Source organism: Rathayibacter sp. CAU 1779 (assembly GCF_054551755.1).
In genome coordinates, this window is record NZ_JBTOLK010000003.1 from 384879 (window position 1) to 479317 (window position 94439).

Genomic DNA, 94439 nt, shown 5'->3' on the forward strand with positions numbered 1-94439 from the left:
AGTACGAGATCCGGAGACGTCTCTCCGCCTTCTATGAACATCGAGGTCGCGGTCGGAACCGGCAACTCGGCCTCCGTCATGGAGAGATTCACGCCTGCCCCGATGATGACTGCACGATTAGGGAGGACTTCGGCCAGGATCCCGCATACCTTGCGTGCGCCGATCAGGATGTCGTTCGGCCATTTCAACTCTGCTTCGACGCCGGATGCTCGCAACGCGCGGGTCATCGACAAGCCCGCTAGCAGTGGAAGCCAGCCAAGACTCTCTGATGCGACCAACCCCGCGGCCTCGGGGCGCAGCAGCACGGAGGTAGCCAGCATCGTCCCCGGCGGCGCGCTCCAGCTCCGGCCGAGGCGACCACGTCCCGCCGTCTGCACATCCGTCGCAAGAACGCTGAACTCCGGCCATTCGTCGTCTGGTCCGAGGCGAACCGCTTCGGCCAGGTCGTCGTTGGTGGAGGTGGATCGTTCTCGCCATTCGACGCGAGCCGACACGAGGGCGGTGAGTGGCAGGTACATGAGCCCATTCTGGACAAGCGGGCCGATGGCCCGACAATCCACACGTGTCTGGCTACGCTCGAAACGATCTGCTTCGCGACCCGGGGGATGAGCGATGCGCCAGCACGGCAATGTCCACGTTCTGCTTTCCATCGGTCTCTGCTGCATCGTGACCGCGTCATGGTGGTTGGGGGGCACTTCGATGCCGGCTTCCGCCGAGACACCCTTGACTCCCGCAGCGACGGATACTCCGACTGCGACACCGACGACACCGACGACACCGACGACCATACCGGGGTCTACAACGCTGCCGTCGACTGGTGCGGACAGGGATCCGAGCCTGGCCGAGATGAATGCAACCCATAACCACACGATGGGCTCGACGGTGCCATTACATGCGACAGCCGTCACCAAGAGCGCCCAATCCGCGCCCGTCACTCCGCCTGCGGCCACGTCGACGCCGGGAGCGCTGGCACGGAACACGGCAACGATCGGGCCGGCCGTGTCCGTCATGGCGACGGCGCCAACGGGCACGCAGGGACTCGACGTCAGCGGCTGGCAGACACTCACCAGGAGCGACTGGACCACGATCTGGAACAACGGCGCGCGATTCGCCTATGTGAAAGCAACCGAAAGCACCGACTACACGAGTAGCCAGTTTTCGGAGCAATACAACGATTCCGCAGCTGCCGGCCTGATCCGGGGTGCTTATCACTTCGCGACGCCAGACACCTCATCGGGCAATGCACAAGCGAACTACTTTGTTGCACACGGCGGCGGTTGGTCAGCAGATGGCGTCACGCTACCGCCGCTCCTTGACATCGAATACAACCCGTACGGCACCACCTGTTACGGACTCAGCCAAGCGCAAATGGTGTCTTGGATCACCGACTTCTCGAACACCGTGCAAGCTCTGACGGGTCGGCTCCCCGCGATTTACAGCACGACCGATTGGTGGACCCAGTGCACCGGCAACAGCTCGATCTTCGTGAACAACCCTCTGTTCATCGCGCGCTATACATCGAACGTCGCCGGTGGTCCCGGAACGCTCCCTGCGAGTTGGTACCAGTACACCTTCTGGCAGTGGGCCGACTCCGGGACATTCCCGGGTGACCAAGATGTGTTCAACGGTTCGCTGCTCGACCTCCAACGATTCGCCTCGACGAATAACGTGAAGACGGTCCAGCCGGCCGTCGCACCATCGTTGGGCAGAAACGTGGCGTTGGCGGAGACGTCGGGGGGAAAGCTCTACCTGTTCTGGAAGAGCAACAACGGCGACCTGTGGATAAAGACGAGAACGGGTACCACTTGGTCCGTTTCGACCGATACAGGGCTGTGGATCGGACCCGGCAGTGGACTCAGCGCTTCGATCACCGGTGCGGGGCAGATGATCGTCGTCTGGCGAGGCGGTGATGCCGGGATCTGGACCACCACAAGCTCGGATGGCGTCAATTGGAGTGCCGTCACTGAGATCCCATCGGCGGGTGCCAACGCCACGCCGGGAGGCCCGTCTGTTGCACTCGCATCCGACGGAACAGCCTACGTCTTCTGGCGCGGTCAGAACGATCACCTCTTCCAAGCCATCCGCAACGATGGAACGTGGTCCGGGTGGATTGGCCTCGGTGCATACGTCGGACCGGCGGCCGCATTATCCTCTGGAGTGGACGCGGCCGGATGGACCTACGTGTTCTGGCGAGGCGGTGACAGCAACCTCTGGGAAGCCAACTGGACAGGTAGCTATTGGACCGGCGAGCACCGAATTGTCACCACGGGAATCAGTGGTGGCGTCCAATCCGAGGTGGGCGTGGCAGTGTCCGCCGCTGCTGTTCAATACGTCTTCTGGCGCGGTCTGGACGGGAATCTGTATCAGACGATCTGGGACGGATCGCGGTGGCGTCCGTTCTACGGAATAGGCGCCGCAGTCGGCCCAGGCACCGCGATCGCAGCAACGGTCGACACAAAAGGTGCGACGTCCGCATATTGGCAAGGCGGCGACAACGGAATCTGGGGTGCTTACTGGACAGGCTCAGCGTGGACGGGCGCTCAAACGCTGCCAGCAGGGTAGCGTCCGTTGACCCGGACCTTCGGTTGATACCGCGCCGTTTACCATCCATCTTTTGTGCCATTCCCCCAACCGGTCCCGCCAACCCCCACCAAGTACAGTGAACAGGTGACCGACATCTCCACCCCCGACGCCGCCGGTGCCGCCGAGGCGCTGAGCGACGCCGCGCCCGATACGTCCACCGCCGGCAAGATCGCGGACCTCAAGGTCCGGTACCACGAGGCCGTGACCGCCAGCGGGCTGGCCGCCATCGAGAAGCAGCACGCCAAGGGCAAGCTGACGGCGCGCGAGCGCATCGAGCTGCTGCTCGATCCGGGCTCGTTCGTGGAGCTCGACGAGTTCGTTCGCCACCGCACTCACGCGTTCGGCATGGAGAACAAGCGTCCGTATGGCGACGCGGTCGTCACGGGGCTGGGCACCATCCATGGCCGGAACGTGGCTGTGTTCAGCCAGGACTTCACCATCTTCGGCGGCTCGCTCGGCGAGGTCGCCGGCGAGAAGATCATCAAGGTCATGGACCATGCGCTGAAGACGGGCGTGCCGATGATCGGGATCCTCGACTCCGGTGGGGCGCGCATCCAGGAGGGCGTCGTCGCCCTGGGCAAGTACGGCGAGATCTTCCGGCGCAACACCCAGGCATCCGGCGTCATCCCGCAGATCTCCATCGTGATGGGGCCAGCAGCCGGCGGCGCCGTGTACTCCCCCGCGCTCACCGACTTCGTGATCATGGTCGACAAGTCGAGCCACATGTTCGTCACCGGCCCGGATGTCATCAAGACCGTCACCGGCGAAGACGTCGGCTTCGAGGAGCTCGGCGGCGCGCTGACGCACAACAAGGTCTCCGGTGTGAGCCATTACCTCGCATCCGACGAGCAGGATGCCCTCGACTACGCCCGAGGGCTGCTCAGCTTCCTGCCCGACAACAACATGACCGACGCCCCCGTCTACGAGGCGGAGGCTGAGCTCGAGATCACGGATGCCGACCGCCGGCTCAACGAGGTCATCCCCGACTCCCCAAACCAGCCGTACGACGTGACGACGATTATCGAACACATCGTCGACGACGCCGACTTCCTCGAGGTGCAGCCGCTGTTCGCCCCGAACATCGTGATCGGATTCGCTCGCGTGGAGGGCCGCTCCGTCGGCATCATCGCGAACCAGCCGAACGCCATGGCAGGAACGCTGAACATCGATGCCGGCGAGAAAGCCGCACGGTTCGTGCGCTTCTGCGATTCGTTCTCGATCCCGATCCTCACGCTCGTCGACGTTCCCGGCTACCTTCCCGGCACCGACCAGGAGTGGACAGGTGTCATCCGACGCGGCGCGAAGCTGCTGTACGCCTACGCGGAGGCCACCGTCCCGCTGGTCACTGTCATCACGCGCAAGGCCTACGGTGGCGCATACATCGTGATGGGATCCAAGCAGCTCGGAGCCGACATCAACCTCGCCTGGCCGACCGCGGAGATCGCGGTCATGGGCGGTCAGGGCGCGGTGAACATCCTGTACCGCGGCGAGATCAAGCGCGCAGAGGAGGCCGGCGAGGACGTCGCTGCCGTGCGCACGAAGCTGGCGAACGAGTACACGTACAACGTCGCATCCCCGTTCCTGGCCGCCGAACGCGGCGAGCTCGACGGAGTCATCGAGCCGGCGGCGACCCGCGTGTCCGTGACCAAGGCGCTGCGCGCGCTGCGCTCGAAGCGGGCGACGCAGCCGCCGAAGAAGCACGGCAACATCCCGCTGTGACGGTCCGGGACTGAGAGGAACAGCCATGGCGAGGCACAGCACGCACACCGAGGTGGACGCCTCGCAGATCGTGTTCCGCACCGGCGGACTGACCGAGACGGAGATCGCGGCAGTGACGGCCGTGCTGACGGCGACGCTGCGTGAGCAGGCCGCCCACGACGAACCCTCAGCGGATGCCGCGACAACGGCCTGGCAACGCGATCAGCGGAACCTGCGCGCGCCCTTGCTGCGAGGCGACGGCGCCTGGAATGCCTGGCGCTGACGCCCCTTGCGTTTGAGCCCCGATTTGTACCCCGATTTGGGATTCGGAGGACACGTCGCCCGCGAATACGCCAGAAAACTGTCCCCCGATTGTCCCCCTAAATGACGACTTTCCCTCTTGCGTGAACCCCATCATTATTGATGTTGCTAGGTGTCTCTCATCTGAGATTCACCGCCATTCATTCGCCGACTAGGGTAAGCGGGCGAGTGTTTTGGGGGCGAGTCGGGGCGATATTCGGGTTGTCGCCCCGACTCGGGGCTTCCGGAGGGCGTCGGTCATCGGACCGGCACCCTCCGATGCATTTGTCGCACTGCCCGGGCCGGGCTTATCGGCGGCTTATCGGCCAGAACGTGTGGATGGGTTTGGGCGTGTCATGTTCGTCCTGTCCAGAGTTGTCGGTTCCAGAGGCCTCGGCTTATCGGCCAGAACGTGTGGATGGGTCCCGTGCCCGGTGCAGCCCCTGCGTCTCGAAACTGCTGTCCCGAATCGTCGCTACCGACACCTCGAAGCGATCATTCGGGACAGCAGTTCGGTGTGATGGAACTAAAAGTGGTGCTTATCGGCGGCATATCGGCTTATCGACCAGGTCGGTAACTCCCCGTCCTGGCAGAATCCGACTCCCTCACAGAATGTGGCCATCGCCACCCGTCATGAGCAGTTTCCGTCATCGAGACGCGCCCTCCAGACGTGTCTCGATCCGTGAGCAGAAGCCTCACTGGGGGTTGGCTGCCGGGATGGACGGATGCCGCGGGATCTCCAGCCAGAGCTCCACCTCGTCGTCGGCCCCCTCGGACTCGGCCGCGGCCGCGTCGACGGCGTCGCGGGGTCCGACGGAGCCGTCGGCATCCGTCGGAACGTGCGCTCCTGATCGGAGGCCGACGACGGTGACGGCGACAGAGGATCCGCTCTCCACGGTGCGCACGATGTACTTGTCCGCTTCCGAGTGCTCGAGCGCCGCGGCGAGTCGTGCATGGATGCGTCCGAGATCCGCGTCGTCCATTCCGTCGAGGCCACCGTCGTCGAGCAGCACCACGGATGCTCCGCGCCGCCGCGCGGCGAGAATCCGCTCCCGAACGCTGTCGTCGAGCAGGGCGCGTCCACGGATCTCGTCCCTCATGCCCGCCTCGAGGAGGAGGCATTCAGCTCGTTCCTCGTCGGTGAGCATCCCGCCGCTCTCCGCGATACGGATGAGAAGCGGAGCGGCACGTCGATAGGTCTCGTCGAGGCGGCGCTGTCGCTCGATCACGTGCGCCTCCTGCTCGGCGTGCCATTCGACGACCTGGCGTTCCGCGCGGGAGAACCGCGAAGCATCCCGCGCCATCGAGCCCAGCGCGCGCGTCACGACCGCCGCGGCGGCCACCCACACGACGCTCCCGATCACGCCGTATCCGCCGAGCGCGACGATGCCGGCGAACGCGACGGTGTGTGCCACAAGGAACGCGATGCCGAGCCAGGCGAACAGGCTGCGACGACGCACGATCACGATGGTCATCAGCGTGCCGATCGCCGCCACGTACCACGTGGCATATCCGTTCTCGCGCGACTGGTCGAGCTGGCTCGCGACGAGAACCGGCACGGCCAGCGACACGGCGAGATCGAACGCTGCGATCCACACAGCGAGGACGACGCGGCGCGTGTCCGCGAGCGAGAGCGCTGTGGCGGCGACGTAGAGCGAGATCGCCACGATGACCGGGGCGGGATGGTGGTATGCCGCCATCGAGGTGATCGCGAGCACCACGTGATAGACGGAGAACACGGCGGCGAGGACCACAAGGATGCCGCGGGAAACGGTGATCATCCGACATCCTCCTTCGACGGCCACCACCGCAGCCGCACCGTCGTGCCCCTGCCCGGCGCGGAATCGATGGATGCCTCGCCCCCGGCAAGTGCGACGCGCTCGCGGATCGACACCTCGAGACCGAGCCGCTCCGGGGGGATCAGCCCGATGTCGAATCCCGTTCCGTCATCGGTGACCACCACGAGGACACCGCCGACTTCGGTCGGCTCAACCTGGAGACTGCGCCGCACGAGCACCCCGCCCGCGTGCTGGGCACTGTTCACCATCGCCTGGACGGTCGCCGAGTACAGCGCCTCCGCCACGCTGACCGGGATGAGGGCATCGGTGCGGATGCGGGGAACGATCGAGAACGGCACGGTGAACGAGCGGGCTGCGGAGATGATCCGATCCCGCAACCTGCTGATCGGGATGGCGTCGAGCGCCCGGCCGGGACGCGCCAGCGGGGCCGACGTGTCGAGGTGGCCCAGCGCATCCTCCGCCATCGACGAGGAGATGGTCATCGCCTCGGGAGTGTAGGCATGTGCGGCGGAGAGCAGCGTGGTGAGCACGCTGTCGTGCACGATGGCATCCACCTCGACGCGCTCCGCGGCCAGGGCGTGAGCCCGCACCGCCACCTCGTAACGCTCGAGGGCGGCCGTCTGGCTCGCGTCCACCCTGCTTGCGGCTTGTCTCAGCATCGTCATGATCGCCAGCAGCAGTGTCGCGAAGATGACGGCGTACAGCGAGTCGAGCACGGCGGTCTCGATCGCATCCGGGCCGGCGGTGAACGAGAGCACGAAACCGTAGAGAACCGGCGCGAGGATCGTGTAGATCGCCGCCCAGACGAACGACATCGCGACCGCAGCACAGGCTGTGGCCACGGTCAGCAGATTCCACAGCCAAGGGCGGGTTCCGACGAAGTAGTCAGGGTCGGTGATGCCGCACTCCCACAAGGCGAGTGCGACGACGTAGGCGAAACAGAAGACGAGGGCTGCGGCTCGTACCGTTCGGCCGGCGATCGAGGCGACTCCGAGCCACGCGAGCGAGATGAAGAGCACACAGGCCACCACCGTCGTGTAAACGGGATCGAGGTGTGCCGACTGGGTGATGATGGCCGGAATGACCTGCACGCCGAACACCCAGCTGAAGCCGGCGACGGCGCGCGCTCCGAGCCGTTCGACCCGGGCTCTGGTCAGCGGGCTCGCCGTCGCCGCCGAAGGGATGGCCGGGGCCGACGGGTCAGCGCTTGCCATCCGAAGCGCCGGGAATGACCGGCCCGTCGGGTGCGAGGCCCGGCAGGATGCCGTCCTCCACCGCCCGCCGCAGCAGGTCCACCTTCGTCGGCGCCGGACGCCCGACCTCGACGTACTTCGTGCGCACGCGGTCGAGGTATTCACGAGCAGTGGAGTGGGCGACTCCGAGCTGCTCGGCGACGGCCTTCAGCGGCAGTCCGGATGCGTAGAGGTGCAGCACGTCACGCTCGCGCCGGCCGAGCTGGGCCTTGGCGAACTCGCTGTCCGCGTCGATGGCGCTCGCCCACTCGAGGTTGTTCAGCACCTCGCCGGCCGCCACCGACTTGATGGCGGCGATGAGTGTCGTGGTCGGCGCCGACTTCGGGATGACCCCTGCCGCGCCCGCCGCAAGCGCCTCCCGAACGCTGGCGACCTGATCCGCGATGCTGTGCACCAGCACTCCGGCGCCGGTGGCCTGGACGCGCTTCACGTTCTCGGTGATGCTGGATCCGTCGCCGAGCGACAGGTCGAGCACCACCACGTCGCATCCGGTGTCGGGGAGCTCTTCGAGCATCGCGCTCACGGCGGCACCCGTGGCGACCACGTCGTAGCCCGCGTCGTGACATGCGGCTCGCAGTCCGAGGCGCACGGACTCGTGGTCGTCGACGATCCCCACCCGCACCATGGACTCAGCTTATTGGTACGCCCGTCCCCGCCGGGCGTACCGCGGTAGACGGAGCAGGCTTTGCCTGGTCAGTCGGCGCGCGTGAGCGAGGCCACGACCTCCACGTGGTGAGTGTGCGGGAACAGGTCGAAGGCGCGGGACTGACGCAGGACGTACCCGCGCTCGCGAAGCCACTTCAGGTCGCGCGCGAAGGCGACGGGATCGCAGGCGACGTACACGAGTTGCGCCGGGCGGAGTTCGGCCAGGGTCTGGATCACCTCGCGTCCGGCGCCGCTGCGCGGCGGGTCGAGCACGACGGTTCCCGCGGCCAGTCGCGCACGCTCGCCGGCAGTCGAACGCGTGCTGAGTTCACGCAGGAAGGTCTCGACACGAGCGGTCACCGTCTGCGCGCCGAGCCAGTCGGCGAGGTTGGCGGCGGCGTGGTCTGTGGTGTGCTCGTCCGATTCCACGCTCGTGATCCTGGTCGTCGGCCCGAAGCGGTCTCCGATGGCTGCCGCCAGAAGGCCGACGCCCCCGTAGAGGTCGAGGTTGTAGGCACGCGGGTCGAAGAGCGAGTCGTCGACGGCATCGTGCACGGCCGCGGTCAACACCTCGGGCGCCTTGCGGTGCACCTGCCAGAATCCCGTCGCGGCCAGAGCGAAACGGCGGTCGCCGACACGCTCGTGAATGACCCGCGGAGGCTGGTGCGTTGATCCGGTGGCATCCCGTCTGATCACCGAGACGAAACCCTCGCTGGTGACCGTCACATCGATCGAACCCGCCCTGGACTGGGTCTCCCCGAGCGGCGCCGCGCGCTCGACGGCGTCGATGGCCAGCGGCAGATCCGTGACAGGTACGACACGGTGCGACCGAGCGGCATAGGGACCGACGTTGCCTGCGTCGTCGATCTGCAGCTTCACGCGACTCCGCCAGTGCAAGCCGTCCCGCTCGGCGTCGCCGGGCGCCGGCTCCACGATCGGAGCCTCGTCGACGCCGGCCATACGGCTGAACGCGTCCACGATGACGCGGTGCTTGAGCTCGCGCTGGAACGGCAGCTCGATGTGGCCGAACTCGGCTCCCCCTGCTCGGTCTGCCGGATCCCGATCGACCGATGCCGCCGACCAGACATGCTCGCGCCGATGTTCGGATGGCTCGAGCACGCGTACCGTCTCCGCACGCCAGAAGCGATCATGCCGAGTGTCCGATACACGCGCCACCACGCGTTCGCCTGGCAGCGTGTCGCTGACGAAGACGACCCTGCCCTCGTGCCGTGCGACGAAGACGCCGCCGTGAGCGACACCGGTGATCTCAAGCTCGAGATCGACCGGATCCGCGACCACCGCCGGAGCGGCGTTCCGCGGGCGATTCGGGCGTGTGCGCGTCCCCGATCTGTCGGCTGAGGCGCTGGATGCGGGGCGGCGGCGGGCGGGGCGAGGCATCCATCGATGCTCCCACACCCCCGTCGGGAGTTGCCGGGGAGCGGCGGCGCGTCTGTGCCGTGCGGGACATCCGCTCGCTCGCCCCTCCTGCGAGTCCGTTCACCGATTGCCGACCGAGTGCTCACCGGGCGCCCAGGCGCCCTCCGTACCTTCTCTTTCTGCGATGCGCTTCTTCTGCGATGCGCACGACCGGTACGAGAGGACCGCGTGACCTACTACAAGAACGGCAAGCCGCTCGATCCCACGAAGATCGCCCGGATCAATCGGGCCGGGGAGCGGCAGAACGCGGGCGACGATGCGTCAACGCCCACGCCGCATGAGCGACAAGGTGCCGCGAAACCGGAAGCCGCGCGACAGCTCGGGACGCAACGCGATTCCGCACGATCCAGCTCGACCGCCCGACCGTCGTCGCGCACACCATCGACGGCTCAGCGTTCCTCCGATCCGTACGAGCTCCTGGAGCCGTATCGGGAGCCGAAGCGCGGACGCGCATCGGCGACGCCTCCAGCCGCTCCGCCGGATCCCGCAACCGCTCGCAAGCGCAAGTTCCGGCGCCGACGCATCATCGCAGGCATCGCCGTCGCCGTGGTCCTGGTGGTGGTCGCCGCGGGCGTCATGGTCTTCACGCAGTATCAGCAGCTGTCATCCGGCATCCACCGCACGAGCCTGGGCCCCGTGCAGAACACGGCGGAGACCAACATCCTGGTGATGGGGCTCGACAGCAGGCTCGACGAGAACGGCGACCCGCTGCCGGCGGACGTCTACAACGCCCTGCACGCCGGAACGTCGGATGACGGCGGATACAACTCCAATGTGCTCATGCTGCTGCACGTCCCCGCCGGCGGCGGGCATCCGGTCGGCATCTCGATTCCACGCGACGACTGGGTGAGCCTGCCCGGTTCGCCGGACGGCGTCTCGATGGGCAAGATCAAGCAGGCATACGGCTATCAGCTCGACGCGACGCTCACGCACCTCGTCAACACGCAGCCGAACCTCTCTCATCCTGACGCCTACCAGCAGGCGCGTTCGGCGGCTCGCGTCGAGGAGGTGAACACGGTCTCGCAGTTCCTGAACGTGAAGATCGACCACTTCGTCGAGGTGACGATGGGCGCGTTCTACCAGTTGGCAGAGGCGGTGCAGCCGATCCAGGTGTGCCTGAACGCCGCAACGGCCGACAGCTACTCCGGTGCAGACTTCGCCAAGGGGCTCCAGGAGATCAACGCAGCCCAGGCCGTGGCCTTCGTACGCCAACGACGCGACACCACGACCTCCGACGTCAACCTCACGGACCTCGACCGGGAGCGGCGCCAGCAGGCGTTCATCATCTCGCTCGCCAACAAGCTGCAGCACCAGAACCTCTTCGACGACTTCACCGTGATGGAGAAGATGCTCGGAACGGTCAAGAACGACATCGCCGTCGACTCGAATCTCGATCTGCTCAGCCTCGCCTCCGATGCCAAACGATTCGGAGGCGGCGGCGTGAGCTTCGAGACGCTGCCGATCTCGTCCTTCGGCTACGAGGACGGCCAGGACGTCAACCTCGTCGACCTCGACCAGGTGCGCGCCACGACGGCGCAGCTGATCGCGGCATCGGATGCCTCGTCCGCCGCGACCGCACGTCCTTCCGCATCGACGGGGTCGGGCTCCGGCTCCTCCGGCTCTGGTTCGTCGGGGTCGGACGGGTCCTCGGGATCGAGGTCCTCCGGGTCCGGATCGACGCCCTCGAACACGTTCGGGACCGGAGGTGTCATGTCGTCGTCCTCCATCCCCTGCGTGAGCTGAGGCCTACGCCAGGATTCCGCGCGTCGAGCCGGGCACAATGGGACGGGTGCGCCTCTACCTCGCCTCCACCTCACCCGCCCGACTGGCCCTGCTGCGCTCGGCAGGTGTGGAGCCGCTGACGATCTCGCCCGGGGTCGACGAACCGGCGACCGTCGCCCAAGCTGAAGACGTGAGAGGTGCGCCGCTTGGTGCGTCCGACATGGTCCAGCTCCTCGCCAGGGCCAAGGCGGAAGCGGTCGTGGGTGCTGCTGTGGACGGCTCCCCCATCGACGGTCTCATCCTGGGCGGAGACTCCGCGTTCGAGGTAGACGGGGTGATCTACGGCAAGCCGCACGAGGCATCCGTCGCCCGAGCGCGCTGGCACGCGCAGCGCGGACGCACCGGCGTGCTGCACTCCGGCCACTGGCTGATCGACCACACGGGCGGACGGGTCAGGCGAGCGGAAGGCGCCGTGTCGACGGCGTCGGTCACGTTCGCCGACGACATCGACGATGCGGAGATCGATGCCTACATCGCGACCGGCGAGCCGCTGAAGGTGGCGGGAGCGTTCACGATCGACAGTCTCGGCGGACCGTTCATCACCCGGGTCGACGGGGATCCGAGCACGGTCGTCGGCTTGTCACTGTCCACGCTGCGAGCCCTGGTCAAGCGACTCGGCTTCGAATGGACGGACCTCTGGGCCTGAACGCCGAGCACGACGCTGGGGCTGAACGCCGAGCCACCGAGCACGTTGCCAGGCCCACACGCTCAGCGCGGGCGCGCACGGTGTTGTAGGCATCCGAAAGCCCTTGGGGTCAGGTTTGTGCGCACCATTCAAAACCAGGCATACACACGTCAATAGGCTTGAAGACTGTGCCCCACATCTCCAAGGTCCTGATTGCCAACCGCGGCGAGATCGCCGTGCGAGTCATCCGAGCGGCGCGTGACAGCGGTATCGCCTCGGTTGCCGTCTATGCAGACCAGGATCGCGAGGCCGTGCACACCAGGCTGGCCGACGAGGCCTACGCACTCGACGGCGCGACGAGCGCCGACACGTACCTGTCCATCGAGAAGCTCCTGTCGGTGTGCCGCCGATCCGGTGCGGACGCCGTGCATCCCGGCTACGGGTTCCTCGCGGAGAACGCGGACTTCGCCCGCGCCGTCATCGGCGCCGGCCTCATCTGGATCGGGCCCGGCCCGGACGCCATCGAGCGTCTCGGCGACAAGGTGTCGGCCCGTCACGTCGCGGAGAAGGTCGGCGCGCCGCTGGCCCCCGGCACGCTGAACCCCGTGGCCAACGCCGACGAGGTGCTCGAGTTCGTCGACCAGTACGGCCTTCCCATCGCCATCAAGGCGGCATTCGGCGGCGGCGGACGCGGCCTCAAGGTCGCACGCGAACGCGGCGAGGTCGCCGAACTGTTCGAGTCAGCAACGCGTGAGGCCATCGCCGCCTTCGGCCGCGGCGAGTGCTTCGTCGAGAAGTACCTCGACAAGCCGCGTCACGTCGAGACACAGTGCTTGGCGGATGCCCACGGCAACGTCGTCGTCGTCTCCACCCGTGACTGCTCCCTCCAGCGCCGCCACCAGAAGCTCGTCGAGGAGGCGCCGGCGCCGTTCCTCACCGACGACCAGCGCGAGCAGCTCTACGCGTCGTCGAAGGCCATCCTCAAGGAGGTCGGATACCTCGGCGCAGGCACGTGCGAGTTCCTGATCGGTCAGGACGGCACCGTCTCGTTCCTCGAGGTGAACACGCGACTGCAGGTGGAGCATCCGGTCTCCGAGGAGGTCACCGGAATCGACCTGGTGCGCGAGCAGTTCCGCCTCGCAGAAGGCGGCGTGCTCGACTACGACGACCCGCAGCCGCGCGCACATTCGTTCGAGTTCCGCATCAACGGTGAGGACCCGGGCCGAGGCTTCCTGCCCGCCCCCGGGCCGGTGCACGTCTTCAAGCCCGCGTCGGGTCCCGGCGTTCGCGTGGATTCCGGTGTGCAGTCCGGCGACGTCATCTCCGGCGCCTTCGACTCGCTGCTCGCCAAGCTCATCGTCACCGGATCCAGCCGCGAGGAAGCGCTCGAGCGCTCGCGCCGTGCCCTCGACGAGTTCGAGGTCGCAGGGCTGCCGACGGTGCTGCCGTTCCACCGCGCGATCGTGCGCGACTCGGCGTTCGCACCGGAGGAGGGGCATCCGTTCAGCGTCTACACGCGCTGGATCGAGACCGAGTTCGTGAACGAGCTGGAACCGTGGTCGGGCGAAGGAGCCGAACAGCCCGAAGCCGAGGCGCGGCACAGCGTCGTCGTCGAGGTCGGCGGCAAGCGCGTCGAGGTGAGTCTGCCGACCCGCCTGCTGATCGCGGGAGGTTCGACCGCCGCACTGGGCCATGCGCCGAAGCGCAAGTCGGCGTCGCATTCGGTCACCACCGCGACCGGGGACTCGGTCACGGCGCCCATGCAGGCCACCGTCGTGAAGCTCGCCGTCGGCGAGGGCGACCAGGTGGTCAAGGGCGACCTCGTGGTCGTGCTGGAGGCGATGAAGATGGAGCAGCCGCTCACCGCCCACAAGGACGGAACGATCAGCGGCCTCAACGCCGCCGTCGGCACCACCGTCTCCAGCGGTCACCTGCTGCTCAACATCGTGTGAGTCGGCGGGCCGCGCCGCGCGCGGCGCCGTCGGCCCTGGCAACTGCGCCATTTGCGCACTATTGCGCCACCTGAGCCGGCGCAATAGTGCGCAAATGGCGCTATTGCTGTCACGCTGGTCCCTGAGTGGGCATTGCGAGTCAACGCAACGTGCGCGGTCTGCGCACGATCGGCAGCCCCGCATCCAGAAGGATGGCGCGGAGAGGGTCACGTTTCCATGCATCAGCCCACTCCCAGTGGGCCGGTGTCCACTGGACGCGGCGAATCGCGTTGTCGCGCCGCTTCTCGGCTTTCACCCGGTCCTCAAGAGACAGGGTTGATGGGTATCGCGGGTCCACGTACTTGCCCCAGCCATCCGCCTCGCCGACGACGCGCCAGTCCGGCCACCCGAAGTCGGAATAGACGGTGTCACCGCTCTTCAGCCGGATCGGGATCTGCAGCTCGGGCTCGGGAAATCCGAGTTCTTCGACGGTGACGCGACTCACGGACTCGAAGGGGCTCTCGGCCGAAGTGGTTGCCGCGGCCAGCACGCCTCGTGCCGTCGCAGAGCCGCGGTACGGCATCCGCTCGTGGTGCGCTGCCATCAGCTCGTCGAACGAGATCATCGGGGGAACCATGCCGAATCGGTCGACGTGCAGCGCCGCATCGAGCATGACCAGCGCGGTGATGTAAGGAGCAGTCCTGCACACCTCGATCAACGTGTCGGCGAGGGATGTGGTACGGAAGCCATCGAATTCCAGAACCGTCTCATGTCCACTACGCGGAACTTCGACTACGCCGTTTCTCCGCCTACCGCTCGTACTCGACGAGAGCAGGTAGACCGTATGCGGCATCGTGCCGACAAGTGGAAGCCCGAACCAGACAGCCGCGGAGAGCCCCGCGAGCACGGGGTCCAGGCGAAGGGATATCGCTGCGGCGATGTCCATCGCGTATCGGTCTTGCGTCGAGAGCCCGCTCAGGGCGGCCGCAGGGGCATAGGCACCTCGTCGAAGACGCACGAGCGAGCCGTGCTGGTGATCGTGTCGAAGCGCGGCATACGTACCAGTGCTGTCGCGATGTGCCGAGACCACAAGCGGCAGGTCGGGGCCGAAGACGGGATGCTTCACGATCCTGAAGCCTGCCGCGGGCTTGCCCAACGGTCTTCTCATCGACATCAATCCTGGAGAAGTCTGCGCCCGGATTGCTTGGGGACGAGAAGATCGAGCATGCGCAACCGCCCATGTGACAGTCTCAGAACCGCACCACTCCGGTAGTCGCGCCATTTGCGCACTACTGCGCCAGCGAGAGTGGCGCAGTAGTGCGCACATGGCGCAATCCCGGGCGGAGCGGCAGCGGACGGCGCCCTCAGAGCACGATGTGCATCGCGCGCGCCGCGTCCGTGATCGAGCTGGAGAGCGACGGGTACACGGAGAAGGCGCGAGCCACCTCGTCGACCGTGAGCCGATGCTCGACGGCGAGTGCGACCGGAAGGATGAGCTCGCTGGCGCGGGGCGCCACGATGACTCCTCCGATGACCGTGCCGCTTCCGGTGCGGGCGAAGAGCTTCACGAATCCGTCGCGGATGCCCTGCATCTTGGCTCGCGGGTTCGATTTCAGCGCCAGCTTGTAGATGTCGCCCTGGGCGATGCCCTCTTCGATCTCGCGCTGGTTCCAGCCGACCGTCGCGATCTCGGGTGAGGTGAAGATGTTGGATGCCACGTTCCGCAGCTCGATCGGCGTCACCGAGTCGCCCAGAGCGTGGAAGATGGCCGTGCGGCCCTGCATCGACGCGACGGATGCCAGAGGCAACACGTTCGAGCAGTCTCCCGCCGCGTAGATGCTCGGCATCGACGTGCGTGCCACGCGGTTCACCCGCACATGGCCGCTCGGGGTGAGCTGCACGCCGGCGCCCTCCAGCCCGATGCCCACCGTGTTGGGGATGGATCCGACCGCCATCAGGCAGTGGGATCCCTCGACCGTTCGACCATCGCTCAGTGTCGCGATGACTCCGGTCTCCGTGCGCTGCACGGACTCGGCGCGCGACTTCGACAGCACGGTCATGCCGTTGCGCTTGAAGACCTTCTCGAGCACGGCAGCGGCATCCGCATCCTCGCCGGGCAGGACCTGGTCGCGACTGGAGACGAGCGTCACCTTCGCGCCGAGGTAGGTGTACGCGCTGGCGAACTCGGCGCCCGTGACACCGGATCCAACCACGATCAGGTGCTCCGGCACGGAATTCAGGCCGTACAGCTGAGTCCAGGTGAGGATCCGTTCTCCGTCCGGCATGGCCGACGGCAGCAGCCGCGGACTCGCGCCGACGGAGATCACCATCGTGTCCGCCTCGACGCGGTCGAAGTCCGTTCCCTTGTCCTTCGCTGTGGACACGATCAGCGCGTTGGGGCCGTCCAGCCGGCCCTCGCCTGTGACGATGCGCACGCCGGCATGCACCAGCTCGCTGCGCATGTCTTCGGACTGCTGGCGCGCGAGTCCGAGGAGTCGCTTGTTGACCGCCGACAGGTTGACGGCCACCTCGGGGCGGATCGGCTTGCCGCTCTCCGTGCGTCCGAAGAACTGCACGCCGAGATCGGCCGCCTCTCCGATGGATCGTGTGGCGTCCGCGGTCGCGATCAGCGTCTTGGAGGGGACGACATCCGTCATCACCGCTGAACCGCCGACGCCGCCGCGTTCGACGAGCGTGACCTCGGCCCCAAGCTGGGCGCCGGCGAGCGCCGCCTCATAGCCGCCGGGGCCTCCCCCGAGTACGGCGATCCTCTGCTTACGCTCGAACTCGAAGGCCATGCGTCCATTGTCTCAAACGTTGCTGACCGTCGCGGATGCCACGGCCTCCCGGCTGCGCGCCTCGCCCCGTCCAACGGCTGGAGGACGGCCGAAACGGCTGTCCACGCCCCTGGTCGATGTCCGAGCCTGCAACGAATCCGCTCGATCCCGAAGACCAAGGTGGCACCGGAGTGCGCGACTGCGCGAACGAGCACCACTCAACGCACGGATGAGCGGCTGCCAGAGCGCGAATATGCTGTTGCAATGGCATCTGAGGACTCAGTGAATCCCTTCGACGACCGCTCGGCCGATCCGTTCGAGATCGCCCGGATCGCGGCGGAACAGATCGCCGAACGCACCGGTGTCGAGCGCCACGACATCGCCCTCACGCTGGGCAGCGGATGGGGCAAGGCCGCGGATCTGATCGGCGAGACGGTCGCGAGCGTGCCCGCCACAGACATCCTCGGGTTCCACAGGCCGGCGGTGCCCGGTCACGTTGGCACCATTCGCTCCGTGCGGCTGACGAATGGCAAGCACGCGCTCGTGCTGGGTGCGCGCACCCACTTCTACGAGGACAAGGGCGTCCGACCGGTCGTGCACGGCGTTCGGACCGCCGCAGCCGCGGGCGCGAGCGTGATGATCCTCACCAACGGAGCGGGCGGCATCAAGCCCGCCTGGGGTCCGGGGACTCCGGTCCTGATCAGCGACCACATCAACCTGACGGCGGCGTCGCCGTTGGAAGGCGCGACGTTCGTCGATCTCACCGATCTCTACGCGAAGCGGCTGCGCGACATCGCCCGCACCGTGGATGCGACGCTCGACGAGGGCGTGTATGTGCAGTTCCGCGGTCCGCACTACGAGACGCCGGCCGAGGTGCAGATGGCGAAGACCATCGGCGGCCACATCGTCGGCATGTCGACGGCGCTGGAGGCCATCGCGGCGAGGCAGTCCGCCATGGAGGTGCTCGGAATGTCACTGATCACGAACGCGGCGGCGGGCATCTCTGACCAGCCGCTCAGCCACGCGGAGGTCATCGAGGCGGGCCGGCAGGCCGAGCCGGTCATCAGCGACCTCCTCGCCCGCATCGTGGCGAAGCTGTGAGCGACGCGGTGGACGCGATCGTCGACAGGGCACGAGCGTGGATCGATGACGATCCGGATGTCGAGACCCGCGCCGAGTTGCAGGCTCTCGTCGATGAAGCGGTAGCGGGATCGCAGGAGGCTCTTGCCGACCTTCACGGACGCTTCGACACTCGTCTCTCCTTCGGCACCGCCGGGCTGCGTGGCGAGATCGCCGCCGGTCCCAACCGGATGAATCGGATGCTCGTGGCCCAGGCCGCGGCGGGCCTCGCCGCGTACCTCAACGAGCAGGCGTACGGCACGGACACAGCAGCAGACAGCGGCGACGACGACGGCAGGGGCAGCAGCAGTGCACCGTCGGTCGTCATCGGCCACGACGGACGCAAGAACTCACGCGTCTTCGCGCGAGACACCGCCGAGCTGATGGCCGGAGCGGGAGTGCGCGCCATCCTGCTCCCCCGACTCCTGCCGACCCCCGTCCTGGCGTTCGCGGTTCGCCACCTTGACGCATCAGCCGGCGTGATGGTCACCGCCAGCCACAATCCAGCCCGCGACAACGGTTACAAGGTCTATCTCGGCGGCGCGGACGAGGGGTCCCAGATCGTGCCGCCCGCCGACGCGGACATCGCCGCGCACATCGACAGGATCGCCCGGGGTCGCGTCTCCGACCTGCCGCGCTCCGACGCGTTCGAGATCGCGGACGAGTCCCTCGTCGACGCCTACATCGCGGCGACGGCGGCCGTTGCCGGTCGCGGAGACGACGACGCGGCCGCAACTGCATTGGGATCCGAGTCCGGTCTCAGCGTCGTCTACACGGCCATGCACGGCGTCGGATGGGAGACCGCACGCGCGGTGTTCGCCGCTGCGGGGCTGCCCGCGCCGGTCACGGTGCCGGAGCAGGCGGATCCGGATCCCGAGTTCCCCACCGTCGCGTTCCCCAATCCGGAGGAACCGGGCGCGCTGGATCTCGCGTTCGCGCTCGCACGTGCCAGGGGCGCCGACCTCGTGATCGCCAACGATCCCGACGCGGATCGGCTGGCCATCGGCATCCCGGATCCTTCGACCACGGACGGCTACCGCCGGCTCAGCGGCAACGAGGTGGGCACCCTGCTCGGCTGGGCCGCTGCGGAAGAGGCCGTCGCACGCGGTGCGGGGGGCGTGCTCGCGGCATCCATCGTCTCCTCCCCGGCCCTGCGCGCGATAGCGGATGCCTACAGCCTGCGTTTCGCAGAGACCCTCACGGGCTTCAAGTGGGTGAGTCGTGTGCCGGGCCTCGTATACGGGTACGAGGAGGCGCTCGGATACCTCGTGAACCCGCAGACCGTTCGGGACAAGGACGGCATCTCCGCCGCGACGCTCGCCCTGAAGCTGGCCGCGGAGTTGCACGCCGAGGGGCGCACGATCGGCGATCGGCTGGACGAGTTCATCGAGCGGTTCGGGGCGTACTCGTCCGACCAGATCTCGCTGAGGGTCACCGATCTCGACCGTATCGGCCGCATCATGGCCGCTCTGCGGGCCGATCCGCCCGCGGAGGTCGGTGGCATCCGCGTGGTGCGGATCGACGACCTGCGCCCGGGATCGGCGGAGTTGCCGCCGAGCGATGTCCTGCGGATCGTGCTCCACGACGGATCCCGCATCATGGTGCGTCCGAGCGGCACGGAGCCGAAGCTGAAGATCTACATCGACACGTTCGATGACAGCGGAGCGGATGTCGCATCCCGCCGTGCTGCGGCACAGGCCACGGTGCAGGTGCTCGCTGACGCGATGCGCGGCATCACCGACGCGTTGTAGACGCCGGACGGCGCCGATCGCGATCGCCCCGTTTGCGGGTCCGAGGATGTGCACCCTCGGACAGGGAAACGCGCACCCTCAGGCGGCGAAACATGCACCCTCAGGCGGCGAAACATGCACCCTCGCTCGGCGAAACGCGCACTTTCGGCGACAGAAGAGTGCGCGCTCGCAACCACGCGCTCGCGGTGATCAGCCGAGGGCTTCGTCGAGCTTGCGCTCCAGCTCCGTGAGGTCGAAGTAGTTGTCGATGACGACGATGTCGGCGTTCGTCGGGGGGATCCGCGGAACGAGCTCGGGCGAGGTCAGGATGACCTGGGCGTCCGATCCCGTCGTCGCGACGCCGGCGACATCCGTCGCGCTGACGTCGGCCGAGATGCCGAGGCGGTCGAGCACACGCTCCGCGTTCACCTTGAGGATGCCCGAAGTCCCGATGCCGGCACCGCAGATGGCGACGATCTTCATCGCACGGTCACCGAGGCGTCGTCCTGCACGTTCGGCGCTCCGATGACGCGCCAGACGTCGTCCGGGCTCGTCGCATCGGCCAGCGCGGGGATCGACTCGGGGTCGTTGAAGATGTTCGCGAGTTCCGCGACCGAGTTGACGTGCGCATCCGGCGTCGCGACGGCGAGCCCGACGACCACCCGCACCGGGTCGTTGTGCGGATGCCCGAACGACACCGGGTTGGCCAGCGTCACGACCGAGAGGCCGTCGGCGAGCACGTCAGGGCCGGGGCGAGCGTGCGCGAGCGCCAGTCCGGGGGCGATCACGATGTACGCGCCGAACTCGTCGATCACCTGGATCATCCGGTCCGTGTAGCTGTCCCGCGTAGCGCCCGAACGACGCAGCGCCGAACCCGCGAACCGTACCGCGGCGCGCCAGTCCGCCGCGTGCACACCGAGGTCGATGGCAGAGTCGGGCAGCGGCGGAAGCGACATGGTCACAAGCGTATCGCGCCGGTTCATCAAGGCTCGCTGAAAGTGTCCTCCGCGGACATGGCGCGTTGTGCGAGCCTCCTCAGACCGCGTCGAATCCGACCGAGATCGCCTCGGCGAGGTCCTCGCGATCCTCCAGCGGGAGGAAGGTCGACCTGGCAGCGTTCAGCTGGAACGTCTCGAGGTCGTCGAGGTCGTATCCGAACGCCTCCGAGAGAAGCCCGAGCTCACGCGTCAGCGTCGTGCTGCTCATCAACCGGTTGTCGGTGTTGACCGTGACCCGGAACCCCAGCTGGTAGAGGAGGTCGAAGGGGTGGTCGACGAGCTCGTCGCCCCACGCCGCGATCGCCCCGGTCTGCAGGTTGGACGACGGGCTGAGCTCAAGCGCGATCTCGCGATCCTTGACCCACTGCGAGAGCCGTCCGAGGGAGACGTAGATGTTCTCGTCGTCCTGACGCTCGATCGTGATGTCCTCGGCGAGCCGCACACCGTGTCCGAGCCGCAGTGCGCGTCCGTCGAGAAGCGCGCTCTGGATGCTCGCCAGGCCGTCCGCCTCCCCCGCGTGCACCGTTGTGGGGAAGTACTGCTCCGCGAGGTAGTCGAATGCGACGCGGTGGTTGCTCGGCGGGAAGCCCGCCTCCGCACCCGCGATGTCGAATCCGACGACACCGGCATCCCGATGCCGCACGGCGAGCTCGGCGATCTCCAGTGCACGGTCCGCGTGGCGCATGGCCGTGACGAGCTGCCCGACACGGATGCTCGCGCCGTTGGCGCGCACATCCGCCACTCCCTGCTCCAAGCCGCTCTGCACGGCCGCAACGGCCTGGTCGAGTGAGAGTCCCCGCGCAAGGTGCTGCTCGGGCGCCCAGCGGATCTCGCCGTACACGACGCCGTCCGCCGCGAGATCGAGCACGAACTCCCGTGCGACGCGGGCCAGACCGTCACGGGTCTGCATGACGGCGGTGGTCACGTCGAAGGTCTTGAGGTATTCCACGAGCGAGCCGGAGTTCGCCTGCGTGGAGAACCACTCGCCGAGCGTGTCGGCCTTGGTCTCAGGCAGGTCGAGGCCGATGTCGTCGGCGAGCTCGATGATGGTCTGCGGTCGGAGTCCGCCGTCCAGGTGGTCGTGGAGCGACACCTTGGGCAGGACGCGGACGTCGACTCCGTCGACGAGGTGGGCGGTGGTACTGGGAGGCTCCGTGGGGCCAGACGACTCTGCGCTCATTGCTCCAGGTTATCTGCGGGGAGTGCCGCGCGCCGCAGCCCTTCGCACCGATTTGTCCGTGGCCGCCCGGTCGATTTCTGCATCGCTCGGTCACTGTCTGCGGCCAAGCGCGCGATGCTCGCGAGCGGTCAGCCGACGCGTTCGACGACGAGGTCGGAACGGGGCGGAGCTGCATCCGCGATCTCCCAGGCGCCGTCGAGCGATTCGAGAGCTCGTTCGAATCGCACGGAATCGTCCGTCGACAGGGTGAAGAGGGGGTCGCCCTCGGCGACCGACTCGCCCACCTTGGCGTGCAGATCGATTCCGGCGGCGTGCAGCACCGGATCCTGCTGGCGCGCGCGACCCGCACCCAGCCGCCATGCGGCGACACCGAACGCGAGCGCGTCCTGTCGGGACACGACGCCGGCGCGCGGCGCGGTGACCGTGTGGGTCTCGCGGGGGTGCGGGAGCGGGGCGTCCGGATCGCCGTCCTGCGCTCGGATCAACGCACGCCAGCTGTCCATGGCCCGACCGGAGCGCAGGGCATCCTCGACATCGGCGTCGGGCTGTCCGGCCAGGCGCAGCATCTCGCGGGCGAGGGCAACGGTGAGCTCCACGATGTCCGCCGGGCCGCCGCCGGCGAGCACCTCGACCGACTCTCGCACCTCGTTCGCGTTGCCGATGGCACGGCCGAGCGGGGCATTCATGTCGGTGAGCAGTGCGGATGTCGCGACCCCGGCATCCTGCCCGAGCTCCACCATGGTGCGTGCCAACTCGCGCGCCCGCTCGAGGTCGCGCATGAACGCGCCGGAGCCGAACTTCACGTCGAGCACGAGCGCGCCCGTCCCCTCGGCGATCTTCTTGCTCATGATCGACGACGCGATGAGTGGGATGGCCTCGACAGTTCCCGTGATGTCGCGCAGTGCGTACAGCTTCTTGTCCGCTGGCGCGAGACCAGGACCCGCGGCGCAGATGGCGCCGCCGACCTCGCGCAGCTGGGCGAACAGCTCATCGGTGGTGAGGGAAGCGCGCCAGCCCGAGATGCTCTCCAGCTTGTCGAGCGTGCCGCCGGTGTGCCCGAGGCCGCGGCCCGACAGCTGCGGGACGGCGACCCCGAAGGATGCCACGAGCGGCACGAGCGGCAGCGTGATCTTGTCGCCGACTCCCCCGGTCGAATGCTTGTCGACGGTCGGCTTGCCGAGGTCGGCGAAGCTCATCCGCTCACCGCTGGCGATCATCGCGAGCGTGAGATCGCGGATCTCGCGCCGCGACATGCCGTTGAGGAGCACCGCCATCGCCCACGCGGACATCTGCTCGTCGGCGACGTATCCGCGCGTGTAGGCATCGACCAGCCAGTCGATCTCCGGCGCGGAGAGTTCGCCGTGGTCGCGCTTCGTTCGAATGATGTCGACTGCGTCGAACCGCTCAGCCATACGTCCGGCCCCCTTCCTCGTCGGCATAGCCGCCGAGTCGCTGGCGTCGCGACAGAGGACCACCGGGCCTCTGCTCCCAGCTCCAGCGCGCGATGATGTCGACTGCATCGAATGCCTCAGCCACTGAAGGCCTCCAAGTCCCTGGGCCCGAAGGCATCCGGGATCACCTCGTCGATCGTGCGGATGCCCGACACCGTCTCGAGGAGCATTCCCGAGACGGAGTGCTCGTAGAGCAGCTGACGGCAGCGCCCGCACGGCATGATGACGTCACCGTCGCCGTTCACGCAGACGAAGGCGACGAGCTGTCCGCCGCCCGACATGTGCAGTCCCGAGACGAGAGAGCACTCGGCGCAGAGCGTGAGGCCGTAGCTGGCGTTCTCGACGTTGCAGCCGGAGACGATGCGTCCGTCCGTCGCGAGCGCCGCCGCACCCACCGGGTAGTGCGAGTACGGGACGTACGCCTTCCGCATGGCCTCCTCGGCCTCGGTGCGCAATGCACCCCAGTCGACGTCACCGTAAAAAGCCCTCGTATCGTCGCTCATCTTCTCGTCACTTGGTTTCAGTCACTCGTTCGCGTGGATTCATGGTTCATGACGGGGTCGAAATCCGTGGATCACGACGTCCGGATCACGACTTGATGTACGGCTTTCCGGAAGCCGCAGGCCCGCGTACGTATCCCACGAAGCCGGCGACGGCCAGGATGGTGACGAAGTACGGCAGCATGAGCAGGAACTCGCTGGGCACCGGGGATCCGACCGCGGCGAGCGCGTACTGCAGGTTGCTGGCGAATCCGAAGAGCAGGGCGGCGAATGTGGCGCGGATCGGATCCCATCGTCCGAAGATCACGGCGGCGAGCGCGATATACCCCTGGCCACCTGTCATGTCCTGGCTGAAGGATCCGACGGAGCCCAGGGTGAAGTACGCTCCGCCGAGGCCGACGATGGCGCCGGCGAGCGACACGTTCCAGAACCGCGTGCCGCTCACGTTGATGCCCACGGTGTCAGCGGCCTGCGGATGCTCGCCCACCGACCGCAGACGGAGTCCCCATCGCGTGTGGAACAGTCCGATGTAGACGGCCGCGACAGCGATGTACATGAGGTAGACGATGATCGACTGGTCGAACAGCACCGGACCGATCACGGGGATCGCCGACAGCCCGGGGATCGGAAGGTTCGGCAGGCTCGGCGGGTTGTTCAGCAGCGCCGAGTTCTTGGCGAGCACCTCGCTGTACAGGAAGTTCGTCAGGCCGAGCACGAGCACGTTGATCACGACGCCGACGATCACCTGATCGACGTAGTACTTGATGGCGAACGCTGCGAGGATGAACGACACCAGAACGCCTGCGACGAGTGCCGCGAGGAGGCCCAGCCAGATGGATCCGGTCATGCTGCCGACCATCGCCGCGAGGAACGCGCCGGCGAGCAGCTGACCCTCGATCGCGATGTTCACGACGCCGCTGCGCTCGGAGAGCACGCCGCCCATCGCGCCGAAGATGTACGGAACGCTCAGGCTCACCGTGCCCAGCAGAAGGCTCGTGATCGGCAGCGGACGAGAATCCGCTCCCGCCGCCCAGGTGAGGAACGCCACGACGAAGACGAACGCGAAGACACCCGAGTACCACAGCGGCACCTTCGCCAGCCGTGCCAGCAGCCACCAGCTGAGGGCCGCCATGATCGCCAGGACCACGGTGAGCACGATGCACGTGAGCGTGGTGGGCAGCACGAGCTGAGGCAGGCTCGGTGCGACGCGTCCGCCCGCGAAGGTGAAGGTCGTGTCTCCGCCCCTGCGGAAGATCACGAAGAGCACCACCGACAGCACGGCGACGATCGTGAGGATGATGGGCGTCTTGTAGCTGCGGACGACCGTCTTCTCGAGGACGATGGGCGAGGCATCCGGAATGGTGTGATCGGCCGTGGTGGTCACTTCGCCGCCACCTCCTTCTGCGTGATGGATGTCGGTGCCGTTGGCTTCTTCTTCGCCGGCGGTCGTCTGCCCGGCGTCGGGAGCCGGAAGATCGCACGCACCAGCGGCGGCGCCGCGATGAACAGCACGATCAGCGACTGCACGACGAGCACGATGTCGATCGGGATGTCGTTGGCCGCCTGCATGAGGAATCCGCCGGCCTTGAACGCACCGAACAGCACGCCGGCGATGAAGATGCCGAGAGGACGGGACCGGCCGAGGAGTGCCACGGTGATGGCGTCGAAGCCGATGCCCGCATCGATTCCGGATCCGAAGCCGGTCGTCGACGTGCCGAGCACCTGGCTCGTCGCCGCGAGACCGACGAGCGCACCACTGAGCACCATCGCCCAGACGACGGCGCCGTTCACGCTGATGCCCGCGACGCGTGCCGCGCTCGGGTTCTCGCCGACGGCCCGGAACTTGAAGCCGAGGCTCGATCGCTCGAGCAACCACCAGACGAAGATCGTGGCGGCGATCGCGATGACGAATCCCCAGTGCAGCTGGTACTGCGGTCCGAACAGCGGAGGCAGGATCGCATTCGACAGGATCGCCGGCGACTTCGGGTTGTTCGTTCCCGCGGCCTGCAGCGCGCCTGGCGTGCGCAGCAGGAACGAGATGAGGTAGAACGCAATCCAGTTGAGCATGATCGTGACGATCACCTCGTGTGCGCCGGTTCGTGCCTTGAGCACACCGGCGATCCCCGCCCAGATCGCGCCGCCGACGACTCCGGCCGCGAGCGCGACGATGTGGTGGATGACCGGCGGAAGGTGGAACGACCAGCCCACCCAGCCGCAGAATGCCGCTGCCAGCAGCATCTGCCCCTGGGCGCCGATGTTGAACATGCCCGTGCGGAACGCGAGGCCGACGCCGAGGCCGGCCGCGATCAGCGGCGTCGCGAAGGTCAGCGTATCCATGAACGGACGGATGCCCGTCGCGAAGGTCGGCTTGCCGAAGTTGTAGATGGCGCCCTGGAACAACGACGAGTACGCACCGGCCACGACGTTCCAGATCGCCTGGAACGTGTCGGACGGGCGTGCGAAGAAGTAGCCGGCGGCCTTCTGCACACCGGGATCCGTCAGCGCGATCAGGATGGCGCCCACGATGAGCGCCAGCACGACGGCCAGGATCGAGATGACGACGCTGCCGCCCATGATCTGGCGGAGCGCGTCGTTCCAGCGATTCGGCTCCTGGTTTTCCGGTTCGACCTGCTGCTGGGCGGACTCGAGCGCGACATCCGCGGTCTCTGCCGACGTCAACGACTCTTCGGGTTCGGTGGCGCCCGCGGATGTCCGCTCGTCACCCTGCTGGTCGCTCACGCGGCCTCTCCTTTCGGGTCGCCTTGGTCGTTCGAACCGCCCTGCTCAGTCGGTTCTCGTTGGGCTGATGCTTCGCCAGGACCGTCCGGGTCGCCCTGGGCTTCAGCCGCGGGTGTTCTCGACCCGTCGGGGCCGGGATCCGTCGGCGTTGGCGCATCGGGTTGCTCGCCGGCCATCATGATGCCGAGCGTCTCGCGGTCCGTTCCGCCCGGGACGATGCCGACGATGCCGCCGCGGTACATCACCGCGATGCGATCGGCGAGCGCGTCCACCTCGTCCAGCTCGGTAGAGACCACGACAACGGGGATCCCGGAGTCGCGGGCTTCGACGATGCGCTTGTGCACGAACTCGATCGAGCCGACGTCGAGTCCTCGCGTCGGCTGGGCGGCGACGAGCAGCCGGAGGTCGCGGCTCAGCTCCCTGGCCAGCACGACCTTCTGCTGATTCCCTCCGGACAACGTGCCTACCGGTGTGTCGATGCTCTGCGCGCGCACGTCGAACTCGGACACCTTCTCCGCGGCGAAGGTGGAGCGGTAGCCCAGCTGCAAGCCACCGCCCTTGACGAACGGCGCGCCATCGGATCGGTCGAGCATGAGGTTCTCTGCGATGGAGAAGCCGCCGACGAGGCCGTCCTCGTTGCGATCCTCGGGGATGAATCCCACGCCGGCGTCGAGCACCTTGCGTACGCTCAACCCCGCGATCGGCTTGCCGTCGAGACGGATCTCGCCCTCGACATGATCCTGCAGGCCGAGCAGCGCCTCGGTGAGTTCGGTCTGCCCATTGCCCTGTACCCCCGCGATCGCGAGGATCTCGCCCGCGTGCACCTCGAAGCTCACGTCGTTGACGACGAGCTGGCCGATCGGATCGATGACCGTGAGCCCATCGACCGTGAGCGCTGCGTCGCCGGGCGTCGCCGGCTCCTTGTGCACCGTGAGCTCGACGGACCGGCCGACCATCAGGGACGCCAGCTCAACGTTGCTCGCCGTGGGGGACGCCTCCCCCACCACCTTGCCGAGGCGCATCACCGTGATGCGATCCGCCACCTCGCGGACCTCGCGGAGCTTGTGCGTGATGAAGACGATGGCGGTTCCGGAGTCCCGCAGCTGCTTCATGATCGCCATGAGCTCATCCGTCTCCTGCGGAGTGAGCACCGCTGTCGGCTCGTCGAACACGAGCACCTCCGCGTTGCGCGAGAGCGCCTTGATGATCTCCACGCGCTGCTGCACGCCGACCGGCAGGTTCTCGATGAGAGCGTCAGGGTCGACGTCGAAGCCGAAGCGAGCCGAGATGTCCCGAACCCGTTTGCGGGCTTCCTTCAGATTGAGGAATCCCGCGAATCCGGTGCTCTCATGACCCAGCATCACGTTCTCGGCCACGGTGAAGACCGGGATGAGCATGAAGTGCTGGTGCACCATGCCGATGCCGGCCTTCATGGCGTCGCCTGGTCCGGAGAAGCGCTGGACGACGTCGTCCAGCAGGATCTCGCCCTCGTCCGCCTCGAGCAGGCCGTAGAGCACGTTCATCAGCGTGGACTTGCCGGCGCCGTTCTCGCCGAGGATGCAGTGGATCTCCCCCGGCTCGACGGTGAGCGAGATGTGATCGTTGGCGGTGAGGGAGCCGAATCGCTTGGTGATGCCGCGAAGTTCGAGCTTCATAGGGGTCAATCTACCTTTCGCCGTCTGCTGCATCGCGGACGATTCGGGCGGACCTGGAGAGGGTTTCAGCCCCGTCCGAGGGTGGAACGGTGCGGCTTGTTCTGGGCTGCCGCACGCACAGTCGGGAGGCCGCCTCCGCGAGGAGACGACCTCCCGACATGATCAGCGCGAGAAGCGGATCAGGACTTCGGCGACGCCGGCGACGTGACCTTGATCGAGCCGTCGATGATGCCCGACTTGATCGTGTCGAGCTCGGACTTCAGATTCGAGTCGACCTTCGACGAGAAGTCGTGGAACGGGGCGAGCCCGACACCGTCGTTCTTCAGCGTTCCGACGAACGGGGTGTTGGAGAACTTGCCGTTGGCGGCCTGCTCCACCACTGCCGAGGTGGACGGCTTGATGCCCTTCATCACCGAGGTGAGGAGGATCGGGCGCACGTTCTTGTCGGTGTTGTAGACATCCGCGTCCACACCGATCATCGAGATGCTCTTGCCCGAGCTGTTCGCCTCGTCGATGGCTTGAGCCGCCGACTGGTAGATCGGACCGCCGACCGGCATGATCACGTCGGCGTTCTGGTCGATGATGCCCTGAGCGACCTGCTTGGCCGTGTCGTTGGCGTCGAAACCACCGGTGAAGGAGCCCTTCTGGCTGTCGACGTCCCAGCCGACGACCTGGACGTCCTTGCCCTTCTTCTGGTTGTAGTACTTCACGCCGTCGGCGAAGCCGTCCATGAAGATGGTGACCGTCGGGATCTGCATGCCGCCGAAGGTGCCGACGACGCCGGTCTTCGAGAAGCTGGCGGCGGCGTATCCGCCGAGGAACGCGGCCTGCGCGGTGTCGAAGATGATGGGCTTGACGTTCGGAGCGTCGATCGACTGGTCATCGATGATCGCGAAGTTCGTGTCGGAGTTGGCGCTGGCGGCCTTCTTCGTGGCGTCTGCGAGCAGGAAGCCGACGGTGATGATCAGGTTGCAGTTCTGGTCGACCATCGAGTTGATGTTCGGCGCGAAGTCGTTCTCGGTCTTCGACTCTGCGGTCTTGTACTTCGTGCCGAGCTTCTTCGCCGTGTCGACGAGGCCCTCGTAACCGAGCTGGTTGAACGAGTGATCGTCGAATCCGCCCGAGTCGGAGACCATGCACGGGAGGAAGTTCGACGCCGCTTTCGTCGTCGATCCGTTGTTGGTCGGAGCCTGGCCGCAGCCGGCGAGCAGGGCGAGCGCACTCGCTGCGGCGAGTCCCGCGAGCGCTACCTTGCGAACTTTGAATGTCACGTTGTCCTCCGTGGTGAAGAAGATCTGCGCGAACGCGCGAGTCGTCGTGGTGCGACGTTACCCAACGTTACGAATGCCTCGGATTGCGGTATGGACTTCTTAACGTCGCCGTTATCATCTTGTTTCTTTTGAGCATTCTGGGATAGAGGGTTGCTCAAAAGTGCACGGCGATCCGACGTGCACCAACAGATGTGCAGACACGATTCGTGGCGCAGGCGACCGCGATCGCCTGACAAGGACCACGACGGTTCACGGCATCACGATGCGCGTCAAAACGCGTCCGGCAATCGTGCGCCGAAGGTCAGAGCACCTCGGTCGAACCGGTGAGCCTGAGCGCTTCCACGACGGACTTCACGCGCTGGGCGTTCTCACTCGTCGTCACGAGCAGGGCATCCGGAGTGTCGACCACCACGACGTTCTTGATGCCGATCAGGCTGATCACGCGACCGGTCTGGCTGACGACGATGCCGCTGGAGGAATCCGACAGCACGCGCGCGTTCTCGCCGAGAATGGCGAGGTCCGTCGGCCGTCCCGCACTGTTGAGCTTGGCGAGCGAGGCGAAGTCGCCGATGTCGTCCCAACTGAAGTGACCGGGGATGACGGCGAGTCTGCCTGCTTCCGCAGCCGGCTCCGCCACGGAGTAGTCGATGGCCACCTTCTTAAGGCTCGGCCACACCCTGTCCACGACGGGTCCCCTGATCGCCGGGTCATCCCATGCTTCTGCGAGCTCCAGGAGGCCTGCGAGCAGCTCGGGCTCCGACTTGCCGATCTCCTCGAGCAACACCGACGCCTTCGCGATGAACATGCTCGCGTTCCACAGGTAGTCCCCGCCTGCGAGGTATTTCTTGGCGGTCTTGAGGTTGGGCTTCTCGACGAACGAGAGCACCTGGCGCGCCGACTTCGCGCCGTCGACGGCGAGCGGGTCGCCGACGTGGATGTACCCGAAACCGATCGCGGGCTCGGTCGGCGTGATGCCGATCGTCGTGATGTAACCCGCCCGTGCAGCAGCCACCGCCTCGGCCACGGCCGAGCGGAAGAGCGGCTCGTTGCCGATCACGTGATCGGCCGCGAATGATCCGATGATCACGCCCGGCTGACGGCGCTCCAGGATGGCGGCGGCGAGGCCGATCGCAGCAGTCGAGTCCCGCGGTTCGCTCTCGAGCACGACGTTGTGGTCCGCGAGAGCAGGGATCTGCTCCTCCACGGCTGCGCGGTGGGCGCGTCCCGTCACGACCATGACGCGGTCCGGACCGGACAGCGGAGCAAGGCGATCCCAGGTCGCGCGCAGCAGCGTGGAGCCCGATCCGGTGAGGTCGTGCAGGAACTTCGGCGCGTCGGCGCGGGACAGCGGCCAGAGCCGTGATCCGACACCGCCGGCAGGGATGACGCAGTAGAAGTCGTCGAGTGGCAAAGCGCTCATGCCCTCAGGATAGGTGGAGTACGGCGCCGCATCCGCCGATCCTTCCGACGGATGACCAGCCCGGTTCAGACGGGATTCACTCGGCAGCAACGGCGGATTCCTACCGTGTCGAGCATGCGGGTCGCCATCGTGAGCGAGAGTTTCCTGCCGACGGTCAACGGCGTGACCACGAGCGTCTGCCGCGTGCTCGACGAGCTGAGGGCGCGCGGACACGAGGCGACGGTGATCTGCCCCGGCCCCGACGCGCCCCCCGAGTACGCCGGCTTCCGCGTGCACGCCGTGCCGTCCATCGCGTACCGCCAGTTCCCTCTCGGCATGCCGAGTGCTCAGGTGCAGCACGTGCTGGCGGACTTCGCGCCTGACGTGCTGCACGCCGCATCACCCTTCCTGCTCGGCGCGCAGGCGATCGCCGCCGCCGGCCGTCTCGGGGTGGCGACCGTCGCGATTTACCAGACGGATGTCGCGGGTTACGCCAAGCGCAACCGGCTCGGCCTCACGACGAATCTGGCCTGGCGCTATGTGCGGTGGGTGCACAACGGCGCGGACCTCACGCTCGCGCCGTCGACGGCATCCGCCCACGATCTCGCCGAAGCGGGGATCGTTCGCGTTCGCCGCTGGGGTCGTGGCGTCGATCTTGTGAGGTACCACCCGAACAACCGGTCCAGACAGGACACCGTCGCGCTGCGGGAGCGGCTCTCCCCCGACGGCGAGGTCGTCATCGGGTACGTCGGCCGGATCGCCCCCGAGAAACAGGTGGAGCGGTTGTCCGCGCTGCGCGGGATGGACGGCATCCGCATCGCGATCGTGGGTGACGGCCCCAGCGAGGTGTCTGCACGACGTGCGCTGCGGCGGATGCCCGTCTCGTGGCTGGGTCGGCGAGGCGGTGCCGAGCTGGGCGCGGCCTATGCGGCGATGGACGTGTTCGTGCACACGGGCACAGAGGAGACCTTCGGGCAGACGGTGCAGGAGGCGCACGCAACGGGCATCCCCGTGATCGCACCGAATGCCGGCGGACCGGTGGATCTCGTGCGGCACGGCATCGACGGGTTCCTCGTCGACACGGATCGGCAGCTTCGCGACGCGGTGCAGACCCTCGTCGACGACGGGTCGCTGCGCTGGCGCATGGGCGAATCCGGGCGACGAGCCGTGCTCAAGTCGTCGTGGGCGGATCTGTGCGACCGGCTCCTCGAGCACTACGAGACCGCGATCGCGCATCGCGCGGCCGCCGGGATGCGGCTGCAACGGGCACTCGACCTCTGAGCAGCGCCGCCGGACGGCGCTTCTGCACAGGCGCTCGGGCTTAAGGTGTGTCGGGACGATTCCGTCCCATGGACTCTCCCGCTCTCGAACGGAGGCGAACCCATGGCCGAACGCAGACGACGCGTCATTCCGATCCCTTTCATGCAACGATCACGCGGGGTCGCCACAGCTCCAGGAACGGCTCCCGTTCCGGTGCCCGGCGGCCCGGCACGCAGCACCATCGTGGATTCCGCCATCTACGCCGACGGCCGACGGATCTCGTCCCCGACCACTCTCGCGGAGACGTATCGCGCTCTGCACGAAACACCAGACGGCGTCGCCTGGATCGGCCTGTACCGACCGAGCGAAGCGGAGCTGCACTCCCTGGCACGGGAGTTCAACCTGCACGAGCTGGCCATCGAAGACGCGATCGCGGCGCACCAGCGCCCCAAGCTCGAGCGCTACGACGACGTGCTGTTCGTCGTGCTGCGCGCCGCCAACTACCTGGACGTGCCGGAAGAGGTGTCGTTCGGCGAGGTGCACGTGTTCGTCGGTCCGAACTTCGTGATCACGGTGCGGCACAGCGAGTCGCCGGACCTCTCACAGGTGCGCACCCGCATGGAGCGCGATCGCGAGCTGCTCGCGCTGGGGACCCAGAGCATCCTGTACGCCATCATCGACGCGATCGTCGACGGATACGCCCCGGTCGTCGCCGGTCTCGCCAACGACATCGATGAGATCGAGACGCAGGTGTTCGACGGTGATGCGAACGTGTCGCGACGCATCTACGACCTCTCCACCGAGGTGATCGATTTCCAGCGGGCGACGCATCCGCTCACCGAGGTGATGGACTCGCTCGAGCAGGGCAGCGAGAAATACGGGGTGACGCAGGAACTGCAGCGCAATCTGCGCGACGTGGCCGACCACCTCACCGTGGTGAACGAGCGCGTCGACGACTTCAAGCGGATGCTGCGCGACATCCTCACCGTGAACGCCACCCTGGTCAGCGAACGGCAGAACATCAGGATGACGAGCCTCGCCGAGACGACGTACCGCCAGGGCGAGGACGTGAAGAAGATCTCGTCCTGGGCGGCCATCCTCTTCACCCCGACCCTCATCGCGGGGATCTACGGCATGAACTTCCGCTTCATGCCGGAACTCGGCTGGGTGTGGGGATATCCGATGGCGATCGGCCTCATGATCGTGCTCGGAGGCGCCCTCTACCTCGTGTTCAAGAAGCGGCACTGGTTGTAGGGCCGGCGGGCCGGTTGCCGCCCGACCCTGCATGACAACGCCCGCGTGAGCGGTCGCCACCGAAAGCTCCGCCGACGAACGTCACAGCGAATCGAGCACCACACGTTCAGATGTCGCCGAGCAGGCCGGCGACCTGCTCGGCGAATCGTGTGTAGTCGTCGACCGTGTCGCCTGGCGTGATCGCGCGCAGCACGACCTCGTCGACCGCCTCACGGTACTCGGCGAGACGATCCGTGAAGGCAGCAGGATCCAGGACGGTCTCCTCGGCGCGGATGCCCAGGCGTGCGAAGTTCGCGGAGTACGTGGGGTAGCCGGCGTACCGGCGGGCTTCCTCGGCGAGCCGGGCGGCGGCATCCCGGTCGATCGCGGCACGGACGTACAGCGCGACGTGCGCGTCGGGCGTCACCTCGTGCGCCTCGTCCGCCTGCTCTCTGGCGAGCCGAGGGGTGAGCCAGCTCAGAAGGATACCGTCGGCCGACTCCGCACCGAGCCGCCGCATCCGCGGGCCGAGAGCGCCCACCAGCACCTCCGCCTGAGACGCCGACTGCAGTTCCACCACCGCGTCGCCCACCAGGGCGAGCCCGCCCTGCTTCCTCTGCCCAGCGCCGATGCCGATCCGAAGCCTGGACTCGGGGAGCTCCGAGCTCCGGATCCCGGCGAGAATCTGCTCAGGGCTCCTCCGGTCCACGGGGATCACGCCCGTGGACAACGTCAGCCGTTGCGTGGCATCCGATGCTGCCGCAAGCACCGCCAGCGAGTCACCGCCCGGAGTGTCATTGACCCACAGTGAGGCGAATCCGCCTGCTTCGACCGTCGGGGCCAGTCGGCCGATCGCTTCGGGGCCGAGCGTTCCCGCCATGCCGATCGAGACATCCGCAAGCACCATGTCACGATCCTGCCGCACCTGCCGACAGCCCGCAGCCCCTTTGGCACCACGAGTGTCTCTCGTTCCGCCCACGGCGCCGTTCCGCTGTCCCTTCGCGCCGCATCCGCCACTTCCACCCGACACCAACGGACAGCCGAACGGGATGCCCACCCCAGCACCCTCCCCAGCACCGTCCCCTTCCGCTGTCCCTTCGCGCCGCATCCGCCGCTTCTACCCGACACCAACGGACAGCGGATGCCGGAATGACCCGCACGGAACGAGTGGTGAAGTATCTCGACGTCGAGACAGTTAGGCTGGCCTTAGCAGCGGGCGCCGGAAGCGGGACGTAAACTGGGTCCGCGCCGAATCCGCATGCATCGAACGCTACGTCGGCGCGCCCGCGAGTACACACCAGGGAGGGTTGTCCGTGCCAGCAGAAGCGGCAGACACTCTCGAGCCGACCAAGAATCGGCCCGGGGGAACGCTGTATCGGGGTCGGGAAGGCATGTGGTCGTGGGTGCTGCACCGCATCACCGGCGTGGCCATCTTCTTCTTCCTGCTCGTCCACATCTTGGACTCCGTCGTGCTGGGCATCAGCCCTGAGGCGTACAACGCGGTGATCGGCACCTACAAGAACCCGATCATGGGCCTCGGTGAGACCGCGCTCGTCGCGGCGATCGCGTTCCACGCGCTCAACGGCATCCGGATCATCCTGATCGACTTCTGGAGCAAGGGCGCCAAGTACCAGAAGGTCATGTTCTGGACGGTGATCGTGGTGTGGGTCGTGCTCATGCTCGGCTTCGCGCCGATCCACCTCATGAACGTCTTCAGCGAAGGGGCCGCGTCGTGACCACCATCGAGGCACCCCGCACGCCAACCCGTCCCGCGCGCTCGAAGGGCACGAACTGGGAGAAGTGGGGCTGGATCTATATGCGCGCCTCCGGCGTGCTGCTCGTCGTGCTGATCTTCGGCCACCTGATCGTCAACCTGGTGCTCGGCGAGGGCATCAAGGCCGTCGACTTCGGCTTCGTCGCCGGCAAGTGGGCGGATCCGTTCTGGCGCGTGTGGGACGGCCTGATGCTGTGGCTGGCGCTCATCCACGGCGGGAACGGCATGCGCACGATCGTCAACGACTATGCGCACAACCGCACGGTCAACGTCACCCTGAAGGTGCTCATCCTCGCGGCCGTCGTCGTGCTGATCCTGCTCGGCACCTACACGGTCACGTTCTTCGACCCGTGCCCGAGCGGTGCGCCCGCCGATCTGCTTCCGCAGTTCTGCTCCACCATCACCAAGTAACCCGCCCCGCGACAGCGCTAGAGAACAGAACCGAAAGCTACGGACATCCACGTGACTGAACAGATCGCAGACGGAGCCGTGATCGACGGCGTGCACTACCACCAGTTCGACATCGTCATCGTCGGAGCAGGCGGCGGCGGCATGCGTGCCGCCATCGAGGCGGGCCCCCACGCCAAGACGGCCGTCATCTCCAAGCTCTACCCCACCCGCTCCCACACCGGTGCTGCACAGGGCGGCATGGCAGCAGCCCTGTCGAATGTGGAGGAAGACAACTGGGAGTGGCACACCTACGACACCGTCAAGGGCGGTGACTACCTGGTCGACCAGGATGCTGCGGAGATCCTCGCCAAGGAGGCGATCGACGCGGTCATCGACCTGGAGAACATGGGTCTGCCGTTCAACCGCACCCCTGACGGCAAGATCGACCAGCGTCGCTTCGGCGGCCACACCCGCGACCACGGCAAAGCTGCCGTGCGCCGCGCCTGCTACGCGGCGGACCGCACGGGCCACATGATCCTGCAGACGCTGTTCCAGAACTGCGTCAAGCTCGGCATCAACTTCTTCAACGAGTACTACGTGCTCGACCTGCTGATGACGGATGTCGACGGCCAGCGTCGCCCCGCCGGCGTCGTCGCGTACGAACTCGCCACCGGCGAACTGCACGTGTTCCAGTCGAAGGCCGTGATCTTCGCGACCGGCGGATTCGGCAAGATCTACAAGACGACGTCCAACGCACACACGCTCACCGGCGACGGCGTCGGCATCGTGTGGCGCAAGCGCCTCCCGCTGGAGGACATGGAGTTCTTCCAGTTCCACCCGACAGGGCTGGCCGGGCTCGGCATCCTGCTCACCGAGGGTGCCCGCGGTGAGGGCGCCATCCTGCGCAACGGATCCGGTGAGCGCTTCATGGAGCGGTACGCGCCAACCATCAAGGACCTCGCGCCTCGCGACATCGTCGCCCGCAGCATGGTGCAGGAGGTGCTCGACGGCCGCGGAGCCGGTCCGAACAAGGACTACGTGCTGCTGGACTGCACGCACCTCGGCGCCGAGGTGCTCGAGACCAAGCTGCCGGACATCACGGAGTTCGCCCGCACGTACCTGGGCGTCGACCCCGTCGTCGAGCCGGTGCCCGTCATGCCGACCGCGCACTACGCGATGGGCGGCATCCCGACGAACAACAACGCCGAGGTGCTCAGCGACAACACCACCGTCGTCCCGGGCCTCTACGCGGCCGGGGAGTGTGCGTGCGTGTCCGTGCACGGCTCGAACCGCCTCGGCACCAACTCGCTGCTGGACATCAACGTGTTCGGCAAGCGGAGCGGACGCAACGCCGTCGAGTACGTCAAGACCGCGGACTTCGTGCCGCTGCCCGACAACCCGGCTGCCGGCGTGCGCGACATGCTGGAGGGCCTCCGCAACTCGAGCGGCACCGAGCGGATCGCGGCGATCCGCAAGGAGCTGCAGGACCAGATGGACATGAACGCTCAGGTGTTCCGCACCGACGAGACGCTCGCCGCCGTGACCGAGACCATCCACGGGCTGCGCGAGCGGTACAAGAACGTGCAGGTGCAGGACAAGGGCAAGCGGTTCAACACCGACCTGCTCGAGGCCGTCGAACTCGGATTCCTGCTCGACCTCGCCGAGGTCGTGGTGTTCTCCGCCCGCAACCGCAAGGAGAGCCGCGGCGGTCACATGCGCGACGACTTCCCGAAGCGCGACGACGAGAACTACATGAAGCACACCATGGCCTACCTCACCGGCGACCCGCACTCGTCGAACCCGGCAGACCACATCAAGCTCGACTGGAAACCCGTCGTGGTCACCCGCTACCAGCCGATGGAGAGGAAGTACTGATGTCCACCGCCGTCGCTGACGCACCGGCATCCGACGCCCCCGCAGAGATCAAGTCGTTCATCGTCACGCTGATCATCCGGCGTTTCGACCCGGATGTGGACACCGAGCCGCACTGGCAGGACTACGACGTCGAGATGTATCCGACGGACCGCATCCTCGACGCCCTGCACAAGATCAAGTGGGAGCAGGACGGATCCCTGACGTTCCGCCGCTCGTGCGCCCACGGCGTGTGCGGTTCCGATGCCATGCGCATCAACGGACGCAACCGCCTCGCGTGCAAGACCCTGATCAAGGATCTCGACGTGCAGAAGCCCATCTACGTGGAGGCCATCAAGGGCCTGCCGCTGGAGAAGGACCTCATCGTCGACATGGAGCCCTTCTTCGCCTCGTACCGTGAGGTGCAGCCGTTCCTGCAGGCGAACTCGACGCCGCCGGAGGGCAAGGAGCGCATCCAGTCCGTGACGGACCGCGCCCGCTTCGACGACACGACCAAGTGCATCCTGTGCGCAGCGTGCACGTCCAGCTGCCCGGTGTTCTGGACGGACGGTCAGTACTTCGGCCCCGCCGCCATCGTCAACGCGCACCGCTTCATCTTCGATTCGCGCGACGACGCCTCCCAGGTGCGCCTCGACATCCTCAACGACAAGGAAGGCGTGTGGCGCTGCCGCACGACCTTCAACTGCACGGATGCCTGCCCCCGCGGCATCCAGGTCACCCAGGCGATCGCCGAGGTGAAGCAGGCGATAATGCGCGGAAAACGCTAAGAGAAAGGGGCCCGGCGGGCCGCTTTCGCGTTTTCCGCTGAGCGAGCTGCGCCGCGCGGTGGAGCTGAAAGCGAAGGTCCGGTGGACCTTCGCCGCGACCCCAGCGCCGAGCGAGCTGTGCTCGCGAGGGGACCTGGTGCAACGAAAGCCCACTGCCCGCTTCCGTTTTTTCTGCCGAAGCGAGCTGCGTTCGCAGCCGCACCTACGACGATGCGCCGGCCGGAACGACGAGTTCCGGCCGGCGCATCATCCGTTCGGGCGTCAGTACCAGAAGCTGAGCAGTGGCGTCTCCTGGCTGCGGAACATCGCGTCGAGGCGTGCGGCAGCCGCATCCGTGTGCTCCGTGAGCCGTGCGGCGTGCACGAAGGTGGATGCCCGCCACGCGCCGAGGTAGAGGGCGGAAAGCGACGCGACGTCCATGCTCACGTCGGGTTCGGCATCCGTCTCCTCGACCGCGGCTGATCCGTCGTCCCGCACGTCAAGGAGATACGTGCCGGCGGCGAAACCCAGGCGGTCGTCGATGCGAAGGACCAGACGCCCTTGCCGTCCGTAGCGACGCGCCTCGAGGGCCGTCTTCACGTCGAGGATGCGCAGCCAGTGGTGATCGCTCGTCACCACGTGGGCGGCGCGCTGATCGCGGATCATCCAGAGCACCGGCTCTTCCGCCGACGCCACTTCGTACCGCACGGTCGTCACGAGATCGAGCTCGATCAGGTACTTCCACAGTGCGGCGTAGGCGTCGTCCGTCGCCGCTCGGAGGTAGTCGACCTCGACCGTGTGCTTCGTGAAGTCGTTCTTGTCGGCGATCATCCGGTAGGCGACGACGCCCTGCGGTTCGCCGGCCGCGTCGTCGTAGCGCACCACGCGGATCGATGCCGACCTCTTGTCACGGTCGCCGAAGTGGCCGACGAGCCTGCCCCAGTGGTAGTCGTCGATCTCGAAGTCGCCAGGCGTCTGCGCGCCGGCGCGATCCACCAGGCCGCGGCAGCTCTCGAAGGCGACCTGCGGCGACACGAATACGAGCCGTCCGCCCTCATCGGATGCCGCTCCGGCCCATCCCGCGCGCTTCGTCTCGACGGCGAGGTCGGCGCTCTGGGTCGCCGGTCCGAATCCGAAGCGACCGTAAATGGTCGCCTCGGACACGGTGAGCGACGCCATCGGGATGCCCGCGGCGGCCGCCGTGCGCAGTTCCCCCTCCAGAAGTGCCCGCGCGACCCCGCGTCGACGGTGCGTCGGCGCCACGGTGACCGAGCTGATCGCCCAGGACGGCTGGCTGCCGCCCGGTGTGCTCAGGTCGCCGACCCAGCTCGCGACCGTGGCGACGGGGATGTGCGGATCCGGGATGCCGTCGTCCCAGACACCCGTGATCCTGCGGTGTGCGACGTGCTGCGAGTGCTCGGCGATCGCCTCGGGATCCGGGCGCCGGTCGTGGAAGCCGCGGGAGTCCGCCTCGTCCCATGCGGCGAGCGCGTCGCGATCGGATCCGTCGACCAGGCCGTAACGGAGTGCGGACGCGGCCAGCGTATCCGTCGAGGTTCGGTCAAGGGGCAGCTGCCGAGTGTCCATCGAATCAGACTACGGCCGAGTGCCGGGCGGCAACGAGAGCGACTGCGGGGCGGTGCAGACGAGACGACGACCCCGCTCGACGCAGCGCGGATCGAATCCACGGCGTTCGCATCCGGTGCGGCGTGCCGGCCGGCCCGCGCTCAGTCGAGGGCCGCAGCGACGGCCGCGCGGGCATCCGCTGCGCTGCGCTGCACGAGTGCCGTGGCCGCCAGCTCCCTGGCCTGCTCGAGCGTGACGCGTGCAAGAGTGGCGCGCACATCCGCGAGCGCTCCCGGCGACATGGAAAGGTCGTCGGCGCCGAGACCCACGAGCACGACGGCCATGAGCGGGTCGGATGCGGACTCGCCGCAGACTCCCACCGGCGTGCGGGACACTCGTGCGGCATCGCCGATCAGCTTGATGAGCCGAAGCACGGACGGATGCCACGGGTCCTGATAGTGCGCAACGGACCCCAGCTGCCGATCGGCCGCGAGCGTGTACTGGGTGAGGTCGTTCGTGCCGATGCTGACGAAGTCGCAGAGCGGAGCGATCTGATCCGCCAGCACCGCGGCGGACGGCACCTCGACCGTGATGCCGACCGTGCGCAAGCCGAGGGATCGCGCCAGCGACACGAAGTACTCGGTCTCGTCGACGTCGGCGACCATCGGCGCCATCACCCAGAGATCCGCTCCGGTGTCTTCCTGCGCACCGGCGAGCGCAGTGAGCTGATCGCGCAGCACGCCCTCGTGCTCGCGGAGGGCACGGATGCCGCGACGCCCCAGCGCCGGATTCTCCTCGTGCGTGTGGCCGAGGAAGGCGAGCTGCTTGTCTGCACCGGCATCCAGCACGCGAACGACGACCTTGCGGCCGGGGAACGCGGACATCAGGTCGCGATAGCGGGAGCGCTGCAGGTCGACGGGCGGTGCGCTGCGGGCATCCAGGTAAAGGAACTCGGTGCGGAAGAGACCGACGCCCTCGGCCCCGAGCGCGACGGCAGGCGCGGCCTCTTCCGGGGAGCCGACGTTCGCGAGGAGCGGCACGCGCGTGCCGTCGGCGAGCGCTCCCGGTGTCAAGGGCTGCGGGGCTGCGACGCGGCCGCCGCGTTCCGCCGCTGCGGCGACGGCGTCCGCTGCCGGATCGATCACGACGAGCCCCTGCGCAGCGTCGACGATCACCGTCTGACCGTTGACGATCGCGTCGCTCCCCGCCGCACCGACGACCGCGACGAGACTCTTGTTGCGCGCGAGGATGGCGGTGTGCGACGAGGTGCTGCCGTCGCGCGTGACGACCGCAAGCACCTTCGTGAGGTCGAGGGTCGCGGTATCCGCAGGGGCCAGATCGTTGGCCACGAGCACGAACGGGGCGTCGGACTTCGGCACCGTCGGCAGTGCGACTCCGCGGAGGCGTGCGATGATCCGGCGCGCGACATCGCGCACATCCACGCCGCGTGCCGCGGGGTTCTCCCCCAGTCCTTCCAGCACCGTCGCATATTCTTCGTACGCCTCGAACACGGCGCGTTCGGCCGTCTTGCCGTCACCGATGCGCCGAGCGATGTCGTCGACGACGGCGGGATCCTGAGCCATCAGCGACTGGGCCTCGAGGATCCCCTCGGCGTCGCCGCCCGCCTTGTGCCCGAGTTCGACGAGCTCGCGCGTGACGGTGCTCACCGCCGTCTCGACGCGGCGATACTCATCGGATGCCTCCGCCTGCGACTCCGCGTCGGGCGGCTCGCCGATCGGGTCCGGCATGCGCAGCGCCGGGCCGACGGCGACGCCCCGACCCACGCCGATGCCCGTGATCTGGATCGACACGCCCCCAGCCTATGCCGCCCGACACATGCGCTCGAATCGCGACCACGCCGCACACTCTCGCGGGTTCGCTGATGAGGGGCGAAATCGGTGCGGACGAGTGACCGCGGTCAGAGGGCGACGACTCAATCGCCTCTGCAGCATCCTCCCCGTTTAGGGGCTCAATCGGTGCGGGAAAGGCGAGCGTGCTCGCCTTTCCCACCCTCAATCGCCCCTAGGCTGATGCCGTGGCGCGGGGGAACGCGAAGTCGACGGATGCCTCGTCCCGGCGAGCAGACGCGGGCACCGGGGCACGAGCATCCATCTCTGCCCATGACGCCGAGGTCGATCGCCTGAAGGCACATGCGGAACACGACCGCGAAGAGTTCACGGAACGGCTCGAGGAACTGGCCGACCCGCTCCGGGACCGGCTGCGCAAACCCGTCAGCACCGTGAACGGCTGGTGGAAGTGGGTCTCGGACCTCAAGCCCTACCGGGTGTGGAACCAGTTCTCGCACAACGACGGCAACCTCCGCACCGCCGGCATGTCGTACCAGTCGCTGTTCGCGGTGTTCGCCGCGATCTGGGTCGGCTTCTCGATCGCGGGCATCTGGCTCACCGGGAACCCCAACCTCATGCACGCGCTCGTCGGGATCATCAACGAGGCGATCCCCGGCCTGATCAGTGAAGGAGACGAGAAAGGCGTCATCAGTCAGGACGCTCTCGCCGGGCTCGGCGGCGCGTTCGGCTGGACGAGCATCATCGCCACCGTCGGTCTGCTCTGGACGGCGATCGCCTGGCTGTACTACACGCGCCAGGCCGTGCGCGCGATGTTCGACCTCGAGCGGGACGAACGCAACTACGTGTTGCAGAAGATCACGGATCTGGTGCTCGCGCTCGCGTTCGGCGTGGTGCTGATCGTCTCGGCGGCGGTGACGGTGATCACCACCGACGCCATGGAGGCGCTGCTGGACTACATCGGGATCCAGAGCGATTCGTTCTGGTCCACCTTCTTCGGCCGCCTGATCGGTTTCGCAGTGGCCATCGGCCTGAACTACCTCGTGCTGACCGTCATGTTCCGCGTGTTGTCGCGCGTCGTGATCCCGTGGCGGTATCTCGTCGTGGGACCGCTGCTCGGTGCGGCGGCGCTGAGCGGACTCAGCGTGCTGAGCGGACTCCTGATCGGCGGAGCGTCGCGGAATCCGCTGCTCGCGACGTTCGCCGTCTTCGTCGGGATGCTCCTGCTTTTCAACTGGATCTGCCGCGTCATCCTTCTTGCTGCGGCCTGGATCGCCGTCAGCATGTTCGACCACGGGATCGATCCCCGCAAACGCACGCCGGAGCAACTGGCGTACGAGAAGGCGGTGGCGGAGTACGCCGCACGGCTGCTCGTGGCGCAGACCGCCGTGGAGAACGCCGAGGAGCATGCGGCGAGCGTCCGCGGACTGTCGAAGTGGTTCGCGAACCGCCGGGTGCGTGACGCGCATGCCGAACTGGAACGGATCGAGAGCGAGCCGCGCCCCCGACCGCCGCAGAAACACAGCTGGTGGCTGGAATCGTCGACGGCCGTGCAGCCGCCGCGGAGCCCGGAGGACGCGGAGAAGAAGGGTCGCGGGAAACGCGCCGATCGCCGATCCGTCACGGATGGGACCGGTTCGGGCTCTGCGAGGGCCGGAGCCGCGAACGGCGGTGGTCCGTCCAGCGCCCCACGCCCTGCCAACGGCGGCACGCAGGCGAGTCGTGTCGGAGGCGCCGACTAAACTCGAACCCATGCCCCCACGCCGCACGCTCCGCATCGCCACGGTCAACGTCAACGGCATCCGAGCCGCGTTCCGCCGCGGCATGGGCGCGTGGCTCGACGGTCGCGGGATCGACATCCTCGCGCTGCAGGAGGTCCGCGCCTCGACGGATGACCTCACCGGGCTCCTCGGCGACGAATGGGACATCCTGCACGATGCGGCAACGGCCAAGGGACGCGCCGGAGTCGCGCTGGCGAGCCGCGGCAAGGCATCCATCCACCGGGTCGCGCTCGGCGATGAAGACTTCGACACGGCCGGACGCTGGCTCGAAGCCGACTACGAGGTGGACGGCTCGATCGTCACCGTGGTCAGTGCCTACGTGCCCTCCGGTGAGGCCGGCACGGAGAAGCAGACATACAAGTACCGCTTCCTCGACGCGATGGATGCCCGCATGAAGGCGCTGCCCCAGCACAGCGAGCTCGCTGCGGTCATGGGTGACCTCAACGTCGGGCACCGCACCCTCGACATCAAGAACTGGAAGGGCAACGTCAAGCGCGCAGGCTTCCTGCCGGAAGAACGCGCCTACTTCGACCACTTCATGGGCGCCGAGACCGACGAGCGCTACAACGACGGCGCCGGCTACGGCTGGATCGACCTGGGACGCAAGAGCGCCGGCGAGGTCGACGGTCCGTACACGTGGTGGACCTGGCGTGGCCAGGCGTTCGACAACGACACCGGATGGCGCATCGACTACCAGCTCGCTACCCAGCCGCTCGCGGCGAAGATGGTCGACTATCAGGTCGACAAGGCGGCCTCCTACGAGGAGCGATGGTCCGACCACACACCTGTCGTCGTCGACTACGCGATCTGACCCTTCGCGCATCTCGCTCCCGCCAGATCGCACCCGGCCCGTCAGGATCGGGAAGACTCACCGGTGTGAGGGAGCAACCGTGTGAGGGAGCTCCGGTGCACGACAGCGGTTCCTCATCTGGGTCGCAGCGCAGAAGTGGCCCCACAGACCTACATCAGCAGTAGAAAGAACAGCACATGAGCAAGCCCCGCCTCTTCTCCGGCATCCAGCCGTCGAGCGATTCGTTGCACCTCGGCAACTACGTCGGCGCGCTGCTGCAGTGGCGCGAGTTGCAGAAGGACCACGACGCGTTCTTTTGCGTGGTCGACCTGCACGCCATCACGGTGCCGCAGGATCCGAAGGAGCTCGCCGAGAAGACCCGCCGCACCGCCGCGCAGTACATTGCCGCAGGCATCGATCCCACGGCCTCCACGCTGTACGTGCAGTCGCACGTGCCGGCGCACGCCGAACTGGCGTGGGTGCTGAACACCATCACCGGGTTCGGCGAGGCCGGCCGGATGACGCAGTTCAAGGACAAGTCGGCCCGCTACGGCACCGACGCGACCAGTGTCGGGCTCTTCACATATCCGGTGCTGATGGCTGCGGACATCCTGCTGTACGGGGCCGAGGTGGTCCCGGTGGGCGACGACCAGCGCCAGCACGTCGAGCTCACGCGCGACCTGGCCGAGCGGTTCAACTCGCGATTCGGCGAGACGTTCGTGGTGCCCAAAGCGCTGATCCAGAAGGACACCGCGCGCATCTACGACCTGCAGAACCCGACGTCGAAGATGTCGAAGTCCGCCGACTCCGTCGCGGGGCTCATCCTGCTGCTCGACGAGCCCGGCGTCACGCGCAAGAAGATCATGCGGGCCGTGACCGACACGGATGCCGTGATCCGCTTCGACCGTGAAGCCAAGCCGGGCGTGTCCAACCTGCTGGCCATCTACTCCGCGCTCTCCGGGCAGAGCCTCGAGGTCGTCGCGAACGAGTACGAGGGCCGCGGATACGGCGACCTCAAGAAGGGCCTCGCAGAGGTCGTGATCGGCGAGTTCGAGCCCGTGCGAGCGCGGACCCTCGAGCTCCTCGCCGATCCGGCGGAGCTCGACCGCCTGCTCGCCGCGAACGCGGCCCGCGCGGCAGAGGTCGCGGAGGCGACCCTGGCCAGGGCGTACGAGGCCGTGGGTTTCCTGCGGCGCGTGCGGTTGTAGACATGCGGCTGGGCAGTTGCAGAGCGTGACGCGCACCGGATCCGAGGCGAGCTACCGGCGGGCCGCGCACAGGCGACAGCTTCCCCTCCGAAGACCTGATCGGAACGCCACGTGACAGACATCCGCGCCGTCCTCTTCGACCTCGACGACACGCTCTTCGCCCACCGCGAAGCGGTTGCGGTGGCGATCGTGGCGCACGTGCGTTCACTCGGGCATCCGTATGACGCGTCGGATGCCGCGGCCGAGGTCGAGGCATGGCGGGCGCTGGAGGAGCTGCACTACCACCGGTATCTGGCGGGCGAAGTCGACTTCGACGAACAGCGCAGGTCGCGCGCGAGGGACTTCGCGTCGCGGCACGGAGCATCCCTGGCCATGGCCGACGAGATGTCCTGGTTCGACAGATACTTCACGCACTACGTCGACAGCTGGCACCTGCACGATGACGTGCGACCGTGCCTCGACGCCCTGCGTGCGAACCTGCCGGGGGTGCGGTTCGGCATCATCACGAACGGCGAGCTCGACTACCAGCTGCGCAAGATCGACGCGGTCGGACTCGGCCCCGAGGTGGACGCCGTGGTGGCATCCGGTGATCTCGGCGTGGCCAAGCCGGATCCCCGCATCTTCCTGCTCGCGAGCGAACGACTGGGGGTCGAGCCCGCAGAGGCGGTGTACGTGGGCGACCGCCTCGCGACGGACGCGATCGGCGCCGCTCGTGCCGGGCTCACGGGCGTGTGGATCGACCGACACGGAGCCGAGGTGACGCCGGAGGCATCCGAGACCGCGGATGCGGTCGGTGTGCTGCGGATCGACTCGCTGGCGGAGTTGCCGGGGCTGCTCGCCTGATTCGGAGGCCGATCCGGTACGTCGGCCGGTGCATCATGTGGTGCTCCACCACGCGTGGTCAGGTTCGCGCGGCGTGCCCGGCTGTCTCGGCCTCGCGTCCCTGCCGCGATGCCGCGCACATCGGCGTCCCTGTTTCACATGCCTTCGTGTCCCGGTTCACAACTCAGGAACGGACGCCCTGTCAGCGACCGTGGTCTCCGCTGTCTGCTGAGTTTCTGTGGCCCATGATCGAGCCGCTGGAGCGGGCTTCCTGAATTGTGAACGGGTCCAGGTCCAGGTCCTCGGACTCTCGGCGCACGGATGTCTCTCGGATGTACGTGAGCGATCGACCCTGCGCAGGAAGTCCCGCGGCCGACGGTCGCCGACAAGCGCCATGACCGGATATCCGCAGAGTCGGGGCCTGATCAGAGCCGATGACCGTGCCCGACAACGGGTGCATCCTCGTTGAGCGTGCCAGCCCGAGTTCAGCGCCCGAGAAGAGCACCGATCAAGCCGCGAATCGCATCCGCGACGAGTGCCTGGTTGTACATCGTGTGTTGGTAAGCCGGTCGGAGCGACGCCAGCCCAAGCCTGGCTGCGGCGAGATCCCGCCTCCGATCCTCGACGTGGTGCTCCCAACCGTCATGATGAGCGCGGCTGTCCGCCTCGAGGACAAGCACGCCCTCGACCAGAATGTCGACGCGGCCAAGACCCGGAAGCCCCTTCTGGATCTCGTAACGAAGCCCCAGCCGGCGAACGATCATCCTGAGCACGCTCTCCTGGCCCGCTTCCGCGGCAGGGTCCAGACACTTCTGTATCCATCGGGCGTTGGCAGGGAGCCGCGAGAAGATCTCGCCGACTCCGTCACTGTCGATGAGTCCTTGATGCCATGCATTGTCCAGGGATGCGATCGCGTGCCATGGTTCCTGGCAGGTCGAAGCCTGGAGGAGTGTGCCCTTGGCGAGCCACGGTCACGGGAGCCTTCACGCGCGCCATAGGTGCCCGGACAACGGATGACGACAGGCAGGGCCTCGTGCAGGCCTAGGCGAATTCGCGTTGGCGACCGTTCGCACCGTTCATAACTCAGGAATGGCACCGCGGGCGCAGGCCGAGCGGCCCGGAATCGCGGCGATCCGACACGCGTCGACGACCTCGGCTCCTGAATTGTGAACGGCGGCACGCCCACGCTGGCGCTGCAGTCGGAGGAAAGTGGGCGGCATAAGGGAAGAGGCTTCGAATCCGGTAATTTCCACTCACTAGATTTTTCCATCGAGTGTATATTGTTCGCGTGGATGTCACCCGACGCGAACGCAAGAAGCAGCAGACCCGGGCGAACATCGTCGCCGCGGCGGTCCGTCTCTTCGACGAGCAGGGGTACGACAAGACGACGGTGGCGCAGATCGCCGCAGCCGCCGACGTGGACCCCAAGACGTTCTTCAACTACTTCCCGAGCAAGGACGAGGTTCTCTTCAACGAGCTCGACCTCGACGTCGACGTGCTCCTGGATGCCATCTCTCGCCGCGACCCGCACGAGACACCGGGCGGCGCCCTGGTGCGGGCCGTGCGGGAGTACGCGACGCACCTGCGCGACAGTGCGCCGAAGCGTGAGACCGCCGAGACTTCGGCCATGGCGCGGCTGTCGCTGACGACGTCGGCCCTGCGAACGAAGACCGTCTACCTGATGCTGGACCTCCAGCAGCGGATCGCCGGCCGATTGCTGGAAGCCTTCCCCGAGGAGCTCGACGCCGTGACGGCCGCGGCGATCACGGGATGCGTGATCGGATCCATCCAGCAGGTGACGCTGGCCGGCGCAGCACTCGGTCTCACGCAGGAACAGCTGTGGGATGCCGCGGAGCAGGCGCTCGGGATCGCTGCGGGCGGCGTGGACGCAGCATCCGGGAAGACGGAGGCACGGCCTGTGCAGGCGGGATCCGTCACGACCGCCGGAGCATCGCACCGACCAGAGGAGGCATGACTGTCGTGACACGGAACACCGGAGGTCTCGAGAGCACACGAGAGCTGAAGACCACACGAGAGCTGGCCAAGGACGCGCGGCAGGCTGTGCGTGAAGGGCAGGAGGGCATCCTCCGTCGCCAGCGCGAACGGGTGGCGGAGATGGTCGCGTTCGCCCGCGAGAACTCGCCCTACTACCGCGAGCTGTACCGCGGGCTCCCCGATCGTGTCGACGACACATCCGTGCTGCCTGTCACGCGCAAGAGCGAACTCATGGCGCACTTCGACGACTGGGTCACCGACCGGGAGGTGACGCGGGAGCGGGTCGAGGCGTTCGCGGCGGATCCGGAGCTGGTCGGGCATCCGTTCCTCGGCAGGTACCTCGTGGCGACGACGTCGGGCACGAGCGGGATCCGCGGACTCTTCGTGCTGGACGAGCGGGCTCTGGCGATGGAGAGTGCGCTCGGATCACGCGCGAGCGGTCTGCTCGGCGTGCGGGATGTCATCCGGATGCTCGCGGGCGGCGGACGCACCGCGGTGGTCACCGCGCCGGGCGGACACTTCTTCACCGTGGCGTCGACGCGCCGCTTCCAGCTCGACCACCCCAGGCTCGGCACGCGGATGCGCGTGTTCTCCATCGCGCAACCTCTTGAGCAGCTGGTGGATCAGCTGAACGGCTTCAACCCCGCGATGCTCAGCGGATTCCTCGGCATGCTCACGATCCTGGCCGGTGAGCAGCAGGCAGGCAGGCTGCACATCGGGCCGGCGATCGTGATCCCGGGTGGAGAGACGCTCACCCCTGAGATCCGCGACAGGCTCACGGAATCCTTCGGCTCCACGGTGCGGGCGGCCTATGCGGCGACCGAGTGCAGCTACCTCGGCATCGGCTGCTCAGAGGGCTGGTACCACGTCAACTCGGACTGGGCCGTGCTGGAGGCGGTGGATGCAGACCACCGACCGGTCGCGGCAGGCACGCTCTCGCACACGGCTCTGCTCACCAATCTGGCCAACCGCGTTCAGCCCGTGCTGCGCTACGACCTCGGCGACAGCATCGTCGTGAGGCCGGATCCGTGCCCGTGCGGCAGCATTTTCCCGGCCGTGCGCGTTCAGGGTCGGGCCATGGACATGCTGACATTCGCCGACGACCACGGCGAGCGGGCCGAACTCTCGCCGATGCTCTTCGGCACGCTGCTCGACCGCATGCCGGGTGTCGAGCAATACCAGCTGGTGCAGACGGATCCGCGCACGCTGCGCGTGCGCTTGAGCGCGAGCGGGCGATCGGAGATCGAAGAGCCCGTCTGGCTCGGCGTCCGCGATGAGATCATGCGCGTGCTCACCGAGCACGGCGTGTCCGGCGCAGTCGTGGAGCGCGCCGTGGAACCTCCGCAGCGGGAGCAGGGCGGAAAGCTCCGGCGGATCATTCCGTTCACTCCGGTCGGCTAGGTGGCCCCGGGCAACGCACAGTCCGGCGGCGCTCCCGTGCGAGCAACTGCCGGTATGCAGCGCCTCCCGCCGAGAGTGCCCGTTCCTCCTCCCGAGAGTGCCGGTCTCTCCGCCCGAGAGTGCCGGTCTCTCCGCCCGAGAGTGCCCACTTCTTCTCCCGAAAGTGCCGGTTCCTCCTCCCGAGAGTGCCCGTTCCTTCTCCCGAAAGTGCAAGCGATGTCAGGCGATCGGTGCATCAGGCGGCGATGAGGAGTTCGTTGAGTGCTTGTGCGGGACCTTGTCGTTGCCGGTGAGGAGTGCGCGGAGCGGGCACCCTCGCGAGGAGAAACGGGCACCCTCGGGCGGAGGAACAGGCACCCTCGGGAGGAGGAACAGGCACCCTCGGGAAGAGGAACAGGCACCCTCGCGAGGAGAAACGGGCACCCTCGCGAGGAGAAACGGGCACCCTCGCGAGGAGAGACCGGCACCCTCGGGAGGGAGGGGCGCGCACGTTGTTGCGACGGGGTGTGACGCGGGAATACGGGGGCGTCGGGCGCGTTGGGTAGGGTGTACGTAGTGCTCCGGGGTCGGTGAAAGTCCGAACCGGCGGTGAAAGTCCGCGAGCCGAGGTCGACAGCCTGCTGGAAGCGCGAGTCCGTGAGGATCCGCGTGCATGGTCGGGAGGGAAGCCGAGGTTGAGCCGGTGGAATTCCGGCACCGACGGTGATGGCGCGTCCAGCTCAGGCTGGGGGCGGCAGAGTCCGGATGGGAGGCAGCACGCGCACGGATGTGTCAGCATCCGTGCCGTCGGCGTTCGCCGACATCCCCGGAGTCCGTCCGGACCGGTTCGAAGAACCGGCGGTGACAGGGACTCGGTCCATCAGGACCGGGCAGGACAGACGGAGACCGGGATGATCGAGACGGGGTTCGAGGCGCCGATGCGCCGAGCGCTCGAACTCGCCATGCTCGGACCGTCGCACGGCGTGAATCCTCGAGTGGGCTGCGTCGTCCTCTCCGCAGAGGGTGATGTGATCGCAGAGGGATGGCACAGAGGCGCTGGAACGCCCCACGCCGAGGTGGACGCGCTGTCGAAGCTCGAGCCGGGACAGGCATCCGGTGCGACGGCCGTCGTCTCGCTCGAGCCGTGCAATCACACCGGCCGGACCGGACCGTGCAGCGAGGCACTCATTGCCGCAGGCATCTCCCGCGTGGTCTACGCGGTCGAGGATCCGGGCCACGCCTCGAAGGGCGGCGCGATACGTCTGCGCGACGCCGGCGTCGACGTCATCTCCGGCGTGGAAGCGGATGCCGCAACCCGCCTCATCGAGGACTGGCTCACGGCCGCGCGCCTCGGCCGCCCGCACGTGACGCTCAAGTGGGCGAGCAGCCTGGACGGCCGCACCGCTGCCGCGGACGGCACCAGCCGCTGGATCACCGGCACCGCAGCCCGCCAGCACGTGCACGAGCAGCGTGCGGCATCCGATGCCGTGATCGTGGGCACCGGCACCGTGCTGGCCGACGATCCGGCGCTGACGGCGCGCGGCGACGCCGGCGAGCTGCTGGCCCGTCAGCCCGTTCCCGTCGTGCTGGGTGATCGGCCGGTTCCGCAGGATGCCGCGGTGCTGCTGCATCCGAACGCCCCCGTGTTCCTGGGCGGGCACAACCTCGCCGCGACGCTCGTCGAACTGCGCGAGCTGGGGATTCGCACCGTGTACGTCGAGGCCGGACCGACGCTGGCGAGCGCGTTCGTGCGCGACGGACTCGTCGACGAGTTCCACGTCTATCTCGCGCCGACGCTGCTCGGCGGACCGCGGGTCGCGCTCACGGACATCGGCATCGAGACCATCGCCGAGCAGCGAACGCTCTGCCTGGAACGCGTCGCGCGCCTCGGCAACGATGTGCTCGTCGTCGCCCGCAACGACGCCGCTCGACGGCTCGATCCGACTCCGCGTGCGGACCCTGCGGCGTCCGATGACACTGCGTCGTCAGATGACTCGTCTGTGACCGACGACGACTCACCGGCCGGCTCCACGGTGCGGGGGGCGGCTCGGCCCGACGACATCAGACTTCCCGATTCCCCGCTCAGCACACCCCGAGGAGCATGACCATGTTCACTGGAATCATCGAAGAGGTCGGCGAGATCCTCGCCGTCGAACGCACAGCGGATGCCGCGCGCCTCACCGTGCGCGGATCCGTCGCGTTCGAGGGGGCGAAGCACGGCGACTCCATCGCGGTGAGCGGTGTGTGTCTGACGCTCGTCGACCAGAGCCCAGGGACCTTCACGGCCGACGTGATGGCCGAGACGCTCGCGGTGAGCACGCTCGACGACGCCCGGATCGGCACGCGGGTCAACCTCGAGCGCGCCGCGCTGGTCGGCGACCGGCTCGGCGGCCACATCGTGCAGGGTCACGTCGACAGCATCTCCACGGTGCTGGCCGTGACTCCCGGTGAGGCCTGGCGCGTGGTGCGTTTCAGTCTCTCCCCCGACATTGCCTCGCTCGTCGTTCGCAAGGGATCCATCGCGGTCGACGGCGTCTCGTTGACCGTCTCCGCAGTGAGCGATCCGCACGCCGTTCAGCAGTGGTTCGAGGTGTCGCTGATCCCGGAGACCCTCACCGCGACGACGCTGGGGCAGCGGGTGGTGGGCGATCGGGTCAACGTGGAGACGGACATCCTCGCGCGGCACGTGCAGCGGATGCTCGCCGTCGGAGAGACATCCGCTGAACCGCGTCGCTCCGAATTCCGTGGCACGAGTGGAGCACCGGTCGGCTCGACCGGCACAAGGAACACCGACTCCGATGTGAGGAGCAACGCATGACGCTGGCAACCATCCCCGAGGCCCTCGAGTCGCTGCGCGCCGGACGCCCGGTGCTCGTGGCCGACAACGAGAGCCGCGAGAACGAGGGCGACATCGTGCTGGCCGCCGAGTCGGCGTCGCAGGAGTGGGTCGCCTGGCTGGTGCGGCACTCCTCCGGCTTCATCTGCGCGCCGCTGACCAACGAACTCGCGGACAAGCTCGAACTGCCCGTCATGGTCGTCGACAACGAGGACGACCGCGGAACGAACTACACGATCACCGTCGACGCCGCCGATCGGCTCTCCACCGGCATCAGCGCCGCGGATCGCGCCCACACGCTGCGTGTGCTCGCGGACCCGTCGTCGACCCCACGGAGCCTGCACCGTCCAGGACACATCGTTCCGCTGCGGGCCGTCGAAGGCGGCGTACGCGAGCGCGACGGGCACACGGAAGCCACCGTCGACCTGCTCAAGCTCGCCGGGATGACGCCCGTCGGCGCGATCGGCGAGGTCGTCGCAGACGACGGCGAGATGATGCGGCTGCCCGAGCTGATCGAGTTCGGCGATCGCGAGGGCGTTCCGGTGATCACCATCGAGTCGCTGATCGACTACCTGAACGAGTTCCACGCCGACGAGCACCCGGATGCCGTGACTCCCGTTCCCGAATCCTCCCGCGTGATCTTCGAGGTCGAGACCATGGTGCCCACCACGCACGGCCCGTTCCGGATGCGCGCCTACCGCGACCGCATGACGGGTGCGGATCACGTGGCCGTCATCGCCGGCGACCCCGGGGCCACCGGATCTCTGGTGCGCGTGCACTCCGAGTGCCTGACGGGCGAGGCGTTCGGATCCCTGAAGTGCGAGTGCGGACCCCAGCTGGACGCCGCGCTCGACACCATCCAACGGGACGGCGGCGTCGTCATCTATCTGCGCGGCCACGAGGGTCGTGGCATCGGCCTGATCAACAAGCTGCGCGCCTACCGGTTGCAGGAGGACGGACTCGACACCCTCGACGCGAACCTCGCGCTCGGACTGCCGATCGATGCACGCGACTACGGTGCGGCATCCGCGATCCTGGCCGATCTCGGGATCACCTCGGTGCGGCTGCTCACCAACAACCCGGACAAGGTCAAGCAGCTCACAGAGCACGGTGTCACGGTCGAGGAGCGCGTGCCGCTCATCGTCGGCCTCGGTGCGCTCAACGAGCAGTATCTGGCGACGAAGCGCGATCGGCTCGGGCATCTGCTTCCCGTCGCGGACTCCGAACTGTCGGCGTTCGACGACGCCTTCGAGGAGACCGCGGCGGCGAGCTCCGACGACGAGCTGCTGGCGCATCACGTCGCCGCGCCGCGCGGCGACCGCTCCACTTCCCGTCCCGATTCCTCCCTGCACACCCCCGACCAGAAAGGCGCGACCCGATGAGCGGAGCCGGCGCACCCGAACACGACACGCTGAACGCCGACGGACTGAGGGTGGTGGTGGTCGCCGGCACGTGGCACGACACCATCAGCGACGGACTCATCGCGGGGGCCGAGCGTGAGCTGACGGCATCCGGTGCGACATGGTCGCTCGTGCGGGTGCCCGGCAGCTTCGAGCTTCCTGTCGTGAGCAAGGCGGCACTGGATGCCGGCGCCGACGCCGTCGTGGCGCTCGGGGTGATCATCCGCGGCGGGACTCCGCACTTCGAGTACGTGTCGTCGGCCGCGACCGACGGCCTCACCCGTGTCGCCCTGGACACCGGCAAGCCGGTCGGATTCGGTGTGCTCACCCTCGACGACGAGCAGCAGGGGCTCGACCGCGCCGGCCTGCCCGGCTCGAAGGAGGACAAGGGCGCCGAGGCCGCGCACGCCGCGCTGCGTACCGCCCTCGTGCTGCGCGAGCTGCGCGGCTGAGTGGCGTCCCTCGGGTCCAGCGGAGGTGAGCAGCACTTCCCGCGACGACGGTGCGTGTCGTTTCCGGGTGTGTGTCGTGTCCGGGTGTGTGTCGTGTGTGCGACGCCGCGGCATCCCCGTTCCGTCTTCAGGAACAGGCACACTCCGTCGACATATCGCGTATGAGCGGCCCAGTTTCCTGAACACCACACGCCCCACGCGCCAACACACGACGGGCGACGACATGCGGGACACCGACGACATGCGGGACGCCGACGACATGCGGGACAGGCAGGGCAGCCGACACAGACGAAGGGCCGCCCGGCAGGCGACCCTTCGTGACGTTCGATCCGCTAGGGCTTCCAGACCATGAGCACGACGATGGCGACCAGCAGCAGGCTGGCGATGCCGCTCGTGCCCGCGATCGCGCCGTATCCGCCCGTCTGCGCGCTCGAAGCGCCCTTGGCCGCCGGGTCCTCCGACTCGACGACCTCTTCGCCCTCAAGGTTGTCCGCCGCGCGGCGCATGGCCGGGACCACCACGAAGAGCGTCAGCGCGAGCGCCACCACGTAGAAGACGATGGACAGCCAGATCCACGTCGAGGCGATGGTCGTGTGGTACTTCGGGTCGGACAGCCCCATCGCGCCGAAACCGAGGATCACGGTGAGCAGCGACAGCAGGCTGAAGATGTTGGTCGACTTGGCCAGCGTGCGCACCTGGTCGGCGTGCCCCGCCCGGATGGCCCTCATCGCCGTCATCGGCAGGATGGCCATCGGCCCGACGATGAACACCGCTGCCACCACATGCAGGATGTCGAAGATCACACTCGCCACGTTCATGTGGCCAGCCTAGCGGCGTTCGGCCGCTATTCGCGACACCCTGTCGCTTTCTTGCTCCCTCGCCCTTCCCTGGCCCTCCACCGGGCTGTTCGCGGCATCCCGACGTCTCGTCCGAGCACGTTCGACAGAATCGTCTGGGGTCGGCCACACGTCGCTCTCGGCGCATGCCGCGACGCGGCCTCCACACGTGGTCGGCTGCCAGCGGATTCGAGATCCTCACGGCGGACGATTACCGTAGACATGGCTGTCACAAACGCTCCCACTCCTCTCATGCGCCTGCGGTGCGGCCCGATCGGCCCCGCAGCGCTTGCACACCGTCACCCCACGACGTCGGTGCCCCACGCCCGACGGAAAGTCCTCATGTCTTCAGCAACACAAACCGTTACATCCGCGGCGCCGTCCCCCGCCAATCCGCGCGGCCGGATCATCCTCGCCAGCCTCATCGGCACGACCATCGAGTTCTACGACTTCTACGTCTACGCGACGGCCGCCGTGCTGGTCTTCCCGCACCTGTTCTTCCCGACAGGCAACGCGACCACCGCTCTCCTCTCCTCGTTCGCCGTCTTCGGCGCCGCCATGGTCGCGCGTCCGCTCGGTGCCGTGTTCTTCGGTCACACCGGCGACAAGCACGGACGCAAGGTGACACTCGTCGCCTCCCTGCTCACCATGGGGATCGCCACGTTCCTCATCGGTTTCCTGCCGACGTACGCGCTGGCCGGATGGCTGGCACCGCTTCTGCTCGTGGTGCTTCGTCTCGGGCAGGGCTTCGCCCTTGGCGGCGAATGGAGCGGTGCCGCGCTCATCGCCGTGGAGAACGCTCCCGCCGGCAAGCGCGCCTGGTACGGCACGTTCCCTCAGCTGGGTGCGCCGCTGGGATACATCGTCGCGAACGGCATCTTCCTCATCATCTCTGCCACGCAGCCGGGCGTGGGCGGGGCGCCATCCGATGCCTTCCTCGCCTGGGGCTGGCGCGTGCCGTTCTGGTTCTCGGTCGTGATGGTCGTTGTCGGACTGTGGGTGCGCATGCGCCTCGTGGAGAGCCCGGCGTTCTCCCGCACGGTCTCGACCGGCAAGGTGCGCAGGGTGCCGCTGGGCACGGTGCTGCGCAACAACTGGAAGCAGCTCATCCTCGGCACGTTCTACATGCTGGCCACGTACGTGCTCTTCTACCTGATGACCACATTCACGCTGAGCTACGGCACAACGGCCAAGGATGCCCCCGTCGCGGGCCTCGGGTACTCGTACACGAACTTCGTGGTCATGTCGATCATCGGCGTCGTCTTCTTCGGGCTCTTCACGCTGCTCTCCGGTCCGTGGGCGGATCGGCTGGGACGCCGGCGCACGCTGATCTGGGTGACGGTCTGCATCATCGTGTTCGGACTGCTGTTCGTCCCGCTGCTCGCCGGTGGATTCGTCGGCGTCATGGTCTTCCTGGTGATCGGTTTCGCGCTGATGGGATCGACCTTCGGTCCCATGGGCGCGATGCTGCCCGAGCTCTTCCCCACCAACGTGCGATACACGGGATCCGGGATCTCCTACAACGTGTCGTCCATCCTCGGTGCGGCCGTCGCGCCGTTCATCGCCGTCGCACTGTGGTCGACCGGCGGCGGCAGCCCGTTCTGGGTCGGCATCTATCTCTCGGCCATGGCCGTGCTGACGCTCATCGCGCTGCTGCTGGGTCGCGAGACGAAGGACGTCGACATCCAGAGCTGACCCGCGAACACCTGCACGGAAGGGGGAAAGGCCACGCCTTTCCCTCTTCCGCCATATCGGCGCGAGCTCGCGTGCCGTCAGTCGAGGAAGAGCGCGCGCAGGCGTCTCGTGGTCAACATCATGCCCAGGGTGGCCATCACCGCCAGGTAGAGCACGTGCCACAGGATGCCGACAGTCACCGCACCGGTCGTGAGCGAGCGCACGAGCTCGACGCTCTGCCACAGCGGCAACGCCTGGATCACGACCTGGATGGGCGGCGGGTACACCGACAGCGGATAGAACGTCGCCGACAGCAGGAACATGGGCAGCATGACGAAGTTGATGATGTCCATCTGCTGGAACGACTTCATGTAGCTCGTGATGCCCATGCCGAAGCTCGCGAACGCGAGAGCGACCAGCAGCACGGCAGGCAAGGCGAGGATCGCCCACCACGACAGGTTGAGCCCGATGACCTGCATCACGAGCATGAATGCCACGGCGTAGGCGGCTCCCCGGAGCAGCGCGAGCGAGATCTCCCCGATCGCCACATCGAGCGGACCGAGTGAGGTGGCCAGCATGCCCTCATACAGCTTCGCGAAGCGGATCTTGAAGAACACGTTCCACGTCGAGTCGTAGATGGCGCCGTTCATCGCCGCCGTGGCGAGCAGGGCGGGCGCGATGAACGCCGCATACGGGATGGCGCGTCCGTCGCCGGCGGTCACGGTGCCGACGAACGATCCGAGGCCGATCCCGAGCGACAGCAGGTAGAACACCGGCTCGAAGACACCGGAGACCACGACCAGCCAGTTCGTCGACTTGGTGGCCAGCCACCCGCGATACACGACGGAGCGCGCGTTGCCCGCGTACAGCGATCCGATGGGCCGCCGACCGACGGATGCCTGTGCTCGCGCGCGAACCTCGACCCCGGTCACGAGTACAACCTCCGTCTCGCGGTGCGTCGCGACAGCAGCCAGCTCGGCACGACGAGCGCGACGAGGAACACCACGTGGACGGCGACCAGCCATCCGGGCTCGACGGCTCCGTAGGAGACGTCGCGTGCGAGCTGGGTGCCATGCCAGATGGGTGAGAGCCATCCGATCCACTGCAGGTAGATGGGCATCGCCGTCAGCGGGAAGAAGGTGCCGGAGAACAGCGTCAGCGGCAACAGGACGAAGCGCATCAGCATGGCGATCTGTCCGGTATCCGTCTGCAGCGTCGCCACATACGCCATCACCGGTGTGCCGAACGCGAGACCGACGAGGCTCGCGATGAGCACGGAGAGGAATGCGGTGCCCGCGGGGGTCGCGCCGAACGCCAGCATGAAGAGCCAGTAGATGACGCTGGTGGCGACGAGCCTGACGACGACCGCGATCACCATGCCGTCGATGATCTGGCCGGGCGTGATGGGGGACGAACTGATGCCGAGGAACGTCGGGTTCCATTTGAATCCGAGCATGATCGGATACGTGAACTCCTCGGAAGCCACCGTCACCGCGGCCGTGCACAGCAGCGCGGGCGCGACGAACTCGAGGTAGCTGACCCCGTCGACCGCGTGGGGTCCGAGGTTCGCGCTGACGAGTGCGCCGAGTCCGACTCCCATGGCGAAGAGGTAGAGCAGCGGGGTGCCGACGGCGCCGATGAGCACGGTCGACACGTATGAACGCATGACGCGCAAGCGATGTTCGGCGACGTACCACGCGCCGAACCGGCGCGGTTTCACGGCGACGCGCGCGCTGGAGCTGGGAGCGACGGTCATTTCTGACCGTCGCCGCGACGCCAGCGCCGACGGCCGTCCCGGCCGGCGGGAGACCGGAACGTTCATTCGATCAGCGACCTTCCGGTAAGACGCAGGAACACGTCCTCCAGGCTCGAGCGGCGCACCAGCGAGGTGAGCGGACGGATGCCCGCGTCGGTGAGGCGCGCGAGCTCGGCCTCGCCGTCACCCGTGTACACGAGAACACGATCGGGAAGCGGCTCGACGCGGTCGCCGGCATTCTTCAGCCGCTCGGCCATCTCGGCGTTGCGGTCGGCGCCGAAGCGCAGCTCGAGGACCTCGCGCGTTGAGTACTCGCGGATGAGCGATGCTGGCGTCCCCTCCGCCATGATCGTGCCCTTGTCCACCACGATGAGCCTGTCGCAGAGCTGCTCCGCCTCGTCCATGTAGTGCGTGGTGAGCACGAGCGTGGTGCCCTCCTCCTTCAGTCGGAAGAGGCGGTCCCAGAGGATGTGCCTGGCCTGGGGATCCAGTCCCGTGGTCGGCTCGTCGAGCAACAGGATGCGCGGATCGTTCATCAGGCCGCGCGCGATCGTGAGCCGGCGCTTCATGCCGCCGGAGAGATCCGTCACCTTGGCCTTCGCCTTGTCCTGCAGCTGCGCGAACGCGAGCAGGTCGTCCGCCTTGCTGCGCACCCGAGCCATCGGATACCCGAAGTAGCGGCCGTACACGATGAGGTTCTCGCGCACGCGCAGCTCCTCGTCGAGGTTGTCCGACTGCGGGACGACGCCGAGCTGAGCGCGGATCTCAGGACCGTTGCGGTCCGGATCCAGTCCGAGGATCTCCAGACGTCCGCTGGTGCGGGTGGAGACGGCGCCGATCATGCGCATCGTCGTGGATTTTCCGGCGCCGTTCGGCCCGAGCAGCCCGAACGACTCGCCGGGCGCGACCTCGAACGAGATCCCGCCGACAGCACTCACGTCCCCGTACTGCTTGACGAGGTCGGACGCGACGATCACCGGTGATGGCACGCGTTACAACGTAACCCACACGGGCGACAACGGCGGGGGTTCTCGGTACGAGGTCGCCCTGCCGCGGGTGGTGGCCGCAGAGGAGATCAGACGTCGGCGGCGGCGACCAGTTCCTCGCGCGAGAAGCGGACGAACCAGGCGAGCACGGCCGCCACGGCGCAGAGCACGCACGGCAGCACGATCATGAGGAAGCGCGCGGCATCCGCGGCGTGCACACCTGGATGGTCGCCGCTGACGTAGCCGAAGAGCCCGGTCATCGCCACGAACGCCAGTGCTTTGACGACCACCGAACTGCGCTTCGTGAAGGCGAAGGCGCTCGTGAAGATGCCTTCACGACGCACTCCGGTACGTGCGGAGTCGCCGTCGATCAGTCGAGCGATCAGCAGATCGGTCGTCGCGATCACGCCGCTATATCCCAAGGCGATCCCGGCCCCGGAGGCGATCGCCGCGACAAGGGTGTGCGCGAAGTACATCGGCACGAACGAGAGGGTGAGAACGACGAGCGCGACCCGCCACACCCCGAGGGCGCCGAAGCGGCGCACCGCGTACGTCCATCCGATGAGGAACACCATCGACATCACGAGCACGGTCGCGAGGATGTACGTGGCGCTGCCTCCCTTGACGTCGCCGAGCACGTACTTCACGAAGAACGCGACACCGGCCATGAGCAACGTGATGACCGAGGCGTAGCAGGCGTTCGCACCGGCGACGATCCAGAAGTTTCGATTGCGGGCGAGCGATCGGAGGCTGGATGCCAGGGACGGCTTGGGAGCGGCATCGCCGTAGTGGCGTGGATCCTCGTGGGCACCGAGCGCCACGAAGACGAGTACGACGGCAGCAACCACGCCGAGCACCGTCGCGGTGAGGGCGTATCCGATCGCGGACGCGATGAGTGGGACGAGCGCGACGGAGACACCCATCGCGACCAGCTGGAATCCCTGCCGAAGCGAATTCGCGATGGAGCGCTTGCGCTCGCTGGTGAAGATCTCGGGCAGAAGTGCCTCGTAGTTCGCGGTGACCAGGGAGTCGAAGCTCTGGGTGAGCACGATGAACGCGGCGAAATACGCGATCAGGGCCGCGCCCTGAAGCGCGCCGCTCGCGCAGAACAGGGCGATGAAGACCACCGCCCACAGCGGTGCGCCGATCAGGATCCATGGACGCCGGCGACCCCACTTCGTGCGAGTGCGGTCGGAAAGGTATCCGTAGATGGGATTGCCGATCGCATCGAGCACACCGTAGATCGCCATCACGACACCGAATGCGATGGCCGACATGCCGAGCCTGTCCACATAGAAGAAGGCGACATACGTCGACACCATGGGGCTCATCAGCGAGCCGGCGAACATCCCCAGCGCATAGCGTGCAGGGTTCGTGGGCCGAACGGGCTCGACGAAGGGCTCCTGCACGGAGGCTGCGGATGCGTCTGGTGCGCTGGATGGGACGGTGACGTCGATGTCTGCCATTCCTGGTTCCTCGCTCGGATCGGTGTGGGGATGAGCTGTCATCTCCACTTTTTCTCAATTTGACGAAAACTGCGGAGTTCAGCAGACTCTGCCAGAGAGAAGCTGAGAAGGCAAACCAGCGCCAGGCCGAAACGAGACAGGAACGATGATGTCCGCGCCCCTCCTCCCCGCTCCGACGATCGCCGGGGACCCCACCGACGTCTTGGCGCGGCAAGCGACAGGCAGAACGGTACATCGCCTTTCGGCAGACGGCATGGTGCGCGACTGGCTGATCGGTCCGCTCTGGGAGTGGCCCTGCGACGATCTCGACGCCGTCGTCTCCCCCGTTGGATCGCCATGGGAGAAGGATGCGCAGCCCGGCCGCCTCGCGCGCTGGCGCCTGACGAACGGGCCGGATGCCGCGCCGGTGAAGTCGGCACTGTACCGACGGCATCCGCTCGTGGAGGACCAGCGGATGCCGCACGCCGCGGCAGGAGCGTCCTTCGCTTGGACCTCGCACGCCGGTAGTCACGACGGCGAACTGACTCGCACGCACACCGGCGCCGATGGCCTCGTCGACTGGAGCGGTTTCGCCAGAACACCGCAGTATCGGTTGGCCGTTGCGGTGACTCAGCTGGAGGTCGACCAGGCAGAGTGGCGCGACCTCGAGGTGCACAGCACGGGTCCGGTGGCGGTGTGGGTGAACGGCGTCGCCTCAGCCGTGTTCGACGACATCACGTACATGGAGCCGAGTCGGCATCCGCTCCGAGTGCGCCTCGAAGCCGGCATCACGACCGTCGTCATCGCCAGCTGGCAACTCGCCCTCCGAGAATGCCGACACGTCGTCGGACTGCGGGTGCTCGGCCAACCGGTCGCGGTCGTGATCGACCAGCCGGGCGCCGACGAGTACACGGCGTCGGATGAGGAGTCGCGGCTCGACGCAATCGCCTTCGACGGCTCCACGGTCGTGGACGGAACTCTCGCCTTCCGCAGCGCGCCGGGATTCCCGCTCACGGTGCGAGTGCACGGCATCTCGGTGCCCGGCACGGGAGGTGGCACGGCGGTCGACGAGGAACACGAGACGGTCGTGACCCCTGACGCGTCGGGACGCGCCGTCGTGGCGCTGCCCGCGATCCGCGCCGGCGTCTTCGACTTGCCGTATGAGGCCTTGATCACCCTGAGCGAGACCGGATCCCGGAATGGTCTGTCGCGCACGTTTCCCGTGACCAATGCGTCCGAGGTTCCGACGCGACGGGTCGTGACAGGAGCGCCGGAGGACTGGCGCACCGAGCTTCTGGGCTACGCACGCGAGCTGGATCCGGGAATCGCCTCAGCCCTGGCACGCGCCGACGAGGGTGGGACCATCGGGCATGCCGATCTGAGGCACGCGCTCGGCCTGATCACCGACCGAGGCGACTGCTCCGACTTCGAGGCAGTGGGCATTCTCCTGCTGCTGCACAGGGTTCCGGACCTCCGCTGGGAGCCTGGAGCCCGCCAGGCGGCCATCGACGCTCTGCTCGGATTCAAATACTGGATCGACCAGCCCGGGCTCGACGCTCAGTGCTACTTCACCGAGAACCATCAGTTCGTATGGCACGTCGCCGAGCATCTGGCCGGCCGTCGGTTCGCCGATCGGACCTTCACCGGAACAGGATGGGACGGCGTGCGGCACGCCGACCACGGGGCACGGCTCGCCGCCGAGTGGCTGAGCGCCAAGCTCGCCGGCGGCTTCAGCGAATTCGAGTCCAATGCGTACGCCGCCATCAACTGCTTCTCGCTCGTCGCGCTCGCCGAATTGGGCGACCAGGAGTTGGCCGCCTCCGCGCGCAAGCTGCTCGACCTGCTGCTCTGTTCGCTCGCGACAGCGTCGTGGCGCGGCATCCACGCCACAGCCCACGGCCGCTCGTACACACGGATGCTGCGAACCGCCCGACTCGAGGAGACGGGCCCGCTGATGTGGCTGTGCTGGGGCACGGGGTCGCTCAATCCCGCGGCAGCGCCCGCAGTCGCCCTGGCCACCACTCGGGCGTATCACGTGCCTCAGGTGGTGCGCGAGATCGCCAGGGCGTCATCGAGTGACTGGTCGTACTCGACCGTGAACAGTGGACGGCTTCGACCCGAGACCGACCTTCTTGATCGCCCGTTCCGCTCCGTCGTCACCGGATTCCACACACCGCACGCCGCCATCGCCTGCGTGGAGGACTACCGCGTGGGGCTGCCAGGACTGCAGGAGCACGTCTGGGGCGTCACTCTCGGACCCGAGACGCAGGTGTTCGCCACGCATCCGGCGACGTCGTCGCGATCGGGCGACGTGCGACCCAACGCGTGGTCGGGGCACCGCGTGCTGCCAAGGGCGCGGAGGCACGAGGGATCCGTGATCGCCCTGCACCGTATTCCCGTGGATGATCCGACGGGTCGCACTCATCTCTGGTTCCCGTCGTCGCACTTCGATGAGGTGATCGTCGAAGGGGATTGGATCGGCGGACGCCTCGGACACGGCCTGGTCGCGGTCGCCACTGACGGCGGATTCGAGCGCATCGCGCGCGGAGACGAGGCCGGTGAGGAGTGGACTCCACGCGGCGCGGGCCTCTGGTACGTCGCGACGATCGGATCCGTCGACGAGCACGGCTCGCTCGGCGACTTCACCCGTTCCCTGACGACCCCGGAGTACGGCTGCGACGCCTATGCCGAGCCGTGGTTGCGCTGGACCGCACCGGGCGGAGGCCTCATCGAGGCGGACTATGCCGGACGCTTCACTGTCAACGGGGGGCCCGTCGCCGCGGCATCGCGCCGCTTCGACTCACCGGCGTGCTCGGCCGACGACGACCCGGATGCCGCGCACGACGCGGACATCGCGTTCTCGCTCGGCGGTGCGTCCCTCAGCGTGACGGTACGGTGACGACGTGTCCAGAGACTCGGGTGTGCAGACAAGGGGCCGACGAATCCGCATCGGCGTCGGACTCGCTGCAGCGATGACACTCGCCGCGCCGTGCGCGTTGCTCGCGGCGAGTTGGATCACTGTGAACGACCTCACGGCACGAAAGCTGCGCACGCTGGCCGGCCCTGGCGATCGGATGCTCGTTGTCACGGCCCATCCTGACGATGAGATCGTCATGGCCGGCACCCTCGCCATCGCCGCGGCCTCGGGAGCATCCGTGGCCCTGCACTGTTTCACCCACGGTGGGGCGAGTCGGTCCGCACGATGGCACGGACGCACGGGAGCAGATCAGATCGGCGCTGCTCGGCTCGCCGAGATCAGGAGTGACGAACTGCACCGGTCGGCGTCCGCCCTCGGACTGGGATCCGTGTCCATCGGCACGTGGATCGACGGCACCCTCGCCTCGCACCTGGACGAACTCGTGCGGGAGCTCGAGGACGTCATCCGCGAGTGGCGTCCGACCCTCGTCGTCTCCCTGGACGACGCCCTCGGTCTGTATGGGCATCCGGACCACGTGGCGTCGGCGGCCGCCGCACGAAGCGCCGTGCTCGGGGCGCGAGCGGCCGGGCACGGAGTCCGGCTCTTCCAAGCGACTCTCCCGGCCCGACAGGTGTCGCTGGCGCGGCGGTTCTCGCCCGTCTTCCGACGTGCTTCGGCGGCCGCCGGCGCCACCCCTCCCGCGCCGACGACGTGCGTGCCCATCGCCCGCGCCGCCCGTCGCAAGCTCGCGGCGATCGATGCTCACGCGACACAGAGCGCCGTCATGCGGGATGTGCAGCCGTTGCTCGGGACCATCCCGCGGCCCGTTTACTTCCGGGTGTTCTCGAGAGAGTACTTCGCGCGAGTCCTCTGAGACTCAGGGGCGGCCGCCTGCTCGAGGATCATCCCGGAAGACGGGGTCAACCACCGTGCAGCACTGCCAGCAGGGGCCCCGCGGATTCGATGGCGGTCAGTCCTGCCGCGGACAGCCAGGCGGTCTGCCCGAGACCGGATGCCGTCAGTCGCGGAACCGTGGGAAGCGTCCGTTCCAGCCTGCGCATCAGGTGCGGCGCGAACGCGTCGATCCGTCTGCCGACGACTCCGGAGAAGACGATGACGTCAGGATCGAGCACGAGCGTCAGAGTGCCGATCGCCACGGCGACGTCGTCGAGCATCGACGCCAGGAGGTCGCGCACGCCGGTGGATGAGTCCTCCGTCCCGTCCGCCGCTCCTGCCAGGAGATCGACGACCTGGAGCTCGTCGAACGGGCGGCCCTCGACGAGCGTGAGCCGTCGCGTCAACGCGGTCACAGAGATCCGCTGTTCGAGGGTGAGCGGTTCACGATCGTGCGATGTCCCCTTCGCCTCACCATGGACCGAACCGACGACGAGCCTGCCGATGTCTCCGGCACGTCCCGTCGATCCCCGGTACACATCGCCGTCGACGACGACCCCGGCGCCGACGCCCCAGCTCCAGGCCAGGGCGACGAGCACACGACTCTGGTTGCCGGTGCCCCAGCGCGCCTCGGCCATGGCGAGCAGGTCGGCGTCGCGCTGGATGGTGAGCGGCAGTTCGAAACGCGCACCGAGACGGTCCGCCAGAGCGTCGGCGAACGACGCCGACCCTCCGGCAGGAACGGAGACACCGATCGCGAGACAACGTTCGCCATCGCTGAGTGCCACGGCCAGCGCATCGTCGATCGCGTCGACGACGACGTCGATACGCGCCTCGGGCGTGGATGCGGGATCGATCGGTCCCACACCGAGCTGACGGATACCACCCGCGACGTCCACGAACGCCGTCGTCACGAGGCTGGCACCCACGTCGACGGCGATCGCACATCCGGCCGCCGGATCGAGTCCCACCAGCCGGGACGGCCGCCCGTTGCCGCTTCGACGGATGCCGGCCTCGGCCAGCACGCCTTCCTGGATCAGCCGCGCGACGACACGCGCGGTCGTGGCGGTGGGGAGCCCGAGCCGCTCGCCGAGCTGAGCCCGCGACAGCGGCCCCGATCGCTGCACCTCGGCGACGAGCGCCTGCAGAGTGGCGCCGAGCGCACCCGTGCCACGCGCGCGATCCTCCGCGGACGTTCCGCCCCGTTCGCTGCTGAGCACCGCGCACCCTTCGTCTGCCGTCAGTCCATCCTGCCCGAGCACGGCTCCGGCCGGACGCCGCGCCAGTCTGACCGCGCGAGCACCCGGTCTACTGATGCCCGGCCCAGCCTGCGTTGATACCCTTTCGGCGCCCCCTCGTTATGGAGTCCTCATGAGTGCATCCGCCCCGAGCTCACCCGCGCCCGCACGCCGCCGGTTCGGCCGTCCCGCTGGGGACGACGGACCACGGGCCACCTTCGCACAGCTGCTCCCCTACATCTTCGAGCACAAGGGCACGATGACGGTCGTCGTCGTGCTCAGCGTGCTCGGCGCCGCCGCGAGCCTTGCACAGCCGCTGCTCGTCAGCCAGGTGATCGGCATCGTGCAGAACGGACACACGCTCGGCGGCCTCGTCTGGGCATTGGTCGCGCTCGTGGTCGTGTCCGGGCTCATCTCCGGCTATCAGCACTATCTCTTGCAGCGCACGGGTGAGAGCGTCGTGCTCTCCTCCCGCAAACGCCTGGTCGCGCGGATGCTCAACCTTCCGATCAGCGAGTTCGACGCCCGGCGCACGGGCGACCTCGTCTCGCGTGTCGGAAGCGACACGACGCTCCTGCGAGCAGTGCTGACCCAGGGGCTCGTCGAAGCGGTCGGCGGCGCCCTGACGTTCATCGGCGCCCTCATCGCGATGCTCGTCATCGACCCGGTGCTCCTCGGTCTGACCGTGCTCGTCATCGCGGTGTCGATCGTGGTCGTCGTGCTGCTCTCCGGGCGCATCCGCGTGGCGAGCACCAAGGCCCAGCAGCGGGTCGGCGATCTGGCGGCATCTGTCGAGCGTGCGATCACGTCGGTGCGCACCATCCGCGCTGCGGGCGCCACCCAGCGTGAGATCCAGGGTGTGGAAGCGGATGCCACGGCCGCCTACAGCATGGGCGTGAAGGTCGCGAAGATCTCGGCCCTGGTCGTCCCCGTGGCGGGCATCGCCATGCAGGTGTCGTTCCTCGTGGTGCTCGGCGTCGGCGGATACCGGGTCGCGAGCGGCGCCATCACCGTGGCGAGCCTCGTGGCGTTCATCCTGTTCCTGTTCATGATGATCCTTCCGCTCGGCCAGGCGTTCGGCGCCTTCACGTCGGTGAACTCGGCGCTCGGCGCGCTGGGACGCATCCAGGAGATCGTCGACCTGCCGAGCGAGGACGCGAACGATCTTCCGGTCGACCAGCGTGCTGTCATCGTGGGCCCTGCGAACGCTGCGGTGAACCCGGATGCCTCGGCCATCGCGTTCACGGACGTGCGGTTCGCCTACCCCGACGCTGTCGTCGCGGCCAGGGCTGCACGAGCCGCGGAGGCCGAATCCGTGCTCGAGGGCGACACCGCGCTCGAGCACGCACCGAACACACTCGGGAGTTCGGGCATCGGCGGCACCGCGGATGCCGCTCCGATTCCGGAAGCCCTGATCGAGACCGTCGCCATCTCGCTGCCGCGCGGTGCTTCGATGAGCGGGATGACGGCATCCGACGCGGACACGGAAGCTGGGGTGTTGCACGGCGTGAGTTTCGCGGCACCTCGCGGCAAGCGGACCGCGCTCGTCGGCCCGTCGGGCGCGGGAAAGAGCACGATCCTGGCACTGATCGAGCGGTTCTACGACCCGAACAGCGGATCCATCTCGATGGGCGGACTCGACATCCGCAACGTCGACCGCACGAAGCTGCGCGCCCAGATCGGCTATGTGGAGCAGGATGCGCCGGCACTCGCCGGTTCGCTCCGCGACAACCTGACGCTCGCCGTTCCGCACGCTACCGAGCAGCAGTGCATCGATGTGCTGCACGCCGTCAACCTCACCGAGGTGCTCGAGCGCACCACGCTCGGACTGGACGCTCCGGTCGGCGAGGGCGGGGTGATGCTCTCCGGCGGTGAGCGCCAGCGTCTCGCGATCGCGCGAGCGCTGCTGGCGGCTCCGCCGATCCTGCTGCTCGACGAGTCCACGTCGAGTCTCGACGGACGCAACGAGCAGCTGATGCGCGAGGCGATCGACGCCGTCGCGGAGAACCGCACGTTGATCGTCATCGCGCACCGGCTCTCCACCGTCGTCGACTCCGACCAGATCGTGGTCATCGATCGGGGACGCGTCATCGGCACGGGCACGCACTCCGAGCTCGTGGAGACCACCCCCCTGTACCGCGACCTCGCGAAACATCAGCTGCTGGTGTGAGCGAGACCGGCAGGTCAGCGCTCACGTGCGGGCCCGGCCGCGTTTCGTCTTCAGGAGGGCTGAACGTCGAGTCGCATATAGCCACCGGCGCACCCGCCATCCTGAAGACGGAACGCAGATTAGGTGCCACAGGACGGATGCCTCCGGCCCGGTGGAACGACAGTGGCGTCAGTGGCGCAGGCGGTATCGCAGCGACTCCAGCTCCGCACCGAGCGCAGCGGGGACCCGTCCGCCGAACCGCGCGAAGAAGTCCTCGGTCAGGTCGCATTCGGCCAGCCAGGCTGCGCGGTCGATCTCGAAGAGGCGATCGAGGGCATCCGGATCAAGCTCCAGCCCGTCGACGTCGAGGGATGCCCGCGCCGGCACCCTGCCGACCGGTGCGTCGACCGCGGCCGCCGTCCCCTCCAGCCGCCCGGCCATCCAGGCGAGCACCCGCATGTTCTCCGCGAACCCCGGCCACAGGTACGAGCCGTCCGGCCCCCTGCGGAACCAGTTCACCTGGAAGACCGCCGGAGCCGCGGATCCCAGTCGCTCGCCGATGTCCAGCCAGTGCGCCCAGTGGTCGGCCATGTTGTAGCCGCAGAACGGCAGCATCGCGAACGGATCCCGGCGCAGCTCGCCGACCGTCCCCTCCGCGGCTGCCGTCTGCTCTGATGCCACCGTCGCACCAAGGAACACCCCGTGCTTCCAATCCCTGGCCTGCAGTACAAGCGGCACGTTCGTCGCCCGACGACCGCCGAAGACGATCGCGTCGATCGGCACGCCGTCCGGGTCCTCCCAGTCGTCCGCGATGGTCGGGCACTGCTCGGCCGGCACCGTGAACCGCGAATTCGGATGTGCCGCCGTGCGGCCCGTCTCCGGCGTCCAGTCCTCGCCGCGCCAGTCGATCAGGTGGGCCGGTGGCGTGTCGGTGAGCCCCTCCCACCACACGTCTCCGTCGTCGCGGAGCGCGACGTTCGTGAAGATGGTGTTGCCCCACATCGTCTCGACCGCCGAACGGTTCGTCGACTCCCCCGTGCCCGGCGCCACGCCGAAGAAGCCGCGCTCCGGGTTGATGGCGCGCAGGCGACCCGTCGCATCCGGCTTCAGCCAGGCGATGTCGTCACCTATCGTCTCGACGCGCCAGCCTGGCAGCTGCGACCGCAGCATGGCGAGGTTCGTCTTGCCGCACGCCGACGGGAACGCTGCTGCGATGTGATGCGTGCGGCCGGCAGGCGACGACACCTTGATGATGAGCATGTGCTCGGCGAGCCAGCCCTCTTCCCTGGCCATCTGCGAGGCGATCCGCAGCGCGAAGCACTTCTTGCCAAGCAGGGCGTTGCCGCCGTATCCGGATCCGTACGACCACACCTCGCGGTCCTGCGGGAACTGCACGATGTACTTCGTCTCGTTGCACGGCCAGGCGACGTCGTTGCGCCGGCTGCCGACGGCATCCCTCAGCGGATAGCCGACACTGTGCACGGTGCGCACCCACGGATCCCCCGCCTCGATGAGGTCGAGCGCCGCGCGTCCCATGCGGGTCATGATGCCCATGGACACGACGACGTAGGGCGAATCGGTGAGCTCGACGCCGAGCTGCGAGATGGCTCCTCCGACGGGTCCCATCGAGAACGGCACCACGTACATGGTGCGACCGCGCATGCTTCCGGCGAACACCCCGTTCAGCTCGACGCGCATCGACTCGGGAGCACGCCAGTTGTTCGTCGGTCCGGCATCGCTCTCGCGGTCGGAGCAGATGAACGTGCGTGCCTCGACCCTGGCAACGTCGCCGGGATCCGTGCGCGCAAGGTAGCTACCAGGGCGCCACTCCGGGTTGAGCCGGATGAGCTGGCCGTTCGCGACCTGCAGCTTGAAGAGCCGGTCGGCTTCGGCGCGGGATCCGTCGCACCACACGATCTCGTCGGGCTGCGTGAGGTCCGCGATGCCGAGCACCCACTCGGCGAGTGCGGCATCCGTCGTGCCGATCGCCCAGCGGCTTCGGTCGTGATCGGATGAGGAAGAAGCCGGGCGGACGTCGGTGCCCTCAGCATCCGCCCGGCTGGTCTGTATGGTCTGGGTCGCGGTGACGCGAGCCCTCGGCGCCTGCGTCGAGCTCGGTGTGCCCTCGGCTGTCGGGACGCGGTGCGTGCGGGGCCGCTGGGTGATCGTCATGCTCGCCTGCTCTCGTCATCGTCGGCGCCGACGTTTCGGCAGGTTCACTCGTCCACGTCAGCGGTGCTGTCTTCACTCTGACGGCACTTCAAGCGCGAGACATCAAGAATCCGTTCGAAAGAATCAGCATTCTTTTGCTACCGTCAACGAATGGATGCCGACACCGCAGACATCGCCACCATCGGGCACCGCATACGCCACTTCCGCACCCAGCACGGCCTCACGCTGGAGCGGGTCAGCGAGCTGGTCGGACTGTCGCAGAGCCAGCTGTCGATGATCGAGAACGGCAAGCGCGAGCCCAAGCTCACGACGCTGCAGTCGATCGCCGGCGCCATCGGCGTCGACCTCGCGACCCTGCTCGTCGCCGAGCCGCCAGATGAGCGCACCGCCTACGAGATCGAGCTCGGCAAGGCGCAGAAGTCCGCCCTGTACACAACGCTCGGGCTGCCCGACGTGCGGCCGACGAAGGGAACCCCCACCGAGACGCTCGCCGCGCTCGTCGGCCTGCACCGCGAGCTGGCGCGGCAGGCGAGCAAGGCGATTGCGACGCCGGAGGAGGCCAGGCGCGCCAACACCGAGCTGCGCGAAGAGATGCGCGGACGCGACAACTACCTGCCCGAGATCGAACAGGTCGCCGAGGAGCAGGTGAAGGCATCCGGGCACGTCTCAGGCGCCCTCACACACCGCGAGGTGAGCGTCATGGCGAAGCGCCTCGGATTCCAGCTCGTCTACGTCGACGACCTGCCGAATTCGACCCGATCGATCACCGACCTCGAGAACGGACGCATCTACCTCCCGCCGGCGTCGATCCCCGGCGGCCACGGCCTGCGATCGATGGCGCTGCAGGCGCTCGCGCATCGCGTGCTCGGGCACGAGAAGCCCACCAGCTATGCGGAGTTCCTGCGCCAGCGACTGGAGATCAACTACTTCGCTGCATGCTGCCTCATGCCGCAGAACGCGGCGGTCTCCTTCCTGCAGGAGGCGAAGAAGGATCGGGATCTCGCGGTGGAGGACTTCCGCGACGCGTTCGGCGTGACGCACGAGGCCGCATCCCTCCGGCTGACGAACCTCATCACCGTGCACCTCGGCATCCGGATGCACTTCCTCCGCGTCGGCGAGGACGGCGCACTCTACAAGGGCTACGAGAACGACGGCCTCCCGTTGCCCACGGATGTGACGGGCGCCATCGAGGGCCAGCTGGTCTGCAAGAAGTGGAGCGCGAGGGATGCGTTCGCGCAGACCAACCGCACCACGGAGCTGTACCAGTACACGGACACACCGGCTGGCACCTACTGGTGCGCGACGCAGACCGGCCGCGGCGATGACGGGAGCTTCACGATCACGGCCGGCGTCCCGTTCGCGGATGCCAAGTGGTTCCGCGGTCGCGAGACCACGGTGCGTGCGGTGTCGACGTGTCCGGATCCGTCGTGCTGTCGGATCCCGAACGCCTCGCTCGAGACGTCCTGGGCGGACAAGGCGTGGCCGAGCGCCAGGCTGCACTCGCACATCCTGTCCCCGCTGCCGACGGGTGCGTTCCCCGGCGTGGACGACGCGGAACTCTACGCGTTCCTCGACGCCCACTCGGGCCCCCTGGGCGAGTGACCCAGCAGGTGCACGCGAACCACCCGCCTATTGCCCGCCCACTCCCGCCGCGGCCCACTCCATGTCTGCGAGCCACCCGCCTATTGCCGAGCCACCCCATTATTCGCGCGAATAGTGGGGTTGCTCGATAACAAACGGGTGGCTCGACAGCGGCTTGAGTGTTCCGTTACTTGGGCTGCATGCGGATGGCGCCGTCGAGCCGGATCACCTCGCCGTTCAGCAGCGGGTTCTCCACGATGTGCCGCACGAGCGCGGCGTACTCCGCAGGAGTCCCCATGCGAGACGGATGCGGGATCTGCTCCTCGAGCGACCGCTGCACGTCCTCCGGCATCCCGGCCATCATCGGCGTCTGCATGATGCCGGGCGCGATCGTCATCACCCGGATCAGCAGCTTCGAGAGGTCCCGCGCGACCGGCAGCGTCATCGCGGCCACGCCGCCCTTGGATGCCGAGTACGCGGCCTGTCCGATCTGCCCATCGAACGCCGCGACGGATGCCGTGTTCACGATGACCCCGCGCTCGCGGGTCGCCGGGACGCCGGGCAGCGACTGCGCCTCGACGGGCTCGTTCGCCGACATGGCCGCCGCAGTCAAGCGGATCACGTTGAACGTGCCGATGAGGTTGATGCGGATCGTGCGCTCGAATCCGTCAAGGCCCAGCGGTCCCTCGCGTCCGACGGTTCTTCCCGCTGTCGCGATTCCCGCACAGTTGACCGTGATGCGGAGCGGTGCGAGCGACTGCGCGGCGTCCACGGCCGCCTGCACCTGCGCGGCATCCGTCACGTCGGCCGGCGCGAACACACCACCGAGCTCCGCGGCGGCCTCCTCGCCTCGCGACGACGGCAGGTCGACGATCACGACCTTGGCGCCCGCCTCCGCCAGCACCCGAGCGGTCCCGTTGCCCAGCCCGGACGCGCCACCCGTGACGATGGCACTGCATTCCTGAATCTGCATATGTTCCTCCGTTGTAGGTCTTCTGTATCGCTCCTCGAGCGAGCGGCGCGCCACCGGCCATCCCGCAAACGCAACACGCTCCTCGTTTCGGCGGCTCTGCCGGCGAAACAAAACCAGCCGCGCGCCCGGCCAACCGCGGCGCGCCGGGCGGGGACCGGAGCGCAAGACAGTTCAGATCCGCTCGATGATCGTCGCGTTGGCCATTCCGCCGCCCTCGCACATGGTCTGCAGCCCGTAGCGCCCGCCCGTGTGCTCGAGTCGGGCGAGCAGTGTGCCGAGCAGGCGCGTGCCGCTGGCTCCCAGCGGATGTCCGAGCGCGATCGCCCCGCCATCCGCGTTGAGGCGATCCGGATCCGCGTCGAACTCGCGCAGCCACGCCAGCGGAACGGATGCGAACGCCTCGTTCACCTCGTACGCGTCGATGTCGTCGAGGTTCAGGCCCGTCTGCTTCAGGATGCGTGCGGTGGCCGGCATGATCCCGGTGAGCATGTAGAGCGGATCGCTGCCCGTCACGGTGAAGGAGTGGAACCGGGCGCGAGGAGTCAGTCCGAGCTGTTCCGCGCGGCGTGCGCTCATGATGAGTGCGGCGGATGCCCCATCCGTCAGCGGTGACGAGTTGCCCGGCGTGATCTTCCACTCGAGCTCCGGGAAACGATCGGCGAGGGCATCCGTGCGGAACGACGGGTTCAGCCCGGCGAGACCCTCCACCGTCGTGGTCGCGCGCACCGTCTCGTCGGCCGTGACGACGTGTGCGGCGCCCTCCGCATCCGTCACCTGAACGGGCACGAGCTCGCGCTCGAACTCCCCCGATTGGGCAGCCTCTGCCGCAAGGCGGTGCGATCGGGCGCTGAACTCGTCGAGGTCGTTGCGGGAGAAGCCCCACTTCTGCGCGATCAGCTCGGCCGAGACGCCCTGGCTCACGAGTCCCTCGGAGTACCTGGCCCTGAAGCGTGTTCCGTACGGATCCCGTCCGATGGTCGAGGTTCCGATCGGGATCGCGCTCATCGACTCGACACCGCACGCGATCACCACGTCTTGCACGCCTGCCATGATCGCCTGCGCCGCGAAGTGCGCGGCCTGCTGGCTGGATCCGCACTGGCGGTCGAGCGTGGTGCCGGGAACATGCTCGGGGAACCCTGCTGCGAGCACGGCATTGCGTGCTGTGTTGAAGGACTGCTGGCCCACCTGTCCGACGCATCCCGCGATGACGTCGTCGATGACGCCAGGGTCGAGATCGTTGCGTCGCACGATCTCGGCGAGCAGGCCGCCCAGCAGATCGACGGAATGGATGCCGCTGAGGGCACCCCCTGGTTTGCCGCGGCCGCTTGGCGTGCGCACGACATCGATGATGACGGCTTCTTCGACGTTCATCGCACCAGCCTACGGGCGGCGGCGAGTTCGAATGAACGCCGGAGCGCGCTGTGCACCCGGACGCGACCCCGCTCAGCGCAACCGTTGCACCTCGGCGGTGAGCGCTGCCAGCAGCTCGCCGCACGTCGACAGGGCGTCGCGCGCAGCGGCATCCGTCTTCTCTGCGAGATTGCGAAGAGCGGATGCCGTGCTCTGCTTCTCGCTATCGGCTCGCGCCCACAGCTCCCCCGCCAGCAGGACGCCATCGCGATGGTCGCCGAGCGCGTTCTGCACCGCCTCCGCCGCTTCAGCCAGCCGTTCCGCATCCGTACCCGCCGCCTCCGCGGCGTAGCGCAGCCGGCGGCACGCCTTCCGCAGCTCATGCAGCTGCTCGAGCGTCGCCGATGGCCGCAGTGCGCTCACGGCTCGGTGTGACACTCGCGTCGCGGCCCGGCTCAGCTCACCGCGAGCCACGGCTTCCATCGGATGGTCCCCTGCGGGGCCGGCGGGCGCGTCGACGACCAGGGCTGTCAGCCGCAGCATCAGAGACGCATGATCGGCGCTGTCCAGCCGTTGCAGCACGACCTGCGTCGCGCTGTCGGCCTCGGAGAGCGCGTCGCTGCGAAGAGCGCCGAGGGCAGCGACGAGGCCGTCGTCGCGCGCGCGGTCGCCCCAGGAGGCACCGGCGTTCTCGGCGCTGTCCAGCAGGGCGCCCAGCGCCTGCTCGCGCACCTCAGCGTCGCGCGCCGCGCCGAGCACGGCGCCGTACACCTTCAGTGGAGCCTCGAGCGTGCGTCGAGTCCGGCGGTCGAACACCCTGCGATACACGGATGCCACGCTGCGCAACGCGCGCACGCGCACCCTCGCCTGGTGCAGGGCATCGGCCTGGCCGGCCCGCGTCCGCGCCTCGAAACCGGCGAGCTCGCCGACCTCCGCGAGCCACCAGGTCCGGAGCACCTCGGCGGCCGTCGCTGTGTCGGCGGCGGACGGCGGATCGAACCGATCCGGATCCCGCGGCGTCGCCTCCGCCCTGGCTACCGGATGGACCTCGGCGTCGTCGCTCGACGGCATCGCACCTCCTCGTGCACCCTGTCGGATGCTGCAAGCCTAGGTTGATCAGGACGGCCCCTGGTCATCATCGAGGTGCAGCCGGGCGACCACCTCGGCGAAGACGACGTCGTACGACTCGAGGACGACTTCGGGCGGGCATGATCCGCGGGCGCGAGCGAGCTCGGTAGGCACCCGTCTCGATCAGTTGCGTTCGCGGCGCGCCGCTCGACAACCTCATCGGCACGCCCGACCGAGCGAGCTCGGTCGGCTCTCGCCTCGATCAGTTGTTCGACAGGTTGTTACCGCACTCGTAGAACGCGGTCGTCAGGTTGTCGATCGCCGAGAGCGCAGCATCGTCGCCCGGATAGTTCAGGGCGTAGATGGCGAACGTGAGGTTGGTGCCGTCCTTCGCGTGGATCACCCCGGCGAGCGTGCGCGCGGTGTCGATCCAGCCGGTCTTCGCGTTCACGCTTCCGACGGCTGCGGACGAGAAGGACCCGTCGAAGCGGCCGTAACCCGGACCGAGGGTGCCGGTCTTACCTGCGACAGGCATGCCGTCGTAGATCGAACCGAGGGATCCCTCGCGGTTCAGCACCTTCACCAGGAAGCGCGTGAGATAGGAGGCTGGCACCTTGTTGTTGGCGCTCAGTCCCGATCCGTCGGCGAAGTAGAGCCCCGTCTCGTCGATGCCGTAGGCCTGCAGTCCCTTGAGCGTTCCCGCGTTGATCGCCGAGAAGCTGTTGCCCGTTCCGGCCTTGATGGCCACGAGGCGAGCCAGCTCCTCCATGATCGTGTTGTCCGAATAGGTGAGCGCCTGCTCTGCGAGTGCCGACACCGGCTGCGAGAGCACCTGACCGAGCTGCTTGGCGCCCGCCGGCGCCCTGCCCTGGCTGACGGAGATGTTGCCGCCCAGGTCGTCGGCGAGGGCGTTCGCGGCGCGTCCCACCGGATCCGTGCTGCGCGGCGACTCGACAGCTGTCGGATCGTTGCGGTCGCCGTCCACCATGAACGAGGTCATGTACGGCGTCGATCCCTCCACGACGCGCTCTTCGTGCTCGTCCCAGCTGCTCTCCCACACCGGGCCGGAGTACAGCGAGGTGTCCACGACGAGTGAGGTGATCTGCTGACCCGCATTCGACGGATCGGATGCCCATGCCTGCTTCACCTGATTCGCCAGGTCGTCGAGGTGGGGCGCGTTCGTGTAGAACGAGTTCTGTCCGGTCGGAAGTCGTGTCAACGTCACGTCCCCGCCGCCGATGACGACCACCTGGCCGGGCTGCGAGCCCTTCACGACAGTGGTCGGAACGCGGTAGTCCGGACCCAAGATGCTGTATGCCGCGGCCGCGGTGAGCATCTTCAGCACGCTTGCCGTCGGCGCGGGATTCGAGCCGTTCCGGTCGTACAGCACCTCGCCGGTCGTGGCGTTCACCACCTGCGCCTCGAGCGTTCCGAATCCGGATGCCGAGGCATACGAGTCCACGGAGCACGTGCGGATCTTGCTCGCCGCAGCCGCGGCCGTCGGTGTCGGACGAGCCGTCGCCGTGGCAGTCGGCGTCGCACTCGCGCTTCCGGATGGTGCCGCACCGAGCGCGCTGGCCGGCGACGTCGCGGCACCGATGCCGAATGAAAGCGCACCGAGCACGACCACCCCGACAACGATGGCGGCGATCAGCGACGTGCGTGGGTTGCGACGGATCCACGTCAGAATGCCGTTGAAGAATTGACCAGGGCCGCCGCCCGAGCCGCCACGTCCGAAACCTCCGTTACCGGAACCTCCACGGCCCGAGCCGCCACGTCCGGATCCCTTGCCCCCGGCGCCGTTGCTTCCCGAGCCGCCGCCGGATCGACCTCCGCCACCGGATCCGCCCGACCCGCCGTTGCCTGCACCGCCTGCGACACCGCTGCCGATTCCGCCGCCAGCCCCGCCGACTGCGGAGGAACCGCCGAAGCCGGCATCCGAACCGGACATCTCTTGGGCTGCGAGGTCACGCGCGCGCAGAGGTTGCGACGACGCGGATGCCGCACTCGCGCCGAACGACGCGGCAGCGGACGCGCCAGCACCGTATTCGGCCGTGCCCGCCCCGGCAGCGCCGAACGCTGCAGTCGCCGATGCCGCGACGACGAATGGCGTCGTCGGGGCATTCGTCGCGCCGAACGAGTCCGTTTCCTCTGGTGCCTCGACGTCGTCCGATTCCGCGAATCCGAACGGATCCCACGGCCGTTCGAACGCGGTCGTCTGTGCGTCGGCATCCACGGCGAACGGTGTGGGCGGCTCGGACACGTCGTCGATCGCCGCGAGCGGCCACGCGGGCGCCGTCTCGACAGCGTCCTGCGCGAACGTCGGATTCTCGTCCGCACGATCCGCATATCCACCGAAGGGAACGCCGATCGCCGGCTCGGTCACCGGAGCGTCGGCCGCCGCCGGCTCGGACGCAACGGCATCTGTGCCGAACAGAAGGGCCGTTGCCGACTTGAGCCAGGCATCCCCGTCGGATTCGTGCAGGTCCTGCGCGGGTGCGCGGGTCACGTCGTCGGCGGGATCGCTGGCGAACGGCCACTCCGGCCCCTGCACGTGCCCCGGATACCCGGTTGACTCCTGGCCGACCGGTTCGTCGGCGACGGGTGCCGCGGCAAGCGGCCGTCCGGAGAGCTGCTCTGCGGCCGATGGCACTGCGGCTGAGGGTTCTGCAATGAACGGCGCTGCGATGAGCGGCTCCCCAGCAAACGGATCTGAAGCGAACGGCTCCGCAGCGAAGGCCTGGGTCACCGGCGGCTCAGCGCCGAGCGACGATGCCGCGAACTGCCGGTCATCGAGCGCCGACGACTCGAACTGTGACGGCTCGAACTGACCCGGCTCGAGCGGCGCAGCTTCAGTCCGCGGCGGGTCGAAGGGCACGGGGCTCGAGGGAGTCGGGTCGGGGACCACAGCGATGAAAGACGCAGGAGCGACGGGCGCGAAGCCGTCCGGCTCGACCGCGGACTGGTACCTGTCCTCCTCGGTGGGTCTGGCGTCCTGGACGTCGTCCTCGCGAATGGTAGTGCCGGAGGCGAAGGGGCTGCCGCCGGCGTGCTCCGCACCATCGGGCGCATCATCCGCCGCACCATCGGCGCCGAACCATGAGAACGACGACGGCCGTGCCGAGGAGGCGATGGCCACGGCAGCAGTGTCGCTCGACAGCCAGGGAAGCTCTGGGGGCGGGCCGGCCGGCCGCTCCGCTTGATCGCTCTCGTCCTGCCACGCGTCGTCGCGTTGCACCTGCCCTGCGCCGAACGGGTCGGGCGTCCCAGGCTGCTCACCCATCCACGCGGGGCGCGCGAGTCCGGCAAGCGAACCGGATGCCCGCACCTCGGTCAGATCGAAGTCGGTCGACACCTCGAACGAGACGGGTTCCTCTTCCGCACGCGACTGATCCCAACGCGGGCGCATCCATCGCTCCTGCGACTGCTCAGCATCCGCCGACGTTTCCTGGATCGGATGCCGCGGCTCGTCGTCATCCTGTGACAGCCCACCGAACAGGGCGCCCAGTCCGCCGGTCAGCGGATCCGGACCGTCGTCGAATCCCGCCGCACTGCCGACCGCCGGTTGCGTCGGCCACGCGGCCGCTTCAGGGTCCTGCTCCGGATCATGCCACGCCCGTGGGGCCGGCACGTCGCCGGAGAACACGGATGCCGCTCGCTCGTCTTCCCGCCGGACCGTGTCGAGGCGAGCAGTGCTGTCGTGCTCGACGTGTCCGGAGTTCTCCCACGGCTGCATCGACGAAGCGTCGGTCTGCCGACGCCAGAAGTCCTCGGCGGCCTCGGCCGGCGTCGCCGGCGCGGACTCCGGGGTGGGGGCGGATGCAGACGGCAGCGTCAACGCGACGCGAGGGTCCGCGACTGGCTCACCGAACTCCGTCGGCTCCATCGGCTTCCCCGCCGGCTCTGACGCGATCGGCGGTATCCATGCCGGTGCAGTGGACCGCGTCCGGCCCTGCCCGTCGGGCTGTGACCATCCCTGCGCAGAGGGCTGCGACACATCTTGAGCCAGGGGTTGCGACCAATTCTGCGCCGGGGGTTGCGACCACACCGGCGTGGCAGACGGCGTCCACTGCCGAGAGCTCAGGGGCTCGGCCATCGGGACCTGCTGCGCCGGAGGCTGCTGTACCGGTGTCGGCTGCACCGTCGGCTGCTGCTGAACCGAGCTCGGCTGCACCGTCGGCTGCTGCTGAACAGAAGTCGGCTGCTGTACGGGCTGAGCCTCGGCTGACGGCTGCGGTGCGGGGCGCCATGGGAACAGATGAGCCGGCGGATGCGAGGAGATCGTGTCCGCAAAGGCCGTGGCACCCTGGCTGCTCGGCGAGGGCGGCAGCGTGGTCGACGTGGGCGGCACAGGTGCTCCGTCGAATGGCGGCGCCGGAACGGGCAATGGAGCGGAGATGAACGGATTCGCGGCCGGAGCCTGTGGCTCGTCGTCGAACCACGAGAAGGCCGGAGCAGACGGCGCGGGTGCCGAAGGCTCAGCCGGTGCGGATGTCGCTGGGTATGTGGGCTGCGCGGTGGGGCCATCCACCACGGGGTTCTCCCTCGTGGGGTCGCCGAACAGCGCGTTCAGGCCGAGCGCGTCGAAAGGCGAATCGGTGGAGTCGTCGGGACGACCGCCACGGCGCGACTGGGGGGAGTCGTCGTGCATTCCGACGAGTGTAGTAACGCACCCTGTGAGAGTGCGCCACCGTTCGTCATCCGAATCCGATCAGCGCTCCTGCGGGTACACCAGCCCGATCCGCTCCCGCACGTCGTCCAGCGTGCGCATGATCGCGATCGACTCGGCAGGCGGCATCACGCTGCTGGCGGTGAGACCGGACTCGATGAGCCGCTCCACCTCGCGAGCCTGGAACTGCATCCCCTGGCCGATGATGCGCGTCTTGTACTCCTCTGTGACCTCGCCCTGCGGCGTCACGACGCGGAAATTGGTCGGCGCGTACCAGACGGAGTCGATCTCGATGCGCGCATCCGTTCCGATGATCGTGGCCGTGTTTGTGCCGCGCACATCGCTGGCGCACCGAGCGACGGCAAGCGCACGGTCCCCATAGCCGAGCACGACGTCGGTGGCGGCATCCGCTCCTGTCGCGCTGAATCGAGCGGATGCGTGCACCGACTCGGGCGCACCGAAGAGCATCGACGCGAACGAGAGGGGGTAGATGCCGAGGTCGAGCAGCGCACCGCCGCCGAGTTCGAGCGCGTTGATGCGATGCTGCGGATCCGCCGGCAGCAGCTGCAGATGGTCGGCGGCGAATTCGCGGAGCACTCCGAGTCGTCCGTGATCGATGATCTGGCGGATGCGCTCCACGTGCGGCAGGAAGCGGGTCCACATCGCCTCCATGATCAGCAGGTTGCGGTCCGCGGCCAGTTCCACGATGCGCCTGGCCTGTGGCGCGTTCAGCGTGAACGGCTTCTCGACCAGCACGTGCTTTCCCGCGGAGAGCGCCAGCTCGGCGTGCGCCGCATGCTCCGGATGGATGCTCGCGACGTAGACGACGTCGACGTCGTCGTCTGCGACCAGCTCCTCGTAGCTCGGATGCGCCGTGGGGATGCCGAACTCGTCCGCGAAGGCATCCGCCGTCTCGCGCGCCCGCGACCCGACCGCGACGAGCTCGTGCCCGTCATCGACGAGGTCCTTGGCGAACGTGTGAGCGATGCCGCCCGTGCCCAGAATGCCCCATCGGATGTCGCTCATCGCTCCCCCGTCATCGCTCGACCGCCGCGTCTTGCACCTGCGGCCAGCGTAGTGCGGCCGGGTCTGCACCGCCTGGCCCGACTCCGGCAAGGAGCGCACCGCGCGTGACCTAGGGCGGCAGTGGCCGCGCCGGATCGGTTCTCGATCAGGGTCCGACTGCGACCTCGAACACCTCGGATATCGGCGACTCGAGTCTGGCCTCCGCCTTGACCTGCTCCCGCACCGATGCGTTGTTGGCTTCCAGGTGCCGCACGTCGGCTTCGGTGTCCCAGAACGAGATCACCAGCGCCTTTCCGTTGTCGCGGTCGACGAGGTAGTAGAGGTCTCGGAATCCGGGCAGTTCGGGCGCCGCAGCGAGCTGCTCGTGCGCGAGCTTCGCAAGTGCGTCGAGCTTCTCAGCCGGCTGATGGATGGTTTGCACTCGTGCGTACATGACTCTCCAAACGAACACTTTTGTACCATATAGAGACATCAGTGTCTCATTAACCATCTCGACCGTCTAGATTGCATACACTCGCATCACATCGACATCGAGGACCCGAGGATGACCAAGGGCGAGGCATCACGTCTGCGAACACAGGCCGCCATCATCGACGGCGCGGCGAAGCTCCTCACCACGCGCGGAGAAGCCGCCGGCATGGATGAGATCGCGGCGTCCGCCGGAATCAGCCGCGCGACGCTCTACCGGTATTTCCCGAGCCGAGAGGACCTGCTCAACGCGATGGCGGCGGCGAGCGTCCAGGAGCTTGCGACGCGGATCGCGGAAGCCAACCTGGACTCGGCCTCCTTCGACGAGGCAGTGGCACGTCTCGCTCGCGCCATCCTCGCCACGGGCGGCAAGTTCGCCGCGCTGAGCGCAGACAGCGCCACGTACAGCAAGACGTATCCGGACTTTGACGCCAGGGTGACAGAGCCGATGCGCGCGCTGTTCCGCCGAGGATTCGCGGACGGCTCCCTCAGGCAGGACCTTCCCGCTGAGGTACAGCTGGACCTGTTCTCCGGCCTGATCAGAGCGGCACTGGACACGACGACGACTGGCCGCGGTGGCATCGAAGACACTGCCGCCGCCGTATCATCGATGTTCCTGCACGGCGCACGCGCCAGTTGAACTACGATACGGCGACCGCCGAATTTGCGCTTCCCGGAATCACGATTGGCCCCTTCCGGGGCCAATCTTCTGGTGGAGCCGCCTAAGGGAATCGAACCCTTGACCTATTCATTACGAGTGAATCGCTCTGCCGACTGAGCTAAGGCGGCGTGACGCGGTCTCCCGCGCGCACAGCATGAAAGCTTACCGGATTCCGGAAGCGGTTCCGACCATCTCCCGGCCGCTGCTCACACGTGCTCGCGCACCAGCGACTGCAGTTCTGCGAACGAGGCGACGAGTCTCTCGCTCAGCGATCCCCGGCCGCCGCCCTCCGCCCAGCACGACCACGCGTGACGGATCGCCGCGAACGCCACGTACGTCACGAGACGCGCCCTGCTGTGCAGCCGCTCCAGGTCGTCGGAGGAATCCGGATGATCACGCACCAGGCGCCGCTCGATGACCGATCCGAGCTCGAGCTCGAGCTGCTTCATGCTGGCCATGCGCAGCGTGAAGAGATACGGATGCTCGCGCAACAGCCGCCGACGGAGCGCTTCGGTATCCGCGTGGCCGACATTCGCCTCGTCGTCCACCGTCGAGATCAGGAGATCGCGGATGCCGTCCAGGATCGGCTGGTCCGGCCCGGCTTCCAGAAACCGCTCAACGGGCTCGCCGTGCGGCATCTCGGGCACGTCGCCGAGGACCGCCGCCTCTTTCGTCGGGAAGTAGTTGAAGAAGGTGCGCGGTGACACGCCTGCGGCGTGGCTGATCTCCTCGACCGTGACCCCGTCGAATCCGCGTTCCAGCGAGAGCGTCAGCACGGCGTGCTGGATGGCATTCCGGGTAGCGAGCCGCTTGCGTTCGCGCACGCCTCCCTGTGCCACCGCAGCGTCACCGACGAGATCCACGCCCCCAGTATTGCAGTGGGTGCAACTATCAGCACTCCGGATCGGTCTTCGGCACCGTCCCCTGCACGAAGAAGGAGTCCACCGCATCGTTCACGCACGAGTTGGACTTGTTGTACGCCGTGTGACCGTGCCCGTGATACGTGATCAGGTGGCCGCTGTCGAGTTGCTTCGACAGGTTGACCGCCCATTGGTACGGAGTCGCTGGATCGCCCGTCGTGCCGACGACGAGGATGGGCGCAGCGCCGGCTGCGTGGATCGGGCCCTCTGTGCGAGTCGGCTTATACGGCCAGACCGCGCAGCCGATGTCGCCGTACGACATGTAGGGACCGATCACCGGTGCCGCCTTGGTCAACTCCGCCGCCTGCACGCGCATGCTTGCCGGGCTCGCATCCACCGAATAGTCGAGGCAGTTGATCGAGACGAAGGCCTCGGTCGAGTTGTCCGAATACGAGCCATCCGAATTCCGGTCGTAGTAGGCGTCCGCGAGAATGAAGGCCACCCGCGCGCTTCCCTGCATGACGTCTTCGAAGAGCTTGTCGAGTGCGCTCCACGCACTCGAGTCGTAAAGCGGGTAGATGATCGCGGTGACCATGGTGTTCGCGCCGAGCTCGCGGCCGTCCGAGTTGCGGATCGGGCTCGCATCCAGGGATGCCAGCAGGTTCGACACCGTGGAGAGCGCGTTGTCCACGGATCCGGAGAACGGGCATCCCTTCCGCTTCAGGCAGTCCGTGAGATAGGACGTGAGTTCCGACTCGAAGCCCTTGGACTGACCGAGATTCACGTCGAAGTTCGAGGAGGCCGGGTCGAGCGCTCCGTCGAGCACCATGCGACCGACCTTCTTCGGATACAGCCCCGCGTAGGTCGCCCCGAGCAGCGTTCCGTACGAATAGCCGAGGTAGTTGAGCTTGGCGTCCCCGAGCACGGCGCGGAGCACGTCGAGGTCACGGGCTGCGCTCGAGGTCCCGACCTCGCCCAGCAGCGAGCCGGTGTTCTGCTTGCATGCGGCAGCGAAGCTCGCCGCCTGCTGCGTCGATTCGGCGATCCACTGATCGGATCCACGCTGCCCGGGCGTGATGCCGAACAGGTAGTCGTCCATCTGCTTGGGGCCGTAGCACTTCACTGCGGTGGACGATCCGACACCGCGTGGGTCGAAGCCCACGATGTCGTAGTGCTGCTGCAGGTTCGTGTCGACCGCGTAGTCGAGCGAGTTCTTGACGAAGTCCACGCCGGATCCGCCAGGGCCGCCGGGGTTCACGAGCAGCGATCCGAGGCGTTTGCCCGTTGCATAATGCCTGATCAGAGCAAGTTTCACGCTGCCCGATCCAGGATCGGACCAGTCCAGCGGAACCTTCGCATCTGCGCACTGGAACTTGCCGCAGGTGCTCCAGTCGAGCTGCTGGTCGTAGAACGGCTGCAACGCCGTCGCGACCTTTTCGGCGCGGGGAGTCGAGGTGGCCGGCGGACGTGCCGCGGGGAAGCATCCGCTCAGGGTCAGGGAGACGACGGCGGCGATCGCCACCACCACCCCCGTGCGCCACCAGCGCCTCGAGCTCGTCATCGGGTCTCCCTTTCCCCTTCGGGGTTCCTCGGCCGTCGCGCCGAAACCAGCATCGCCTCGAGTGCGAGTGCCGGCGCGACATTGCTCTCGATCCGCTCACGAGCGGTCTGCACGGCATCCATGGTCGCCAGTGTCTGCGCGGCCGTCGACGTGCGTGCCGACATCGCCAGCCGCTCCTCCAGCTCCACGTTGACCAGGTTCGCTCCTGCGCCGATCTGCAGCGTCAGGATGTCCCGATACAGCGAGAGCAGGTCGGTGAGAATGCGGTCGATGCCGTCGCGCAGACTACGCGTCGCTCGTCGTTTCTGGTCTTCCTCCAGCTGCCGCAGCTGGCTGCGGAGCTGTGGCGGGATCGTTCCGCCCTCCTGCACTCCGAGCGACTGCAGCGCATGTGCACGCTCTTCGGCGTCGCGCTCCTCGGTGATGGCCTTGGCATCCGCTCCTGCGATCTCGATCAGCCTGGCCGCCCCGGCTATCACGTCGGCGACGGTGCGGATGCCCAGTGCGAGCTCGAGGGTCTCCTCGCGTCGTTCCCTGGCTTCGGTGTTCGTCGCAAGCCGATGAGCCATGCCGATGTGACTCTGCGCGTGGCGCGCGGCACGTTCGGCGATCTCGGCGGCGACGCCGTCCCGGTGCTCGATGAGCTCGGCGACGTCCGCGACCGACGGCACCCGAAGACGGACGGTCCGCACCCTCGACCTGATAGTGGGCAGGAGATCTGCGTCGCTGGGTGCGCAGAGGATCCAGACCGTACGCTCCGGCGGCTCTTCGAGAGCCTTGAGCAGCACGTTGGAGGTGCGCTCCGACATGCGGTCGGCGTCTTCGATGACCATCACGCGGTACCGGCTCACGGATGGCGAGAACTGCGAACTCGAGACGAGCGAGCGCACCTCGTCGATCGAGATGATGACCCGTTCCGTGCTGAGCACAGCGAGATCCGGATGCGTCCTCGCCTGCACCTCGCGCGTCGTGACGGGATCGCCGTCAGCGCCATCCGAACTGAGCAGTGCAGCGGCGAACGCGTAGGCGAGGTTCGACCGACCGGATCCGGGCGGCCCGGTGATGAGCCAGGCGTGCGTCATCGCGGCGGATGCCGTCGCCGCAGCCGCCGCACGCAACGACGCGATGGCCTCCGGCTGTCCGGCGAGGTCGTCCCACACGGACATCTGGGCTACCGGCATGGTTCGACGCTACCCGGTACGGACGTCACTGCCGGATGCCGGCGACGCCGGCCCGATTCCGCGCTCGGCGAGTAGCTCGTCCACCCGCTCCGCGATCTGCACGGCGAGGTCGGGCGAGGGCTCTGATCCGTCGACCACCAGAAATCGGCTGCTCTCCACTTCGGCCAGCGCGAGGAACGCCGTTCTCACACGTGCGTGGAACTCCGAACCTTGCGCCTCCAGCCGATCGAAACGCTTGTTCGCGGCGTCGAGGCGGCTGCGGGCATCCGCCTCGTCGAGGTCGAGCAGCACGGTGAGGTCGGGCAGCAGGCCCTCGGTCGCCCACAGCGAGAGCTCGCGGATCTCCGCAGCGTCCAGCTCGCGGCCGACGCCCTGATACGCGACGGACGAGTCGAGGTAGCGGTCTTGCACCACTGTCACGCCAGAAGCGAGTGCCGGGCGGACCACCGTCTCAACGTGATGCGCGCGGTCAGCAGCATAGAGGAGCGCCTCGGCGCGCGGAACGATGTCGCCACGATGATGCAGCACGAGCTCGCGGATCTCGTGACCCACCTCCGTGCCTCCTGGCTCCCGAGTGTGCAGCACGGTATGTCCCCCGTTGCGGAGGTGCTCGGCGAGCAGCCTGGACTGCGTCGACTTGCCAGACCCGTCTCCACCCTCGAACGTGATGAAGAGCCCGCGCGGGCGAGCGGATGCCCCGTCCTGATCGGTCGCGGACGGGACCGCCTCCTGCTCCTTGCCCGTCACGAGTCCTCGCCGGCCGGCTTCGTCACTGTCGACTTCGCGGTCGACGACTTCGCGGTCCTCGCGGCTGTCGTCTTCCTTGCAGTCGGTTTCGCGGTCGTCGTCTTCGCGACGGTCCTCGTGGACGTCTTCGTCGTCCGCGTGGCCGTCGATGCCGCCGACGAGGATTTCGCGGTCGTGCCCTTCGCCGTCGAGGCCCTCGCGGTCGTGGCCTTCGTTCCTGCCGACTTCGCGGCCGTGGATTTTGTAGCCGCCGACGACGACTTCGACGTGGTGCGCCGCGTGGTCGTCCGCTTCGCCGGACCCTTTGCGCGCTTGTCTGCGAGGAGCTGCTTGGCACGTTCGAAGTCGACGTCGTCGACGGATTCGCCGCGCGGAATCGTGGCGTTCGTCTCGCCGTCGGTCACATACGGACCGAATCGGCCGTCCTTGACCCGCACCGGCTTGCCGCTCACCGGATCAGCGTCGAATTCCTTCAGGGCGCTCGACGAACGCCGTGCTCCGTACTTCGGCTGGGCGAAGAGCTCGAGCGCGCCGGCGAGATCGATCGTGAAGATGTCGTCCTCGCCCGGGAGCGACCGCGTGTCGGCGCCCTTCTTCAGGTAGGCGCCGTACCGGCCGTTCTGGGCCAGAATCGGCTCGCCGGACTCCGGGTCGTCCCCGACGGTCCGAGGCAGATCCAGAAGGCGCAGTGCTGTCTCGAAGTCGACCGTCGCCGGATCCATCGATTTGAAGAGGGATGCCGTGCGCGGCTTGTCCGCTGCTTTCGCGGCCTTGGCAGGCTTCGCCGCCTTCTTCTTGGTGGCTCGCACCTCGCCCGTCTCGAGGTCGACGACCTCGTCGACGGCATCTGTGATGTCCACCGAGTCGGGGACCGGCTCGATTTCCGCCTCAACCTCCGTTACATAAGGACCGAATCGACCGTCCTTCACGACGACGAGCTTGCCGTTCGCCGGGTTCACGCCAAGCTCTCGGTCGGACTGAACGGGCGCCTCGATGAGTTCGCGGGCCTTGGCCGCTGTGAGCTCGTCCGGTGCGAGATCCTGCGGGATGTTCACGCGCCGCGGCGTGGCATCCGGCCCCGCATCGGGATCGATCACCTCGAGGTACGGTCCGTACCGCCCGATGCGCAGCGTGATGTCGTCTGCGATACGCACGGAGTTGATCTCGCGGGCGTCGATCTCACCGAGATTGTCGACGACCTGGCGAAGACCCTTGTGATCCGCGGCGCCGAAGTAGAAGCCCTTGAGCCAATCGGCGCGCGTAGCGTCACCGTCCGCGATCCTGTCGAGGTCGTTCTCGAGATCGGCGGTGAAGTCGTAGGCGACGAGATCGCCGAAGTGGTCCTCGAGCAGCCGGACCACCGCGAACGCGATCCAGTTCGGCACGAGCGCCTGACCCTGCGCCGCCACATAGCCGCGATCCACGATGGTCGAGATGATCGCCGCATAGGTCGACGGACGGCCGACTCCGAGTTCCTCCATGCGCTTCACGAGACTCGCCTCCGTATAGCGCGGTGGCGGTGAGGTCTCGTGGCCCTTGGCCTCGACCTCGGCGACGACGAGGCTCTGGCCCTCAGTGAGCGGAGGAAGCTTCGCTTCGGACGGCGGAGCATCCGCATTGCGCTCCTCGTCCCTGCTCTCCTCGTACGCGAGCATGAAGCCGCGGAACGTGATCACCGTTCCGCTGGCGACCAGCTCTGCGACGGTCCCGTCGAGTGCGCCTTCGGTGACGGCCGCCTCCATGGTGACCGAGGCGGTCTGCCCCTTCGCGTCCGCCATCTGTGACGCGACGGTGCGCTTCCAGATGAGCTCGAACAGCCGCAGATCATTGCCGTGCAACACGGATGCCATCTGAGCAGGCGTCCGCCACGTGTCCCGAGCAGGACGGATGGCCTCGTGCGCTTCCTGTGCGTTCTTGCTCTTGTTCGCGTAACTGCGAGGGGACGCAGGAATGGAATCCGCCCCGTAGAGCGCCGTCGCCTGTGCACGCGCCGCGCTCACCGCCTGCGTCGACAATGCAGTCGAGTCGGTTCGCATGTAGGTGATGTGCCCGTTCTCATAGAGAGACTGGGCGACGCTCATGGTCTGGCGTGCGGTGAAGCGGAGCTTGCGAGCCGCTTCCTGCTGCAGCGTCGAGGTGGTGAACGGAGCGGTCGGACGACGCGTGAACGGCTTCGTCTCGAGCTTGCGCACCGTCACTGTCGTTGACGGTTGCTTGAGGGCGTCGGCCAGGGCTGACGCCGACGCCTCATCGAACACATGCGCCTGGCTCTTGAGCGCTCCGCGGTCGTCGAAGTCGCGCCCCGATGCCACCCGCTCGCCATCGACTCGGCTCAGACGTGCCGGGAACGATGTCTCGTCCCGAGCAGGAGCGAGCTGCGCCGACAGATCCCAATACGAAGCCGACACGAACGCCATGCGCTCGCGCTCCCTGTCGACGACGAGCCGGGTGGCCGGTGACTGAACGCGACCAGCTGACAGTCCCTGACGCACCTTGCGCCACAGGACGGGCGACACCTCGTATCCGTACAGACGGTCGAGGATCCGTCGCGTCTCCTGTGCGTCGACGAGCGCCATGTCGAGGTCACGGGTGTTGTCCTTGGCCTTTTCGATGGCGTCCTTCGTGATCTCGTGGAACACCATGCGCTTGACGGGCACCTTGGGCTTGAGCTCTTCGAGCAGATGCCACGCGATGGCTTCGCCCTCGCGGTCCTCATCGGTTGCGAGCAGGAGCTCGTCCGCACCCTTGAGCAGCTTCTTCAGTTTGGTGACGACGCTGCGCGCGCGGTCGGACACCACGTAGTACGGCTCGAAGTCGTTGTCGACATCCACGCCGAACTGGCCGAAGGCGCCACGCTTGCGCTCGGCAGGAATGTCCTTCGGTTCGATCAGATCGCGGATGTGGCCGACGGATGCCTCGACCGTGTACCCATCGCCCAGGTACTTCTCGATCGACTTGACCTTGGTCGGCGACTCGACGATGACCAGCTTGTTCCCTGGCACCTGTCTCCTTATATCGACTGCTTGGTTGCTTCGTGCCGGGCTGCTGCGCCCGGAAGTTCTTGGGGATGCGCGGTGCGGCTCGTCACCGAGGCCAATCCACTCGCCACACGTAACGACCGACATGTCGGACGCATCAGGATGCGACATCGGCGAGCCCGGATCCGCGAACCCGCGCACCAGACGCGAGTCCGCCGACAGCCCCCCGCTCTCTCCCCCGATGGCTTCGCTGGTCCGTCGTGCTGTGGAGCAGCGCCGCTCATCAGGCACACCATACACACGTTCTCCGGCGGACCACCTAATCATCGACGGGAGTCCGGGACCACGACGCTCGAAGCGAAAGACCCTCAGAACGGCACGAAACCGCCGTTGATCCCGCACGTGCCCGCCTCGACGAGCCGGAGTCAGGCTCGGCTCACATCGGAGCGACCCAAAACGGAAGCCGAGTCCTCCAACGGAGTGTGTCCGCTTCTTTTGCGTTCTCCTCTTGTCTGCACGTTCTTCTTTGCGCGCTCTCCTCTTCTCTGCGCGTTCTCCGCGCGTTCTCCTCTTGTCTGCGCGTTCTCCGCGCGTTTCAAGGGGTTGCTCCTTCACGTCCTCGCGGGACAATAGCCGTATGGGTACTTCAACGAACGGTGCCTACACCGCGAAACTGACCGACGGGCCCCTCGAAGGGCGCACCATCACGACGGACTTCCTGGACTCCGGGGAACCGCAACCGCGGCTGGAGATCTCTGCGTCGAGTGGCGACAAGCGCTACGTCTACTCCCGATCCGGTGGGGTGGAGTTCGCCTCCGACTCGGCCGATTCCGACCGCCCCTCCGCCGTCGACTATCGCTACATCGAGGCGGTCTTCGACTGAGAGCTCGGTCCGCGTCCGGGGTATCCCGCCGCGTCATCGTGCTGAAGGCGGACCCGCTCGCGCGCGAACCGTGATCGGCACACCGCCCCACGACCCGACGGCGGTGACCTCGACAATGGCGCCATCCACGTCGCAGCCGTCGATGGCCGCGCTGTTGAGCTGAGCCGCGCGAGAGGCTCGCTCGCAGGGGACTCCGGCCACACGTCCACTGGCAGCATCAGCTGCGGCGAGCGCTGCAGCATCCGCGGCGGCCTCCACGTGCTGCTTCTCAGCGAGCAGCGCGCACGCTCCGAGCGCCCCGAGGGAGGTGAGAACCAATGCCGCGAGGAGTCCGACCGTCAGGATCGTAGACGAGCCCCGTTCCGATGGTCCCGATATCCGGGCACCGGACGAGCATCGCCTCCCGAAGCGGTTCGGGACGACGACCGCCTGATATTTCACGATGCGCCCTGGACGTCGGCAGCGACCCGCACGGCGGCAGCGACCCGCACACCGGCAGCGGCCCGCACGTCGGCGCCACCTTGCGCATCGGCGGCGCCGGAATCGCCGAGCGCGCATCCCGTTCCGCTGATGCTGACACCGCTGAGCGCGATGGGGCCGGCAGCACCCTGGCGCACCGTGACGCAGACGAGGTCGTCTCGTCGGTCTACTGAGACCATCGCCGTGCCGACGAGGGCCGAGATGTTGCCGCTCGCCGTCGCCTCGGAATCGCCTCGTGCAAGGGATCGAGCTCCGTCGGCCGCGGCATCGGTGAGACGCGCCTGCTGGACCACCACCTGAACGGCTCCCATCCCGAATGCGAGCACCAGCAAAGCCGCAGGCACGACGGCCGCGAACTCGGCGGTCACGCTGCCTCTCTCACCCCGATGATGTACGCACCACCCACCGGCATTGCGACGCATGAACAGCGCGGCCATGTCAATCGGTCACGGTGAGCGCGCGTCGCACGAGGTCGGTGAGGATGCCCCGGACCTCATCGCCCCGCAGGATCAACACCAGCAGTCCGGCGAATCCGACGGCGGCCATCGTCGCCACCGCGTATTCCGCGGTGGCGGATCCGCTCTCGTCCGCCAGCACCCGTCGCGCGAATCCACGTGGGTCGACTCGACGGCGACGAAAGGCGTGGTGCGCTCCGCGAGGTGGATTCGCGCTGGGCGCGCTCCTGACGTCGCCTCCGCCTCCAGGGTTACCTGAGGCCGCAGGCTGAAGTGGATACTCCGGCATCGTTCTCTCCTTCGTTTCTTGGGATAGTGCGAGTGGCCGGAGCCGTGGACCGGCTCCGGCCATGCGGATCGCATCCGCGCGTCTCATCTGGATCTTGCGGATCACATCCGCGCTCGTACCGATCACGGTCGGCCTCGCAGTTCTAGGCCCTGCTGGTAGGTCGGGCACCCGCCGCTCGCCGCTCGCCGCTCGCCGCTCGCCGCTCGCAACGAGCCTCCTCGGAGTGGGCCGGGCGCGTCCGGTGAATGGTGCGATCCGTGAACACCGGTCACATCTGCCGAACTGTGGACGACAGGATGGACATCACCAGCGGTGCGACCGACAGCACCATGAAGGCGGGCAGCACGCAGACCGCCAACGGGATCATCAGTCTCACCGCGAGTGCCGCGGAGGCCATCTGGGCCGCGCCCCGCGCGTCCCGCCGCAACTGCTCGGCCTCGGCGCGCAAGAGTTCTACGGTCCCCACGCCAGCCCGCTCCGCAAGGTTCAGCACTGATTCCACTGCAGCGTCGTTCGTGGATGGCAGGCCGAAACGTTCGCAAGCGTTGCCGACCCGCACCTTCGCGGATGCCACCGATCCACCACCCGACATTGCGATGGCCAGGAGATCCGGCGTCATCCCCGGCAGGGAGTCCTTCGGCGTGGCGCGTCGCAGGAGCGCACGGTTCCATGCGGCGGCGGCGAGCATCAGGACTGCGCCCACCACGAGGCATCCGATGCCCATCGGCGTCGCGAAGAGCACGCGGAGTGTGTCGAATCCGAGACCGGCCCCGAACAGAATGCCGACGGCGGGAAGCGCGAGCACTGTGCGTGCCGTGGCTCTCGGCCCGGCGAGCGCCGTCGTCCGATCGCGTTGCGCCTGCCCCAGGTCGCGCAGGGATCCCGCCAAGTCTCTCAACGCATCGGCGAGCGGCGCGCCGGCATCGGTCGCGACGCTGACGGCTGCGGCGAACCCGCCCCAGGCCTCTCGCACGGCAGTCCGATCCGCGCTGCCTGCGCGGCTGCCGCGGCGACCGGACGAGGCTGCCGCCACGGCGTACGGAACGTCTCCCCCACGGCGCGCGGCGCGTGCCGCGCTCGACACCACGACGGCGGCGACGCTTCCCTTGCCACCGGCTGTGCCGCGTTCGTCGAGCGTCTCCGCGAGATATCCCCACGCGAACGAGGTCGGCACACCCGCCGTCAGCAGCACCGCCAGCCTCTGCGCCACATCGGCGACGTCCTCCACCGCGGGTCTCCGTGCACGTGAAGCAGCGCGCTCGGGGCGCTTCGAAGGACCACGTGCAATGACGCGGTCGGGCTCCGACTCCGGCTCACGAACCACCCGACCAGCACCCGGGTTTCGGGTCTCGGTCATGGCATCGTCTCCTTCACGCAGAGCCGTCCGAACGGGTCGATCTCGAAAATCCCGCAGCGCTCGACAGCGCGACGACCACCCACCCGTTGCAGATGGACCACGACGTCGAACGCGCTGACCGCTTGCCGTGCGAGGGCCGGCGGATCCAATCCGGCGAGCGCTCCCAGCGCTTCCAGTCGTGCCGGCACGTCATCGATCGAATTGGCGTGGAGGGTCCCAGCCCCTCCGTCGTGACCGGTATTGAGCGCCGACATGAGTTCCCGTACCTCGGCTCCACGACACTCACCAACGACGAGGCGATCGGGTCGCATCCGCAGCGCTTCACGCACGAGCCGTTCCAGACCGATCGAGCCGGCACCCTCGAGGTTCGCCTGCCGCGACTCCAGCCCGATCACGTGCGGATGCCTCACCCGCAACTCAGCCACGTCCTCGATGCACACGATGCGTTCCGACTCGGCCGCCTCGGCCAGCAGGGCTGAGAGCAGAGTCGTCTTACCGCTTCCGGCCGCGCCCGTGATCAGGAGGTTGGCGCGAGCCGAGATCGCAGCAGAGAGCAGCGGACGATAGCCGCCGAGCATTCCGGCCGCCTCGAGTTCGTCGAGCGAGAAGCGATCCTGCCTAGGAACACGGATGGAGATGAGGGTTCCGGACTCCGAGATCGGCGGCAGCACGACGTGTACGCGGATGCCGTTCCCGAGCCGCACGTCCACCAAGGGGTTCGCTTCGTCGACGTGGCGCCCGCCGAGCGCGACGAGTCGCACGGCGAGTGAGCGCAGCATCCGCTCGTCGCAACTCCACGACGGATCTCGCACGCAGCCGTGGCCGTCGTCGACCCAGAGGCCGCCTGCTCCGTTCAGCAGGACGTCCGTCACCCCGTCGGCAGCGACGTAGGGCGCGAGAGGGCCGAACGCCGACCAATCGGCCATCGGCGGCCCGTCGGGCTCCGCGAGCGGCTGACCACCGGACGTCTGTCCTGACTCGACCGATAGCTGTCCGCTTCCGCGGTCCATTGCCGGTTCATCCGCCAGCAGCGAGGATCTGAGCTGGCCCTCGGAGACCGTGCTTCCTGAGGTCACGTCCCCCGACGCCGAGTACCCCGACGCCATTTCGCCGGCCGCCTTATCCCCGGACGCCGTGGGGTGTGGCGGACGGTCTACGACCACGTGGCCGCCGGAGCCGCGCGCTCGGAGACGATCGGAGATCCGAAGCGCATCCCGGCTGCCACCGAGTCGTTCTCCGGAGTCCGGTGGCCGTTGGATCGCCACCTCAGGGCCGGACTGAATCGTCGGGGCACCCAGCGTGGCTGTCGATGGTCGTGGCACGAACGGGAGGGCTGATCGGACTCGAGACGGAACGGACATGCAGCGACGCTAGGTTCGGTGGCACCCCGTCCTACGGACCAGCCGCACATCCGTGGACATCACACCATCGTCCGTCTTGGGGACGAGAAGAACACGAGTCGCGTACGGTGTCCCACTGCGGGTTATAGGCCAAAAAGAGTGGATGGGGTGGCCGTTTTGCCGCGTGTTTGTGCGGTGAGATGGGGATCGTTATGGTCCGCGACGCTTAGTCGTGGACCTTCCATTGAATTCGATCGCGTGCG

76 protein-coding genes and 1 tRNA gene (1 of these 77 only partly in view) are annotated in these 94439 nt (G+C 67.6%); 31 read left to right on the forward strand and 46 right to left on the reverse strand.

The annotated features are described in order from the left end of the window. Positions 1–518, reverse strand: partial view of a biotin--[acetyl-CoA-carboxylase] ligase gene (locus ACX9R5_RS15925; protein ID WP_459410022.1) — the 5' portion only. It extends 259 nt beyond the left edge of the window; the window shows 518 of its 777 coding nt (coding positions 1–518); its start codon is at positions 516–518; its stop codon lies off the left edge, out of view. 328 nt (positions 519–846) lie between these two features. On the opposite strand from ACX9R5_RS15925, the gene ACX9R5_RS15930 reads away from it, so the two are divergent. The 3 genes from ACX9R5_RS15930 to ACX9R5_RS15940 all read left to right on the forward strand — a co-directional run bounded on the left by ACX9R5_RS15930 (position 847) and on the right by ACX9R5_RS15940 (position 4564). Continuing rightward, positions 847–2562: a GH25 family lysozyme gene (locus tag ACX9R5_RS15930; protein WP_459410023.1), complete on the forward strand. Its 1716-nt coding sequence runs from the start codon at positions 847–849 to the stop codon at positions 2560–2562. 114 nt (positions 2563–2676) lie between these two features. Beyond that, complete coding sequence (locus ACX9R5_RS15935) at positions 2677–4302, forward strand: acyl-CoA carboxylase subunit beta (protein ID WP_459410108.1); 1626 nt, start codon at positions 2677–2679, stop codon at positions 4300–4302. Between the two features lie 25 nt (positions 4303–4327). After that, positions 4328–4564: an acyl-CoA carboxylase subunit epsilon gene (locus tag ACX9R5_RS15940; RefSeq protein WP_459410024.1), complete on the forward strand. Its 237-nt coding sequence runs from the start codon at positions 4328–4330 to the stop codon at positions 4562–4564. Between the two features lie 712 nt (positions 4565–5276). On the opposite strand, the gene ACX9R5_RS15945 is transcribed toward ACX9R5_RS15940, so the two are convergent. The 4 genes from ACX9R5_RS15945 to ACX9R5_RS15960 all read right to left on the reverse strand — a co-directional run bounded on the left by ACX9R5_RS15945 (position 5277) and on the right by ACX9R5_RS15960 (position 9577). Beyond that, positions 5277–6362, reverse strand: coding sequence for a hypothetical protein (locus ACX9R5_RS15945; protein ID WP_459410025.1), 1086 nt, complete (start codon positions 6360–6362; stop codon positions 5277–5279). Continuing rightward, positions 6359–7594 (reverse strand): sensor histidine kinase, encoded by a 1236-nt coding sequence (locus ACX9R5_RS15950; RefSeq protein WP_459410026.1) that lies wholly within the window; start codon positions 7592–7594, stop codon positions 6359–6361. The genes ACX9R5_RS15945 and ACX9R5_RS15950 overlap by 4 nt, the downstream gene beginning before the upstream one ends. Then, on the reverse strand, positions 7581–8258 hold the full coding sequence (locus tag ACX9R5_RS15955) for a response regulator transcription factor (protein WP_459410027.1): 678 nt from the start codon (positions 8256–8258) through the stop codon (positions 7581–7583). Before ACX9R5_RS15955 ends, ACX9R5_RS15950 begins: the two co-directional genes overlap by 14 nt. A gap of 68 nt (positions 8259–8326) precedes the next feature. Beyond that, positions 8327–9577 carry a class I SAM-dependent RNA methyltransferase gene (locus tag ACX9R5_RS15960; RefSeq protein WP_459410028.1) on the reverse strand — a complete coding sequence of 417 codons (1251 nt, stop codon included), beginning with the start codon at positions 9575–9577 and terminating at the stop codon, positions 8327–8329. A 306-nt stretch (positions 9578–9883) separates the two neighbouring features. Between ACX9R5_RS15960 and ACX9R5_RS15965 the strand changes: the two genes are divergently transcribed. The 3 genes from ACX9R5_RS15965 (at position 9884) to ACX9R5_RS15975 (ending at position 14074) form a co-directional block, all read left to right on the forward strand. Continuing rightward, complete coding sequence (locus ACX9R5_RS15965; RefSeq protein WP_459410029.1) at positions 9884–11458, forward strand: LCP family protein; 1575 nt, start codon at positions 9884–9886, stop codon at positions 11456–11458. Between the two features lie 37 nt (positions 11459–11495). Next, positions 11496–12143, forward strand: a complete 648-nt coding sequence (locus ACX9R5_RS15970; protein WP_459410030.1) for a Maf family protein — start codon at positions 11496–11498, stop codon at positions 12141–12143. A 167-nt stretch (positions 12144–12310) separates the two neighbouring features. Next, positions 12311–14074 (forward strand): acetyl/propionyl/methylcrotonyl-CoA carboxylase subunit alpha, encoded by a 1764-nt coding sequence (locus tag ACX9R5_RS15975; protein WP_459410031.1) that lies wholly within the window; start codon positions 12311–12313, stop codon positions 14072–14074. A gap of 139 nt (positions 14075–14213) precedes the next feature. Here ACX9R5_RS15975 and ACX9R5_RS15980 read toward each other — a convergent pair whose 3' ends face one another. Continuing rightward, positions 14214–15335, reverse strand: coding sequence for a hypothetical protein (locus ACX9R5_RS15980; protein ID WP_459410032.1), 1122 nt, complete (start codon positions 15333–15335; stop codon positions 14214–14216). An 82-nt stretch (positions 15336–15417) separates the two neighbouring features. Then, positions 15418–16851, reverse strand: a complete 1434-nt coding sequence (locus tag ACX9R5_RS15985) for an NAD(P)H-quinone dehydrogenase (RefSeq protein WP_459410033.1) — start codon at positions 16849–16851, stop codon at positions 15418–15420. A gap of 243 nt (positions 16852–17094) precedes the next feature. On the opposite strand from ACX9R5_RS15985, the gene ACX9R5_RS15990 reads away from it, so the two are divergent. Together ACX9R5_RS15990 and ACX9R5_RS15995 are read left to right on the forward strand one after the other, a co-directional pair. Continuing rightward, positions 17095–17931: a purine-nucleoside phosphorylase gene (locus tag ACX9R5_RS15990; RefSeq protein ID WP_459410034.1), complete on the forward strand. Its 837-nt coding sequence runs from the start codon at positions 17095–17097 to the stop codon at positions 17929–17931. Then, a complete protein-coding gene (locus tag ACX9R5_RS15995; protein WP_459410035.1) occupies positions 17928–19700 on the forward strand; it encodes a phospho-sugar mutase in 1773 nt (590 codons plus the stop codon). Before ACX9R5_RS15990 ends, ACX9R5_RS15995 begins: the two co-directional genes overlap by 4 nt. 189 nt (positions 19701–19889) lie before the next feature. Here ACX9R5_RS15995 and ACX9R5_RS16000 read toward each other — a convergent pair whose 3' ends face one another. The 10 genes from ACX9R5_RS16000 to ACX9R5_RS16045 form a co-directional block, all read right to left on the reverse strand. Beyond that, the gene (locus tag ACX9R5_RS16000) at positions 19890–20162 is read right to left on the reverse strand and encodes a PTS sugar transporter subunit IIB (protein ID WP_459410036.1); all 273 of its coding nucleotides are present in this window, start codon (positions 20160–20162) and stop codon (positions 19890–19892) included. After that, the gene (locus ACX9R5_RS16005) at positions 20159–20635 is read right to left on the reverse strand and encodes a PTS sugar transporter subunit IIA (protein ID WP_459410037.1); all 477 of its coding nucleotides are present in this window, start codon (positions 20633–20635) and stop codon (positions 20159–20161) included. Before ACX9R5_RS16005 ends, ACX9R5_RS16000 begins: the two co-directional genes overlap by 4 nt. Positions 20636–20714: 79 nt before the next feature. Continuing rightward, positions 20715–21857: an adenosine deaminase gene (locus ACX9R5_RS16010; RefSeq protein WP_459410038.1), complete on the reverse strand. Its 1143-nt coding sequence runs from the start codon at positions 21855–21857 to the stop codon at positions 20715–20717. Positions 21858–21985: 128 nt separating this feature from the next. Further along, positions 21986–23269 (reverse strand): thymidine phosphorylase, encoded by a 1284-nt coding sequence (locus ACX9R5_RS16015; protein ID WP_459410039.1) that lies wholly within the window; start codon positions 23267–23269, stop codon positions 21986–21988. A gap of 116 nt (positions 23270–23385) precedes the next feature. Further along, complete coding sequence (locus ACX9R5_RS16020; RefSeq protein ID WP_459410040.1) at positions 23386–23811, reverse strand: cytidine deaminase; 426 nt, start codon at positions 23809–23811, stop codon at positions 23386–23388. Between the two features lie 85 nt (positions 23812–23896). Further along, on the reverse strand, positions 23897–25192 hold the full coding sequence (locus ACX9R5_RS16025; RefSeq protein ID WP_459410041.1) for an ABC transporter permease: 1296 nt from the start codon (positions 25190–25192) through the stop codon (positions 23897–23899). Then, positions 25189–26547 (reverse strand): ABC transporter permease, encoded by a 1359-nt coding sequence (locus ACX9R5_RS16030; RefSeq protein ID WP_459410042.1) that lies wholly within the window; start codon positions 26545–26547, stop codon positions 25189–25191. The genes ACX9R5_RS16025 and ACX9R5_RS16030 overlap by 4 nt, the downstream gene beginning before the upstream one ends. Beyond that, positions 26544–28202, reverse strand: a complete 1659-nt coding sequence (locus ACX9R5_RS16035) for an ABC transporter ATP-binding protein (protein ID WP_459410043.1) — start codon at positions 28200–28202, stop codon at positions 26544–26546. The genes ACX9R5_RS16030 and ACX9R5_RS16035 overlap by 4 nt, the downstream gene beginning before the upstream one ends. Before the next feature lie 179 nt (positions 28203–28381). Next, positions 28382–29473: a BMP family lipoprotein gene (locus tag ACX9R5_RS16040; protein ID WP_459410044.1), complete on the reverse strand. Its 1092-nt coding sequence runs from the start codon at positions 29471–29473 to the stop codon at positions 28382–28384. A gap of 301 nt (positions 29474–29774) precedes the next feature. Next, the gene (locus ACX9R5_RS16045) at positions 29775–30893 is read right to left on the reverse strand and encodes a mannose-1-phosphate guanylyltransferase (RefSeq protein ID WP_459410045.1); all 1119 of its coding nucleotides are present in this window, start codon (positions 30891–30893) and stop codon (positions 29775–29777) included. Positions 30894–31007: 114 nt separating this feature from the next. On the opposite strand from ACX9R5_RS16045, the gene ACX9R5_RS16050 reads away from it, so the two are divergent. Further along, positions 31008–32153, forward strand: coding sequence for a glycosyltransferase family 4 protein (locus ACX9R5_RS16050; RefSeq protein ID WP_459410046.1), 1146 nt, complete (start codon positions 31008–31010; stop codon positions 32151–32153). A gap of 141 nt (positions 32154–32294) precedes the next feature. Beyond that, positions 32295–33386, forward strand: coding sequence for a magnesium and cobalt transport protein CorA (locus ACX9R5_RS16055; protein WP_459410047.1), 1092 nt, complete (start codon positions 32295–32297; stop codon positions 33384–33386). A gap of 106 nt (positions 33387–33492) precedes the next feature. Here the strand turns inward: ACX9R5_RS16055 and ACX9R5_RS16060 are convergent, their stop codons facing one another. Next, positions 33493–34272 carry an LLM class flavin-dependent oxidoreductase gene (locus ACX9R5_RS16060; protein ID WP_459410048.1) on the reverse strand — a complete coding sequence of 260 codons (780 nt, stop codon included), beginning with the start codon at positions 34270–34272 and terminating at the stop codon, positions 33493–33495. 400 nt (positions 34273–34672) lie between these two features. Between ACX9R5_RS16060 and sdhC the strand changes: the two genes are divergently transcribed. Genes sdhC through ACX9R5_RS16080 form a run of 4 tightly spaced genes read left to right on the forward strand, consistent with a single transcriptional unit; the run spans position 34673 to position 38168 of the window. Beyond that, the gene (gene sdhC, locus ACX9R5_RS16065) at positions 34673–35101 is read left to right on the forward strand and encodes a succinate dehydrogenase, cytochrome b556 subunit (protein WP_459410049.1); all 429 of its coding nucleotides are present in this window, start codon (positions 34673–34675) and stop codon (positions 35099–35101) included. Then, the gene (locus tag ACX9R5_RS16070; RefSeq protein ID WP_459410050.1) at positions 35098–35550 is read left to right on the forward strand and encodes a succinate dehydrogenase hydrophobic membrane anchor subunit; all 453 of its coding nucleotides are present in this window, start codon (positions 35098–35100) and stop codon (positions 35548–35550) included. Before sdhC ends, ACX9R5_RS16070 begins: the two co-directional genes overlap by 4 nt. Positions 35551–35601: 51 nt before the next feature. Continuing rightward, entirely contained in the window at positions 35602–37404 is a 1803-nt protein-coding gene (sdhA, locus tag ACX9R5_RS16075; RefSeq protein ID WP_459410051.1) for a succinate dehydrogenase flavoprotein subunit, read from the forward strand. After that, positions 37404–38168, forward strand: a complete 765-nt coding sequence (locus tag ACX9R5_RS16080) for a succinate dehydrogenase iron-sulfur subunit (protein WP_459410052.1) — start codon at positions 37404–37406, stop codon at positions 38166–38168. Before sdhA ends, ACX9R5_RS16080 begins: the two co-directional genes overlap by 1 nt. A 261-nt stretch (positions 38169–38429) precedes the next feature. Here the strand turns inward: ACX9R5_RS16080 and ACX9R5_RS16085 are convergent, their stop codons facing one another. Both ACX9R5_RS16085 and ptsP read right to left on the reverse strand, forming a co-directional pair. Further along, positions 38430–39734: a GNAT family N-acetyltransferase gene (locus ACX9R5_RS16085; protein WP_459410053.1), complete on the reverse strand. Its 1305-nt coding sequence runs from the start codon at positions 39732–39734 to the stop codon at positions 38430–38432. Between the two features lie 140 nt (positions 39735–39874). Then, positions 39875–41518, reverse strand: a complete 1644-nt coding sequence (ptsP, locus tag ACX9R5_RS16090; protein ID WP_459410109.1) for a phosphoenolpyruvate--protein phosphotransferase — start codon at positions 41516–41518, stop codon at positions 39875–39877. 230 nt (positions 41519–41748) lie between these two features. Between ptsP and ACX9R5_RS16095 the strand changes: the two genes are divergently transcribed. From ACX9R5_RS16095 to ACX9R5_RS16110, 4 genes are all read left to right on the forward strand, one after another. Then, entirely contained in the window at positions 41749–43260 is a 1512-nt protein-coding gene (locus ACX9R5_RS16095; protein WP_459410054.1) for a YihY/virulence factor BrkB family protein, read from the forward strand. A 10-nt stretch (positions 43261–43270) separates the two neighbouring features. Beyond that, positions 43271–44110 (forward strand): exodeoxyribonuclease III, encoded by an 840-nt coding sequence (locus ACX9R5_RS16100; protein ID WP_459410055.1) that lies wholly within the window; start codon positions 43271–43273, stop codon positions 44108–44110. 176 nt (positions 44111–44286) lie between these two features. Further along, positions 44287–45297: a tryptophan--tRNA ligase gene (gene trpS / locus ACX9R5_RS16105; protein ID WP_459410056.1), complete on the forward strand. Its 1011-nt coding sequence runs from the start codon at positions 44287–44289 to the stop codon at positions 45295–45297. Between the two features lie 111 nt (positions 45298–45408). Beyond that, on the forward strand, positions 45409–46140 hold the full coding sequence (locus ACX9R5_RS16110; RefSeq protein ID WP_459410057.1) for an HAD family hydrolase: 732 nt from the start codon (positions 45409–45411) through the stop codon (positions 46138–46140). A 464-nt stretch (positions 46141–46604) separates the two neighbouring features. On the opposite strand, the gene ACX9R5_RS16115 is transcribed toward ACX9R5_RS16110, so the two are convergent. Continuing rightward, on the reverse strand, positions 46605–46883 hold the full coding sequence (locus tag ACX9R5_RS16115; RefSeq protein WP_459410058.1) for a hypothetical protein: 279 nt from the start codon (positions 46881–46883) through the stop codon (positions 46605–46607). Positions 46884–47407: 524 nt separating this feature from the next. Here ACX9R5_RS16115 and ACX9R5_RS16120 point away from each other — a divergent pair. The 6 genes from ACX9R5_RS16120 to ribH all read left to right on the forward strand — a co-directional run bounded on the left by ACX9R5_RS16120 (position 47408) and on the right by ribH (position 54182). Beyond that, entirely contained in the window at positions 47408–48094 is a 687-nt protein-coding gene (locus ACX9R5_RS16120) for a TetR/AcrR family transcriptional regulator (RefSeq protein WP_459410059.1), read from the forward strand. Then, a complete protein-coding gene (locus ACX9R5_RS16125) occupies positions 48091–49515 on the forward strand; it encodes a phenylacetate--CoA ligase family protein (RefSeq protein WP_459410060.1) in 1425 nt (474 codons plus the stop codon). Before ACX9R5_RS16120 ends, ACX9R5_RS16125 begins: the two co-directional genes overlap by 4 nt. An 890-nt stretch (positions 49516–50405) precedes the next feature. Further along, complete coding sequence (gene ribD / locus ACX9R5_RS16130; protein WP_459410061.1) at positions 50406–51599, forward strand: bifunctional diaminohydroxyphosphoribosylaminopyrimidine deaminase/5-amino-6-(5-phosphoribosylamino)uracil reductase RibD; 1194 nt, start codon at positions 50406–50408, stop codon at positions 51597–51599. Between the two features lie 2 nt (positions 51600–51601). Next, positions 51602–52312: a riboflavin synthase gene (locus ACX9R5_RS16135; protein ID WP_459410062.1), complete on the forward strand. Its 711-nt coding sequence runs from the start codon at positions 51602–51604 to the stop codon at positions 52310–52312. Continuing rightward, the gene (ribA, locus tag ACX9R5_RS16140) at positions 52309–53712 is read left to right on the forward strand and encodes a GTP cyclohydrolase II (RefSeq protein ID WP_459410063.1); all 1404 of its coding nucleotides are present in this window, start codon (positions 52309–52311) and stop codon (positions 53710–53712) included. The genes ACX9R5_RS16135 and ribA overlap by 4 nt, the downstream gene beginning before the upstream one ends. Continuing rightward, positions 53709–54182, forward strand: coding sequence for a 6,7-dimethyl-8-ribityllumazine synthase (gene ribH, locus ACX9R5_RS16145; RefSeq protein ID WP_459410064.1), 474 nt, complete (start codon positions 53709–53711; stop codon positions 54180–54182). Before ribA ends, ribH begins: the two co-directional genes overlap by 4 nt. 332 nt (positions 54183–54514) lie before the next feature. On the opposite strand, the gene ACX9R5_RS16150 is transcribed toward ribH, so the two are convergent. Further along, positions 54515–55000 carry a DUF2269 family protein gene (locus ACX9R5_RS16150; protein ID WP_459410065.1) on the reverse strand — a complete coding sequence of 162 codons (486 nt, stop codon included), beginning with the start codon at positions 54998–55000 and terminating at the stop codon, positions 54515–54517. Positions 55001–55360: 360 nt separating this feature from the next. Here ACX9R5_RS16150 and ACX9R5_RS16155 point away from each other — a divergent pair, with 360 nt between their 5' ends. Then, positions 55361–56713, forward strand: coding sequence for an MFS transporter (locus tag ACX9R5_RS16155; protein WP_459410066.1), 1353 nt, complete (start codon positions 55361–55363; stop codon positions 56711–56713). Positions 56714–56790: 77 nt separating this feature from the next. On the opposite strand, the gene ACX9R5_RS16160 is transcribed toward ACX9R5_RS16155, so the two are convergent. The 4 genes from ACX9R5_RS16160 to ACX9R5_RS16175 form a co-directional block, all read right to left on the reverse strand. Then, the gene (locus ACX9R5_RS16160) at positions 56791–57624 is read right to left on the reverse strand and encodes an ABC transporter permease (RefSeq protein ID WP_459410067.1); all 834 of its coding nucleotides are present in this window, start codon (positions 57622–57624) and stop codon (positions 56791–56793) included. After that, positions 57621–58448 carry an ABC transporter permease gene (locus tag ACX9R5_RS16165; RefSeq protein WP_459410068.1) on the reverse strand — a complete coding sequence of 276 codons (828 nt, stop codon included), beginning with the start codon at positions 58446–58448 and terminating at the stop codon, positions 57621–57623. The genes ACX9R5_RS16160 and ACX9R5_RS16165 overlap by 4 nt, the downstream gene beginning before the upstream one ends. 62 nt (positions 58449–58510) lie before the next feature. Then, the gene (locus ACX9R5_RS16170) at positions 58511–59437 is read right to left on the reverse strand and encodes an ABC transporter ATP-binding protein (protein WP_459410069.1); all 927 of its coding nucleotides are present in this window, start codon (positions 59435–59437) and stop codon (positions 58511–58513) included. An 86-nt stretch (positions 59438–59523) separates the two neighbouring features. Then, positions 59524–60900 (reverse strand): MFS transporter, encoded by a 1377-nt coding sequence (locus ACX9R5_RS16175; RefSeq protein WP_459410070.1) that lies wholly within the window; start codon positions 60898–60900, stop codon positions 59524–59526. Between the two features lie 253 nt (positions 60901–61153). Between ACX9R5_RS16175 and ACX9R5_RS16180 the strand changes: the two genes are divergently transcribed. Together ACX9R5_RS16180 and ACX9R5_RS16185 are read left to right on the forward strand one after the other, a co-directional pair. Then, positions 61154–63778, forward strand: coding sequence for a hypothetical protein (locus ACX9R5_RS16180; RefSeq protein WP_459410071.1), 2625 nt, complete (start codon positions 61154–61156; stop codon positions 63776–63778). A 4-nt stretch (positions 63779–63782) separates the two neighbouring features. Next, positions 63783–64670, forward strand: coding sequence for a PIG-L deacetylase family protein (locus ACX9R5_RS16185; RefSeq protein ID WP_459410072.1), 888 nt, complete (start codon positions 63783–63785; stop codon positions 64668–64670). Between the two features lie 46 nt (positions 64671–64716). On the opposite strand, the gene ACX9R5_RS16190 is transcribed toward ACX9R5_RS16185, so the two are convergent. Further along, a complete protein-coding gene (locus tag ACX9R5_RS16190; RefSeq protein ID WP_459410073.1) occupies positions 64717–65910 on the reverse strand; it encodes an ROK family protein in 1194 nt (397 codons plus the stop codon). A gap of 151 nt (positions 65911–66061) precedes the next feature. On the opposite strand from ACX9R5_RS16190, the gene ACX9R5_RS16195 reads away from it, so the two are divergent. Continuing rightward, on the forward strand, positions 66062–68098 hold the full coding sequence (locus ACX9R5_RS16195; RefSeq protein WP_459410074.1) for an ABC transporter ATP-binding protein: 2037 nt from the start codon (positions 66062–66064) through the stop codon (positions 68096–68098). A gap of 168 nt (positions 68099–68266) precedes the next feature. Here ACX9R5_RS16195 and ACX9R5_RS16200 read toward each other — a convergent pair whose 3' ends face one another. Then, positions 68267–70249 (reverse strand): phosphoenolpyruvate carboxykinase (GTP), encoded by a 1983-nt coding sequence (locus ACX9R5_RS16200; RefSeq protein WP_459410075.1) that lies wholly within the window; start codon positions 70247–70249, stop codon positions 68267–68269. Positions 70250–70399: 150 nt separating this feature from the next. Here ACX9R5_RS16200 and ACX9R5_RS16205 point away from each other — a divergent pair, with 150 nt between their 5' ends. Continuing rightward, on the forward strand, positions 70400–71851 hold the full coding sequence (locus ACX9R5_RS16205) for a helix-turn-helix domain-containing protein (protein ID WP_459410076.1): 1452 nt from the start codon (positions 70400–70402) through the stop codon (positions 71849–71851). 166 nt (positions 71852–72017) lie between these two features. Here the strand turns inward: ACX9R5_RS16205 and ACX9R5_RS16210 are convergent, their stop codons facing one another. From ACX9R5_RS16210 to ACX9R5_RS16240, 7 genes are all read right to left on the reverse strand, one after another. Beyond that, the gene (locus ACX9R5_RS16210; RefSeq protein WP_459410077.1) at positions 72018–72803 is read right to left on the reverse strand and encodes an SDR family NAD(P)-dependent oxidoreductase; all 786 of its coding nucleotides are present in this window, start codon (positions 72801–72803) and stop codon (positions 72018–72020) included. Positions 72804–72974: 171 nt separating this feature from the next. After that, positions 72975–74174, reverse strand: a complete 1200-nt coding sequence (locus ACX9R5_RS16215) for a thiolase family protein (protein ID WP_459410078.1) — start codon at positions 74172–74174, stop codon at positions 72975–72977. 72 nt (positions 74175–74246) lie between these two features. Continuing rightward, complete coding sequence (locus ACX9R5_RS16220; protein WP_459410079.1) at positions 74247–75224, reverse strand: CHAD domain-containing protein; 978 nt, start codon at positions 75222–75224, stop codon at positions 74247–74249. 45 nt (positions 75225–75269) lie between these two features. Then, complete coding sequence (locus ACX9R5_RS16225; protein ID WP_459410080.1) at positions 75270–75395, reverse strand: hypothetical protein; 126 nt, start codon at positions 75393–75395, stop codon at positions 75270–75272. Between the two features lie 88 nt (positions 75396–75483). Beyond that, complete coding sequence (locus ACX9R5_RS16230; RefSeq protein WP_459410081.1) at positions 75484–79872, reverse strand: D-alanyl-D-alanine carboxypeptidase; 4389 nt, start codon at positions 79870–79872, stop codon at positions 75484–75486. Between the two features lie 60 nt (positions 79873–79932). Continuing rightward, positions 79933–80916 carry a Gfo/Idh/MocA family protein gene (locus ACX9R5_RS16235; RefSeq protein WP_459410082.1) on the reverse strand — a complete coding sequence of 328 codons (984 nt, stop codon included), beginning with the start codon at positions 80914–80916 and terminating at the stop codon, positions 79933–79935. A 145-nt stretch (positions 80917–81061) separates the two neighbouring features. After that, positions 81062–81349 (reverse strand): antibiotic biosynthesis monooxygenase family protein, encoded by a 288-nt coding sequence (locus tag ACX9R5_RS16240; protein ID WP_459410083.1) that lies wholly within the window; start codon positions 81347–81349, stop codon positions 81062–81064. A gap of 111 nt (positions 81350–81460) precedes the next feature. Between ACX9R5_RS16240 and ACX9R5_RS16245 the strand changes: the two genes are divergently transcribed. After that, positions 81461–82024, forward strand: a complete 564-nt coding sequence (locus ACX9R5_RS16245) for a TetR/AcrR family transcriptional regulator (RefSeq protein WP_459410084.1) — start codon at positions 81461–81463, stop codon at positions 82022–82024. 73 nt (positions 82025–82097) lie between these two features. Here the strand turns inward: ACX9R5_RS16245 and ACX9R5_RS16250 are convergent. The 6 genes from ACX9R5_RS16250 to topA all read right to left on the reverse strand — a co-directional run bounded on the left by ACX9R5_RS16250 (position 82098) and on the right by topA (position 89396). Continuing rightward, positions 82098–82173, reverse strand: a tRNA-Thr gene (locus ACX9R5_RS16250). Between the two features lie 78 nt (positions 82174–82251). Continuing rightward, positions 82252–82908, reverse strand: a complete 657-nt coding sequence (locus ACX9R5_RS16255; protein WP_459410085.1) for a TetR family transcriptional regulator — start codon at positions 82906–82908, stop codon at positions 82252–82254. Between the two features lie 28 nt (positions 82909–82936). Continuing rightward, entirely contained in the window at positions 82937–84466 is a 1530-nt protein-coding gene (locus tag ACX9R5_RS16260; RefSeq protein WP_459410086.1) for an alpha/beta hydrolase, read from the reverse strand. Beyond that, positions 84463–85632, reverse strand: a complete 1170-nt coding sequence (locus ACX9R5_RS16265) for a DNA polymerase III subunit delta' (RefSeq protein WP_459410110.1) — start codon at positions 85630–85632, stop codon at positions 84463–84465. Before ACX9R5_RS16265 ends, ACX9R5_RS16260 begins: the two co-directional genes overlap by 4 nt. A gap of 24 nt (positions 85633–85656) precedes the next feature. Beyond that, entirely contained in the window at positions 85657–86316 is a 660-nt protein-coding gene (tmk, locus tag ACX9R5_RS16270; protein WP_459410111.1) for a dTMP kinase, read from the reverse strand. Positions 86317–86390: 74 nt separating this feature from the next. Beyond that, positions 86391–89396, reverse strand: coding sequence for a type I DNA topoisomerase (topA, locus tag ACX9R5_RS16275; protein WP_459410087.1), 3006 nt, complete (start codon positions 89394–89396; stop codon positions 86391–86393). Between the two features lie 613 nt (positions 89397–90009). On the opposite strand from topA, the gene ACX9R5_RS16280 reads away from it, so the two are divergent. After that, positions 90010–90255 (forward strand): hypothetical protein, encoded by a 246-nt coding sequence (locus ACX9R5_RS16280; protein WP_459410088.1) that lies wholly within the window; start codon positions 90010–90012, stop codon positions 90253–90255. A 33-nt stretch (positions 90256–90288) separates the two neighbouring features. Here ACX9R5_RS16280 and ACX9R5_RS16285 read toward each other — a convergent pair whose 3' ends face one another. The 5 genes from ACX9R5_RS16285 to ACX9R5_RS16305 all read right to left on the reverse strand — a co-directional run bounded on the left by ACX9R5_RS16285 (position 90289) and on the right by ACX9R5_RS16305 (position 93762). Further along, the gene (locus ACX9R5_RS16285; protein WP_459410089.1) at positions 90289–90696 is read right to left on the reverse strand and encodes an Rv3654c family TadE-like protein; all 408 of its coding nucleotides are present in this window, start codon (positions 90694–90696) and stop codon (positions 90289–90291) included. Next, complete coding sequence (locus ACX9R5_RS16290) at positions 90693–91103, reverse strand: TadE family type IV pilus minor pilin (protein WP_459410090.1); 411 nt, start codon at positions 91101–91103, stop codon at positions 90693–90695. Before ACX9R5_RS16290 ends, ACX9R5_RS16285 begins: the two co-directional genes overlap by 4 nt. 70 nt (positions 91104–91173) lie before the next feature. Continuing rightward, on the reverse strand, positions 91174–91332 hold the full coding sequence (locus ACX9R5_RS16295) for a DUF4244 domain-containing protein (RefSeq protein WP_459410091.1): 159 nt from the start codon (positions 91330–91332) through the stop codon (positions 91174–91176). Between the two features lie 415 nt (positions 91333–91747). Next, the gene (locus ACX9R5_RS16300) at positions 91748–92707 is read right to left on the reverse strand and encodes a type II secretion system F family protein (protein WP_459410092.1); all 960 of its coding nucleotides are present in this window, start codon (positions 92705–92707) and stop codon (positions 91748–91750) included. A 125-nt stretch (positions 92708–92832) separates the two neighbouring features. Further along, on the reverse strand, positions 92833–93762 hold the full coding sequence (locus ACX9R5_RS16305; RefSeq protein WP_459410093.1) for a TadA family conjugal transfer-associated ATPase: 930 nt from the start codon (positions 93760–93762) through the stop codon (positions 92833–92835). Positions 93763–94439: the final 677 nt, after the last annotated feature.

What these genes read in the sequence shown, in the direction of transcription:
- ACX9R5_RS15930 (WP_459410023.1), top strand. Translation starts at nt 847, where the DNA reads ATGAATGCAACCCATAACCACACGATGGGCTCGACGGTGCCATTACAT.
- ACX9R5_RS15940 (WP_459410024.1), top strand. Translation starts at nt 4,328, where the DNA reads ATGGCGAGGCACAGCACGCACACCGAGGTGGACGCCTCGCAGATCGTG.
- ACX9R5_RS15945 (WP_459410025.1), bottom strand. Translation starts at nt 6,362, where the DNA reads ATGATCACCGTTTCCCGCGGCATCCTTGTGGTCCTCGCCGCCGTGTTC.
- ACX9R5_RS15950 (WP_459410026.1), bottom strand. Translation starts at nt 7,594, where the DNA reads ATGGCAAGCGCTGACCCGTCGGCCCCGGCCATCCCTTCGGCGGCGACG.
- ACX9R5_RS15955 (WP_459410027.1), bottom strand. Translation starts at nt 8,258, where the DNA reads ATGGTGCGGGTGGGGATCGTCGACGACCACGAGTCCGTGCGCCTCGGA.
- ACX9R5_RS15970 (WP_459410030.1), top strand. Translation starts at nt 11,496, where the DNA reads ATGGGACGGGTGCGCCTCTACCTCGCCTCCACCTCACCCGCCCGACTG.
- ACX9R5_RS15980 (WP_459410032.1), bottom strand. Translation starts at nt 15,335, where the DNA reads ATGGCGCGACTACCGGAGTGGTGCGGTTCTGAGACTGTCACATGGGCG.
- ACX9R5_RS15985 (WP_459410033.1), bottom strand. Translation starts at nt 16,851, where the DNA reads ATGGCCTTCGAGTTCGAGCGTAAGCAGAGGATCGCCGTACTCGGGGGA.
- ACX9R5_RS15990 (WP_459410034.1), top strand. Translation starts at nt 17,095, where the DNA reads ATGGCATCTGAGGACTCAGTGAATCCCTTCGACGACCGCTCGGCCGAT.
- ACX9R5_RS16000 (WP_459410036.1), bottom strand. Translation starts at nt 20,162, where the DNA reads ATGAAGATCGTCGCCATCTGCGGTGCCGGCATCGGGACTTCGGGCATC.
- ACX9R5_RS16005 (WP_459410037.1), bottom strand. Translation starts at nt 20,635, where the DNA reads ATGTCGCTTCCGCCGCTGCCCGACTCTGCCATCGACCTCGGTGTGCAC.
- ACX9R5_RS16010 (WP_459410038.1), bottom strand. Translation starts at nt 21,857, where the DNA reads ATGAGCGCAGAGTCGTCTGGCCCCACGGAGCCTCCCAGTACCACCGCC.
- ACX9R5_RS16015 (WP_459410039.1), bottom strand. Translation starts at nt 23,269, where the DNA reads ATGGCTGAGCGGTTCGACGCAGTCGACATCATTCGAACGAAGCGCGAC.
- ACX9R5_RS16020 (WP_459410040.1), bottom strand. Translation starts at nt 23,811, where the DNA reads ATGAGCGACGATACGAGGGCTTTTTACGGTGACGTCGACTGGGGTGCA.
- ACX9R5_RS16035 (WP_459410043.1), bottom strand. Translation starts at nt 28,202, where the DNA reads ATGAAGCTCGAACTTCGCGGCATCACCAAGCGATTCGGCTCCCTCACC.
- ACX9R5_RS16045 (WP_459410045.1), bottom strand. Translation starts at nt 30,893, where the DNA reads ATGAGCGCTTTGCCACTCGACGACTTCTACTGCGTCATCCCTGCCGGC.
- ACX9R5_RS16050 (WP_459410046.1), top strand. Translation starts at nt 31,008, where the DNA reads ATGCGGGTCGCCATCGTGAGCGAGAGTTTCCTGCCGACGGTCAACGGC.
- ACX9R5_RS16055 (WP_459410047.1), top strand. Translation starts at nt 32,295, where the DNA reads ATGCAACGATCACGCGGGGTCGCCACAGCTCCAGGAACGGCTCCCGTT.
- ACX9R5_RS16060 (WP_459410048.1), bottom strand. Translation starts at nt 34,272, where the DNA reads ATGGTGCTTGCGGATGTCTCGATCGGCATGGCGGGAACGCTCGGCCCC.
- ACX9R5_RS16080 (WP_459410052.1), top strand. Translation starts at nt 37,404, where the DNA reads ATGTCCACCGCCGTCGCTGACGCACCGGCATCCGACGCCCCCGCAGAG.
- ACX9R5_RS16085 (WP_459410053.1), bottom strand. Translation starts at nt 39,734, where the DNA reads ATGGACACTCGGCAGCTGCCCCTTGACCGAACCTCGACGGATACGCTG.
- ACX9R5_RS16100 (WP_459410055.1), top strand. Translation starts at nt 43,271, where the DNA reads ATGCCCCCACGCCGCACGCTCCGCATCGCCACGGTCAACGTCAACGGC.
- trpS (WP_459410056.1), top strand. Translation starts at nt 44,287, where the DNA reads ATGAGCAAGCCCCGCCTCTTCTCCGGCATCCAGCCGTCGAGCGATTCG.
- ACX9R5_RS16115 (WP_459410058.1), bottom strand. Translation starts at nt 46,883, where the DNA reads ATGATCGTTCGCCGGCTGGGGCTTCGTTACGAGATCCAGAAGGGGCTT.
- ACX9R5_RS16125 (WP_459410060.1), top strand. Translation starts at nt 48,091, where the DNA reads ATGACTGTCGTGACACGGAACACCGGAGGTCTCGAGAGCACACGAGAG.
- ribD (WP_459410061.1), top strand. Translation starts at nt 50,406, where the DNA reads ATGATCGAGACGGGGTTCGAGGCGCCGATGCGCCGAGCGCTCGAACTC.
- ACX9R5_RS16135 (WP_459410062.1), top strand. Translation starts at nt 51,602, where the DNA reads ATGTTCACTGGAATCATCGAAGAGGTCGGCGAGATCCTCGCCGTCGAA.
- ribA (WP_459410063.1), top strand. Translation starts at nt 52,309, where the DNA reads ATGACGCTGGCAACCATCCCCGAGGCCCTCGAGTCGCTGCGCGCCGGA.
- ribH (WP_459410064.1), top strand. Translation starts at nt 53,709, where the DNA reads ATGAGCGGAGCCGGCGCACCCGAACACGACACGCTGAACGCCGACGGA.
- ACX9R5_RS16150 (WP_459410065.1), bottom strand. Translation starts at nt 55,000, where the DNA reads ATGAACGTGGCGAGTGTGATCTTCGACATCCTGCATGTGGTGGCAGCG.
- ACX9R5_RS16155 (WP_459410066.1), top strand. Translation starts at nt 55,361, where the DNA reads ATGTCTTCAGCAACACAAACCGTTACATCCGCGGCGCCGTCCCCCGCC.
- ACX9R5_RS16165 (WP_459410068.1), bottom strand. Translation starts at nt 58,448, where the DNA reads ATGACCGTCGCTCCCAGCTCCAGCGCGCGCGTCGCCGTGAAACCGCGC.
- ACX9R5_RS16175 (WP_459410070.1), bottom strand. Translation starts at nt 60,900, where the DNA reads ATGGCAGACATCGACGTCACCGTCCCATCCAGCGCACCAGACGCATCC.
- ACX9R5_RS16180 (WP_459410071.1), top strand. Translation starts at nt 61,154, where the DNA reads ATGGTGCGCGACTGGCTGATCGGTCCGCTCTGGGAGTGGCCCTGCGAC.
- ACX9R5_RS16195 (WP_459410074.1), top strand. Translation starts at nt 66,062, where the DNA reads ATGAGTGCATCCGCCCCGAGCTCACCCGCGCCCGCACGCCGCCGGTTC.
- ACX9R5_RS16200 (WP_459410075.1), bottom strand. Translation starts at nt 70,249, where the DNA reads ATGACGATCACCCAGCGGCCCCGCACGCACCGCGTCCCGACAGCCGAG.
- ACX9R5_RS16205 (WP_459410076.1), top strand. Translation starts at nt 70,400, where the DNA reads ATGGATGCCGACACCGCAGACATCGCCACCATCGGGCACCGCATACGC.
- ACX9R5_RS16210 (WP_459410077.1), bottom strand. Translation starts at nt 72,803, where the DNA reads ATGCAGATTCAGGAATGCAGTGCCATCGTCACGGGTGGCGCGTCCGGG.
- ACX9R5_RS16215 (WP_459410078.1), bottom strand. Translation starts at nt 74,174, where the DNA reads ATGAACGTCGAAGAAGCCGTCATCATCGATGTCGTGCGCACGCCAAGC.
- ACX9R5_RS16220 (WP_459410079.1), bottom strand. Translation starts at nt 75,224, where the DNA reads ATGCCGTCGAGCGACGACGCCGAGGTCCATCCGGTAGCCAGGGCGGAG.
- ACX9R5_RS16230 (WP_459410081.1), bottom strand. Translation starts at nt 79,872, where the DNA reads ATGCACGACGACTCCCCCCAGTCGCGCCGTGGCGGTCGTCCCGACGAC.
- ACX9R5_RS16235 (WP_459410082.1), bottom strand. Translation starts at nt 80,916, where the DNA reads ATGAGCGACATCCGATGGGGCATTCTGGGCACGGGCGGCATCGCTCAC.
- ACX9R5_RS16240 (WP_459410083.1), bottom strand. Translation starts at nt 81,349, where the DNA reads ATGTACGCACGAGTGCAAACCATCCATCAGCCGGCTGAGAAGCTCGAC.
- ACX9R5_RS16245 (WP_459410084.1), top strand. Translation starts at nt 81,461, where the DNA reads ATGACCAAGGGCGAGGCATCACGTCTGCGAACACAGGCCGCCATCATC.
- ACX9R5_RS16260 (WP_459410086.1), bottom strand. Translation starts at nt 84,466, where the DNA reads ATGACGAGCTCGAGGCGCTGGTGGCGCACGGGGGTGGTGGTGGCGATC.
- ACX9R5_RS16265 (WP_459410110.1), bottom strand. Translation starts at nt 85,632, where the DNA reads ATGTCCGTGTGGGACGACCTCGCCGGACAGCCGGAGGCCATCGCGTCG.
- ACX9R5_RS16280 (WP_459410088.1), top strand. Translation starts at nt 90,010, where the DNA reads ATGGGTACTTCAACGAACGGTGCCTACACCGCGAAACTGACCGACGGG.
- ACX9R5_RS16305 (WP_459410093.1), bottom strand. Translation starts at nt 93,762, where the DNA reads ATGGCCGATTGGTCGGCGTTCGGCCCTCTCGCGCCCTACGTCGCTGCC.